General features: G+C 70.1%; 97 protein-coding genes, 1 tRNA gene and 2 riboswitches (2 of these 100 running past the window's edge). Of the genes, 46 read left to right on the top strand and 52 right to left on the bottom strand.

Features of this window, described 5'->3' with window-relative positions; translation table 11 throughout:
- Window positions 1–230: the 5' end (the start) of a DNA methyltransferase gene (locus tag ASE68_RS15990; RefSeq protein WP_055861963.1), read on the bottom strand. 4,468 nt of this gene lie to the left of the window's left edge; only the first 230 of its 4,698 coding nucleotides appear in the window; its start codon is at window positions 228–230; the stop codon falls past the left edge of the window.
- Window positions 231–3,134, bottom strand: a complete 2,904-nt coding sequence (locus ASE68_RS15985; protein WP_055862589.1) for a helicase-related protein — start codon at window positions 3,132–3,134, stop codon at window positions 231–233.
- Between the two features lie 296 nt (window positions 3,135–3,430).
- On the opposite strand from ASE68_RS15985, the gene ASE68_RS15980 reads away from it, so the two are divergent.
- From ASE68_RS15980 to drmB, 3 genes are read left to right on the top strand one after another with little or no spacing between them, the layout of a single operon-like run.
- Entirely contained in the window at window positions 3,431–8,092 is a 4,662-nt protein-coding gene (locus tag ASE68_RS15980) for a DEAD/DEAH box helicase (protein ID WP_157421725.1), read from the top strand.
- Complete coding sequence (locus ASE68_RS15975) at window positions 8,089–11,388, top strand: helicase-related protein (protein WP_082462421.1); 3,300 nt, start codon at window positions 8,089–8,091, stop codon at window positions 11,386–11,388. Before ASE68_RS15980 ends, ASE68_RS15975 begins: the two co-directional genes overlap by 4 nt.
- Entirely contained in the window at window positions 11,388–13,181 is a 1,794-nt protein-coding gene (gene drmB / locus ASE68_RS15970) for a DUF1998 domain-containing protein (RefSeq protein ID WP_055861956.1), read from the top strand. The genes ASE68_RS15975 and drmB overlap by 1 nt, the downstream gene beginning before the upstream one ends.
- On the opposite strand, the gene ASE68_RS19960 is transcribed toward drmB, so the two are convergent.
- On the bottom strand, window positions 13,153–13,620 hold the full coding sequence (locus ASE68_RS19960) for a very short patch repair endonuclease (RefSeq protein ID WP_235481042.1): 468 nt from the start codon (window positions 13,618–13,620) through the stop codon (window positions 13,153–13,155). The two genes, drmB and ASE68_RS19960, sit on opposite strands and share 29 nt — an antisense overlap.
- Window positions 13,621–13,696: 76 nt before the next feature.
- On the opposite strand from ASE68_RS19960, the gene ASE68_RS15965 reads away from it, so the two are divergent.
- On the top strand, window positions 13,697–14,806 hold the full coding sequence (locus ASE68_RS15965) for a DNA cytosine methyltransferase (protein WP_055861953.1): 1,110 nt from the start codon (window positions 13,697–13,699) through the stop codon (window positions 14,804–14,806).
- Window positions 14,807–14,826: 20 nt separating this feature from the next.
- On the opposite strand, the gene ASE68_RS15960 is transcribed toward ASE68_RS15965, so the two are convergent.
- Together ASE68_RS15960 and ASE68_RS15955 are read right to left on the bottom strand one after the other, a co-directional pair.
- The gene (locus ASE68_RS15960) at window positions 14,827–15,441 is read right to left on the bottom strand and encodes an MrcB family domain-containing protein (RefSeq protein WP_055861950.1); all 615 of its coding nucleotides are present in this window, start codon (window positions 15,439–15,441) and stop codon (window positions 14,827–14,829) included.
- Between the two features lie 174 nt (window positions 15,442–15,615).
- On the bottom strand, window positions 15,616–16,065 hold the full coding sequence (locus ASE68_RS15955) for a hypothetical protein (RefSeq protein ID WP_055861946.1): 450 nt from the start codon (window positions 16,063–16,065) through the stop codon (window positions 15,616–15,618).
- 390 nt (window positions 16,066–16,455) lie between these two features.
- Here ASE68_RS15955 and ASE68_RS15950 point away from each other — a divergent pair, with 390 nt between their 5' ends.
- The 3 genes from ASE68_RS15950 (at window position 16,456) to ASE68_RS20330 (ending at window position 25,273) form a co-directional block, all read left to right on the top strand.
- A complete protein-coding gene (locus tag ASE68_RS15950) occupies window positions 16,456–22,971 on the top strand; it encodes a DUF4011 domain-containing protein (protein WP_055861943.1) in 6,516 nt (2,171 codons plus the stop codon).
- A gap of 137 nt (window positions 22,972–23,108) precedes the next feature.
- Window positions 23,109–24,461: a hypothetical protein gene (locus ASE68_RS15945; RefSeq protein WP_055861940.1), complete on the top strand. Its 1,353-nt coding sequence runs from the start codon at window positions 23,109–23,111 to the stop codon at window positions 24,459–24,461.
- A 341-nt stretch (window positions 24,462–24,802) separates the two neighbouring features.
- On the top strand, window positions 24,803–25,273 hold the full coding sequence (locus ASE68_RS20330) for a hypothetical protein (RefSeq protein WP_157421724.1): 471 nt from the start codon (window positions 24,803–24,805) through the stop codon (window positions 25,271–25,273).
- Between the two features lie 205 nt (window positions 25,274–25,478).
- Here ASE68_RS20330 and ASE68_RS15940 read toward each other — a convergent pair whose 3' ends face one another.
- The 4 genes from ASE68_RS15940 to ASE68_RS15925 all read right to left on the bottom strand — a co-directional run bounded on the left by ASE68_RS15940 (window position 25,479) and on the right by ASE68_RS15925 (window position 27,921).
- Complete coding sequence (locus ASE68_RS15940; RefSeq protein WP_055861937.1) at window positions 25,479–26,144, bottom strand: hypothetical protein; 666 nt, start codon at window positions 26,142–26,144, stop codon at window positions 25,479–25,481.
- A 10-nt stretch (window positions 26,145–26,154) separates the two neighbouring features.
- The gene (locus ASE68_RS15935; protein WP_055861934.1) at window positions 26,155–26,625 is read right to left on the bottom strand and encodes a hypothetical protein; all 471 of its coding nucleotides are present in this window, start codon (window positions 26,623–26,625) and stop codon (window positions 26,155–26,157) included.
- 367 nt (window positions 26,626–26,992) lie between these two features.
- On the bottom strand, window positions 26,993–27,421 hold the full coding sequence (locus tag ASE68_RS15930; RefSeq protein WP_055861923.1) for a hypothetical protein: 429 nt from the start codon (window positions 27,419–27,421) through the stop codon (window positions 26,993–26,995).
- An 11-nt stretch (window positions 27,422–27,432) separates the two neighbouring features.
- Window positions 27,433–27,921, bottom strand: coding sequence for a hypothetical protein (locus ASE68_RS15925; RefSeq protein ID WP_055861920.1), 489 nt, complete (start codon window positions 27,919–27,921; stop codon window positions 27,433–27,435).
- 302 nt (window positions 27,922–28,223) lie between these two features.
- On the opposite strand from ASE68_RS15925, the gene ASE68_RS15920 reads away from it, so the two are divergent.
- Together ASE68_RS15920 and ASE68_RS15915 are read left to right on the top strand one after the other, a co-directional pair.
- Complete coding sequence (locus ASE68_RS15920) at window positions 28,224–29,345, top strand: TM2 domain-containing protein (protein ID WP_082462419.1); 1,122 nt, start codon at window positions 28,224–28,226, stop codon at window positions 29,343–29,345.
- Complete coding sequence (locus ASE68_RS15915) at window positions 29,345–29,716, top strand: PH domain-containing protein (RefSeq protein WP_055861913.1); 372 nt, start codon at window positions 29,345–29,347, stop codon at window positions 29,714–29,716. Before ASE68_RS15920 ends, ASE68_RS15915 begins: the two co-directional genes overlap by 1 nt.
- 82 nt (window positions 29,717–29,798) lie before the next feature.
- Here ASE68_RS15915 and ASE68_RS20325 read toward each other — a convergent pair whose 3' ends face one another.
- The 3 genes from ASE68_RS20325 to ASE68_RS15905 form a co-directional block, all read right to left on the bottom strand.
- Window positions 29,799–29,975, bottom strand: a complete 177-nt coding sequence (locus ASE68_RS20325) for a hypothetical protein (protein ID WP_157421723.1) — start codon at window positions 29,973–29,975, stop codon at window positions 29,799–29,801.
- Between the two features lie 131 nt (window positions 29,976–30,106).
- Entirely contained in the window at window positions 30,107–30,475 is a 369-nt protein-coding gene (locus ASE68_RS15910; RefSeq protein WP_055861909.1) for a hypothetical protein, read from the bottom strand.
- Between the two features lie 87 nt (window positions 30,476–30,562).
- Complete coding sequence (locus tag ASE68_RS15905) at window positions 30,563–31,522, bottom strand: hypothetical protein (protein WP_055861906.1); 960 nt, start codon at window positions 31,520–31,522, stop codon at window positions 30,563–30,565.
- A 185-nt stretch (window positions 31,523–31,707) separates the two neighbouring features.
- On the opposite strand from ASE68_RS15905, the gene ASE68_RS15900 reads away from it, so the two are divergent.
- Window positions 31,708–31,941 (top strand): hypothetical protein, encoded by a 234-nt coding sequence (locus ASE68_RS15900; protein WP_055861903.1) that lies wholly within the window; start codon window positions 31,708–31,710, stop codon window positions 31,939–31,941.
- 2 nt (window positions 31,942–31,943) lie between these two features.
- Window positions 31,944–32,345, top strand: coding sequence for a type II toxin-antitoxin system VapC family toxin (locus tag ASE68_RS15895; RefSeq protein ID WP_200921769.1), 402 nt, complete (start codon window positions 31,944–31,946; stop codon window positions 32,343–32,345).
- Window positions 32,346–32,453: 108 nt separating this feature from the next.
- On the opposite strand, the gene ASE68_RS15890 is transcribed toward ASE68_RS15895, so the two are convergent.
- A complete protein-coding gene (locus ASE68_RS15890; protein WP_055861900.1) occupies window positions 32,454–33,806 on the bottom strand; it encodes a hypothetical protein in 1,353 nt (450 codons plus the stop codon).
- Window positions 33,807–34,157: 351 nt separating this feature from the next.
- Between ASE68_RS15890 and ASE68_RS20780 the strand changes: the two genes are divergently transcribed.
- Window positions 34,158–34,652 (top strand): helix-turn-helix domain-containing protein, encoded by a 495-nt coding sequence (locus ASE68_RS20780; protein ID WP_055861897.1) that lies wholly within the window; start codon window positions 34,158–34,160, stop codon window positions 34,650–34,652.
- Window positions 34,649–34,978: a DUF86 domain-containing protein gene (locus tag ASE68_RS15880; protein WP_055861894.1), complete on the top strand. Its 330-nt coding sequence runs from the start codon at window positions 34,649–34,651 to the stop codon at window positions 34,976–34,978. Before ASE68_RS20780 ends, ASE68_RS15880 begins: the two co-directional genes overlap by 4 nt.
- A gap of 25 nt (window positions 34,979–35,003) precedes the next feature.
- Here ASE68_RS15880 and ASE68_RS15875 read toward each other — a convergent pair whose 3' ends face one another.
- The 4 genes from ASE68_RS15875 to ASE68_RS15860 all read right to left on the bottom strand — a co-directional run bounded on the left by ASE68_RS15875 (window position 35,004) and on the right by ASE68_RS15860 (window position 39,270).
- Complete coding sequence (locus ASE68_RS15875; protein WP_200921767.1) at window positions 35,004–36,404, bottom strand: RNA polymerase sigma factor; 1,401 nt, start codon at window positions 36,402–36,404, stop codon at window positions 35,004–35,006.
- The gene (locus tag ASE68_RS15870; RefSeq protein ID WP_055861891.1) at window positions 36,401–36,784 is read right to left on the bottom strand and encodes a YciI family protein; all 384 of its coding nucleotides are present in this window, start codon (window positions 36,782–36,784) and stop codon (window positions 36,401–36,403) included. The genes ASE68_RS15875 and ASE68_RS15870 overlap by 4 nt, the downstream gene beginning before the upstream one ends.
- Window positions 36,785–37,108: 324 nt before the next feature.
- The gene (locus ASE68_RS15865; protein WP_055861888.1) at window positions 37,109–37,843 is read right to left on the bottom strand and encodes a hypothetical protein; all 735 of its coding nucleotides are present in this window, start codon (window positions 37,841–37,843) and stop codon (window positions 37,109–37,111) included.
- Window positions 37,844–38,223: 380 nt separating this feature from the next.
- A complete protein-coding gene (locus ASE68_RS15860) occupies window positions 38,224–39,270 on the bottom strand; it encodes an ADP-ribosylglycohydrolase family protein (protein WP_055861884.1) in 1,047 nt (348 codons plus the stop codon).
- A gap of 95 nt (window positions 39,271–39,365) precedes the next feature.
- Here ASE68_RS15860 and ASE68_RS15855 point away from each other — a divergent pair, with 95 nt between their 5' ends.
- Entirely contained in the window at window positions 39,366–40,220 is an 855-nt protein-coding gene (locus ASE68_RS15855; RefSeq protein WP_055861880.1) for an NAD(P)-dependent oxidoreductase, read from the top strand.
- 46 nt (window positions 40,221–40,266) lie between these two features.
- On the opposite strand, the gene ASE68_RS15850 is transcribed toward ASE68_RS15855, so the two are convergent.
- Together ASE68_RS15850 and pnuC are read right to left on the bottom strand one after the other, a co-directional pair.
- Window positions 40,267–41,406 (bottom strand): AAA family ATPase, encoded by a 1,140-nt coding sequence (locus tag ASE68_RS15850; protein WP_055861877.1) that lies wholly within the window; start codon window positions 41,404–41,406, stop codon window positions 40,267–40,269.
- The gene (pnuC, locus tag ASE68_RS15845; RefSeq protein WP_082462418.1) at window positions 41,403–42,200 is read right to left on the bottom strand and encodes a nicotinamide riboside transporter PnuC; all 798 of its coding nucleotides are present in this window, start codon (window positions 42,198–42,200) and stop codon (window positions 41,403–41,405) included. Before pnuC ends, ASE68_RS15850 begins: the two co-directional genes overlap by 4 nt.
- A 78-nt stretch (window positions 42,201–42,278) precedes the next feature.
- Here pnuC and ASE68_RS15840 point away from each other — a divergent pair, with 78 nt between their 5' ends.
- The 3 genes from ASE68_RS15840 (at window position 42,279) to ASE68_RS20775 (ending at window position 44,684) form a co-directional block, all read left to right on the top strand.
- Complete coding sequence (locus tag ASE68_RS15840; protein WP_157421721.1) at window positions 42,279–42,938, top strand: NUDIX domain-containing protein; 660 nt, start codon at window positions 42,279–42,281, stop codon at window positions 42,936–42,938.
- Window positions 42,935–43,267: a hypothetical protein gene (locus ASE68_RS15835; protein ID WP_055861871.1), complete on the top strand. Its 333-nt coding sequence runs from the start codon at window positions 42,935–42,937 to the stop codon at window positions 43,265–43,267. The genes ASE68_RS15840 and ASE68_RS15835 overlap by 4 nt, the downstream gene beginning before the upstream one ends.
- 436 nt (window positions 43,268–43,703) lie before the next feature.
- Entirely contained in the window at window positions 43,704–44,684 is a 981-nt protein-coding gene (locus ASE68_RS20775; RefSeq protein WP_055861869.1) for a DUF2510 domain-containing protein, read from the top strand.
- Window positions 44,685–44,694: 10 nt separating this feature from the next.
- On the opposite strand, the gene ASE68_RS15825 is transcribed toward ASE68_RS20775, so the two are convergent.
- Complete coding sequence (locus ASE68_RS15825; RefSeq protein ID WP_055861866.1) at window positions 44,695–45,171, bottom strand: VOC family protein; 477 nt, start codon at window positions 45,169–45,171, stop codon at window positions 44,695–44,697.
- A gap of 120 nt (window positions 45,172–45,291) precedes the next feature.
- Window positions 45,292–45,759: a pyridoxamine 5'-phosphate oxidase family protein gene (locus tag ASE68_RS15820; RefSeq protein WP_055861860.1), complete on the bottom strand. Its 468-nt coding sequence runs from the start codon at window positions 45,757–45,759 to the stop codon at window positions 45,292–45,294.
- A gap of 147 nt (window positions 45,760–45,906) precedes the next feature.
- Between ASE68_RS15820 and ASE68_RS15815 the strand changes: the two genes are divergently transcribed.
- The 3 genes from ASE68_RS15815 to ASE68_RS15805 all read left to right on the top strand — a co-directional run bounded on the left by ASE68_RS15815 (window position 45,907) and on the right by ASE68_RS15805 (window position 48,582).
- A complete protein-coding gene (locus tag ASE68_RS15815) occupies window positions 45,907–47,490 on the top strand; it encodes a glycosyltransferase family 39 protein (RefSeq protein ID WP_055861857.1) in 1,584 nt (527 codons plus the stop codon).
- A 250-nt stretch (window positions 47,491–47,740) separates the two neighbouring features.
- Complete coding sequence (locus ASE68_RS15810; RefSeq protein ID WP_055861853.1) at window positions 47,741–47,998, top strand: hypothetical protein; 258 nt, start codon at window positions 47,741–47,743, stop codon at window positions 47,996–47,998.
- On the top strand, window positions 47,995–48,582 hold the full coding sequence (locus ASE68_RS15805) for a hypothetical protein (RefSeq protein ID WP_055861848.1): 588 nt from the start codon (window positions 47,995–47,997) through the stop codon (window positions 48,580–48,582). Before ASE68_RS15810 ends, ASE68_RS15805 begins: the two co-directional genes overlap by 4 nt.
- A 143-nt stretch (window positions 48,583–48,725) precedes the next feature.
- Here ASE68_RS15805 and ASE68_RS15800 read toward each other — a convergent pair whose 3' ends face one another.
- Both ASE68_RS15800 and ASE68_RS15795 read right to left on the bottom strand, forming a co-directional pair.
- The gene (locus ASE68_RS15800; RefSeq protein WP_055861845.1) at window positions 48,726–49,892 is read right to left on the bottom strand and encodes an RtcB family protein; all 1,167 of its coding nucleotides are present in this window, start codon (window positions 49,890–49,892) and stop codon (window positions 48,726–48,728) included.
- Window positions 49,893–50,249: 357 nt separating this feature from the next.
- Window positions 50,250–51,233, bottom strand: coding sequence for an endonuclease/exonuclease/phosphatase family protein (locus ASE68_RS15795; protein WP_055861842.1), 984 nt, complete (start codon window positions 51,231–51,233; stop codon window positions 50,250–50,252).
- A gap of 108 nt (window positions 51,234–51,341) precedes the next feature.
- On the opposite strand from ASE68_RS15795, the gene ppk2 reads away from it, so the two are divergent.
- Entirely contained in the window at window positions 51,342–52,157 is an 816-nt protein-coding gene (gene ppk2, locus ASE68_RS15790) for a polyphosphate kinase 2 (RefSeq protein ID WP_235481039.1), read from the top strand.
- A gap of 63 nt (window positions 52,158–52,220) precedes the next feature.
- Here ppk2 and ASE68_RS15785 read toward each other — a convergent pair whose 3' ends face one another.
- Window positions 52,221–55,391: an Ig domain-containing protein gene (locus ASE68_RS15785; RefSeq protein ID WP_235481089.1), complete on the bottom strand. Its 3,171-nt coding sequence runs from the start codon at window positions 55,389–55,391 to the stop codon at window positions 52,221–52,223.
- 222 nt (window positions 55,392–55,613) lie between these two features.
- On the opposite strand from ASE68_RS15785, the gene ASE68_RS15780 reads away from it, so the two are divergent.
- Window positions 55,614–55,685, top strand: a tRNA-Gly gene (locus ASE68_RS15780).
- 154 nt (window positions 55,686–55,839) lie between these two features.
- On the opposite strand, the gene ASE68_RS15775 is transcribed toward ASE68_RS15780, so the two are convergent.
- Window positions 55,840–56,514: a TetR/AcrR family transcriptional regulator gene (locus tag ASE68_RS15775; RefSeq protein ID WP_055861836.1), complete on the bottom strand. Its 675-nt coding sequence runs from the start codon at window positions 56,512–56,514 to the stop codon at window positions 55,840–55,842.
- Window positions 56,515–56,628: 114 nt separating this feature from the next.
- On the opposite strand from ASE68_RS15775, the gene ASE68_RS15770 reads away from it, so the two are divergent.
- Window positions 56,629–58,089, top strand: a complete 1,461-nt coding sequence (locus ASE68_RS15770) for an MFS transporter (RefSeq protein ID WP_200921766.1) — start codon at window positions 56,629–56,631, stop codon at window positions 58,087–58,089.
- Window positions 58,090–58,121: 32 nt separating this feature from the next.
- Here the strand turns inward: ASE68_RS15770 and ASE68_RS15765 are convergent, their stop codons facing one another.
- Window positions 58,122–58,499 carry a helix-turn-helix domain-containing protein gene (locus tag ASE68_RS15765; protein ID WP_055861830.1) on the bottom strand — a complete coding sequence of 126 codons (378 nt, stop codon included), beginning with the start codon at window positions 58,497–58,499 and terminating at the stop codon, window positions 58,122–58,124.
- Window positions 58,500–58,616: 117 nt separating this feature from the next.
- On the opposite strand from ASE68_RS15765, the gene ASE68_RS15760 reads away from it, so the two are divergent.
- From ASE68_RS15760 to ASE68_RS15750, 3 genes are all read left to right on the top strand, one after another.
- Window positions 58,617–59,492, top strand: coding sequence for an SDR family oxidoreductase (locus tag ASE68_RS15760; RefSeq protein WP_055861827.1), 876 nt, complete (start codon window positions 58,617–58,619; stop codon window positions 59,490–59,492).
- A gap of 213 nt (window positions 59,493–59,705) precedes the next feature.
- The gene (locus tag ASE68_RS15755) at window positions 59,706–61,475 is read left to right on the top strand and encodes a S8 family serine peptidase (protein WP_055861824.1); all 1,770 of its coding nucleotides are present in this window, start codon (window positions 59,706–59,708) and stop codon (window positions 61,473–61,475) included.
- A gap of 426 nt (window positions 61,476–61,901) precedes the next feature.
- Window positions 61,902–62,699, top strand: coding sequence for an MOSC domain-containing protein (locus tag ASE68_RS15750; protein WP_055861821.1), 798 nt, complete (start codon window positions 61,902–61,904; stop codon window positions 62,697–62,699).
- Window positions 62,700–62,740: 41 nt separating this feature from the next.
- Here the strand turns inward: ASE68_RS15750 and ASE68_RS15745 are convergent, their stop codons facing one another.
- From ASE68_RS15745 to ASE68_RS20770, 7 genes are all read right to left on the bottom strand, one after another.
- On the bottom strand, window positions 62,741–63,436 hold the full coding sequence (locus tag ASE68_RS15745; protein ID WP_055861817.1) for a hemerythrin domain-containing protein: 696 nt from the start codon (window positions 63,434–63,436) through the stop codon (window positions 62,741–62,743).
- Window positions 63,437–63,560: 124 nt separating this feature from the next.
- Window positions 63,561–64,112, bottom strand: coding sequence for a dihydrofolate reductase family protein (locus ASE68_RS15740; protein WP_055861813.1), 552 nt, complete (start codon window positions 64,110–64,112; stop codon window positions 63,561–63,563).
- Between the two features lie 125 nt (window positions 64,113–64,237).
- Entirely contained in the window at window positions 64,238–65,002 is a 765-nt protein-coding gene (locus tag ASE68_RS15735) for an ABC transporter permease (protein WP_055861810.1), read from the bottom strand.
- Entirely contained in the window at window positions 64,999–65,835 is an 837-nt protein-coding gene (locus ASE68_RS15730) for an ABC transporter ATP-binding protein (RefSeq protein WP_055861807.1), read from the bottom strand. The genes ASE68_RS15735 and ASE68_RS15730 overlap by 4 nt, the downstream gene beginning before the upstream one ends.
- Window positions 65,832–66,200: a DUF1048 domain-containing protein gene (locus ASE68_RS15725; RefSeq protein WP_055861804.1), complete on the bottom strand. Its 369-nt coding sequence runs from the start codon at window positions 66,198–66,200 to the stop codon at window positions 65,832–65,834. The genes ASE68_RS15730 and ASE68_RS15725 overlap by 4 nt, the downstream gene beginning before the upstream one ends.
- A gap of 2 nt (window positions 66,201–66,202) precedes the next feature.
- Window positions 66,203–66,556, bottom strand: a complete 354-nt coding sequence (locus ASE68_RS15720; RefSeq protein WP_055861800.1) for a PadR family transcriptional regulator — start codon at window positions 66,554–66,556, stop codon at window positions 66,203–66,205.
- A gap of 325 nt (window positions 66,557–66,881) precedes the next feature.
- Window positions 66,882–68,204 (bottom strand): hypothetical protein, encoded by a 1,323-nt coding sequence (locus ASE68_RS20770; protein WP_235481029.1) that lies wholly within the window; start codon window positions 68,202–68,204, stop codon window positions 66,882–66,884.
- Window positions 68,205–68,383: 179 nt separating this feature from the next.
- On the opposite strand from ASE68_RS20770, the gene ASE68_RS15710 reads away from it, so the two are divergent.
- Both ASE68_RS15710 and ASE68_RS15705 read left to right on the top strand, forming a co-directional pair.
- Window positions 68,384–69,061 carry a ClpP family protease gene (locus ASE68_RS15710; protein ID WP_055861797.1) on the top strand — a complete coding sequence of 226 codons (678 nt, stop codon included), beginning with the start codon at window positions 68,384–68,386 and terminating at the stop codon, window positions 69,059–69,061.
- Window positions 69,058–69,663, top strand: a complete 606-nt coding sequence (locus ASE68_RS15705; RefSeq protein WP_055861794.1) for a ClpP family protease — start codon at window positions 69,058–69,060, stop codon at window positions 69,661–69,663. Before ASE68_RS15710 ends, ASE68_RS15705 begins: the two co-directional genes overlap by 4 nt.
- Window positions 69,664–69,789: 126 nt before the next feature.
- Here ASE68_RS15705 and ASE68_RS19945 read toward each other — a convergent pair whose 3' ends face one another.
- Complete coding sequence (locus ASE68_RS19945; RefSeq protein ID WP_157421720.1) at window positions 69,790–70,236, bottom strand: helix-turn-helix transcriptional regulator; 447 nt, start codon at window positions 70,234–70,236, stop codon at window positions 69,790–69,792.
- 88 nt (window positions 70,237–70,324) lie between these two features.
- Window positions 70,325–70,421, top strand: a riboswitch (TPP riboswitch).
- On the opposite strand from ASE68_RS19945, the gene ASE68_RS15695 reads away from it, so the two are divergent.
- On the top strand, window positions 70,412–71,752 hold the full coding sequence (locus ASE68_RS15695; protein WP_082462454.1) for an MFS transporter: 1,341 nt from the start codon (window positions 70,412–70,414) through the stop codon (window positions 71,750–71,752). (Overlaps the previous riboswitch by 10 nt.)
- Window positions 71,753–71,816: 64 nt before the next feature.
- Here ASE68_RS15695 and ASE68_RS15690 read toward each other — a convergent pair whose 3' ends face one another.
- Both ASE68_RS15690 and gap read right to left on the bottom strand, forming a co-directional pair.
- Window positions 71,817–72,719 carry a DMT family transporter gene (locus ASE68_RS15690; RefSeq protein ID WP_055861791.1) on the bottom strand — a complete coding sequence of 301 codons (903 nt, stop codon included), beginning with the start codon at window positions 72,717–72,719 and terminating at the stop codon, window positions 71,817–71,819.
- A gap of 91 nt (window positions 72,720–72,810) precedes the next feature.
- Window positions 72,811–73,806, bottom strand: coding sequence for a type I glyceraldehyde-3-phosphate dehydrogenase (gene gap, locus ASE68_RS15685; protein ID WP_055861788.1), 996 nt, complete (start codon window positions 73,804–73,806; stop codon window positions 72,811–72,813).
- A 154-nt stretch (window positions 73,807–73,960) separates the two neighbouring features.
- Here gap and ASE68_RS15680 point away from each other — a divergent pair, with 154 nt between their 5' ends.
- Window positions 73,961–74,458, top strand: a complete 498-nt coding sequence (locus ASE68_RS15680; protein ID WP_055862575.1) for a GNAT family N-acetyltransferase — start codon at window positions 73,961–73,963, stop codon at window positions 74,456–74,458.
- Here the strand turns inward: ASE68_RS15680 and ASE68_RS15675 are convergent.
- Entirely contained in the window at window positions 74,455–75,714 is a 1,260-nt protein-coding gene (locus tag ASE68_RS15675; protein WP_055861785.1) for an MFS transporter, read from the bottom strand. The two genes, ASE68_RS15680 and ASE68_RS15675, sit on opposite strands and share 4 nt — an antisense overlap.
- 68 nt (window positions 75,715–75,782) lie before the next feature.
- On the opposite strand from ASE68_RS15675, the gene ASE68_RS15670 reads away from it, so the two are divergent.
- A complete protein-coding gene (locus tag ASE68_RS15670; RefSeq protein WP_055861782.1) occupies window positions 75,783–76,220 on the top strand; it encodes a MerR family transcriptional regulator in 438 nt (145 codons plus the stop codon).
- A gap of 180 nt (window positions 76,221–76,400) precedes the next feature.
- Here ASE68_RS15670 and ASE68_RS15665 read toward each other — a convergent pair whose 3' ends face one another.
- From ASE68_RS15665 to ASE68_RS15650, 4 genes are read right to left on the bottom strand one after another with little or no spacing between them, the layout of a single operon-like run.
- Window positions 76,401–78,347 carry a glycoside hydrolase family 127 protein gene (locus ASE68_RS15665; RefSeq protein WP_082462411.1) on the bottom strand — a complete coding sequence of 649 codons (1,947 nt, stop codon included), beginning with the start codon at window positions 78,345–78,347 and terminating at the stop codon, window positions 76,401–76,403.
- Window positions 78,344–79,312, bottom strand: a complete 969-nt coding sequence (locus tag ASE68_RS15660) for a carbohydrate ABC transporter permease (protein WP_369800089.1) — start codon at window positions 79,310–79,312, stop codon at window positions 78,344–78,346. The genes ASE68_RS15665 and ASE68_RS15660 overlap by 4 nt, the downstream gene beginning before the upstream one ends.
- Window positions 79,312–80,214 (bottom strand): carbohydrate ABC transporter permease, encoded by a 903-nt coding sequence (locus ASE68_RS15655; RefSeq protein WP_055861778.1) that lies wholly within the window; start codon window positions 80,212–80,214, stop codon window positions 79,312–79,314. Before ASE68_RS15655 ends, ASE68_RS15660 begins: the two co-directional genes overlap by 1 nt.
- Window positions 80,211–81,503: a sugar ABC transporter substrate-binding protein gene (locus ASE68_RS15650; RefSeq protein ID WP_055861775.1), complete on the bottom strand. Its 1,293-nt coding sequence runs from the start codon at window positions 81,501–81,503 to the stop codon at window positions 80,211–80,213. The genes ASE68_RS15655 and ASE68_RS15650 overlap by 4 nt, the downstream gene beginning before the upstream one ends.
- Window positions 81,504–81,668: 165 nt before the next feature.
- Between ASE68_RS15650 and ASE68_RS15645 the strand changes: the two genes are divergently transcribed.
- Window positions 81,669–82,697, top strand: a complete 1,029-nt coding sequence (locus ASE68_RS15645) for a LacI family DNA-binding transcriptional regulator (RefSeq protein WP_055861773.1) — start codon at window positions 81,669–81,671, stop codon at window positions 82,695–82,697.
- A gap of 57 nt (window positions 82,698–82,754) precedes the next feature.
- On the opposite strand, the gene yicI is transcribed toward ASE68_RS15645, so the two are convergent.
- The 6 genes from yicI to ASE68_RS15615 all read right to left on the bottom strand — a co-directional run bounded on the left by yicI (window position 82,755) and on the right by ASE68_RS15615 (window position 90,834).
- Window positions 82,755–85,073 carry an alpha-xylosidase gene (gene yicI, locus ASE68_RS15640; RefSeq protein ID WP_055861769.1) on the bottom strand — a complete coding sequence of 773 codons (2,319 nt, stop codon included), beginning with the start codon at window positions 85,071–85,073 and terminating at the stop codon, window positions 82,755–82,757.
- Window positions 85,074–85,152: 79 nt separating this feature from the next.
- The gene (locus tag ASE68_RS15635; protein ID WP_082462410.1) at window positions 85,153–86,142 is read right to left on the bottom strand and encodes a carbohydrate ABC transporter permease; all 990 of its coding nucleotides are present in this window, start codon (window positions 86,140–86,142) and stop codon (window positions 85,153–85,155) included.
- Window positions 86,142–87,053, bottom strand: coding sequence for a carbohydrate ABC transporter permease (locus tag ASE68_RS15630; RefSeq protein ID WP_055862568.1), 912 nt, complete (start codon window positions 87,051–87,053; stop codon window positions 86,142–86,144). The genes ASE68_RS15635 and ASE68_RS15630 overlap by 1 nt, the downstream gene beginning before the upstream one ends.
- Window positions 87,054–87,236: 183 nt before the next feature.
- Window positions 87,237–88,529 (bottom strand): ABC transporter substrate-binding protein, encoded by a 1,293-nt coding sequence (locus ASE68_RS15625; protein WP_157421719.1) that lies wholly within the window; start codon window positions 88,527–88,529, stop codon window positions 87,237–87,239.
- A gap of 149 nt (window positions 88,530–88,678) precedes the next feature.
- Window positions 88,679–89,689 (bottom strand): LacI family DNA-binding transcriptional regulator, encoded by a 1,011-nt coding sequence (locus ASE68_RS15620; protein WP_055861766.1) that lies wholly within the window; start codon window positions 89,687–89,689, stop codon window positions 88,679–88,681.
- Between the two features lie 179 nt (window positions 89,690–89,868).
- Window positions 89,869–90,834 carry a GlxA family transcriptional regulator gene (locus tag ASE68_RS15615; RefSeq protein WP_055861762.1) on the bottom strand — a complete coding sequence of 322 codons (966 nt, stop codon included), beginning with the start codon at window positions 90,832–90,834 and terminating at the stop codon, window positions 89,869–89,871.
- Between the two features lie 281 nt (window positions 90,835–91,115).
- Window positions 91,116–91,228, top strand: a riboswitch (TPP riboswitch).
- On the opposite strand from ASE68_RS15615, the gene thiM reads away from it, so the two are divergent.
- The 3 genes from thiM (at window position 91,218) to ASE68_RS15600 (ending at window position 94,413) form a co-directional block, all read left to right on the top strand.
- Entirely contained in the window at window positions 91,218–92,138 is a 921-nt protein-coding gene (gene thiM / locus ASE68_RS15610) for a hydroxyethylthiazole kinase (protein WP_200921765.1), read from the top strand. Its footprint overlaps the riboswitch before it by 11 nt.
- Window positions 92,135–92,794, top strand: a complete 660-nt coding sequence (thiE, locus tag ASE68_RS15605) for a thiamine phosphate synthase (protein ID WP_055861758.1) — start codon at window positions 92,135–92,137, stop codon at window positions 92,792–92,794. Before thiM ends, thiE begins: the two co-directional genes overlap by 4 nt.
- On the top strand, window positions 92,791–94,413 hold the full coding sequence (locus tag ASE68_RS15600; protein WP_082462409.1) for a bifunctional hydroxymethylpyrimidine kinase/phosphomethylpyrimidine kinase: 1,623 nt from the start codon (window positions 92,791–92,793) through the stop codon (window positions 94,411–94,413). Before thiE ends, ASE68_RS15600 begins: the two co-directional genes overlap by 4 nt.
- 36 nt (window positions 94,414–94,449) lie before the next feature.
- On the opposite strand, the gene ASE68_RS15595 is transcribed toward ASE68_RS15600, so the two are convergent.
- Window positions 94,450–95,247, bottom strand: a complete 798-nt coding sequence (locus ASE68_RS15595) for a transglutaminase family protein (protein WP_055862561.1) — start codon at window positions 95,245–95,247, stop codon at window positions 94,450–94,452.
- A gap of 139 nt (window positions 95,248–95,386) precedes the next feature.
- On the opposite strand from ASE68_RS15595, the gene ASE68_RS15590 reads away from it, so the two are divergent.
- From ASE68_RS15590 to ASE68_RS15560, 7 genes are all read left to right on the top strand, one after another.
- Window positions 95,387–96,046 (top strand): SDR family oxidoreductase, encoded by a 660-nt coding sequence (locus ASE68_RS15590; RefSeq protein WP_055861755.1) that lies wholly within the window; start codon window positions 95,387–95,389, stop codon window positions 96,044–96,046.
- Between the two features lie 8 nt (window positions 96,047–96,054).
- Window positions 96,055–97,086 carry an aromatic acid exporter family protein gene (locus ASE68_RS15585; protein WP_055861752.1) on the top strand — a complete coding sequence of 344 codons (1,032 nt, stop codon included), beginning with the start codon at window positions 96,055–96,057 and terminating at the stop codon, window positions 97,084–97,086.
- Window positions 97,086–100,130 (top strand): aminotransferase, encoded by a 3,045-nt coding sequence (locus ASE68_RS15580; RefSeq protein ID WP_055861749.1) that lies wholly within the window; start codon window positions 97,086–97,088, stop codon window positions 100,128–100,130. Before ASE68_RS15585 ends, ASE68_RS15580 begins: the two co-directional genes overlap by 1 nt.
- A 125-nt stretch (window positions 100,131–100,255) precedes the next feature.
- Complete coding sequence (locus tag ASE68_RS15575; protein ID WP_235481028.1) at window positions 100,256–101,197, top strand: tryptophan-rich sensory protein; 942 nt, start codon at window positions 100,256–100,258, stop codon at window positions 101,195–101,197.
- Between the two features lie 32 nt (window positions 101,198–101,229).
- Window positions 101,230–102,855, top strand: coding sequence for an alpha/beta fold hydrolase (locus ASE68_RS20310; protein ID WP_157421718.1), 1,626 nt, complete (start codon window positions 101,230–101,232; stop codon window positions 102,853–102,855).
- A gap of 53 nt (window positions 102,856–102,908) precedes the next feature.
- Window positions 102,909–104,030, top strand: coding sequence for a DUF2207 domain-containing protein (locus tag ASE68_RS15565; protein ID WP_055861746.1), 1,122 nt, complete (start codon window positions 102,909–102,911; stop codon window positions 104,028–104,030).
- A gap of 17 nt (window positions 104,031–104,047) precedes the next feature.
- On the top strand, window positions 104,048–104,770 hold the full coding sequence (locus ASE68_RS15560) for an alpha/beta family hydrolase (protein ID WP_055862556.1): 723 nt from the start codon (window positions 104,048–104,050) through the stop codon (window positions 104,768–104,770).
- 28 nt (window positions 104,771–104,798) lie between these two features.
- Here ASE68_RS15560 and ASE68_RS15555 read toward each other — a convergent pair whose 3' ends face one another.
- Entirely contained in the window at window positions 104,799–107,120 is a 2,322-nt protein-coding gene (locus tag ASE68_RS15555) for an excinuclease ABC subunit UvrA (RefSeq protein WP_055861743.1), read from the bottom strand.
- A gap of 113 nt (window positions 107,121–107,233) precedes the next feature.
- Between ASE68_RS15555 and ASE68_RS15550 the strand changes: the two genes are divergently transcribed.
- Together ASE68_RS15550 and ASE68_RS15545 are read left to right on the top strand one after the other, a co-directional pair.
- Window positions 107,234–108,829, top strand: coding sequence for a molybdopterin-dependent oxidoreductase (locus ASE68_RS15550; RefSeq protein WP_055861741.1), 1,596 nt, complete (start codon window positions 107,234–107,236; stop codon window positions 108,827–108,829).
- 249 nt (window positions 108,830–109,078) lie between these two features.
- Entirely contained in the window at window positions 109,079–109,597 is a 519-nt protein-coding gene (locus ASE68_RS15545; RefSeq protein ID WP_055861738.1) for a hypothetical protein, read from the top strand.
- A 30-nt stretch (window positions 109,598–109,627) separates the two neighbouring features.
- Here the strand turns inward: ASE68_RS15545 and ASE68_RS15540 are convergent, their stop codons facing one another.
- From ASE68_RS15540 to ASE68_RS15530, 3 genes are read right to left on the bottom strand one after another with little or no spacing between them, the layout of a single operon-like run.
- Window positions 109,628–111,400: an amidase gene (locus ASE68_RS15540; protein WP_055861735.1), complete on the bottom strand. Its 1,773-nt coding sequence runs from the start codon at window positions 111,398–111,400 to the stop codon at window positions 109,628–109,630.
- Window positions 111,397–112,443: an agmatine/peptidylarginine deiminase gene (locus ASE68_RS15535; RefSeq protein ID WP_055861732.1), complete on the bottom strand. Its 1,047-nt coding sequence runs from the start codon at window positions 112,441–112,443 to the stop codon at window positions 111,397–111,399. Before ASE68_RS15535 ends, ASE68_RS15540 begins: the two co-directional genes overlap by 4 nt.
- Window positions 112,440–113,963, bottom strand: a complete 1,524-nt coding sequence (locus tag ASE68_RS15530; protein ID WP_082462408.1) for a cytosine permease — start codon at window positions 113,961–113,963, stop codon at window positions 112,440–112,442. Before ASE68_RS15530 ends, ASE68_RS15535 begins: the two co-directional genes overlap by 4 nt.
- A 106-nt stretch (window positions 113,964–114,069) precedes the next feature.
- Between ASE68_RS15530 and ASE68_RS15525 the strand changes: the two genes are divergently transcribed.
- Together ASE68_RS15525 and ASE68_RS15520 are read left to right on the top strand one after the other, a co-directional pair.
- Window positions 114,070–114,696 (top strand): TetR/AcrR family transcriptional regulator, encoded by a 627-nt coding sequence (locus tag ASE68_RS15525; protein WP_055861729.1) that lies wholly within the window; start codon window positions 114,070–114,072, stop codon window positions 114,694–114,696.
- Window positions 114,697–114,809: 113 nt separating this feature from the next.
- A protein-coding gene (locus ASE68_RS15520; protein ID WP_055861726.1) for a bifunctional RecB family nuclease/DEAD/DEAH box helicase crosses the window boundary here: on the top strand, window positions 114,810–114,916 show its 5' portion. The gene runs 3,508 nt beyond the window's last position; the window shows 107 of its 3,615 coding nt (coding positions 1–107); it begins with the start codon at window positions 114,810–114,812; its stop codon lies off the right edge, out of view.

Below are 114,916 nucleotides of genomic sequence, written 5' to 3'. Positions count from 1 at the left end.
ACGCCGGCTTCCTTGGCGACCGTCTCTTCGAGTTCTGCGAATGCGTTCACCAGCTCACGGTGCGCCGACGAGAACACGTCACGCGCCGAGGTCTCGCCCGCGTCGTGCTCGGCATCCCACGTCTTGCGTCGCTGGGTCACCCTCGCCTGAAACGACTGCTTCGCGGCATCCGTGTTGAAGTAGTGCTCGCTGATCCACTCTTCACCGACGATGAAGGCATCCGAGGCCATTCACTCCACCTCTTCCTGGGGAACCACGAGCAACAGCGGGCGCACGAGACGTCGGTTCGGCTTCATCGATGCGGCGATCGCGCGCTCCTCTTCGACGGTGACCCGGCGCTGCTTGAGATCGCCGCGCTGCACCAATGCGTCAGCCTCGAGCTCCCACTCGGCGACCCGCTGCGACCACGCCTCGATGTTCTCCTCGATGCTCGTGGCCGAGGCCTGTGCGAGTTCGGCGACCAGGGCGTCGGCGTGGCGGACCGCCGGTGCGACGAAGGCCTGCAGTGCCTCGATGTCTTGAACGGGACCGGGGTTCGACAGTGTGCCGGTCAACCCGATCTCGTCGAGGGCGGACCTGGCGCTCGCGTGGGGCTCGACGAGGACGAACTCGGGGTTCGCCGCATCCGGCATCGCCGCAGTGAGGAACGACGACGCGACGACCTGTCCGCGATTGTTCGTCAACGTGCCGATCAACAGCACCGTCGGATAGTCGACGTCGCTGCGCACGACGAACACCTCGTTGCGCCCGAGCTTCGCGAGCGCCCGATCACTCGCCCATTCGAGCACGGGATGCAGCGGACCGAGGTAGTGCGCCTCGGGCCACAGAGAGTTGCTCGACCGGTCATCGATGGCCCGTTGCAGCACACTGCGCGCTTGCGTCTCGGTCACGGCGAGCTTGAGGTGGTCGGTGACGTGCTGGTCGCGCAGATAGCTCTGCGGAAGCACCGCGAGCCGCTGCACGAGATCGGGGGGCGGCGTCATCTCGACGAGCCCGTGCGCCGCGTGCCTGCGATAGTCGACACCGCCACCGCCGCTCGCGCCAGGCGCCGCACCCGGCGTCGCATAGACCTCGTCGAGCGCCGCGGCGAGGTAGGCGTCGTCGTTCGCGTACAGCCCCGACGAACCGTCATCCGACGATTCCGGCGTCTGGGTTGTGCTCTCGGCGGGCTTCTGCGCGGTGGCGAGGAGCAATGCCAGCCACGGGTCATCCGCATCGTTCTTCACGACGTCGAGCCCCGGCACGATCTCGTCGATCTCGGCGCCCTTCGCCAATGCCTTCGTGATCGCGTCCTCTTCGGCGGCCACGTCGTACTTGCCCATGAGCGAAGCGACGTCACCCAGCGCCGCGTGCGCCTCCTGCTCGCGCTCCATCAGGCGCGTGAGCACCCGGATGTCGCCCGCGAACCGCTCATTGCTCGGCTTCAGCAGAATCGTGGTGATCTGCGGATCGTGCCGCTGCCCGTACCGGTCGATGCGGCCATTGCGCTGCTCGATACGGATGAGGCTCCACGGGATGTCGAAATGCACGAGCTCATGGCACTGCGAGTGCAGGTTCACGCCCTCGGAGGCGACATCGCCGGTGACGAGCACGCGGATCGGCGACGACGACTGCTTGAACGACTCGACGATGCGCTGCTGCGCCTGATCGTCGAGCCCGCCGTGGAGCACCTCGATCTGGTCGGCCTTGAGCTTCAGATCCTTCTGGAGTTTCGCACGGAGCCACTTGAGGGTCGGCACGCGCTCGGAGAAGACCACGGCGCGCTCGGTTCCGGTCGGGCCGACGCCGATCTGCTTCAGGTAGGCGACGAGTCGGTCGTATTTCGCCGAGGTGTCGTTCTCGGCTTCAGCTGCGAGCGTTGCGAGGCGCTCGAGCGCCTCGCGTTCGCCGCGCTGCTTCGTCGTGAGCTCGGTGCCGAGCCGCTTCATCCGCTCGCTCGCCGTTTCTCGAAGAGCCGCGGGCGAGGACAGGAACGCCTTGGCGAGGGTCCAGGGGAACAGTCCCTTGTTGTCGCCGGAGTACGGGCTCCCGCCGTCATCGGGATACAGCCACACGTCGGAGAGCTCGTCGGCGATCTCGTTCTCGATCGGACTCGCGTCGACGGTGAAGTGCTGCAATTCCTTGCGCTCGGCCCAGTCGCTGCCGACCTCACGGTCGACCTCGGGACTGTGCCGATGGCGCCGGATCACCAGACGCTGTAGTTCGTTCTTGTCGATGTCGCCGTCCGGTGAGACCGCGGTCGGCTCGAGCAGGCGGATGAGCTCCGCGAACGACTCCTTCTTGCCGTTGTGCGGGGTCGCGCTGGCAAGCACCAGCGCCTCGGTGTTTCGGGCGAGCAGGCGCGCGAGCGCGTTGTTCTGCGTGGCGCCCGTGATGTTGTGCGACTCGTCGATCACGACGGCATCCCACTTGTGCTTGCGAAGGTGCGCCCGGTACTTGTCCTGCTTCAGCGTGTCGATCGAGATGATCGCACGCTTGTACAGGCTGAACGGATTGCGCGTCGCGGGCAGCTTCTGCCGCACGCGCTGGATGCCGACCGAGTCGAGGCGCACGAACGGCAGCGCGAACCGCGTCCACATCTCGTACTGCATCTGCTCGAGCACGTGCTTGGGCGTGACGATGAGAATCCGGTCGCCGCGGCCGCGCCGCGTCAGCTCGGAGAGGATCATGCCGATCTCGATCGTCTTGCCCAGCCCGACGGCGTCGGCGATGAGGATGCGCGGGCGAAGGTTCGCCGGGTCGAGCGCCTGTCGGACTGCCGACTGCTGATAGCCCAGCGGGTCGGAGAGCATCCGTGTGCTCACCGTCAGGCCGGGCTCGCTCAGCGGCACGGGTGTCTTGCGGAGCGTCGCCTCGAGCCACAGTTTGGCCTGGCGGTAGCCGGGCGAGGCATCCGCCTTCAATTTGGCCTGTGCCGGGTCGAGCACGCGGATGTCGTCGAGGTGCTCGTAGAACGACGCCGTGGTGTCGCGCACCAGCTCGGAGAGCCCCTGGACGCGGATCAGCATGCCGTCTTGGGTCTGCGTCGCCGAGGTGACGACCCAGTCGGCGTCGCGGACCGTGACGAGGGAGCCCGGAGCGACGTTGAGAGTGCGCTCGACCTGGGCGACCGAGGATGAGGGTTCGGTCGGCAATCGATGCTCCTTCGTGGCGCTGTGCAGGCCCTCGATGGGCGCCACTCGATGCTATCCGTCGGAGGCTCGATGGGGCGGGATGAACAGGCCCAGACCCCTGGACGGGGGGTATCTGCAAACGCATTCCGGGTGGTTGCCTTGCAGGGAAACTCCGCTCCAACAGTCGCCGATCCGTTCCATGTCGGTGGGCATCCGTAACGTCTGTCGGCTGGTCATCCGACGGTTCGCGGGATGCTCGGCCCCGGGCTCCACATTCCGGGTCGGCCGGGCGCGAACCCTACGAAAGAGACATGATCATGGATTGGCAGACGGGCGACGACGCCCTCCAGGAATACGTCAGGGAACGCCAGGCGACGGCGCTGCGCACCTACGAGGTCAATCCCGACCTGCTCGAGGAGCATGTCGGCCAAGAGGACAGCTTCCGTTCGGGCGGCTACGGGCAGCGTCAGATCAGCGAACTGCTCCAGAACGCCGTCGATGCACTGACCGAGTCGGGAACGAGCGGAACCGTGGAGTTCCGTCTCGCCGATGGAAACCTGTACTGCGCGAACCAGGGCATGCCGTTCGGCGAGAAGGGAATCCGGGCGGTATGCGCCGCGTTCCTCAGCCCCAAGCGCGACGAGGACATCATCGGCAGGTTCGGACTCGGGTTCAAGTCCGTGCTCGGGGTGAGCGATCACCCACAGATCTTCAGCCGGTCTGTGAGCTTCGAGTTCAACGCCCCCGCGACCGCGGAACTGTTCGCCGGAATGCACGTGCCCGGCGGCCGACTTCCGCTCATGCGCGTGCCCAGCCTGATCGATGTCGACGGCGCGATCGCGTCCGACCCGAATCTCGCAGAGATGATGACTTGGGCGACGACGGTCATCAAGCTTCCGCTCATGCGTGACGGCGCACGAATCCGAGCAGATCTGCACGCGTTCAGCACCGAGACGCTGCTGTTCATGAAGTCCGTCGCCCAGCTCAACATCACACTGACCGGCAAAGACGGGGTACCGGCCACTCAGACGCATCGTCGTGAAGGTGACCTGGCGTCTGGCGAAGTGGTCTTGCACCGGCCCGACGGCGCTCCAACCACGTGGTTGTTCGCCGAACGACGCTACGAGCCGTCTGAAGCCGTGCTGAAGTCGCTGACCGCGACCATGGCGCGCCGAAGCATGACCGTCTCGTATGCCGTCCCGAAGAGCGGCAGCACCAATCCGCTGGGCCAGCTGTGGGCGTGGTTCCCTCTCAACGACCAGACGACCGCGCGCGGAATCTTCAACGCGCCGTGGCAGGTGAACGACGACCGCACCACTCTCCTCGCCAGCAGTGCACTGAACAGTGAGATGCTCGAAGTCTGCGCCGAACTCTTCATCGACGTCGTGGCGCGAGCCTCAACGGCCGAGGACCCCGCGGCGCATCTCGACCTGTTCCCCGCTCGCGGGCGCGAGATCCGCAGCAACGCCGACCGCCACCTCTCGGAGGCGATCCCCCGGCTCGCCCGCAATCGCGAGCTGATCCCCGACGCCGACGGAGTTCTCCGGGGACGCGGGTACTTCAAGGGTGTGCCGGTCTTGGAGGCACCGATCATCCCTGCGGGCGCGATGAAGGCGTGGCAGACCCTCGTCGAGCGGAGAACGATCCCGCATCACATGGCGTTCGCCCCGGGGCGAGACCGTCCGACCCGGTTGCGCGCCCTTCTCCGGTTGGAAGACGGGGAGAAATCCGCGTCTGAGGTTCCCGTTTCGACGTGGCTCGAAGAACTCGTCGCTGCACGAACGCATCAGACGGTCGGTGCCGCTCTGCACCTCTACATCGGTCTCCGCAATGCCGGATTCCCAGTCGATCTCATCGGACCGAGTCGCCTGGTACCCCTTGCCGACGGCAGCTGGGCAAGGGTCGGCGAGACGAGATCGGTGCTGATGTCGAGGCCGGGCGAGCCGACTCCCGAAGGCGTGCTGCTGGTCGACGATGCTCTTCTCAACGAGAAGATCCGCGAACTCCTGGTGCAGATCGGCTTCGGTGAAGTCTCGGCCGACCTCACCGCGGAGGCCATCGCCACCCGGGCATCAAGGAGTTGGGGCGACGACGACTGGCGGAGACTCTGGCGCACACTGCAGCTGGCGACCCCGGCACGCGCCGCGGAGCTGCTACACGGCATCCGCGAGCGCGGGCTGACCGTCCGCGTCGAGAACCGCGAGGGTCGATGGCGCGACGCACACGAGGTCTTCGCAAGCGAACTCACCATTCCGTCGCTCGAGGCTCGGCATGCGAGCGAATCGCTCGCGAGGCGCAAAGATCTGCTTCAAGCTGCCGGCTGCCTCGCGGAGCCTGATCCGGAGTTTCCGCTTCACGAGGAACCGTTGTATGCGGAGTACCGTGTGCGGATCGCGAACCAGGTCGCAGAGAGCATTGCGGCACAGGGGCGGACGGCCGGCGAAGTCGTCGTGCCCGACATCCGTGGTGCCGGCCCACTCCAGATACTTCGTGAGCTCGCAGACAACGAGCGCGGGCTCGCCGATTGGACGTCGGCGATCCTGAAGTCGATGCCGTCCAAGACGGCGATCATGCGGATCTCGATGATCAAGCCCGTACAAACGATGGAGGCCGACATCCCCTCGCCCGATTGGTGGGCGATACAGCGGTTCGGCTTGTTGCCGACGAGTCAGGGGTTCCAGCGCGTGGAGAATGCTGCATCGAACGCGCTTCGGCCGTACTCGGAATTCATCCCGGTTGTTCAGGCAGACCTCGGCATGTATCTCGTCGACGCAGCCCGTTCCCTCGATCGAGTCAAGGCTGCGGCGCTCGGCGCGTTTCTCGAGCGCTCGGGCTACCAGGTCGCCACGCCAGACCGATTCACCGAAGTCCTCCTTGAAGCATCCAGTCGGCGAGAATTCGCAGCACCTTCGACGATTCCCGCCCTCTCTCGAGGGTCGGTCGCCATTCGGCCCCGCACGGATGTGGTGGTCGCCGCTTCAAGTGAGGACATCGCACTGCTCGACGAGCACGGGGTCGCCTACGTCGACGGCACAGTCGCCGGCGCCGACCAGCTCATGGAACGTTGGGGCCTCCGCACGAGCGAGGAAGCTCTGTCGCGTTCGCTCGAGATCCGCGAGTCGGGGAACGAGTCGTATCTGGTCGATCGCTACCCGACCCTTGCCGAGAAATCCGCAATTCCGCTCGGGAGGCTGAGGCTCCGGACGAGCCCCGGCATCGTTCGGAAGACGACGAGCCCGTCGGGCGAGCTTCAAACCCGCGAACTGAGCGCCCGCATGGACGACATCGTCTACGTGGACGACAGCCTCGCGGATGAGGAGATTCTCGCCGAGGTGTCTCGCAGGCTGGGCCTGAATCTCACGCATCGAGACATCCTGGACGTGCTCCGCGGAGATGAGGCGAAGCGGCAGAGCGAGCTCATCCTGAAGGTTCGCGCTGCCGCGACGGATACTGAACGACTCCACTACCTGTTCGGGCCCGCGATTCTGAGGGACGCGCTTCCGAAGGGCCTCCTCGAAGCCGTCGAGTCGAGGAACGGTCGGCAGTCGGATCTCGAGATCGCCGAACTCTTCTGGCGGGTTCGCGGATTCGACAGCCTCTGGTCTCTGCGGGACAAGCTGGCCGACCTCAACCTGCTCGTGCCACGAGAATGGACCGGATCAGACCAGGCGCAGGCGTTCGTCGTCTCGCTGGGATTCGCGCCCGGGTACGCCGGTACGAAGGCGGTGAACAGGCCGGCACTCCAACAGGTTCAAGGCCGCCTCGACTTGAAGCCCCTCCACGGCTTTCAGGAGATCGTCGCCGAACGCATCCGTTCGCTCACGCTGGAGACCGGCGAGAATGGCGACATCCAGCGCGGCCTGCTGTATCTCCCGACGGGTGCCGGCAAGACACGTGTGACGGTGGAGTCCGTCGTGCGGATGTTCGTGGCGAACGAACTCACGGGGCCGGTGCTGTGGATCGCACAGTCGCAGGAACTGTGCGAACAGGCGATCGCGACCTGGACCGACGCGTGGCGTGCATTCGGCGACGAACGTGTGCTCGACATCAACCGTTACTGGGGAAACTACGAAGTCGACGAGTCGAACGAGGAACTCCAGATCGTGGTTGCGACCGACGACAAGCTCCGCTCGCGGATCGACTCCGACCCGGGCGGCAACGCGTGGCTCGCGGAGGCCTCGCTCGTCATCATCGATGAAGCCCACACGGCAATGAGCCAGACCTATACGAGGATCCTGCGGTGGCTCGGGCTCACGGCGGCGAAGACCGAGCGCCCGCTGCTCGGTCTGACGGCGACGCCCTACCGAGGACGCAACGAAGAGGTGAACCGACTCTTCGTCCAGCGCTTCGGAAAGAACAAGCTCGAGTCACTGGACCCTGACGACCCCATCGGGCAGCTGCGTCGAGAGAAAGTCCTCGCCGAGGTCGACCATCACATTCTCGACGGCATGACCGTGCGTTTCTCGACGTCGGACTGGTCGGACACGTTCAAAGACATCACGAAATCCATGCTCGATCACATCGGGCAGGACATGTCTCGCACGCAGAACGTCGTCGACGACATCCTCTCGCAGCCCGAGGATTGGCCGATCCTCGTGTTCGCGGCATCCGTCTCGTCCGCGCACACGATCGCCGCCCTCCTTCGGCTACAGGGCAAGCGGGCCGAGGCCGTCGATGGCAACATGCGTCCGCAGGAGCGTCGAAGGATCATCGAGGGCTTCCGCGCCGGGGAGACACAGATCCTCGTGAACTGCGATCTGCTGACGCAGGGCTTCGATGCCCCGAAGGTGCGCGCGCTCTACATCGCGCGCCCGACGTTCAGCCCCAACCGCTACCACCAGATGATCGGTCGTGGTCTGCGAGGCCCAGAGAACGGCGGCAAGGAGCGGTGCCTCATCGTCAACGTCGCCGATACATTCGAAGAGTTCGGTGAAGAACTCGCATTCACCGAGTTCAACTACCTCTGGGAGACGCGATGACCCCGACCGACGCAGCAACGGCCGATGACCCGGGGGCTGCACCCGATGGACGCGACCTCATCGTCGAACAGCTCAGGCGCGCCTGGCTCGGCCCTCGGGGTGGTGACGACGAACTGCTGCAGCGCAACCCCGTGTACGCCTATCTCGTGGGGGCGCTCTACCCCGTCGAATCCGGTGAGGTGAAGGCGCAACCCGTCATTTTGGACGAGGAGCTCGATCCGGACTCCGAGATGCCCGAGGACGAGGTCGGCCCCGATGCCCTCGAAGATGGAGACGCGACGACCGAGGACGCCGACGAGGACCCTGGCCTGAACCTCGCCGGGGCGTTCGGCTGGGCGCCGCAGTCGATGGGTATGTCGTTCATTCATGACGGAGCGATCACGGTCACGATCGATGCCGGCGTCTACGCCCCTGAAAACGAGTCATCGCCAGCACGTTCAACCGGTCAGCCCGGGAGCGAGGGCTCGACTGAAAACCTCGATGCGGACCGGAACGAGGCCGCTGATGGGCCCCAGCACCGCCGCGAACTGTGGCGTCGCCGACCGCTTTCCGACTCGTTCGAGATTCCTCCAACGGACGTCGGCAAGCTGCCGGCGTTCGACGGCCGCTCGACCGTCGCCTGGCGCTCGCGCGTCGTCGGTGGTCTGCGCCTCACCACCGTCGCCATCTCGAACGCGGCAACCGCCGATCCGGGCAAGGCGAAGTCGTCTCCTGAAGACTGCCTATTCCAGGTGCGCCTTCAGGTCGACGTCACGGACGGTGAGCTCCACCCGTACCCCACGGGCAACCCCGTGAACGCCTCCGACGAAGACCTCGAGCTCGAACTCCGCTACCGCGACAAGTCGACGTATGCGATCGGTCACGGCGTCGCCGTCGACTGGCAGCTCGGTGCCGGGCCGACGACGGCGTGGACCGATTGCATTCCGACCGAAACCGTTCCGGCCGTTCGTGCTCGCGTCAGTTCGGATTCAGCGCTCGAACTGAAATGGCTCGCGGAGGAATCGCGAAGCGCGTCCGAGTTGGCGTCCGGCCTTCGCGGATTCCTTGCAGGCTACGGGGAGTGGATCGTCGAGCAGCGTGCGAGCGCTGATGCGGCGCCGGCGCGCTTCGTCAAGACCGCCGGTGCGATCGTCTCTCGGGCTCAAGAGGCGCTCGATCGGATGTCGGCCGGCATCGACCTTCTCGAGACCGGCGGCAACACACTCACCGCTTTCCGTTTGGCGAACGCTGCGATGCGTGAACAGATGCTCCAGCAAGGACTCGTTCGCAGTGCACCCGGCCGAATCGGTGTTCCGTTGGCGAACGTTGGCGACGACGCGACAGAACCGCGCTGGCATCCATTCCAGCTCGGCTTCATCCTGCTCGCGCTGGAGTCGACGATCGACCCGTCGCATGAGGACCGGGAACTCGTCGACCTCATCTGGTTCCCGACCGGTGGCGGTAAGACGGAGGCCTACCTCGGCCTCGCCGCGATCGAGATGATCCGCCGCAGGCTGGATCACGGCGTCAGTGGCGGCGGCACCGCCGTGATCACTCGCTACACGATGCGGCTCTTGACTGCGCAGCAATTCCAACGCGCCGCCACACTCATCTGCGCGCTCGAACTCATGCGCAAGCGTGATGCGCGCATGGCGGGGAGCCCGCCGTTCTCGATCGGGCTCTGGCTGGGCAACACCACCACGCCAGGGTCGTACGAACAAGCCGCCGACATCATGAATCGCATCTACAAGGAGCGGTCGCCCGGCAACCCGTTCCAGATCCGACAGTGCTCGTGGTGCGGCACGGATCTGATGCCGACTCGTCAGTCCACGCACAAAGAGCTGTACGGGATCCGAGCCACCAAGTACTCCTTCGACGTCTACTGCCCGCACAAGGACTGCCCATTCCATTCCAAACTGCCGGTGCAGGTCGTCGACCAGGGCATCTTCGACGAGCCGCCGACAATGCTCGTCGCCACGGTGGACAAGTTCGCGCGGCTCGCATGGATCGAACACGGCCAATCGCTCTTCGGGTTGGGCGGCTCCCCGTTCGACCCACCCTCCCTGGTGATCCAGGACGAGCTCCACCTCATCGCCGGCCCGCTGGGCACCATCGTCGGCGTCTACGAGGCGGCCATCCGTGGTCTCATCGCCTGGACGGGTAAGCCGGCGAAGGTCGTCGCCTCGACCGCCACGACTCGCGCCGCGGGTGATCAGATCCGTGAGCTGATGGCATCAAAGGTCGCCGTCTTCCCGCCGAGCGGAATGAACGCCGACGACAACTACTTCTCCGAGCCGGATCCGACGCGCCCGGGGCGAATGTACGTCGGCATCATGCCCCAGGCGCACACGCCATCGTGGGCCATCGGCCAGCTGTCGTCCGAGCTGCTCCAAGCCCCGCTCGAAGTCGGGCTGACCGATGCCGAGCTCGACGCCTACTGGACGCTCGTCGTCTACCACAACAGCCTTCGCGAGCTCGGCCGCACGATGACGATCCTTCGCGACGATGTGCGAAGCGTGCTCGAGCGGTGGAAGTCGCAGAATCCGCAGAAGGACATCCGCGAGCTCAGGCGCGACGGAATCGACGAGCTCAACGGCAACGTCTCATCGGACGATCTGCTCAAGATCCTCGATCTGCTCTCGAAAGGCCCCGAGCAGAACGATGCGCTCGACGCGCTCGCGACGACGAACATCATGTCCGTCGGGATCGACGTGAGTCGCCTCGGGCTCATGCTCGTCAACGGGCACCCGAAGTCGACGTCCGAGTACATTCAGGCCACCAGCCGCGTAGGCCGTGGAAAGGTTCCCGGACTCGTGGTGACCATGTTCCGTTCCGGCAAGCCGAGAGACCGATCGGTGTTCGAGTCCTTCACCGCATTCCACCGCGCGTACTACCGATTCGTCGAGCCCGGCACCGTCACCCCATGGTCGCTGCAGGCCCGACGCCGGGCTCTCAGGTCTGCGCTCGTCATCCTCATGCGGCACGGAGGCGGGCTCGCCGCGAACGATCGGGCGTCACGATTCGAGGCGGACTCTGCGTCCACCACGAAGGCCGTGCGCCTTCTTTCCGATCATGTCGGTGTCGCAGACCAGCGTGAGGCCGCCGTGGTCCGCGATGAATTGGACAAGGCCGTCGTCGACTGGGAGAACCGGATCGAAGCCGTCTCTCTCAACGGGAACATTCTGAAATTTCAATCGAGAACCCCCGAGGAGCGTTTGTTGAAGCAGTTCACGGACCCGGGAGCCGGTTGGGCGACCATGAACTCGATGAGATCCGTCGATCGAGTTGTACGGGTCCGGGCGGACGGTGAGCGCTGATGGCCGCACAGAAGCCTGTCATTCGTTCCATCCGTCTCTCCGAAACCGTCTCGCCGTTCGGGCCGGGTGCGCTGGTCGACATCCTCGGCGAGTCGTTCATGGCCGTGACGGGCGACGAATGGCCCCCCACATCCATTCGCACCGCAGTGCCGTGCGACCGCCTGGCGGAGAAGCTCGGTGTCGACGAGTTCTGGGCCGCTCCGAGTTCGGGAACACCTGACGCTCCGAAGACGCCCGGCCTCGAATTCGCACGATTCCCCGCCTGGCTGTTCTGCCAGGAATGCCGCCGCATGACGCAGTGGCGACGATCCCTGGAGAAGGGCGCGGCACCGACCTGTCCGGAGTGCGAAGGGCGCATGGTGCCGATGCGATTCGTCGTCGTCTGCACGACGAAGAGTCACGCTGATGACGTGCCATGGGTCGAATGGGTTCACCGCCCGAGCGAAGGCGGGTGCCGAATCCGCGATCGACTTCGATTCAAATCGGCAAAGGGTGCCGGCGAGGGCCTGAGCTCACTCGAAGTCTCGTGTGAGGCGTGCAAGTCGAGCCGATCGCTCGGCGATCTTCGCGGCGACATCCTGAGCCGCGAGGGCCTCCTCTGCCGCGGTCGCCAACCGTGGCAATTCGAGGGTTCCGGATGCGGCGGCAAGGTCGAGGTTCTACAGCGAGGCGCGACGAGCCTGCACTTCGGCGACTCGGTCTCAGCGATCGACATCCCAGAAGTCGAGGGTCGTGCCGCGGAGCTCGAAGAGCAGATTCGCAACCATCCGTATTACGGAGCTCTCAAGACGAATCCGAGCGGGCCTCTCCTCGACTTGCTCGTCGGTGAACTGTCGACGGCGTTGGGCGTAAGCCCAGACGCCGTGCGGGCCGCTGTCGCTTCGCTATCCGGAGTGGCGCCGCCGTTGGCGCAAGCGAAGAGCTCTCTGTTGGCCGAGGAGTACGAGGCCTTCGTGGCCGCGGCGAAGGGGGCCGCACCCGCGCAGGATTTCGTCACGCGCACGTCTGCGATCGCGACCGGTGCGGGCAACGTCGCCGACCTCATCGGATCTCTCCTGCCCGAAGTCGTGATCGTCGATCGTCTGCGTGAAGTGCGAGCCTCGACCGGATTCAGGCGGTACACGCCCGAGGCCGATCCTGTGCCCTCCGTGCCTCCGAAGCCCTACGAGAAGAAGTGGTTCCCTGCAGTCGAGGGATACGGCGAAGGGATTTTCATCCGGTTCGACGGCGCACACGTCGACGGCTGGGCGGCAGACGCATACGTGAACGCCCGCACAGCCCAGATCGCCACCCATCAGGAAGGCTCCGTGCTGGGATCTCGGCTCCATGAAGCCTCGGCGCAGTACATGCTGCTCCACTCGTTCGCACACGCGCTGATGCGCGAACTGGCGTTCCGGAGCGGATACTCCGCGCCATCACTGCGGGAGCGGATCTACTGCGAGGCCGCAGGCGACTATGCAGTATTCATTTACACGACGTCGACCGATGTCGAGGGCACCCTCGGAGGGCTCGCACGCCAAGGCGAGCAGCCGTACCTCGCGCAGGCCATCGTTCGAGCCTTGGAGCAGGTGGCCTGGTGCGCGAACGACCCGGTGTGCTCCGAGACCGAGGCTCAGAGCATCGACGGACTGAACCTGGCCGCGTGTCATGCCTGCATGCTCGCCCCGGAGACCTCGTGCGAGAGCTTCAATCTCCTCCTCGACCGGGCTCTTCTGGTCGGCACGGATCGTGCGCCCGGCTACTTCTCGAGCATCATCGCTGCGGTCACTGAGGCGATGATCGAACAGGGCTGATCGCACCCGACTCAGCGGTCACGCGATTCAGCTCGGCCACGATTTCAGCCACGACCTCGTCGGTTGGTCGGTGCTCCCAGAATCGGAGCACCGACCATCCCGCCTCGGTCAAGAGCCTGGTGGTCTCCGCGTCACGGTCGACGTTCACTGCGACCTTGTGCGCCCAATACGCGGCGTTCGCCTTGGGGACTGTGTAATGGGTCGGACAACCGTGCCAGAAACATCCATCGAGGAAGACGGCGACCTTCTTCCGAGTGAAGACGATGTCCGCCGTTCTGCGCAGCGTCGCCACAGGTCGGTGGTTCACCCGGTACCGGTAGCCGAGCCTGAACAGGTCTTTGCGGACGCCGAGTTCCAATGAGGTGTCACGCCCTTTGTTCGACTGCATCGACCGCCGAACGCCAGGCGTGCTCGCCCAAGAACTCTGGTCTGCGTCCACGTGAGTACGCTACGCCGCCGTGATCCGCCGGCGAGCCGGCCGCTCGTGGTCGGTCGCTGCGGATACCATCGAATCCATGCCTCCCCGCCCCATTCGCGTCCTCGACCTCTTCGCCGGCGCGGGTGGCTTCACGCAGGGATTCCATGAGGCCGACCCCAGATTTGTCACGGTTCAGGCCGTCGAGATGGACGTCGCCGCAGCCGCGACATTTTCGCTCAACTTCTCGGATGCCGCGGTGTTCGCCGGCCCGATCCAGGATTGGCTTGCCGCGGGCGAACTCCCGACTGAGATCGACGTCATCATCGGCGGGCCCCCGTGCCAAGGCTTCTCGACGTTGGGCAAACAAGACGTCGACGATGAACGCAACTTCCTTTGGGAGCAGTACGCCGAGACGATTCGCCGAGTGCGTCCGAAGATCTTCGTCGTCGAGAACGTCGCCGCGTTCGCGAAATCACCGCAGTTTCGCCAGTTCCAGACCACGCTCGCCGAAGACCCCGAATTCGCCGAATACACGACTGAACATCGCATTCTCAATTCAGCGGATTACGGAGCACCGCAAGCAAGGAAGCGGGCGGTGATGATCGGGCATCGTCGTGACATCGTGGCGCCCGCGTGGCCTGACGCGAGCCATATCGGTCGTCCCCTCACGGTGGCTGATGCGTTCGACGGCGTTCCGCACGAGGCCAAGGCATTCGATGCGCTCGATGAACGGTCCATCTATTTCGCCGGCGTGAAGCTCAACGGTCCGTTTGCAGGGCAGGAGCTTCATGTGGGGCGAAAGTACACGCCCCTCTCCCTAAATCGCTTTGCCGCCATACCCGAGGGCGGAAACCGCTTCGATCTGCCCGACACGTTGAAGGCGCCCTGCTGGTTGTCGCATCGCAGCGGGTCTGGGGATGTCATGGGCCGGCTTCATTGGACCAAGCCATCCGTGACGATCCGAACCGAGTTCTTCAAGCCGGAGAAGGGTCGATACCTCCACCCGGTGGCCGACCGCGCGATCACCCATCATGAAGCGGCCCGGCTCCAGGGCTTTCCCGACGACTTCAAGTTCGTCGGCTCGCGCACGGCGATCGCGCGGCAGATCGGGAACGCCGTGCCAGTGCCCCTCGGTCGTGCGATCGCGGATTCAATCGCAGCAGCCCTCAGCAGGGAAGAGATCACGGAACTCTCGTCGACCTCCTGATGACGGATGTCTCGTAGCCCTCACTGCGTGGCGTTGTACAAGTACGCGAGGGCCGTGACCATATTCCTCAAGTCGTCGACGAGCGCCGTGTCATCCGGAACTCGATCCGCAGAGTACTCGAACGCCGCGACGACGCTCTTCTCGTAGGGGCCGGCCACCTTCGACTTCGGTGCGCGAAGAGAGATTTGAGTGAGGAGCCGGGCGTCATGTCGCATCCATCCGCCGAGTTCGGCTCTCGCCCAGTCGACCGCTTCACGAATCGACTGCTCATCTTGTGGAATGAGCGCGTCGCCGACTGCGTGAGTCGACGCATGCATCAATGCGAGAACGACACCTGACCCGTCACCCGCAAAGAGATAGACGACGTACCATCCGTCGGTTGCCGATTCGCTTTCGCGAGGCGAATAGAAGCGAACCCACGGGACTTGGCTCTTCCTCCCGATGCCGTCTTTTCCCTGGACCTCCAAAGGAAAGGGCGCCCATCCGCCGCGCGCAACAGACGCCGCCCCGTTGTGCCGGAACCATTCGGGGACGACATCCCTGATCAGAATCCCTCGCTGCTGCATTGCCTCAGTGGTCTTGTCGCTCCACTGATGCTGCAGCCCAAGAATCTCGATGAAGTGATCGCGGATCAATGAATGGCCCCTTTGCGTCGCGAAGGCAGATGCGACTCACCTTGCCGGCACCGGGCACGCCGCGGGCGTCAATACGGGGTATCCCACCCGAAGTGGGGTCGACCGATAGGACTATCCCAGTGGACGCAGCCGCCCAGACAAGCTGACCTCCGCCAGTTCTAACGCGGCCCAGGCCTAAAGCAATGCGCTCAATGGCGTCGAAGGCTGAGCACCGAGATGCTCAGGGGAGCAGTACTCGAGCTTGAGCTCCATTCCAGAATCGTCGACAAGCCTCAACGTGATCTCAGCATCCGCTCGATGCCACGTCGTGATGAACTCGACGTCGCCCGACTCAAGGGCCCAGCCGAGTTGCTCGGGATCGCCCTTGTGGAAGTCGTCGTTCCATCTGCGCTTGTCTTTGGCCGGTTGGCCGTACTGCTCGATGAGCGTCCTCAGGAGTTTCTTTCGCGTCTTGAGCGCCTTGTCGCCGTCGTCAAAATCAGCGTTCACCGTATATTCGCCTCGCGTCAGGCGATCCGAACGGAAGAAGTAGACGACGAACACCTCTTCTGAGCCCAGTCGACCATCGAACATGGCCAAGTCTTCGTGACTCTCGTAGGGTTCCCGACCTTCAAATGCGATCACGTCTGCTCGGCTCGAACCCCATGGCACTGATCGGAACCCAACGCGCGTCGCTGCAGGAATCTCGCTCCAGGTCCCATCGTCGTGAAGTTCGAACCTTCGCCCGTCAACCGATGTCGAAAGAATCATGACTTGCTTGCCTCTCAACGGCCGTCGCTCGTGATCGTTCGCCCCCCGACCTATCTTCAGGCCAATCGTCACTGGCGGGCGCGACCGCACTACCCCATTTCGTGGGTCAGGGGTGTTCACATTCCCGTCATGCACGCGCAACGAACCGGCACATGAGCCAAGCGAGGCGGAGCCGCCACTGAACATGACGGCAGGGTTGCCTAGACTCGTCCTCACTGCCCACCTACAGTCGATTCCGTCAGACCCGCGACATCCGGAGGCCACATGGACGAGGTCGACTTCCATTCCGAGGTCGGCGATGCACTCGCGTTGCTGATCGACGGGCTCTCACCGTTCGTCGAGCGCGGGTTCGCGACGAAACTCCCACCGGGCGTCGAATGGACGTTGCTCCTCGAACGCAAGGACAAGCTCGCCGGTCGGCGCGGTGGCGTCTACTCCAAGCGCGACCTCTCACTGCTGCTGCGGGCGCTCACTGAACGGCTGGGCGACCTCGGCTATCCGTTCGACCGTGACCTTCCGCGACAGGGACAGAACTACGCGAGCGAGCTCCGCGAAGTCCGAAATCTCTGGGCGCACAATGGCGAGTTCTCGGCCCAGACGGCCTTCCGGGCGATGGACTCCGCCGGACTACTCCTCGAGATGATCGGCGCCCCGGAACAGGCGAGCCAGATCGCAGTGCTGAAAACCGCGCTGCTGCCCCCTCGTGCAGCGGGCGAGGCGGCACCCCCGACATCGGGCGAACCGGTGAACGATGCCATCGATGAGGAGACGACCGAGCGCATCGTGGTTCGCCGCGAACCGAGCCCACTGCCCCGTCCGGCACCGACGGTCGCGGCATCTGCCGGAATCAGCATCAAGTCCGTCAGCCATCTGAGCTACGCGATGGCGCACTGCCGGATCCCGGTCATCGACGAGATCGCCATCGAGAATCGGGGCGGCGAGCGGCGCGGCGCCTCCCTCGAGATCGACGTGGTGAGCGCCGAAGGCTCACTCGGCGGACCGAAGGTGCTCATCGTCGACCTCGGCGAAGGCCAGACCACCACCCTCAGAAGTGTCGACCTCGTCCTCGACCCCGCCCACATGCTCGCTGTCGACGAGCAACGACCGGGCCTCATCCGAGCAACCCTCCGCGACGCTGCAGGCGAGCTGATCGTCGAGACATCCGTCGACGTGCAGATCCTCGCGTCGAACCAGTGGATCGCGACCCCGCTGCACCTCGGTCTCGAACTGTTGGCAGCGCACGTGCAGCCCAACGCGGCTGCGATCGCCCCATTGCTCGTCGAAGCGTCCGATCGGCTGAAGAGCGCCACCGGCAAGTCCGCCCTCGACGGCTACCAGTCCGAGAACCCCGAACGCGTCGACGCGATCGTCACCGCCGTCTACGACGCGATGCGCGCCCGCGACATCCGCTACGCGGAACCGCCGGCGAGCTGGGACTCGATCGGTCAGAAGGTGCGCACCCCCGGCGAGGTGCTCGAGGGCCGGCTCGGGACCTGCCTCGACACGACGGTGACGCTCGCGGCCGTGCTCGAACAGGCCGGCATCAACACGACCCTGTGGTTGCTCGAGGGACACATCTTCCTCGGCTACTGGCGCACCGACAACTCGCTCGGGGCGGTCGCCTCGACCGATGTGATGGACGTCATCAACCTCGTCGACCTCGGCCATCTCGCCCTCGTCGAGACGACGATGTTGACCGGCGGTGACGAGTCCCGGCCGTTCGGCGACGCCAACCGCGCACCGCGCACGAGCCATCTCGCCGACGGCGTCGACCGCGTGCAGGGGGTCACCGATGTGCGCCAGGCGCGCCTCTCCGGCATCTACCCGCTGCCCAGTCGGTCGCGCGGCGTCGACGGCGAGACGATCGTCACGGTCTACGAACCGGGGTCTTCGCCCATCATCGCCCCGTACTACGGAGCACCGGCGGCCGGCGGCACAGCACCAGAGCCGGCGGCAGTGCCCCGGCGCGTGCAGCAGTGGAAGAACGCCCTGCTCGACCTCAGCCTCCGCAACAAGCTGATCAACTACACCGATCGATCCGGCTACCGCCTCGAGGTGCCGCCTCCGGTCGTCTCCCAGCTCGAAGACGCGGTCAACGCCGGCACGTCCGTCACGTTGCTCGCCTCGGATCGAGTGCAATCGGTCGACGAGGTTCGCGGCATCCGCTTCGGCAGGGACCTGCCCGAGCAGACGCGAGAGCTGCTGCTCGCCCAGAAGCGCAGCGCGTACATCGACATCACGAGCGGCGCCTACACGTCGAAGCTGCGCTATCTCGCATACAAGGCGAAGACGATCGCCGAAGAGACCGGCGCGAACAACCTCTACCTGGCATTCGGCATGCTCCACTGGCGGGTCAACGACCGCGATCTGCGCTCGCCGCTCGTGCTGGTGCCGGTGAGCCTCACCACCGCGAGCCGGGGCGAGGTCTATCGCCTCACACTCGACGAGTCGGGCGCATCGACACCGAACTACTGCCTGCTCGAGAAGCTTCGTGTGAGCTTCGGCCTCGACATCCCCGGGCTGCAGAACCCCGTCGAAGACGAATCCGGCATCGACCTCGGCGCAGCGTTCCGCGCCGTACGAGAAGCGATCGCCGGGGCCGGGCTTCCGTTCCGCGTCGAGGAATCGGTCGACCTGGCGATCCTGCAGTTCGCGAAGTTCCGTCTCTGGAAGGACCTCGACGAGCACTGGGGGACGCTCGCCGAAAATGCGCTCGTCTCACATCTCATCCACACCCCGCTCGACGCCTTCCAAGATCCGAATCCGGATGCCGCGACCGTCGATCTCGACGAGCTCGGGGCCGTCGTGCCGGTACCCGCCGATGCCTCACAACTCGAGGCGGTCGCCGAAGCCGTCGGCGGGCGCACGTTCGTGCTCGAAGGCCCACCCGGCACGGGCAAGTCCCAGACCATCACCAACCTGCTCGCGCGATCGCTCGCAGCCGGCCGCAGAGTGCTGTTCGTCGCCGAGAAGCGCGCCGCGCTCGACGTGGTGAAGAAGCGCCTCGAGTCAGTCGGCCTCGGCGACTTCTCCCTCGACCTCCACGACAAGTCGGCGCGGCCGGCGGCCGTCCGCGCGCAGATCAAGCGCGCGCTCGACCTCGTGGTCCGAACCGATGCCGCGGCTCTCCAGGCGAATTCGGAGGCGGCCGAAGCCAGCCGGCGATCGCTCGCCCGCTACGCGACGCGGCTCCATGAAGCCAACTCCGCGGGAATGTCGCTGTACTCGGCGCGGACGAACCAGCTTGCGGCTGATCCCGAGATCGAGGCACTCGAAGTCTCGACAGGTCTCGTCGCCTCGGCCGATGAGGCCGCGTTCGCCGAAGTCCGCGACGTGCTGCGGCGGCTCCCCGAGACCGCTGACCTGGCGCGACCGGCGCCGACGCACCCATGGGCGTTCATCGACGAGCGCCCGCCTGCACGCATCGATGCACGGGCAGTGCACGCCGCAGCCCGCGCTTTCGACGCCGCGCTCGATTCAGCGCAGCAGGCCGGGTTCGCGATCGCCGACCTCGGTCGAGTCGACTCACCCGACCTCCTCGACGGCTGGGCACAACTTGCACGTGCGCCGAGGCACCCGGTGGCGACGCTCGATGCGCTCCAGTCGCCGGCGTGGCAGACCTACCTCGACGAGCTCCAACGTCGAATCACCGGCTTCGCCCGCCCAACGTGGACCGCCGAGGTGCGGCCGACGGTGCTCGGCCGCGATGTCGACGCGATCCACGCCGAAGCCCTCGCCGCCGATGCCTCGAGTTTCTTCGGGCGCAGGAAGCGTCGCCGTGCGGTGCTCGCCCGGTTCGCCGACGAGCTCGTCGGCGAACCGGCATCGGTCAAGCTGAAGACGCTCTCCGACCTCACCGGTCGGATCGCGGCGACGAACGCAGAGCTCGGAGAGCTCCGCGGCATGATCGCGAAGGTGCCCGTCCCGCTGATCGACAGCACGTGGAACGTGCTGCTCCCGGCCGACGTCGACGCATTCACGCTACGCCTCGGGTGGGTGCGCTTCGCCGCACGCTCACTCGATGGACCGTCGAACCCGCACGTCGCGCAGCTGCGGCAGTACTTCTCGTCCACCGCGGCCGGTGCCGGTGAAGCCGAGCTCTCCGCGCTTGGAATCACCTGGCGACAGCTGCTCGCGGCCGCAGCCGTCACCCCGGCCGATGCAGCGACGTGGGCGGGCGAACTCGACTTCCTCACGCGCTGGCAGGCGACGCGGGCCGCACGGAATCTCACGACGGGTGAGCCCGTCACGCTCGTGCGATGGCTCGAACTCGTGCGACATGTCGAGCCGCTGCGTCGCCATGGTCTGGACTCGGCACGTGGCGCGATCCTCAACGGAAGGGTGCCGGCTGAGGATGCCGCACTCGCCTTCGACAAGGGCGTCGCGCTCGCCTCGATCGCAGAGCGCGAGGATGCGACGGCGCTCAACGCGTTCGACATCGCGGCCCACAACAAGACCATCCAACGATTCACGAACGCGACGCACGCTGTCCGGGCGGAACTGCCGAGGGCGATCCCCGTCGAGCTGTTGGCGGGACGAACTTTCGCAGCCACGTCGACCAGCGGGCAGATCGGCGGCCTCAGGCGCCAGCTCGACCGGCAACGCGGAGGGTTGAGCGTCCGCGCAATGCTCGAACAGTACGGCGACATCATCACCCAGGTCATGCCGTGTACCCTGATGAGCCCTGAATCGGTCGCACGATTCATCCCGGCCCGCTCTGACCTGTTCGACATCGTCGTGTTCGACGAGGCATCCCAGATCCGAGTCGCCGACGCCGTCGGGGCAATGGGTCGCGGAACGTCGGTCGTGGTCGTCGGAGACAGCAAACAGATGCCGCCGACGAGCTTCGCGGATGCCGGCGCCAACCTCGACGAGGACACCGAGTACACGCCGGAGACCGTCGTCGACGAGGAGTCCATCCTCACCGAGTGTGTGCAAGCGCAGGTGCCGAGCAAGTGGCTCTCGTGGCATTACCGCAGTCAAGACGAGTCGCTCATCGCGTTCAGCAACCACCACTACTACGAGAACCGGTTGTCTTCCTTTCCAGCCCCGATCGGTTCCCACGCGCGCGACACCGTCGACGGACACGGAATTTCGCTCGTCCGCGTCAATGGTCACTTCGAACGCACAGGAAAGGGCAAGTCGCTCCGCACCAATCGGGTCGAGGCTGAAGCGATCGTCGAAGACGTCAGACGGCGGTTCTGGGCCTCGCCTGACGTCACGCCGTCCCTCGGAGTGATCACGTTCAACGCACCGCAGCGCGACCTCGTCGAGAACCTGCTGCGCGACAGCGACGACGACCGGATCCGACAGGCGCTCGACGAACCAGATGGGCTGTTCGTCAAGAACCTCGAGAACGTGCAGGGCGATGAGCGGGACTGCATCCTCTTCTCGGTGGCCTTCAGCGTCAACGCCAACGGCGTTCTTCCGCTCAACTTCGGACCGCTTTCACGCGCCGGTGGAGAGCGCCGACTCAACGTCGCCGTCACGCGTGCGCGGCGCCAGGTCGTGCTGTACGCGAGCTTCGATCCCGAGATCCTGCGCGCCGAACAGACCAGCTCGATCGGCATCAAGCACCTCAAGGCGTACCTCGAGATGGCTTCACGCGGCGTCGAAGCGGTCAGCGACGACGGTCGGCGACAGGCGTACATCGATCGGCACCGTGACGAGATCGCGGACGAACTGCGGCTCGCGGGCTTCGCGATCAAGACGGATGTCGGCCTGTCGGACTTCCGTGTCGACATCAGCATCGCCGAAGCCGACGAACCCGACGTACCGCTCGTCGCGGTGCTCCTCGATGGGCCCGTCTGGCGAGCACGACAGACCGTCGCCGACCGCGACGGACTGCCGGTCGACGTACTCAAGGGCCTCATGCGGTGGCCTGGGGTGGAGCGCGTCTGGCTGCCGGAGTGGCTGCACCATCGCGAGGAAACGCTGAGCCGCCTGAGCTCAGCCGTCACCGATGCACGGATGCGCGGAAGTCGCGACGTGACGGACATTCCGTCGGCTCCTCCGGATGCTGCGTTCGAAAGCACCTCGGTCGAGCTCGAGGTCGAATCGGTGGTCGGCGACGCCAATTCCGCACTGCTCGAGGTTTCGGATGCCTCGTCGGCATCGACCGCGACCCCGCCGATGCTGATCGACCCCCGCGCGATCCGAATCGGGTCCGCGACCGGCGCTCCTGTTCTCCCGTTGAACTCGTCGCCCAACCATCCGAATTTCGAGGAGTTCATCGAGTGGCAGCCCGGCCGACGCGGCTCACTCGCCGACCTCGATGCGCTCCCGCACCGATCGGCGCACGCCAAGATCGAGGCGGCGATCCGCGATGCGATCGCGACAGAGGGCCCGATGTCCGCTTCGCGGCTGAGCAAGCTCGTTGCGGGCTCATTCGGCCTGAACCGCGTCGCTCGTGATCGGATCACGGCGATCCGGCGAGTCGTTCCCGATGAGTTCCGCCGTCGTGACGGCGAGTCGACGTTCTACTGGCCGGCCGCGATGGACGTCGGCACCTGGCTGCAAGTTCGGCTCCCCGAGTCCGGTTCAAGTCGGGCGATCGATGAGGTGCCACTCGTCGAGATCGCCAACGCGATGCGGATCGCATCGGCTGCAGCGGGCGGCATGAACCCCGACGAGGTGAAGCGCGAAGCGCTCGGCATGTTCGGCGGCAAGCGGATGACGGCCTCAGTCGAGGCCCGGCTCGATGACGGTCTCGCATACGCACTCGAGACTGGGCGGCTCGTGCGTGCCGCGAGTGGAGTCCTGCTCGACGGGCTGCGGTAAATGCCTCGTGCGTTCTTCGGCGAACACCGGCCTGACCCCGATTCTGGGGCCACAGCGGAGGCCCTCGCGCGCAACGCATCCACGGGGGAAGAACTAGCGTTGAACTCGCTCTCCCTACGACCCTTCAGGAGCCGACGATGACCAACGAGATCCAACTGATCAACGACGGTGACGGCGTGGCTCTCATCGGCGATCCAGGGGTCATCGACAAGTTCCTCTCCGCTGAGGGCCTCGCCTCGAAGGAGCTCGGACTCCCGCGGCTCGGTGCCGCTCTGAGCAGCGGAAGTGGTGTCCTGCAGGCGGGCTCCGAAATCGCCGCGCACTCCGGCCAATGGGTGAAGCTGACCGAGAAGTCAGCGCAAGCGCTGAAAGCCCAGACCCTCATGAGGGGGTCCAACCCGTCTGTCAGCCGTGCGGTGCTGACGAAAAACGGCAAGATCACCGGTCTACTGGAAATCGTGAAGACTCCGGGGGCGATGCTGACCAATCCGGCCATCCTCGCAGGGGCCGGTGGCATCATGGCGCAGCTCGCCATGCAACAGGCTATGGACGAGATCACCGAATACCTCGCCAAGATCGACGAAAAGCTGGACGATGTCCTTCGCGCCCAGAAGGATGCGGTGCTCGCAGACATGATCGGGGTGGGCTTCATGATCGACGAGGCCATGACCGTGCGGGCACAGGTCGGCCGCGTGTCCGACGTCACGTGGTCGAAGGTTCAGGGCACATCGATGACGATCGCTCGAACGCAGGCGTATGCACTGCGTGCCCTCGATGCGTTCGCCGAGAAGCTGGAGCGCAAGTCCAAGGTCGGAGACCTCGCAGAAGTCGCCAAGGGAGCCGAGTCCCAAGTGCAGGAGTGGCTCGGCGTGCTGGCTCGATGCTTCCAACTCCAGGATGCGATCGCGGTCCTTGAACTCGATCGGATGCTCAGCGCAGCACCGCAGGAATTGGACGAGCACCGCATCGGCCTTCAGACGGCCCGTCGGAACCGACGGGACCTCATCGCGCGGAGCACTGCCCGCCTCATCGAACGTATGAACGCGGCCGCCGGTATGGCCAACACGAAGGTACTGCTCCATCCGATCGCGTCGGGTGAAGTAGTTCGTTCCAGCAACCTCGTCACGAACTCCATCGGCGAGTTTCACGGACTGCTCGGAATCGAAGCAGGCGGAGCGTCCTTGGACGCGAAACGGTGGCGAGAAGCCGCCGTCGACGCAAAGGACAAGGCGATCGAGACGGGCACCCAGGGTGTGGATGCCACCGTGCGATTCGGAAATGAGACGCTCGTTCTGGCCAAGTCGGTGAGCGGCAAGGTCTCGACCGTTGGAGTTGACGGCCTCGACGCCACCATGCGCTTCGGCAATGAGAGCGTCGATCGCGCCAAGTCGATGGCGAGCAAGATGACCGGCGGGTTCGCTGAGCGTGGACTCCGTCGCCGCGGACGCGAGGATGCCCGTGCGGAGCCTACCGACGGTGCCAACGACTAGAAATCGCCTGAATGCAAGGCCGCACGACCCTTACTCGAGATCCGGCGCGTCACGACCGAACGCGCGCAGCCGCACCTCGCTGCTGCCGTAGATCGACCCACCGGCCACCACCGCCGGTCGCCATCGATGACGAGGGCGGTCGAGGTAGTGGCGTCAGCCCGGCACGGCGCCGCGCCGGTCCGCGGCGCCCCTCGGCGTCCGGGCAGTGGCGAGCATCATGCCGAAGCCGTCACGCTCATGCGCTGGGAGAGGCATCGCCAAACCCTCCAAACGCTCTGTCCAAGCCAACAGTGCCAGACTGATCGGACCTGCGACGGGAGCAGTTGGAACGAAGGAGCACGATGTTCGAAACGTTCTGGTCGGACCTGCTTGTCGCGGTCATCGGTGCGGTCTTGACCGTCGCGATCGCCTTCGGGACGTACCGGCTGCAGTTGCGCCAACGAGAACGTGGCTCGGTCCGCCACATCGCGAATCAGCTCGCGCACCGTCGAGCATTCGTGTTCGCGAACCCTGTTCGCGTCGATACAAGTAATCCTGAGGTCAAACGTGACTTCGACACGTGCCGAGGGTCGGTAAAGAGCGCTCGCGATCGCGTGGTCGAGTCGAACCGCGATGTGCGGCCCGGGTCGAAAGTTCAGGAACAACTCGATGCGATGGGGGTCTCGATGAACAGGTTCCTCAGCCGAAGCAGCCGGGATCCCGACGGCTATTGTCTTCTCCTGAATGATCTCGTAGCGGAACTCGCCTCAACGACCGCCACCCTCTCGAAGCTCACGAGACAGGATCTTCCATTGCCGGGCAGCCGAGGATAGGAAATCGCGTTCAGTTCACGCGCTCTGAACGGCGACGTGACGGCGACCCAGGGCCGCTTACGCTCTGCGTCGAAGAGTCCGCGCGCGAGCTCGGTGACGGCGGAACCGGTGTCCACCCGGGTACACACGTCATCGAATATCCCTCCTACCGACCAAAATGCGGGGGCATTGCGGTGAACGCAGCGGCATCCGCCGACCTCAGATGTCACTGTGGAAGCGGCGCCTCCCGCCAAGCGAGGGTGCCCCACCACAACGACGAAAGCAGGAAGTGGGCGATCTCGGGCGGGGTCACGGCCTCCGGATCACCCCGCACGAGGGTGAGCGCCCAGGTGTCGCCTTGGATGCAGAAGACCGGTTCGGTCGCGTCGGCCAGTGCGATGCTGACGAGTTCGGTGGAAGGCCGCCCCGATACGACATCGATGAAGTACTCCTCGACGAGATCATCGGCCTCGTCGGAATCCGCGTATTTGACACCCTGCGCCCGCCGCGGTGCATCCGATCCGTCCGACACCACCCGGTGCCCTATCGAATCGAGGTAATCGTGGTTCCTCAGGTAGTCGATGACCTGGTCGGCATCGGCGCCGGGGGGCAGGCTTGCGAGTCGGGTGGCATCGACCACTCCCTGGCGCACGAGCGACATGAGAATCGCGTTCGTGCGACTCGAGTGCTCTGCTCGGTCGAGGTGCGACCCCAGCCTTTGCGTCGCGTGCCAGATGCCCCGCGGAATGACGTCGAGCCGGGGGTCCTCGATCTTCCCGCGAACGAAATGCTCGAGGATCTCGGCGACGGCGTCCGGCAGAGCGGGTGAAGGTCCGAACTCTGCTTCGACGCAGGCCGTCACAACGTGCACACGTTCCGTGCTGCTCATCATTCGGCCGTCGTCACCGGTCTAGGCCGAGCAGGTAGGACGTGACATTCGCCCAGGTCTCATAAGGCGGCACACCGAACTGCAACCACTCGCCCTCGAACTCGGAGGCGCCACGCGCAGATCGATCGTCGATGAGATAGTCGCCGCGGTTCAGGTGCTTGTGGTGCGACAGGATCAGGCGCTTGTAGGCCGGGCCCGAGGCATCCGTCGCCAGGTGCTGCTGCACCCAGAGCAGCTTGTCACTCCACGCGGACGGGTTGTTCCACGGTGCCGTCGAGAGGATGTAGACGTCGTACGCCGTAGACAGGTCGTGGAACGCATCAACCGCACCTGGCATCGGGTCCATCAACGCGAAGATGCCGGGGATGTCGTCGAGGTCAGGCTGGGCCGAGTCTCGATCGAGCGGCGGGTCGAGTCGAGGCAGTGCCGACCTGAAGTCGACGAGCGTGTTGTCGAGGTCGATGTAGACGATCTTCTTGGTCATGCTGAGTCCTCTTCGTTCGGCTTCCGGCCGGATGCGGCGATCGAGATCGAATGGAGCAATGACGGATCGCTCGTCGTGGTTCGGGCGATTGCCGCCTGAGCTCTGGATGAGCTGAACGAGTTCCGGAGCCCCTCGGTGCTACTGGTCGTACTGGCGCGGGCGACGCAAGACATCGCTCACCTCCGCGGCAACGCCTGAACCCTTGCAATGCTCACCACCGCGCCCGTGATCGACGATTCGCCCCACCTTCATCTTCACTGCGACCATACGGCCGCACTTCTTGCACGTCACCTTGGGCAAAGCTCAGGCCTCCTCGATACGTACAACGGCAGCCCGCCCTCATCGACGCCCCCGCTTCTCATACGGCTCACCCTTCACCCGGCCCGACGGGCCTCACGGCGTCCTGATCGTGAGTCATCCCATGAAGGTAGAACTTCAAGGTCGTCGGATGCCAATAAATCCTCGCCGAGACCCCAGCAATGGGGGGGCTCGGCATCGGGAATCGCAGCCGCGATTCGCTCGTCGACGTCGCCGCATCGAACCCGACCGGATACGAACGGCCGGCACCGCCATAGACGTCGAGGCGGTCGGGCAACAGGCGACTGAGCTCGCGAGTCAGGTCGCCGGTCTCGATGGCGAAGACACGGCTGACATCGCCGACTTCAGCGACGAGGTCGGCGACGTTGAGTTCGGGTTCACGCGCACCGAACGCCGACGTCACGACGACCCACGGTCGATCGCGGGCGGGGTCGAAGAGACCACGCGCGAGTTCGGTGACGGCGGACGCGGTGTCCACTCGGGAGTGCGTCATCGAGGTGCCTCTCCTTCCGGCCAAGGTGCGGGGGCGTTGAGCAGACGGTAGTCGGTGCCGCCGACATGGGGCGCGCTACCGCAGACACTCGTAGCACCACGCGGCCGACGGTCACGGAGGGCCGCGCGGCGCTCGTCGAGCGCGACGATGCGTGCGCGGATCGTCACGAGCAGGGCCGCGACCCTGCGCCGGTGGTGGGCCTCGATCAGGCCGTCGACTTCGAGGGCTCGAGCCCGCACGGCGAGGTCCCGCGTCTTCGTGACGGTGTCGCGGCGCCACGCCTGGTACTGGTCGTCACCGCGACCGGCGAGCCGCTCGAAGCGGTCGTCGATGAGCGCGAGCCGCAGCTCGAGGGCGTTGATGTCGTCGAGCAGGCGCGCTCGGTCGGCATTGCGCGCCGCCGTGGAGAAGCCGAGGTTGATCGCTGCGCGGGTCGCGCGGGCCGCGCCGATCGTGGTCGCCGCGAGGTGAGAGTCCGAACCCATGAAGTGTCCTTGCCGACTCCAGCCGATGGCCGAAGATCACGACGCTAGATGCGACCACCGACATCGGTGCGAGGGCGCGTCGAGAGGGACCTGACCCCCGGAGTGGGGGTCAGCGGCGTGACGCCCAGCAACGGCGCGGATGTCGCAGCCGCGACGCCGCTCGAAACGTGATCTCTCGCCAGCGAGCGGCATCCGGTGTCACTCGTCATCGCTAGCTTTCAGGAGGCTCCCAGTCGGGAGCCACTCCACGCTCAGCAGCATCACAGCTCTTCGCACTCACCGTTCCACCGAGAGGCCGGCTCATGTCAGATCCCACCAATCCCCCCAGTCCTCCGGCGCAGCCGCCGGCGCCCCCGCAGCCGTACGGTGCCGCGCCGACCCCGCCGCCGCCCGCCGCGCCCGCGCCCTACGGCAGCGCGCCGTACGGCGCAGCGCCTCAGGCATACGCGCCGCCCGCGGCATCCGTGGGTCAGAAGTCGTTCATCGCGACGTGGCTGTTCGCCTGGCTCCTCGGATTCTGGGGCGTCGACCGCTTCTACCTCGGCAAGGTCGGCACGGGCATCGCGAAGCTCCTCACGCTCGGCGGGCTCGGCGTGTGGGTGCTCGTCGACCTGATCCTCGTGCTCGCGGGCGCCCAGCGCGACATCCGCGGTCAGCGCCTCGAGGGCTACGACCAGCACAAGAAGGCCGCCTGGATCGTCACCGGCGCGGTCATCGCCCTCGGCATCGTGATCAACATCATCAGCGGCGCGACGGCGGGGGCACGCCTGGCATCGGATGTCGCAGACGCGCCGACTGCGGTCGTCGTAGGGGCGGATGTCGCAGCCGACGCCGAGACGACCGAAGCCGAGGCATCGGCCGAGCCCGTCGCGACGGCGCAGACCTGGGCCGATGAGGCGTTCGGCACCTTCACTCCCGTCACGCAGACGGGTGCGGGCGACACGCTGATCACGCTGCCCGCCGCGGCCGGCATCGTCACCGCCACCCACGACGGATCGGCGAACTTCGCGATCAGCGTGCTCGACGCCGCCAACGGCTCGACCGGCGAGCTGCCCGTCAACACCATCGGTGCGTACTCGGGCACGACGGCCTACGGGTTCAACTCCTACTCGGAGCCCGCCACCCTGGAGGTCATGGCCGACGGCAACTGGTCGATCACGATCTCGCCCGTCTCGTCGGCGCCCATGCTCGCCTCGTCGGGAACCGGCGACGCGGTGTTCCTCTACGACGGCGGGGCCGCGGGCCTGACCGCGACCCATTCCGGTTCGGCGAACTTCGTCATCATCGAAGACACCGCCGACGCCTTCAGCATGGGCCTGCTCGTCAACGAGATCGGCGCCTACTCGGGCACCGTGCCGCTGAGCGCCGGCCCGTCGGCGATCTCGGTGCAGGCCGACGGCTCGTGGACGCTGGCGGTGGGCTGATGGAGACCGCACCCATCCTCGCCTGGACCCTGCAGACCGAGATCACCGTGCCCGCCGACGTGCAGAGCCTGCTCGTCGAGGGCGAGCAGGCCGTCGCGTCGTTCAAGACGTTCCGCGATTCCGCGACGTTCACCACGAAGCGGCTGATCGTGCGTGACGCGCAGGGCATCACCGGCAAGAAAGTGGAGATCACGTCGCTCCCGTACAGCTCGATCCACATGTGGTCGAGCGAGAACGCCGGAGGCGTGCTCGACCGCGACGCCGAGATCGAGCTCTGGACGAAGGCCGGGCACATCAAGGTGAAGCTCAAGCGGGGTGCCGACATCCGGCGCATCGACAGCCTGCTCGCGTGGGCGGTGCTGCAGCACTGACGCGGCGGGCGTGCCATGGCCGCGGGTGCGAGCGAACCTGCTCGTGCCCGCGGCATCCGCCTATCCCACGCGGTGGGAAGCCCTAGTCGCCGTCGATCCCCCCGCCGATGTCGCCCGCCTCGGCTGCCGACGGCTCGCTCTCCGCGGCCGCCTCGGCGGTCGACGTGTCGAGCGACCCTCCTGCGCGCAGGTTGGCCGCTTCCATCGCCCGCTCGATCGCGAGATCCACATCCGACCCGAGTTCGTCTCGATCGCTCATCGGCACGTCCCCTCTCCGACGCCCACCCTAGGTTCGGATGCGCTCGAGCGTCCAGCATCAGGGGGCGCGGCAGGACGAGCGGATGCCGCGGCATCCGCTCGTCGTTTCGCAGCTCGCACAGCGGCGCATGACTACGCGCCCATGAACGACCAGATCAGGCAGAGCCCGCCTGAGACCACGAAGATCACCCACGACGGATGACGCCACCGCGTGTAGACGATCGGCAGCAGGGCGCAGAGCAGCAGCATGCCGCCGATGGAGCCCACGATCGCCTGCGGCGACGCGTCGAAGCCGAAGAGCACGAGGGCGACGCCGATCGCGATCGCCAGCAGCGAGGTGACGTGCCACGCGAAGCGGATCGTTCCGGCGGCGACGGCGCGGCCGCCCTTCATGGGCGGCAGTTCATCACGCTCGAGCAGCCACCCGACGACGTACCGCTCGCCCAGGATCGAGTGACCGATTCCGAGCAGGACCATGAGCACACCGGCGATCAGGAGCATAGACACGAGGGTAGCGACTCGGACGCCGTGCGCATGGTCGGCCAGCAGGCGCGTGCGCACCGAGCCGCGCCGTGGCGAGCGGCGCGATCAGGCCCACGACATGGGGCGCGACCGCGACTCGGCACGGTTCTGTGCGCGGAGCACGTCGAGATCTCGGCGTGCCAGCTGCACGGATTCGTTCGCCACGGATGCGACCCGTCGCGCCATCGCGAGCACCCGGTCTCCGTGGCGCTGATCGGACGCCGCCACTGTGCTCGTCGCCGCACTGCCGAGGCAGAAGCCGAGATCGATGCGGGTGCGCTCGGCCTCGGCTAGTCGCGTCAGGGCCTCATCGCCGATGCATCCCGGGTGGGCGGTCACAGTGTCACGGGCGATGCCGAGCTTGCGGTCGGCGTCCTGAATCGCGCGCTGCAGGAGGCTCGCGGGCGACATCGTGCGCCTCGAGCGGGTCTCGCGCTCGCGGACCGCAGTCATCGCGGCATCCAGTGCCGATCGCGCTGCGCGCAGTCGGTTCAGGTGGGCTTGCGCGTCGGTGTCGGCATCGGCGCTGCCGCTGACGCCGGCGTCGACTGGTGGGAGGATGACGAGCCGGTCGACCGTGTCACGAGCGGTCAGGATGCCGGAGCGCTCGCGCGCGACATCCGCTCGGATCTCCACGACGACCACCCCAGCCCGCCGTGACCGCGCGACCCGGTCGGCGAGGGTCGAAGTCAGCGCCCCGAGCACGTGCTCGGCCCATTCGCACAACCGCAGGATGAGCACGTAACGCGCCCGCACCTCGTCGGGCGTTCCGGGCATCGCGTCGTGGTTGACCCGGTTCAGTCGGAACGCGTCAGTCAGGTGCCGGCGCACCGCGGCGATCACCGTGGCCGCTGCCTCGGTCGACTCGGCACCCAGCTCGGCCTCGGCGAAGTCGAGCTCTTCGGATGCGGTTCGGACGCCCTCGTCGGCGGCGAGCAGCGCGGATGCAGCCCGTTTCGCCAGCTCGGCGTCATGGGCTTGGAGTTCGTGCGCATCGTGCCTGCGCTTGACCAAGAACCCGGCCATGCGTCGATCCTAGGTTCGCAACTGCGCGGGCGCCATGGTGGAGAGCACTCCTCAACACGATCCCGGCGAGCCGGCGACCTCACACCGACGATGGATCCCGGGCCGCGAACGATCCGCGGCTGTACGTTCGACGAGTCGATCGACCAATGCATGCGTAATGCATGCATCGCTGCTAGCTTGGAGGAATGCCGGTGAACATCACGATCCGTGCCGTACCCGACGAGGTGCGCGATGAACTCGCCGCGCGCGCCAGGCGCTCCGGTCGCTCGCTCCAGGAGTACCTGACCGCCACCCTGACCCGCATCGCCAGCACGCCCTCGCCCGACGACGCGCTCGCCCGGATCCAGGAACACGCTCGGGCGTACCCGGCAATATCGACCACCGACATCCTCGACGCCCGTGCCGAGGATCGGCGCTGAGATTGCCGGTCGCTCCCGAACGCATCGTCATCGACGCGTCGTCGATGTGCGCGTTGTTGATATCCGCCGACGCGCCCGAACATGCGGGCGTGCGAGGTGCGCAACTCCTCGCGCCGAGCGTGCTCCCCTACGAAGTGGCGAACGTGCTGCGACGGCTCTCGAGCGCCGGGCGACTCGCAGACGCCCACGCCGACCAGGCGTTCACCGATTACCTCGACCTCGCGGTCGAACTCTGGGACTGGGCGCTCCTCGGCGAGCGCACCTGGCGCCTTCGGCACAACCTGTCGAGCTACGACGCCGCATACGTCGCCCTGGCCGAACTCACCGACGCAACGCTGCTCACACGCGACGCGCGCCTGGCCCGTGCACCGGGCATCCAGTGCCGAGTCGTCGTGTTCGACTGAACGGCCGGCCCTGCAGTCCAACGGGCTCGCAACCATGACGGATGCCGCGGCGTCTGATGAGTGCCGCGCCGCGGGGTCTCGATACGCTTCGCTACTCGACCGGCGAGGTCAGTCGAACATGCCGTCGAGGACGCTGCCGATGACGAGGCCGCCGAGGATGCCGCCCATGAGGTCGTTGCCGCCGCCGCCGCGGCGACCGCCGCCACCCCATCCACCGCCCCACTGGTCGGGGCCCTGCTGCGGGCGTGACTGGTCGATGTCGCGCTGGGCGAGCTGGAGGGCCTCACCCGCGAGGTAGGCGACGCGGCGGGCCATCGACATGGCCTGTTCGCGGTGGTCTTCGTCGATGACGCTGAGCGTGGCCGCCGGCGCGCCGAGGAAGCGGTCGAGGTCGATGCGGACACGCTCGGCCTCAGCCAGGCGGGTGCGGGCGTCGGCGCCGATCCATCCGCGGTGGCCGGCGATGACGTCGCGGGCGACCGCGAACTGCCGGTCGGCGTCGTCGATGGCGTGGTGCACGTGCTCGATCGGCGGGATCGGGCGCGCGGCGCGCTCGCGGGCGGCGGCGATGGCGGCATCCAGCCCCGCATTCGCCTCGCGCAGGCGGCCGAGCTGCGAGAACGGGTCGGTGTTGACGCCGGCGGGCGGAAGGGCGGCCAGGGCAGCCCGCAGCTCGGACATCGCGGCGGTGACGACGGGTGTCTGCGGCTCGGTGAGCGCGACGGTGAGGTCGCCGCGGGAATCCTCGACGATCGCGGCGAGCGTGGCCTCGGCCCGCAGCGCCTCGACCTCGAAGGTCTCGACGGCTTCGAGCAGGGTGCCTGCGCGCCGCACGGATTCGGTCGCGGCCTCGAGTGCGAGGTTGGCCTGCTCGCGCTGCCCGGCCTCGCGCCGGCGCTCGGCCACGCCCGCGCTGTGCTCGGCGAATCCGAGGAGCTGGTCGGCCTCACGGGGGTTGGACTCGACCCGGGCCATCGCCTCGGGGGCGTAGCGGGCGGCGAGGCGTTCGATGGTCTCGCGCGCCTGGGGAACGAGGGCGCGCAAGCGCGCGGCATCCGCTCGCACCGAGGCGATGATCTCGGGGGCGCGGCGTGCGCGCTCGATGGTCGCTGACAGCGCCGACATCCGCTCGTCGAGCAGGTCTTCGGCCCACTCGCACAGCTGCACGATGCGGGCGTTGCGCGTGCGGAGCTCTTCGGCGGTGTCGGGGATCTCGTCGTGGTTCAGCTGGTTCAGCCGGAACGCCTCGCCCAGGTGCTCCTTCACCGCGACGAGCGCGGTGGCGAGGTCGGTGGTCGCATCGCGCCCGAGCTCGGCCTCGGCGAAGACGAGCTCGTCGGCGGTGACGCGCACGCGCTCGTCGGCGGCGACCAGCGCGATCTTCGCCCGCTGCGCGAGGGTCGCGTCTTGCGCCGCGAGTTCAGCTGTCTCACGCTTGCGTTTGCCCCAGAATCCGGCCATAGGTTCGATCCTAGGGGCGGGGATGCGAGGCGGCTGAAGGCCCTACTCCGCGGCGACCGGGATCATCAGCGACTGGCCATCGAGATCAATGGTCACCGTTTCGAGAGACGCTCCGGAAGGCGTAGGTCGAAACCGTATGGGTGCCGGCGGACATGCGCCTCTCGACGACCGCCGAGTCGGTGCATCCGCTCAGCGAACGATGCAACTTTGCAACTTTGCAACTTTGCAACAGGCTTCCAGAGAGGGCACCGAACGCGCTCGCGGAGCCCCGGGCGCGCCGCCATCCGGGCGAGGAGATCGACGCTGATATCTCTGACCCGTAATATCGACGATCCGCGATATCATGAGAGCGTGATTCTGGCCGCTGAACTCATCCAAGACGCACGACGCCGGAGCGGACTGACGCAGGCGGAGCTCGCTCGCCGCGCCGGGCTCACGCAGAGCGTCATCAGTGCGTACGAGAACGGCCATCGCGACCCGTCGTTCACCACGCTGCAGCGAGTGATCTCCGCGACGGGATTCATGCTCGAGCCGATGCTCGTCCCTCGGCCGAAGCGTTCTGCGCTGGCGGAGGTGCGGTCGCATGCGGCCGACCTGAGGGCGGCCCTCTCGCCCCTCGGTGCCCTCGACATCCGCATCTTCGGCAGCGTCGCCCGTGGCGATGAGACCGACGAGAGCGACGTCGATCTGCTCGTCGAACTCGCATCCGACGTGGGCGTGTTCAACCTGCTGCGCATGCAGGAGGCGGCCGAGCAACTTCTCGGGCGGTCGGTCGACATCGTCCCATCCACTGGAATCAAGCCCGACGCGGTCGAACGCATCACGCACGAAGCGGTCCCGCTGTGAGTCGCACCGAGCGGGATCGCCTCGAAGACATCGCCGTCGCGTGCGGGGTCATCAGCGAGTACATCACTCGCACGGATATCGACGAACCGATCGTGTTCGATGCGATCCGCGTGCGGCTGATCGAGATCGGCGAGGCGGTCAAGGACCTCAGCACGGAGACGATCGCGAGCGAGCCGGAGATCCCATGGGCGATGATCGCCCGTATGCGCGATCTTCTGGTGCACCGCTATTTCGACACGACGCACGCGATCATCACGACAACCGCGCGCGACGACGTGCCGCGCCTTGGGGCTGCGGTCAGACGTCTGCGTTCGAAGACGATGTGACGCATGTTGAGCGGCGAGGCGCGGATCAGTCCGCGCGTCCGGTGGCCTCGTCGCGCCGGGCGAGCAGGTGGGCGCGCACGGCCTCGTCGTCGGTGAGTTCGGCGGCACGGGCGAAGGCGTCGGATGCCTCGGACGCGCGGCCTGCGCGAGCGAGGAGGTCGGCGCGGGCTGCCCACCAGGGCTGGAACGTCGATGCGTCGGCCTCGGGCGGGAGCGCGGCGAGTCCTGCTTCGGGGCCATCGACACGACCGATCACCGCGGCGAGCGCGACCCTCGCGCCGAGGCTCGGGGCGACGCCGTTCAGCGCGAGGTAGAGGGTGCGCAGCGCCGCCCAGTCGGTGGCGCCCGTGCGGCGGCGGTCGCAGTGCACGGCCTCGATCGCGGCCTCGAGCTGGAAGCGGCCCGGCGGTCGCCCCGGCGCGGAGGCGCGGCGGAGGTACTCCCCGCCCTCGGCGATCAGCGCGGCATCCCACGCCGTCGGGTCCTGCTCGTCGAGCGGGATGAACGGGCGCGATGCGGCCGCGGGCGCGCCGGCGCCGGCCTCGTGGTCGACCCGCGACCCGCGCCGCGCGAGCGACAGCGTCACGAGCGACGCGAGTCCCCACGCCTCCGTCTCGTGCTCGAGCAGGGCGGCGAGGGTCACCGCGAGGTACTGCGCCTCGCCGGCCATCGAGTCGGGGGCGTCGGCGGGAGCGCGCCACGTGATGGCGTGGCATCCGTAGACCGCCTCGAGCACGGGGGGCAGGCGCTCGGGCATCGCGCGGCGGTCGGGCACCGCGAACGGGATGCGCGCATCGCGGATGCGGCGCTTCGCCCGCACGAGCCGCTGCGCCATCGCGGCGGGCGGCACCGCGAACGCCGTGGCGATCTGCGCGGACTCGAATCCGAGCACGACCTGCAGCATGAGCGGCGTGCGCACGGCGGCGTCGATCGCCGGGTGGGCGCACACGAACAGCAGCTCGAGCCGCTTGTCGCCGATCGCGAACGGGTCGAGGTCGGCCAGCGGATCGACGGATGCCGCACCCGCCGACGCGACGGCATCCGGCCGCGCACGGGGCGCAACATCCGACCCTGCGGGCCCGGCGTTCGAGCGTTGCGCGCCGGCGTCGTCATCGAGCGGCGCGGTGTGCCGGCGCTCGGCCGACTTCCACGCGTCGCGCTGGCGATTGCGAGCCACGGTCAACAGCCACCCCTCGGGATTGTCGGGCACACCAGCATCCGGCCACGTCTTGAGCGCCTGCTCGAAGGCGCCGGCGAGGGCGTCCTCGGCGAGCGCGAGGTCACCGGTCGACGCCGCGAGCAGCGCGATCAGCCGGCCGTACGACACGCGGGCCGCCAGTTCGACGGATGCCGCGGCCGCCGCCGGATCGGGTGTCCCGGCCGCCCGTGCGTCGTCGGCGTCGGCGTCGCCGGCCTCGGCGTTCACCCGTTGGCGGTCCACACGCCGTCGACCGTGTGGACGGCACCCGGGCGCACCTCGACACCACCCGCGCCGTAGTCCATCGACGGCGCCTGCTTCGCCCACTCGATCGCGGTGTCGAGGTCGGGCACGTCGATCACGAACGTGCCGCCGAGCTGGTCCTTCGTGTCGGCGAAGGGGCCGTCCTGCACCTGGACGGTGCCGCCGTCGGCGCGCAGGGTCGTCGTGCTCGACGACGGTTGCAGCACCTCGGCGCCCAGCAGCACTCCCGCCGAGTGCAGGGTCGCCGCGTACGCCGCGAACGCCTCCTGACCCTCGGCGAGCGCCTCGGGGCCGAGGTCGTCGGCCGTCATCTCGGGATAGTGCAGCAGCAGCGTGTAACGCATCTGATCCTCCTTCGGCCCGATCCAGCGACAGGGTACTCGCGCACCGGCGTCGCCGCCCGGGTCATCTCTCGTCGTCACTCCCGTGGGAGTCGGCCGGATGTCGGCCTCAGCCGTTTGCGGCCTTCACAGTGATGACGACCGAGCGCGGGGTCGATCGACCGTCGCTTCCCCTTCGGGTCTCCGCTCGCCGATTCGCGCAACTTTGCAACTTTGCAACTTTGCAACGAGGTGTGGCCGCCGAACGGTCGGTCCAGCGGCGTTCGCACCCCCGGAAGTCCGCAGCTGCGCAAGCCGATGCACATCGGATGCCGCGGACTGCGGCCTTCAGAACTCCGGCATCGCGATGACGAGACCCGACTGCAGGATGTCTTCGAACGTGCCGTGCAGCGAATCGGCATCCGGACACTCGGCGTAGACCACCACGCCTTGGTCGGCTTCGGCGAACACCCGCGTCATGATCATCGTGCCCTTGCCGGAGGCCCACTCGCGCGGCACCGCGACCAGGTCCATCCGCCCGATGGCGGAGCCGGCTTCCGTCGCGAGCGATGCGTCGACGACGTCGGCCGGGTCGATGGTGGTGTCGAAGAGCCGCTCCGCCCAGCGCAGGCTGCGCTCCCGGTCACCGCCATGATCGCCGGCTTCGGATCCACCGACCGCACCGGCGGTGAGCCACACCGAGCATCCGGTGGTCACGTTGCGGGATCCGGCGGTGCCGAGCTCGGTACGGTCCGCGACGGCCGACCACTCGGTGTCGGCACCGAAGATCATGCCGACGTGAGGCGCGGTGCCCGGCGGAAGCGGGGCATCCCAGCGGAGATCACCGGTCGGCGCGTCGACTGCCACGCCGTCGAGACCTTCGGGCTCCACGGTCTCCGACTGCTCGGTCGGCGCCACCTGCTCGACCGTGAACTGCGTCGGCGAATCGGTCGCCGGCGGCAGCGACAGGGACAGCGGAACAGCATGAGCAGAGGTGAGCAGCAGACTCGTTACCCAGTCCGCCAGCAGCAGTCGACCCACCAGGCTGCCGAGACCGATCACGATGACGAGTGCGACCCCCAACCGGGTTCGCCGCCGATGCCTCGAGGCAGCCTCGGATGCTATTGCCGGCGACATCGTCGGCTCGGGTGTGAGGGTGGGGTTCGGAGCGGCTGGCGCGAGCGGCATGGCGATTCCTGACGGTGGGGAGCGAAACGGACGAGTCCGAAGCTACGAAGCGCCGCGCGCCCCGGGCGGCGACCAAGACTCCCGGGGTGGGGCCCGTACGAGGCATCCGCCTGTTGAGGAGGAGTGCGGACTGCCCGATCCGTTCCCACTCCGACGTATGCCAGTTCCGCCTCATCGATGAGGCGGAACTGGCATACGCGACTCGCCGCAGTTCTCCACGAAGCCCCGCGTCTCGCGCGTCTCGCGCGTCTCGCGTCGGCCACGGCGCTCACCCGTCACGCTTCGGCCGCGGTGCTCCCCCGCTGCACGGCGATCTCGGCCAACCCATCGAGGTCATCGGCGCGCAAGCCGGGCCAGCCGTGCAGCTCGCGGCGCCAAGCTGCCGGCACCGCCGAACCGCCCCACTTCGCGCCGGCGAGCGAGCCCGCGATCGCCGCGACGGTGTCCGTGTCGTTGCCGCAGCGCACGGCGCGCTCGAGCGTCTGCTGCAGGCCCTCGCCGGCCAGGTCGGCATGGTGGATCGCCGACCACGCCGCCTGCATGGCCGCCACGACCCATCCGTTCGAACCGGGGATGTCGCGGGGCTGCGTCTGCTCGGCGACGTCGAGGAACCCGTGCCAGCGCGCCCGACGGTCCTCGGGCAGCGCGTCGATGGGCGTCCGCACGTCGTATGCGCCGGTGCGGATGGCGTGCCGGATCGCGAGCGACCAGATGACGCAGGCGTCACCGGCATCCGTCTCGTAGTGCGTCAGCTCGCTGATGCGGCGGGCGGACTCGGCGAGCGCGACCTCCTGCCCGTCGTCGAGGGAGGCGAGCGCGACCGGGCCCGTGCGCATGAGCGACCCGTTGCCGCCCGAACGTCCGGTGCGCTCGTGGAGCGTGCGCGCGGCGGCGCGGACGGCGGGCTCGAGGGCAGCAAGGTCGAGCGCGTCGGCATCGGCGTCGGCATCGGCATCGGCGGCGTCGGCCCCGGCACGCACGGCCGTCGCGGCGGGCAGCAGCCCGAGCACCTGGCGGGTCTGGATGCCGACATCCTTCGCGTCGACCGCCCAGTCGCGCCACTCGGCGACGATGCGGCCGAGGGTCGCGGCATCCGTCAGCGCGTCGCCGCGCGCGATCGCCTGCAGGATCGGCACGGCCATGCTCGTGTCGTCGGTCCACTCGCCGAGGTTCCACGGGCCACCGGCCCTGAACTCGACCGGCACGTCGTCGGGCAGCGACGGCTTGAACTCGTAGGGCGCGCCGAGGGCGTCGCCGGCGGCCGAGCCGAGCACGGCGCCGACGGCGCGGTCGGTCAGGGTCGGGGTGAGGTCGAACGGCATGCTGGCTCCTTGGGTCTCGATATGCTTCGCTCCTCGGGCGCTTTCGCCCATCGTCGCAGGTCGACATTTCGCCGATCGCGTTCCAAGATCGACCTATGCCTCAGCCAGACCGCGCCGATGTCGTCGCGATCACCGGCGCCTCCGGACGCATCGGCCGGCGGATCGTCGGGCGGCTCGACCGTCCGGGGCGGATGCTGCGGCTCATCGACACCGACCTGCCCGATCGCCTCGAAGACGACGACCGCTGGGGCCCGGGTCTCGACGCCGACCGCGTCGCACTGCGGCGCGCGTCGATCGAGCACGAGCGCGACATCCGCTCGGCCCTCGACGGCGCCGACGCCGTCGTGCACCTCGCTGCCCTGGCCTCCGAACGGCCATGGGCCGACATCCTGCGCGTGAACATCGACGGCACGCAGAAGGTGCTCGAGGCGGCGCGACTCGGCGGCGCGACGCGGGTGCTCCTGGCGAGCAGCATCCACGCGGTCGGGTTCGCCGACCCGACGGATGCCGCGACGACACGCGTGCTCGTCCCCCGCCCGGACACGTTCTACGGCGTGAGCAAGGCCGCCGTCGAGGCGCTCGGCAGCGTCTACGCCGACCGCTACGGCATGAGCATCGTCTCGGCGCGCATCTGCAACTTCGGCGCCGGCGACCGCCCCGGCTCCGGCCGTGGACTCGCGCACTGGTTCTCGCCGGCCGACGCCGCCCGGCTCGTCGAGGCCGCCCTCGCACTCGACGACGGACGCCACCACATCGTCTGGGGCGTCTCGGCGAACGCGCCCAACGCCTTCGACCTCTCGGCCGGACGCGCCATCGGCTTCGAACCGCAGGACGACGCGTTCGCGCTCACAGCCGACCCCGATGGCGTCGAACCCGAGCCGTACACGCCGAGCGGGCCGATCGGCACCATGTTCACCGACGACGAGCATCCGCTCGGCGGAACCTGGTAGCGGGGCGGGGTCTCGATACGCTGCGCTCCTCGACCGGCGCACGGCGCTACCCGGCCGCCGCCGTCACGAGCGCCGTGCGGTCGGCCCACTCGGGCGACGCGAAGGTCGAGTTGCGCTCCCAGAGGGCGTCGACGAGGCGCACCGCGTAGCGCAGGCGCTCCTCGTGCGTGCCGCTCATGAGCACCCACGAGTGCCCGCGGCGGGTGAGCTCCTCGACGAACCAGCCGTTCATCTCGGCGCGGATGTGCTCGCCGTCGCGCCAGCCGTCCTGCTCGAACGCCACGCCCTCGTGGTCGGTCACGAGGTACACGTCGCGGCGCGGCAGCTCGGTCGTGCCGAAGCGGCGCGTCGCATCCGACGTCGAGCCGACATAGCGCCGCTCCCACAGCTCGGTTGCGAGGGCATCCGTGTCGGCGATCACGAGCGGGCAGGCGAGCGCGGCTGCGTTCTCGAGCGCGTTCTGCCGCTCGGCGATGCGCGCGAAGTGCTCGGGCAGCCAGACCAGGTCGTCCATCGACACCGGATGCCCCGCCGCCGCCTCGGTCTCGGCGTGCAGCTCGTAGGTGAACTCGCGCCCGTACTCGGGCACGAACGGCATCCGCCCGAAGCCGCGCGCCCGGTAGTGCTCGACGAGCGCCGAGGTGAGCGTCGTCGTGCCCGTCGACTCGGCGCCCACCACGATGACGCGCGTCGCGAGATCCAGTCGAGCGGATGTCGCGACCTGCCCCCAGCGGCCCACGAGGTCGTCGCGGGCGGCGGTGCCACTGATCGGATGCCGCGTGCGGCTCTCGTCGAACGCGCGATGCCCTGCGCCGAGGCGGGCGGCGAGCTCGGCGCCGTAGTGCTCCGAAGAGAACACCGTCGTGGGCGCCGGCCGACCTGCCGCTGCGAGGGCCGCCTCGATGAGCACGGCGTTCGCCCGCCATGCGATGTCGCTGCCGTACTCGACGGGGGCGTCGCACGGGATCTCGACGAGGGTCACGTTGCCGAGACCGGCCGGATCGGCGGCGATCTCCTCGCGCAGCCAGGCGGCCCGCCGCTCGAGCGGGATCGACTCGAAGACGGTTCCCATGACGACGACCGTCACGAGCTGCGACTCGGCGGCCGCGAGGCGCAGCAGCGCCAGGTGCCCCTCGTGCAGCGGGTAGAACTTGCCGATGATGAGGCCGTGCGGCTCGCGGGTCATGCGCGGGCCTCTGCGGTGGCTGCGGCATCCGTCTGCGTTGCGGTTGCCGCGGCATCCGCTGGGCTCTCGCCCTCGGTGCGGGGCTCGTTGGTCTCGATACGCTCCGCTACCCGGCCGGCGGCGGCACCGGCGGCGGCGCGGTACTCGCGCGTCCAGCGCGTGAGGCCGTAGACGCAGAGCGCGAGGAACCCCGTATAGAGGAGCGCCGTGAGCCAGAGGCCCTTCACCAGGTAGAGGGGGATCGACACGAGGTCGACGGCGATCCAGATCCACCACTGCTCGAGCAGTTTCTTCGCCTGCCCCCACGTCGCGAGCAGCGAGAACGCGAGGATGAACGCGTCGGGCCACGGCACCTGCGAGTTCGTCTCGGCGGCGAGCAGGTACCCCACGGCGACGGTCGCGACGAGGGCGATCGCGCCGCCGATGAGCAGCTCGCGCCCGGTCGCGCGTCGAATCGGCAGAGCGGATGCCGCGGCGACGACGCCTGCCTCGCCGGACCCGCCGGCGACCCCTGTCCAGCCGCGCCGCCGCTTCGACCACTGCACCCACCCGTAGACGCCGAGCACGCCGAATGCGATCTGCAGCGCGGCATCCGCATAGAGCCCGACGCCCGCGAAGAGCAGCAGGAACGCGAGGTTGTTCACGATGCCGAGCGGCCAGTTCAGGATGCTGCCGCGCGCGACGGCCCACACGCAGAGCGCGCCGGTGAGGAAGCCGATGGCCTCGACGACCGAGACGGGCTGGTCGGCGATCGAGAAGAGCTGCGACTGCAGCAGGTCGGTGAGGGCGTCCATGTCGGCCCCTTTCGGTTATTAGCGCATATTCGCGCGAATCGGTGTTGACAGTTTGCGCAGATCTGCTTGAATTGTCAAGTGACCAAGCGCGACTCGCAGGGCAGGGCCCTCGCCGACTATCCGAGGCCGTCGGTCGCGGTCGACACGGCCGTGCTCACGGTACCCCCGGGCGGCCCGCTCAGCGTGATCGCGGTCACGGGCGACGGCGACCTGCGGCTGCCCGGCACGTTCCTGCACGAGGGCGAGACGCTCGCCGACGCCGTCACCCGATCGCTCGCCGAGAAGGCCGGCATCACGGGCATCCACCCGGTGCAGCTGCACGTGTTCGACGCGCCCGACCGCGACGACCGCGGGCGGGTGCTCTCGGTCGCCCACCTCGCCCCGGTGCGGATGTCGCGCCTCGACGCCGAGACGCGGGCCGACCCCGTCCGCGCGCAGACGGAGCTGCTGCCCGTCGCGGCGCTGCCGCCGATGCCGTTCGACCACAACGCCATCGTCGAGCTCGCCGTCGCGGAGCTGCGTGCGCGCTACGCCGAGCGTCCCGACCCGTTCGGGCTGCTGCCGGAGCCGACGTTCACGATCCGCGAGCTGCACGAGCTGCACGAGGCGGTCGCGGGGCATCCGCTGCCGCGCGACACGTTCCGCCGCCTGATGGAGCCGCAGCTCACGCCGACCGGATCCCTGGCCCGCGGCACCGTCGGCAAGCCCGCCCGTGAGTTCACGAGGAGCGCCGCATGACGAGCGTTCCGCCGACGGCGCCGCGCAAGCCCGGGAGTCGCGTGCGCACGGTGCTGCTGCGCCTGATCCCGCTCGCCGTGGTGCTGCTCGTGCTCGGCGGGTTCATCGCCAGCACGTACGTGCCGATGGGCACCGTCACGGAGTGCATCGTCACCGGCCACGGCGTCGAGCCCGGCGGCAAGGGCTTCGACACGCTCATCGTCGAGTCGACCTGCGGCGACTTCCACACCAGCATGCCGAAGTCCGCGTTCACGGTCGGCGACCAGTACTCCTTCGAGCTGCGCGGCATCCACAAGCCCAACATCGTCGACGCGACCCGCACCGGCTGAGGGGCGATCTCCCTCGCGGACCCACCTGCGGCGGTACCCGAGCATCACAGCACACTCCAACTGGGGATGCCGCGGCCTCGTTCGGCCCATTGGCGGCTTACATCGCGCCATCTCGAGCTGAATGATCGGGCCTGCTATATGCCAGTTCCGCCTCATCGATGAGGCGGAACTGGCATACGCGAATCGCAAGAGTGGCCTGTGGAGACAATCCGGGCGGACCGCGACGCGCGTCCGGCGTGTCCTGACGGCGTGTGACCCGAACTGGGGAGGTCAAGCCGACAGCCCCGGAATACCGGGCCGGATCGGCTCGCCGGATCGCTGATCGCCACCCGCGACGCGCGGGCGGCCCGTGCACGGTCGTACCCTGCACATATCGCCGATCTGTGGGGGCAGAGGCGCATCGCGCGTGCGGCGACGCAACGCAAGGGGGATTCCGATGAGCGATCCGACGAACACGCCGGCCGGCTGGTACGACGACGGCAGTGGACGGCAACGCTACTGGGACGGCCAGCAGTGGACCGAGCAGTTCGCGCCGCCCGCCACAGCAGCTCCGGCCGCGCCGGCAGCTCCAGCCGCGCCAGCCGCCGAAGACCCCACACCGGGGTATCCGGTTCCGGGCGCCGATCCCGCCCAGCCGTATGGCGCCGGAACGGCAACCGTCGGCGCCACCCCGCCGGGCGGCGCCAAGCCGAAGCCGCATGTGCTCGCCATCATCGCCCTGGCCATCGCGGTGATCGGCTTCATCTTCGCCTGCATCCCGGGCGCGCTCATCGCCGGCTGGGTGCTGCTGCCGATCGCGTTCATCCTCGCGATCGTCGCCCTGTTCCTCCGCGGCGCGAAGTGGGCCGCGATCACGGCCCTCATCGTCTCGGTCGTCGGAACCGTGATCGGCTTCGTCGTGTTCTTCGCCGTCATCTCGACGACGGTGAACGAGGCCATCGAAGACCTCCCGAGCGCCGTCGCCGAGGCATCCGAAGAGGCGGATGCCTCTGACGAGCCGGCCGACGACGAGCAACCGCCCCCGGTCGACACGCTCGCCTTCGGCGACACCATGATCTGGGAGGACGGCCTCGAGCTGACCGTGGCCGCGCCCGAGCCCTACACGCCGACGGAGTCCGCAGCCGGCGCCGACCAGGCGAGCAACCTCGTCTTCACGCTCACGATCGTGAACAACACGACCGAGAACTTCGAGCCGGCCGTCTTCTCGCGACTCTCATCAGCCGGGCAGGAGGGAAGTCAGATCTTCGACATCGCAGCGGACGGCGGGCAGATCGGGCTGCCGCCGACCACGGTCGTGCTGCCCGGCGAGTCCGTGTCGTGGCAGGAGGCGTGGTCGGTCGCCGACGCGAACTCCCTCACGTTCCAGACCGCGCCGAACTTCGACTACGAGGATGCGATCTTCACGAACCTGCAATGACCTGCCCGCGTCAGTGCCGCGCGGCGATGGCGTCGAACACGGGCATCTCGAGCTTCGTCATCTGCAGCATCGCGGCGAAGAGCTCCTGCTTCAGGGCGGTATCGGTCGTGGTCATCAGCTCGGTGAATCCGCGTGGGACCAGCTGCCACGAGAGGCCGAAGCGGTCGGTGAGCCATCCGCACTGGCTCGGTTCGCCGCCGTCGGCGAGGAGCGCGTTCCAGAGGCGGTCGACCTCGGCCTGGTCGTCGACCTCGAGCTTGATCGACACGACCGGCGTGAGCGCGACATCCGGACCGCCCGAGATCAGCTGGAACCTCGCGCCGCCGACCGTGAAGTCGACGGCGAGCGGCTCGCCCGCCCGCTCGGAGTCGGCCGGCCAGCGGTCGACGTTCAGCACCTCGGAGTCGGGCACGAGCGAGGCGTAGAACTCGGCCATCTCGTCGAGCGGCCCCTCGACGAGCAGGCAGGTCATCGTGGTCGTCGGCATGGGAAGCTCCTTCGCGGTCGGTGGGTCAGACGCTAGCCGCGACATCCGACAACCGGAAGGGGCGCGGGAACGGCGTGCCGCGGCATCCGCGCAGCAAGGCCCGACTCAGGAGACGGCGACTCAGTAGACCGCGACGCGGTCCTCGCGCTCGTCGAGCACCCAGAGGTGCGACGCGACCGCACGGTACAGGCGATGGGGTGCCGCGCCGCTCACGCTCCCCTCCGCCCACGGACGCAGGCCGGATGCCGCGCATCCCGCGTTGTACACCGCGAGCGCGCCTTCGAGTGCGTCGTCGGGAACCTGCTCGGCGAGTGCCTCGGCGTAGACGGCCGTCGCATCGCCGACGGGCGTCGTCGTGTCGAACACGGCGAGCGCGACCTCGGCCCGTGCCGCGATGTTCTCGGAGTGACGACGGGTGGGGCGCGACACCCAGACGAATTCGCGCAGGTCTCGCACGGCGAACCACACCGGGGTCGCCCAGGGGCGTCCTGCGGCGTCTGCGGTGGCGAGGGTCAGGTAGGCGTTCGCGTCGAGGAGCTGCCGGGCGGAGTTCGCCACGGGCGACGAGGATGCATCGGTGGTGACCATACTCATGGCTACCAGATGGCCGCGCGGTCCCTTCCGAGCCGGGCGGTGCGGCGTCGGCTTCCGACCGCACTCACAGCTGCAGCCGCGCGGGCATGGCCGCGAGTGCTGCGCTCGCGGGCGACGACCGGCGCCGCTAGGGTGAGCCGCATGTCGGATGCCGCGGCCGGGCACGCACCGACGCGGCCGTCGCACGAGGCGTCGGCACGCGGCATCCGCCCCGCCCTGAGCGACGACCCGGCCCGCATCGAGCAGCTCGCGCCGCTCGCCCGCGCGCCCGTCTTCACCGCGATGGCCGCCCTCGCCGTGCTGCTCGCCGCGACGAGCCAGTGGTACGGGTTCCACCGCGACGAGCTGTACTTCCGCATGCTCGATCCCGCGTGGGGGTACGTCGACCAGCCGCCGCTGACGCCGCTCGTCGCGCGGGCGATCACGAGCGTCGTCGACGAGCCGTGGGCGCTGCGGATCCCCGCGATCCTCGCCGCCGCTGCGGCCTTGTTCGTGCTCGCCCTCGTCGCGCGCGAGGCCGGCGGCGGGCGACGCGCACAGGCGGTCGCGGCGTGGGCCGCGGCATCCGCCTCGTTCCCGATGGTGTTCGGGCACCTGCTGCTCACCGCGTCGTTCGACCTCGTCGTGTGGCCGCTCGTCGCGCTGTTCGCGATGCGGGCGCTGCTGCGCGACGGCGAGCGCAGCGGATGGTGGTGGATCGCGGTCGGACTCGTCACGGGCCTCGCGACGTACAACAAGCTGCTCGTCGTGCTGCTCGTCGGGGGCCTCGGCATCGGCCTGCTCGCGGTCGGTCCGTGGCGGGCGCTGCGATCGCCGTGGCTCTGGGCGGGCGTCGGGGTCGCCGTCGTCGTCGCGCTGCCGAACCTCGCGTACCAGGTCGCGAACGACCTGCCGCAGCTGCGCATGGGCGCTGCGCTGGCCGACGACACCGACGGCGCCGGGCGCCTGTTCACGCTGCCCTTCCTGTTCCTGCTCGCCGGGCCACCGCTGGTGCCGATCTGGGTGGCCGGACTCGTCGGGCTGTTCCGCCGGCCGGCGTGGCGGCCCATCCGGCTGTTCGCCGTGGCGTTCGCCGTCGTGGTGCTCGCGACGATCGCGGGCGGTGCGCAGCCGTACTATCCGCTCGGCCTCGTCGAGGTGCTGCTCGCCCTCGGCGCGGTGCCGACCGCCGAGTGGATGCGCACCCGTGGCCGCCGCGCGCTCGTCTGGGCGGGCATCGCCCTGAACGCCGTCGTGTCGGCGCTCATCGCGCTGCCCCTGCTGCCGCTCGCGGTCGTCGGTGCGAGCCCGTTCGCCGCGATGAACCAGACCGTCGGCGACACCGTCGGTTGGCCGACGTACGTCGAGCAGGTCGCCGCCGTGGTGCACGAAGCCGAGGCCGGTGCGGATGCCGCATCCGCACCGGTCGTCATCACCTCGAACTACGGCGAGGCCGGCGCCATCGCCCGCTTCGGCCCAGAGCACGGGCTGGACCCCGACGCCGTCTACAGCGGGCACAACGGCCTCTGGTTCCAGGCGAGGCCGTCGGATGCCGCGACCGACGTCGTCTTCGTCGGCGAACTGTCGCGCCGAGTCACCGGCGACTTCGACTCGTGCACGACCGTCGCGCACCTCGACAACGAACTCGATGTCGACAACGAGGAGCAGGGCGTGCCGATCACGCTCTGCACGGGCCGCACCACGGGCTGGGACGAGCTCTGGCCGCGGCTCGCGCATCTCAGCTGAGCGGATGCCGCGGCATCCGATCGCTGCTGAACGCATCGGTGCGTCAGATCGGATGCCGCGATCGACGCCGTTCGGGCATGTCACGCGAGCGGAGGGACCTTTGCAGATGTCGCATGCCAGTTCTCCCTCATCGATGAGGGGGAACTGGCATACGCGATCCACGACGTGCTCGAGCCCGCCGAATGCTCGAGAGCCGCGAGATGTCAACTTCGTATTGACAGTCGCGCATGCGTCAACCTATCGTTGACACATGCCCGCACGCACGCAACGACGACTCGTCGCCACTTGGTCGACCGGCTTCGCCGCGATCGCCATCGGCATGCTCTGCAGCCTGATCGGCATCGCCGCGCTCGAGGGCGTCGCGCGCGGGGTGCTGATCGGCGCGGGCGTCGCCCTCACCCTCGTCGGCACCGTCGTGCTCGCCTCGACGCTCGGCTGGCTCGCGTCCCGCTCGCGCTCCGGCGAGGTGCAGGGGTGGTGGCTGCCGAGCCGGGACGGCGACCGATGACCGCTGACCTCCGCGACGCGATCACGCTCGCCGTGCTCGACGCCGCGGACCTGGACCGCGGCATCCTCGGAAGCCGCCTCGACGGCCAGGTCGACGGCCACCTCTCGCCGGAACAGCACCTCGCGCCCGAGCAGCACCTCGCCCTGATCCACGCGAGCTCCGACGCCGAGGGCGAGGTGCGCGCCATCCTGCGCCAGGCCGTCGAATCGGCGCGCGCCGGGGGCGTCAGCTGGGCCGCGATCGGTGCCGAGCTGGGCATGTCCCGCCAGGCCGCGCAGCAGCGCTTCGGCGACGCCTCGCAGCCCGACGCCGCAGCCGATGACGAGGCGGAGTACCGCTGGCTCGGCCCGGTGACGGCGTTCGACGAGATGGCCGAGCTCGAGCTCGCCGGGCGCGCCGGCTGGCACACCGTCGAGGCCGGCCTGCTGCGCCACCGCATGGTGCGCACCGACACGCAGTGGGAGACGAAACGCCTCATCTGGCGCGGCCCATCGCGCCGCGACGAAGCCGAGGGCTGGGTCGTCGGCTCGACGATGTTCCCGTGGGCGTACCTCGTGCGCGACCGCGGCATCCCCGCCGAGTAGCAGGGCAACAAAGCAACAAAGCAACAACGCAACAACGCAACAACGCAACAACGAGACAAAGTCAAGAGCCACCGGGCGACAGACGACGGATGCCGCGACCCGCACGCTCCTCGAGCGCGCGAGCCGCGGCATCCGCTCTCCCCCTAGTTCCCCTTGACGTTCACGATCTGCCGCAGCGTGTGCCGCACCGCGACCAGCGGAGCGGCATCCGCCATCACCTGGTCGATCGGCTTGTAGGCCTGCGGGATCTCGTCGATGAAGGCGTCGGTATCGCGGAACTCGATGCCCGTCATCGCCTCACGAAGCTGCTCGTGCGTGAAGGTCTGCCGCGCCTTCGTGCGCGAGAACGTGCGCCCGGCGCCGTGCGGCGACGAGTTCAGCGACATCCGGTCGCCGAGCCCCTCGACGACGTACGACGCGGTGCCCATCGACCCCGGGATGAGCCCGAGCCGACCGGCATCCGCCTGGATGGCACCCTTGCGCGACACCCATACCCGCTTGCCGAAGTGCTCCTCGCTCTCGGTGAAGTTGTGGTGGCAGTTGATGCGCGCCCGCTCCTCGACGGCCGTGCCCACCCACTCCGACACCTGCCGGATGACGCGGTCCATCATCTCCTCGCGGTTGAGCAGCGCGAAGTGCTGCGCCCAGCGCAGCTCGGCGATGTACCGCGTGAACTCGGGCGTGCCCTCGACGAGGTAGGCGAGGTCGGGGTCGGGCAGGTCGATCCACCACTGCTTCGCGAGTCGCTGGGCGACCTTGATGTGGTGCTGGGCGATCCTGTTGCCGACGCCCCGACTGCCCGAGTGCAGGAACAGCCACACGTCGTCGTTCTCGTCGAGCGAGACCTCGATGAAGTGGTTGCCGCTGCCGAGCGACCCGAGCTGCTCGCGCCAGTTGCCCGCGTAGGTCGACGGGTCGAAGCCCTTCGCCTCGGCGAGGGTCTCGAGCTCCGCGATGCGCGGCGCCGCGGTGGCCACGACCTTGCGGTTGTGCTTGCCGGCCGAGAGCGGGATGGCGCGCTCGATCTGCTCCCGCACCTCCCGCCGGTCGGCGGGCAGGTCGGCTGCCGTGAACTGCGTCTGCACGGCGATCATGCCGCAGCCGATGTCGACCCCGACGGCCGCAGGGATGATCGCGCCGAGGGTCGGGATGACCGACCCCACGGTCGCGCCGAGACCCAGATGCGCATCGGGCATGAGCGCGAGGTGCGGGTAGATGAACGGCATCGTCGACGATGTGCGGGCCTGCTCGACGGTCTTCTCGTCGATCAGGCTCGCCCACGAGACGAGCCGGTTGGAGAGCTTCTCCATGGTCCTTTCCTGTCTGGTTGCACTGCGATGGATCCGAGGGCCCGAGGGTCTCGTCGCGCGCGCAGACAGAGAAGCACCCCGGGCCTCGAGCGGCACGGGGTGACGAAGACGGCGGATGCCGCGGCGTCAGGGTGCCGGCTCGAGAGCCTGGTCGAGTTCGCGATTGATCAGGTCGCCGAAGGGGCGCTGCTGGATCGCGGGCTCGACGAAGGTCGGCTTGTTCGTGCGCTGCAGGTACACGCTCATGGCCGCTCTCCATTCAGGCTCCGGGGCTGCTGCGCGGACTGCGCAGCCTTCGAACCCTAGTGGGGCGGATGCTGCGGAGTCAACGATGCCCCGGCCGACGCGACCCGAGCGCTACTCGAGGTTCAGCGTCGCGATCACGGCGAGGTGGTCGCCGCCCCCTGCCGGCACGGAGGTGTTCGACACGACGTCCATGCCGCGCTGGAACACGTGGTCGAGGCGCACGACCGGCGCGGTGGCCGGCCACGTGAATCCGAACCCGCCGCCGCTCTGGTTCGCCTCCGACAGCTGCGCGGTGATGTCGGCGAGGGCTCGGTCCGACGACCCGGCGTTGAAATCACCGACGGCGATGACCCGGTCGTTCTCGTCGCGCTCGAGGTGATCGGCGAGGTTCGCGAGCATGGCGTCGCGTTCGCCGTGCCCGGCCGGTCGAGCGGATGCCGCGTGCACGACGTAGATGCTCACGGGCCCGCTCGGCGTCTCGAGGTCGGCCGCCAGCCCGCGCTTCCAGCCGAGCCCGAGGTCGAGCATCTGGGCGTTCTCGATCGGGAAGACGCTCCAGACGCCGACGGTCCCGACCCCGTAGCGGTAGGGGTAGCTCTCGTCGAGCACCGTCCCGGCGTCGGCACGGGACTCGGCGTCCATCTCCTGCAGCGCGACCACCTCGGCACCGGTGCCGGCCAGCGCGACGGCCGAGTCGGCGGCGGTGCCGGAGCCGGCCTCGACGTTCTGGCTCGCCACGGTCAGGCGAGCGTCGGATGCGGGAGCCGCCGTCCACGACAACGGCACGAGCGACGGCACGAACATGACGCTCCAGACGAGCGCGGCGAGCACGGCGGTGGCGATCGCCGCGCGACTCCTCGCGACGAGCGCACCGACGAGCAGCAGCGGCACCGCGAGCCCGAACCACGGCAGCGCGGTGTCGACGATGAGACCGAGGCCCGCGACATCCGGAACCATCGTGTGCAGCACCAGCAGGAGCACGAGAGCCGTGCCCAGCAGTGCGGCGACCCGGGCGAGCCCGACCCGGCGACGCCGAATCGGGCGCGGCGACGAGGGCCCGCTCGCGGGCGACTTCAGCGGTGCGAGCACGGTCATCCGCCCATTCTCCCGACGGAAGCTGTGCGACCTCTCCACCGTATTGTCGGCCGCGCCGCGGCATCCGCTTCGAGCTCGCGCCCTAGGCTTCAGCGCAGGAGGTTCACGATGACCGAGCGGATGCCGAAGAAGCTGTACGAACGCGAGCTGAAGGACCTGCAGGCGAAGCTCGTCGACATGCAGGCGTGGGTGCAGCAGTCCGGCGCGCGCGTCGTGGTGATCTTCGAGGGGAGGGATGCCGCGGGCAAGGGCTCGACGATCAAGCGCGTCTCCGAGTACATGAACCCCCGCGTCACGCGCGTCGTCGCGCTGCCGACGCCGAGCGTGCGCGACAAGACGCGCTGGTACTTCCAGCGGTACGTGCCGCACCTGCCTGCAGCGGGCGAGATCGTGCTCATGGACCGCTCCTGGTACAACCGGGCGGGCGTCGAACGCGTCATGGGCTACTGCACCAACGAGGAGTACCACCGGTTCCTGCACCAGGCCCCGATCTTCGAGCGGATGCTGGTCGAAGACGGCATCATCCTGCTGAAGTACTGGTTCAGCGTCTCCGACGTCGTGCAGGAGGAGCGGTTCCGCTCCCGGCTGGAAGACCCGATGCGGCGCTGGAAGCTCAGCCCCAACGACGTGCTCTCGATCACGAAGTGGGAGGACTACTCGCGCGCGAAGGACGCCATGTTCGCGAACACCGACATCTCCGAGGCACCCTGGTACGAGATCGAGAGCGACGACAAGCGCCGTTCGCGCATCAACATGATCGCCCACCTGCTCTCGAAGATCCCGTACGAGAAGGTCGAACGCGAGGAGATCGTGATCCCGCCGCGCCCGGTGGCCGGCGGCTACGAGCGCCCGCCCCGCGAGTGGGCGAACCTCGTGCCCGACCACGCGGCCGCGGTCATCGAGGCGGCGGACGCCAAGGACTGAGACGCGCGATGCCGGTTCGGCCTCGTCGTCGAGGCTGAACCGGCATCGCGATGTTCGGGACGCTCAGCGGGTGGCATCCTCAGCACGACGACGGCGCACGAGCACGAGGGCCGCACCGAGGGCCAGCAGCAGGCCGGCACCCGCGAACCAGAGCGAGGGCTCGACGCCGGTCGAGGCAAGGCCCGTCGACGTGGTTGCCGCCGGTGCCGGGGTGGGCGCCGGGGTCGGGTCGACCGGCGTGCGCTCGGGCTCGGCGACCGGGCCGTCGGTCGAGATCTCGATGATCTCGCCGTCTTCGCCGACCGAGAACCAGACCGACGTCGTGAACGGCTCGCCGTCGGCGCCGACTGCCGTGACCCGCAGTTCATGCGCCCCGAACGGCACCACGTCGGGCAGCGACGCGGCGACGTCGATGGTGCCGTCGGCCGCGACCACGCCGCTCTCGACGACGATCGGGTCGGAGAACAGCGTCACGTCGAATGCCGCGTCGGGCGAGAGTCCCGATCCGGTCACGATCACGCCGAGGCCGGATGCCGCGTCGCCTGGCTTGCCGTCGAGCACGACGCTCAGCACGGGCTCGTCGACGACGATCGTGAACGACTGCGCGACGCCCTCGCCGGTGGCGTTGGTCGCGGTGACCTCGACCTCGAAGGTTCCGGCCTCGGTCGGGGAGCCGGCGAGCGTGCCGTCGGCGGCGAGCGTCAGTCCGTCGGGCAGGGCGCCGTCGGTCACGGCGAACGAAGCGGCGTGCTCGGCCGCGAAGACGACGCCCGCCGCGACATCCTCGTGCAGCAGCGGCACGGTGGTCGTGGTCCAGGTCACGACCGGCGCGTTCACCGTGCCCGTGAACTGGCGGGCGACCGTGACGTCGCCGTTCGTGGCCTCGACCGTGAGGTCGTAGGCGCCGAAGGCGGTCGGCGTGCCGGTGACGGATCCGTCGGCGGCGAGGGCCAGCCCGTCGGGCAGTTCGCCGTCGACGATGGCGAAGCCCGTGGCATCCGTCGCCTCGAGCGCGAGGCCGGCATCGACCGCAACGCCCTCGCGCAGGGCGCCGAGCGACTCGGACACCCACACGGGCGCGTTGCGCACCTCGACGACGATCTCGACGGAGCTCAGCACGCCGAGCGCGTTCTCGAGGTCGATGTACAGCGTCGCGGTGCCGGCCTTGTGAGCGCCGATCGCCAGCAGGTCGGCCGACCTGAGCGAGGCGTCGAACCCGCCATCGGGATCGAACGAGGCTTGATGGAACCGACCGCCGACGATGTTGCCGCCGCTGTCGAGCAGGACCTCGTCGCCGACCGTGAGCAGCAGCGAGGTCGGCCCGGTCCACGTCGCGGGCGCGAGCACGTCGAGCGTGAACTCGCGGTCGGCGCTCTCGCCGTCGGCGTTCGTGGCGCGGATGGTGAACGTCGAGCTGCCGGCCACGGTCGGCGTGCCCGTGAGCAGGCCGTCGGCGCTCAGTGCGGTGCCCGTCGGCAGCGATCCGCTGACGACGGACAGTGTCGCGGCGTTCTTCGCCACGAACGCGAGGCCGAGCGCATGGTCGACGGGCACGGGGTCGACCTCGTCCGTCACCCAGACCACGAGCGGCGCCTTGACGCTGCCCGTGAACTGCCGGTCGACCGTGACGTCGCCGTTCGTCGCACCGACCGTGAAGGTGTACGGGCCGGCGGTGGTCGGCGTTCCGGTGATGGAGCCGTCGGCGGCGAGGCTCAGCCCCGCGGGCAGGTTGCCGGCGGTGATCGCGTAGCCCGTGGCATCCGTCGCCTCGAGCGCGAGGCCCGCATCGACCGCGACGCCCTGGCGCAGCGCGCCGATCGACTCGGTCACCCACACCGGTTCGGCCAGCACAGTGACGTCGATCCTCACGCCGAGCGACGGATGCACCGTCGTGATGCCGAGGGGGAAGGTCGCGCCCGTGCCGGGCCTGAGGCCGGTGACCGTGATGAGGCCCCGGCTGGCCGACGACCGGAACGGCCCGGTCGGATCCTCATTGATGTTGACGGTGAGGACGTTCTCGAAGTGGCCCGCCACGGTCTTCGAGTGACCGACGGTGACCACGACCGACGTCTCGCCGACCCAGATCGGAGCGGCCAGCACCTCGAGCTCGAACGCGCGGGCGGCCGAGCCTCCGCTCGCCTTGGTCGCCGTCACCGTGAAGTTCGAGACGCCGGCCGCGGTCGGGATGCCGCTGATCACGCCCCCGGTGGAGAGCGAGAGGCCGAGGGGAAGGGAGCCGGCGGTGACCGCGTAGCTCACGGCGTCGGTCGCGACGAGGGCCTTCGAGTACGCCAGCCCGACGCCGGCATCCCCGAGGAACTGCGACGTCTGCCACACGGGCGGCACGTCGTTCACGACGATGGTGACCGAACGACTGGTCGAGCTCGGGTCGCTGTTCCATGCGGTGATCGTCAGCGTGGAGCTGCCGCCGGCGGTGGGGGTCCCGCTGAGCAGGCCGGTCGGCGAGAGCGCGAGGCCCGCCGGGAGCGATCCGGCCGTGACGGCGAAGGACTCGAGGTTCGTACCCGAGAACTGCTGGCTGACGGCGACGCCCACCGTGAACGGGCCCACGACCGGCGCAGGCCACGAGATGTCGCGTGCCGCGACCGATCCACTGAACGCCTGGGCGGTCGAGCCGCCGGGGCCGGTCGCCGTCACCGTGAACGAGTAGGGGCCAGGGGCGGCGGTCACCGTGCCCGAGATCGTGCCGCCGACGAGCGAGAGCCCTGCGGGCAGCGAGCCGGCGGTGATCGCGAACGAGGTGGTGTCGGATGCCGCGAGCCCGACGCTCACCGCGGAGAGCCGCGTGATCGGCCCGAGCGTCGTCGTCGTCCAGGCCGGCGCAGGGGTCACTGGCGTCGACGGCAGCACCGTCACGACCGTCGTGTACGCCTGCATCCACGGGCCGCCCGGGAAGGTGACGTCGTAGCGCACGTGGTAGACGCCGTCGACCTCCGGCGTGCCCGCCAGGCGGATGCCGCTGTCACCGGCCCCGAAGAACTCGAGCCACATGCCGGGGGGAGCCGTGTCGGCGTACAGGGCCGAGTTCGACGCGGTGCCCGGTTCGACGAGCACGGTCGGTGCGCCGGGATCCACGCCCTCCGTGAAGGTCAGCGCGCTCGGGGGCGCCGCCTGCGCGGGGGCTGCGGCACCGAGCACGGTCGCCGCGGCGACCAGGAGCACGGCGAGCGCGCTCGCGACTGGTCGGAGCAGGCGGTGGAACGGGCGGGGCATCGACACGGGAGGTCCTCTCACCAGGCCACCCGGCGGCGCGCGGGTACGCCCGCGCCGTTGCGGCACCTCACGGTAGTGCAACGACAGGTCGGTCCGAAACGGACGACCACCCCCCAGTTCGGGGCCGTTCGGCATCCGTTCTCCGGCTGGTTCGCGGCGCGCGTGTCAACGGTGCGCTCCGCACTGGGGTAGTCTCGTAGAGCACGCGGAAACGCGGGCGATGCGGATGTGGCGCAGTGGTAGCGCATCACCTTGCCAAGGTGAGGGTCGCGAGTTCGAATCTCGTCATCCGCTCTCTTTTCTTCTTCGACCGGGCTACGGATGTCGCCGCTCCGGCGCCCTCGGCCTCGGCCTCGGTCTCGATACGCTCCTGCGTCGCTACTCGACCAGCGGGGCGTCCGTCGGTCGAGTAGGCCGCCTGCGGCCGTATCGAGGCCAGGCGCGGCCGTCAGTCGTGCCAGGTGCCCATCCACTCGTCCCAGTGGGGCCCGGCGGCGAGCGCGTCGCCGGAACGTGCCTGCTCGTGCAGCCCGCGCATCGCGAGTGCGAGGTAGCGCAGGTGGAGCGCATCGGCGTGCGCCCGATCGAACGGGAGCGCAGGACGCAGGTGCAGCAGGAGCTGCATCACGTCGGCCGTCGTGAACCCGTCGGGCACGAGCCCGTCGCCGCGGTCGCGCGCGACGAGCCGCTCGAGGCCCGCGCGCAGGTGCGCGGACGCGGCGGCCAGCTCGGCGGAGATCGGGTCTCCCCCGCCCGGCGGCTGCAGGATCGGGCCGGTGGCACCGGTGATCTGCCGCGCGAGGAAGGTGGCCACGGCCCCGTCGGAGGCCGCCTCGGGTGCGGCAGGTGCAGCTTCGAGGGCGACCGCGACCTCGTGGGCGAGCGCACCGGCCTCGGACACGGCGTGCACCCGGAGCGCCTCGACCAGCGCCTCCTTCGTGGGATAGCGACGGTAGATGGACCCGACGCCGACGCCGGCGTGCTTGGCGATCTCGGCCATGGACGCGTCATGGCCCCGGGCGGCGAAGACCTCGCGCGCGGCGACGAGCACCGCCGCGTCGTTGGATCGCGCCTCCCGCTGCCGCCCGGGCAGCGGACGATCAGGGGTGGGGAGGTCGGGCATGCCCTCAGTGTAGACGGATGATATGGTCTATCGGAACGGATGTTCCGTTCCGATAGACCGGCCGCAACGGCGCGGCTCCCTGCATCGACACCCCCAGAGAGCGAGCACCCATCCATGCCTCCCGCGATCCCCGTCACGGACATCCCCGCGCGTCACGGCGGCACCGCCGTGATGCCCACCGCCGCCATCGAATCCCCCTCGTCGCCTGAGCTGCGGCGGCCCGGTCGCTTCACGTTCGCGCTGAGCGCGGCGGTGCTCGCGTTCTCACTCATGCAGACCCTCGTCGTACCGGCCCTGCCGACGATCGGGCGCGACCTCGGCGCCTCGAGCCTCGGCACCGGCTGGATCCTCACCGCCTTCCTGCTCGCCGGCGCGGTGTTCTCGCCGGTGGTCGGCAACCTCGGCGACCGATTCGGCCACCGCCGGGTCATGCTCACCGCCATGCTCGTCTTCGCGGCCGCGACCCTCGTCGCGGCGTTCGCTCCGAACCTCGGCGTGCTCCTCGGCGCCCGCGTCGTGCAGGGCGTCAGCACCGCGACCTTCCCGCTCGCACTCGCACTCACGCGGTCCATGCTGACGGGCAAGCGCCTCGCCGCCGCGTTCGGCTGGATCCCCGGCATGATCGGACTCGGCGCCGGCCTCGCCCTCGTGGTCGGCGGCGTCATCGTCGACGCCCTGTCGTGGCGCTGGATCTTCGCCATCGGCGCGATCCTGATCCTCGTCTCCGCGGCGATGGTGGTCGCATGGGTGCCTCGCGGCGCGAAGCCCGCTGCGACCGGATCCACGGACTGGCCCGGCATCCTGCTGCTCGCCGGCGGCCTCGTGGGCGTGCTGCTCGCCGTCTCGCAGGGCGGCGCATGGGGCTGGACGTCGCCGTGGACGCTCGGCGTCGGCGCCGCCGGCATCCTGCTGCTCATCGCCCTCGTGCTCGTCGAGGTGCGCACCGCGGCGCCCGTGGTCGACGTGCGCACCTTCCGCCACGGCCCCATCGCGCTCGTGAGCCTGCTCACCGTCGTCGTCGGCTTCGTGCCCTACGTCTTCTATGTCGCACTACCCCTGCTGATGCAGGCTCCCGCCGCCACGGGGTACGGGCACGGCATGAGCGTGACCGCCTCGGCCCTGGCCATGCTGCCGAGCGCCGTGCTCGTCTTCGTCGGCGGCCGCCTCACGCCGGCGCTCGTTGCGCGACTCGGCGGCGGCGGCACGGCCGTGATCTCCGCCGCGGTGATGGGCGTCGGGGCTGCGGCCCTCGCGATCTGGCCGACCACGCCGTGGGCCGTCATCGTCGGCTTCGCCGTGCTCGGCCTCGGCAACGGCATCGGCTACGCGATCTGCGCGCAGCTGGTCGTGTCGGTCTCGCCGTCGCACGAGGTCGGCGCAGCCACCGGGCTGAACGGCGTCGTGCGCACGATCGGCTCGGCAGCAGCGGCCCCCGTCGTGTCCGCCATGCTGACCGCCGGCGCGGTCGCGGGGTCGGACCCGGCGCTCGCCTTCTCGCTCGCGTTCTGGGTCGCGGCGGGCGCGAGCCTCGTCGGCGCGCTCGTCTCGGTCGCGCTGATCGTCAGGGCGCGCTGATCGTCAGGCTGCCCTGACGCCGGGCGCTTCGCTCAGGCTGCCGAGTCGCCGGCGGGCACGATCTCGCCCGCGTGCACGGCCACCCACTCGACGAGCGGGAGCATGTGCCGCATGAGCTCGCGCCCGAGGTCGGTGAGCGCGTACTCGACGCGCGGCGGCACCTCGGGATACGACGTGCGCTCGACGAGACCGTCGGCTTCGAGGGTGCGCAGCGTCGAGGCGAGCATCTTCTCGCTGATGCCCTGCACCTCGCGCCGCAGCTCGCCCCAGCGGAGTGTGCCGTCGGTGAGGGCGAGCAGCACGAGCACGCCCCATTTGCTCATGATGTGATCGAGCACGACGCGAGTCGGGCACCCCTCGACGAAGACCTCTCCCGAGGTCTCCCGGATCTGCGCAAGACTTACCACCATGTGGGTAGCTTACTTCAAAGTGGGTACCCTCCACTGGGAATGCTCAGCAGGCGACATCCGGTTGTCCCATGCGTACCGCGCAGTCGCTGCGCGGAGTATCGGAAGGAACCGCACAACATGACCATCCTCGTCACCGCCGCATCCGGCCAGCTCGGTCGACTCGTCATCGACGCCCTCCTCACGCGCGGCGCCGAGCCGTCGAGCATCGTCGCCGGCGCCCGCGACACGTCGAAGCTCGCGGATGTCGCGGCTCGCGGCATCCGTACCGTCGAGCTCGACTACGGGAAGCCCGAGACCATCGCCCCCGCGCTCGACGGCGTCGACGCCGTGCTGCTCATCTCAGGCTCGGAGGTCGGGCAGCGCATCGCGCAGCACCGCAACGTGATCGAGGCCGCGAAGGCCGCCGGCGTCGCCAAGCTCGTCTACACCAGCGCACCGAACGCGAGCACCGCCGACTACCCGCTCGCCCCCGAGCACGCGGCGACCGAGGCCGTCATCGCCGAGACCGGCATCCCCGCCGTGATCGTGCGCAACAACTGGTACATCGAGAACTACGCGGCGGATGTCGCGCGCTCCGCCGAGACCGGCACCGTCACGTCGTCGACCGGCGAGGGTCGCATCGTGGGCGCCACGCGCGCCGACCTCGCGGACGCCGCAGCCGTCGTGCTGCTCGAGGACGGCCACCTCGGCCAGGTCTACGAGCTCTCGGGCGACGAGGCGTTCAGCTATGCCGACCTCGCCGCCGCGGCATCCGACCTGCTCGGCCGCGAGGTCGTCTACACCCCGCTGACCACCGAAGAGCAGGCCGCTGCACTCGAGTCGGCCGGGCTCGACGCCGGCACCATCGGATTCGTCACGTCGCTCGACGCCGGCATCCGCGCGGGCGTGCTCGAGGTGCCGACCGGTGGCGTCTCCCGCCTCACGGGTCGCCCCACGACCTCGCTCGTCGACGGGCTGCGGGCGGCCCTCGCGCCGGCGCCCGCCACGGCCTGAGCCGTCGACGCGAACGGCGGATGCCGCGGGCGAACGTTCGCCCGCGGCATCCGCCGTTCTGCTCTCTATCACTCGATCAGAGGCAGCGAAAGGCCTGATCACGCCGATTCGATGCACGTTCTGCGGGTATCGAGCGTGATCGTTGCAACCCCTTGATGCGCTCGCTCACCGGATGAAAGGCTCTCGCCAAACGCTCGATGTTCTAGGAGAGTCATGCGCAGATACAGAACCATCGCCGCAACATCCGTCTTCGTGCTCGGCTTGACGGCGCTCGCCGCCGCCCCGGCGAGCGCCTTCACAACGGACGCCGGCCAGGCCACCGGGGAGCAGGAGTACGTCGTGCTCTTCACCGCGGGCACCTCGTCGGCAGCCGCACAGGCCGCCGTCACCGCGGCCGGCGGCACGATCGTCAGCCAGAACACCGACGTCGGTGTCGCGACCGTTCGCACGACCGATGCCGACTTCGCCGCCGACGCGCTCGCGCAGGGTGCCATCGAGGGCACCGCGCAGAACCGCATCATCGCCGACGTGCCCGACGACGCCGTCAGCGGCGACGAGGCCAAGAAGCTCGACGAGGCCGAGGCCGAGGTGCGCGCCGGCGGCGGCAAGACCCCCGGCGCCCCCGCCGCGAAGAAGGGCAAGGGCGGCAAGGAGATCACGCCGGAACCGCTCGCGTCGCTGCAGTGGGACATGCAGCAGATCGGCGCAACGGTCGACGGCTCGTACAAGGTCGAACGCGGCAGCGACAAGGTGCTCGTCGGCATCCTCGACACCGGAGTCGACGGCACGCACCCCGACATCGCGCCCAACTTCGACGCGAAGAAGAGCCGCAACTTCACCGTCGACGTGCCCGTCGACGCGAACGGCGGCGTCATCGACGGTGCCTGCGAAGACGAGGCCGACGGGTCGTGCAACGACGCGGCGAACGTCGACGAGAACGGGCACGGCACGCACGTGGCGTCCACGATCGGCTCGCCGATCAACGGCATCGGCATCGCCGGCGTCGCCCCGAACGTCAAGCTCGTGAACCTCCGCGCCGGCCAGGACTCGGGATACTTCTTCCTGCAGCCCTCGATCGACGCCCTCACCTACGCCGGCAAGATCGGCGTCGACGTGGTCAACATGAGCTACTACGTCGACCCGTGGCTGTTCAACTGCACGAGCCACCCGGCCGACTCCCCCGCTGACCAGCAGGAGCAGCAGACGATCGTCAAGGCCATGCAGCGCGCGCTCGACTACGCACGCCTCCGCGGCGTGACGCTCGTCTCCGCCGCCGGCAACGGCGCGACCGACTACACGAAGGTCATCAGCGACGCCGGCAGCCCCGACTTCGCCGACGTCCCCGGTGAGGTCGCCTACACGCGCGACCTGCTCGACCCCGCGACCTGCACGTCGATGCCGAGCGAGGGCAAGGGCGTCATCTCGGTGAGCAGCACGGGCGAGTCCAAGCGCAAGGCGTACTACTCCGACTACGGCAACGGCTACGTCGACGTGGCAGCTCCCGGCGGCGACGTGTACGACACCGCAGGCAACACGCGCGACATCAGCAAGGCGATCCTCGCGGCGTACCCGCAGGCGCTCGCCCTCGAAGAGGGCGCGATCGACGAGGCCGGCAACATCCTCGTCGACGGCGTCGTCAAGAGCTGCGACACGGCCGGCACGACGTGCGGGTACTACCAGTACCTGCAGGGCACCTCGATGGCGTCGCCGCACGCTGCCGGCGTGGCCGCGCTCATCGTGAGCAAGTACGGCATCCCCGACATCATCCGGGGCGGCAAGTACCTGCCCGCCTCCGTCGTCGACGCCCGCCTGCGCCAGACCGCCGTCGACACGGCGTGCCCGACCCCGCCCGCGTTCACGTACACGCGCATCACCCCGGCGGGCGCGACCATCACCGCGACCCACACCTGCGAGGGCAACGTCAAGCAGAACGGGTTCTACGGCAACGGCATCGTCAACGCGCTGAAGGCGGTGGGCAAGTAGCCGCGGGCGGTCGCTGACCGACCGCACGACCAGCACTGCAACACAGCACTGCAGCACCGGCGGGGCCGGCCTCTTCGGAGGTCGGCCCCGTTGCCGTCTGCGGCCCGGGCCTGTCGGATGCAGAGCTGCGGGATGCAGAGGCGCGAGTTGCAGGGACGGGAGTTGCAGGAGATCAGGACCCATCCCCAGCCCACAGCGAGGATGAGTCCCGATCTCCTGCACCTCTGCCCGGATGCCGCGGGCAGGCGGCTGCGGCGGGGCGAGCGGATGCCGCGGGGCGGGCGAGCGGCTGCAGCGGGGCGGGCGGATGCCGCGGGGCGGGCGGATGCGGCAGGGCAAGCGGATGCGGCGGGGCTGGCGCATGCGGCGGGGCGAGCGGGTGGGCGCGCGGCCATCGGACTCCCGCCACGCGGGTAGCGTGTTCGCATGCACCTGACCCGCGTTCGCCTCTACCCCGTGAAGTCGCTCGGCGGACTCGACGTGCGGTCCGCCCGCGTCGAGCCGTGGGGCCTCGCCGCCGACCGCCGCTGGGCCGTCGTCGACGACGCGGGACGCACGGTCACCGCGCGTGAACGCAACCAGATGCTGGCACTCACCGCCGAGCCGCTCGCCGACGGCGGGGTGCTGCTCGGCAGCGCGGCATCCGACCCCCTTCGCGTCGACGTGCCGGCGGATGCCGCACCGGTCGCCGTGGGCGTCTCGCGCCAGGGCACGGCCCTGCCCGCGGGCGGCGAGGCAAACGACTGGCTGAGCACGCACCTCGGGCAGCCGGTGCGGCTCGTCTGGCAGCCCGACCCGACCGTGCGGGCCGTGAGCGGCGACCACGGCGGACTCGACGGCGATCGCATGTCGCTCGCCGACGCCGGTCCCCTTCTGCTGACGACGGAGGCGTCGCTCGCCGCCCTGAACGCGTGGACCGACGAGGGCGCGCCCGAGCTGGACATGCTGCGCTTCCGGCCGAACGTCGTCGTCGACGGCGACGAGCCGTTCGCTGAAGACGAGTGGGGGTTCGTGACCCTCGGCGAGGTGCGCTTCCGCATCGCGGGCGGCTGCGACCGGTGCATGATGACGGGCATCGACCCGTTCACGCTGCAGCGCGGGCTCGAGCCCATCCGCACCCTCTCGAAGCACCGCCGCCGCGACGGCAAGACGTGGTTCGGCGTGCTGCTCGTGCCGCAGAACGAGGGCGAGATCGCCGTCGGCGACGCGGTGGCGATCGGCTGACGGCGGACGCGCCGGGCGTCATCGCGGCAGCACGCCTGAGCTCAGCGGGTGCCAACGAGTTCCCGGCGGTTGCGCTCGTAGGCCGACCGGCCGAACACGCGCCAGATCACGCGCACCGGCGCCGGCAGGTGCTCGCGCATCCACTCGTCGCCGCCGTCGGGCTGCGCCGCGAGGATCGCGCCGAGCTGCACGAACATCTTGCCCTTCGGCGTGGCCTTGCGGCCGTGCTCGCCGAACCAGTCGACCTCGGCCTGCGTGAGCGTGCGCTCCATGACCGGCACGATGTTCGCCTCCTCGTCGGGCAGGTGCACGGCGAGCGCCGCGTTCACCCCTTCGAGCGCTGCGAGCACGGATGCCGCGTCCACCGTGGCTCCGCTCGTGCGCCAGGCCGGCAGCGCGGCGTCGAGCGCGACGAGGTGCACGAGCAGTTCGGCGTGGTGCGCCTTCATGCGCTCCACGTGCACCGCGCACGCGGGAGCGCGCTGCTCGAGCGGATCCCAGAGCCGCGCGTCCTCGCCCTCGTGGTGGGCGTGCAGGCTCGTCGAGAGCATCGCGAGGTGGTCGCCGACGACGTCGGCGTGCGCGGCATCCGCCTCGGCGACGCCGTTCACGAGCGCGGCGCCTTCGCCGAACCCAGCCTTGAACAGGCGATGGATCTCGGCCATGCCGCGCGCATCGCAGGTCTTCGCACCGCGGGGAACGGCGTCACCGCTCGAGGGAAGGGCTGCAGCAGGCACGTGGGCTCCGATCGACGATGAACAGGCGATCGGAGGCTACTCCGGCCCGGCGTCGGGCGGCAAGGGAGCCGCGGACGCCCGCCCGCGGCATCCGCTCGCTCAGGTTCGCGCCCGGATACCGGCCTCAGTACTCGACGTCGTAGACGGCCTTGATGATGCCGTTATCGTACACGGCCTGGTCGACGAGCTTCAGCGTGCCCGTCGCGTTGCCGTCGAAGAGCCGCTTGCCGCTGCCGAGCGTGACCGGGAAGATCAGCAGGTGGTAGCGGTCGACGAGGCCGGCCGCGGCGAGCCCCTGCGCGAGCGTCGCGCTGCCGTGCACGATGATCGGTCCGCCCTCGCCGTTGCGCAGCTCGGCGACCTCGTCGAGCGAGCGCAGCACGTGCGAGTTGTTCCATTCGGGGTCGGTCAGGGTCGACGAGACGACGTACTTCGGCATCGCGTTGTATTCGGCGAACTCGTCCATCGTCGGCCAGATGGGCGCGAACTCGTCATAGCTCACGCGACCGAGCAGCATGGCGGATGCCGCGAGCTGCTCGGTTCCCTTCATCTCGTACGCTTCGGCGACGAACGGCACCTCCTTGAAGGTCCAGCCCGCGCGCGGGTGCTCGCCTCCTCCGGGGGAGTCGACGACGCCGTCGAGGCTCAGGAACTCGGTGACGATGATGGGGCGCATGGTGCTGCTCGCTTCCTTCGGTGGTGTGCGGGACGTGAGGCGGGACATCCGCTCTCATTCAAGCGTCGAACGGGCGCGAGCGGAATCGACATCCGCTCGCGCCCGTTTCGGTGCTGCCGTGGTGCTCAGCTGAACTTGCGGCGGTAGATCGCGACGGCCCACACGTAGGCGATGACGAGGATGCCGACGAGCCAGGCGAGGGCGATCCAGATGTCGCTGCCCACCGGTTGGCCGGCGAACAAGGCCCGCGTCGTGTCGACGATCGAGGTCACGGGCTGGTTCTCGGCGAACCAGGCGACCGGCGCGGGCATCGACTCCGTCGGCACGAAGGCCGAACTGATGAACGGCAGGAAGATCAGCGGGTAGCTGAACGCGCTCGCGCCGTCGACGGTCTTCGCCGAGAGTCCGGCGACCACGGCGAGCCAGGTCATGGCGAGGGTGAACAGGACCATGATGCCGATGACCGCGAGCCACGCCGCCACCGACGCCCCGGTGCGGAACCCCATGATCAGCGCGACGCCGATCACGATCGCCATCGAAGCGAGGTTCGCCACCAGGGACGTGAGCACGTGCGCCCAGAGCATGCTCGATCTCGCGACCGGCATGGACTGGAACCGCTCGAAGATGCCGCCCTGCAGGTCGAGGAACAACCGGTACGACGTGTATGCGACGCCCGACGCGATCGTGATCAGCAGGATTCCCGGGAGCATGTAGTTGATGTACGACTCGTCGGATCCGGTGTTGATCGCGCCGCCCAGCACGTACACGAACAGCAGCATCAGTGCGATCGGGGTGACCGCCGTGGTGATGATCGTGTCGGGGCTGCGGAGGATGTGGGTCAGCGACCGGGCCGTGAGCACCCGGGTGTCGCCGAGGACGTGGGTGGTCATCGGAGTTCCTTTCCTGCCGAGGCCGAACCGCTCGCGCGGGTCGTGTCGGCATCGTCCGTTGCTGCCTCGCCGGTGTGTCCGACGAGCGTGAGGAAGACGTCCTCGAGCGAGGGCTGCTTCTCGACGTACTCGACCTTCGCGGCCGGCAGCAGTTGCTTGAGTTCGGCGAGGGTGCCGTTCTGGATGATGCGGCCCTCGTGCAGGATCGCGATGCGGTCGGCGAGCTGCTCGGCCTCATCGAGGTACTGCGTGGTGAGCAGCACGGTCGTGCCGCCCTTCGCGAGCTGCTTGACGGTCTGCCACACCTCGATGCGCGCCTGCGGGTCGAGGCCCGTGGTCGGCTCGTCGAGGAAGATGACCGGCGGGTCGCCGATCAGACTCATCGAGATGTCGAGCCGGCGACGCATGCCGCCCGAGTAGGTCGCCGCCCTGCGGCCGCCGGCCTCGGTGAGCCCGAACATGGCGAGCAGGTCGTCGGCGATCGCGCCCGGGTTCTTCAGGTGGCGGAGCTTCGCGACGAGCACGAGGTTCTCGCGCCCGGTGAGCACCTCGTCGACGGCGGCGAACTGACCGGTGAGGCTGATCGACTCGCGCACGTCGTTGGGCTTCGCGGCGACGTCGAAGCCGTGCACCGTCGCGGTGCCGGCATCGGCCTTCAGCAGCGTCGACAGGATGCGCACGAGCGTCGTCTTGCCGGCGCCGTTCGAGCCGAGGAGGGCGAAGATGCTGCCCCGCGTCACCTCGAAGTCGACGCCCCGCAGCACGTGCAGGTCCTTGAAGGACTTCTCGATGCCCTGAACCCGGATGGCGGGAAGGGCCTGGTCGGTGGTCATCGCTGTTCCTTTCGCTTGGCGTCGTCGATGTCCTTGACGAGACGGGCGCGCTCCTTGTCGATCCACTGCGTGCCGCCGTACGCCTGGGCGTAGGCCTCGGCGAATTCGACGGGGTCGTCGCCCACGATCTCGCTGACGGACGTGCCGTCGATCGCCGCGCGCTCCCAGAGGTCGGCGTTGTCGAGGAACATCTGCACGATCGTGTCGCCGTCGGTGACGCCGCCGTAGTACATGAGGTACCGGTTGACGGCGTTCGCCGCCTCGCGATACGGCGCGGGCAGTGCCTCGATGCGCGCCTTGGCTTCCTTGTACTGCTTCTTCTGCTCGAGCGAGCCGGTGAGGGCTTCGATCCACTTCGCGGCCATGGTCATTCTCCTTCTGCTTGCTGCTTCGATTCGATGTCGTGGTGGAGCTGTTCGATGCGTTCTGCGAGGAAGGTCCACGTTCCCCAGAACTCGTCGAGGTACTCGCCGCCCGTGGCGTTCAACGCGTAGACCTTGCGCGGCGGGCCCTTCTCGGACGGGACCTTCTCGACGTCGACGAGGCCGCGCTGCTCGATGCGGACCAGCAGGGCATAGATCGTGCCCTCGGCGATGTCGGAGAAGCCCTGGTCGCGGAGCCGGGCGGTGATCTCATACCCGTAAGCCGGCTGCATGGCCAGGATGGCGAGGACGATGCCCTCGAGCGTGCCCTTCAGCATCTCGGTCGTCTGCTTGCCCATGGAATCCTCCTTCTGCTACTCGGTGTTGCTGACTACTGGTACATAGTAAGCATGAGTACCGGTAGATAGCAACACTGAATAGCGAAGAAGTTCGCAGGCGCGACGGATGCCGGTGGCGGGCCGGGCGCGACGGCACGACGGACGCCGGTGGCGGGCGCGACGGCACGACGGCCACGGACACCGGTGGCGGGCGCGACGGCACGACGGACACCGGCGCCGGGCGCGACGGACTCGCCGGAAGAGCCGCGGTCAGCGCGGCGCGCAGCCGGAGACGGTCAGGATGGCCGCAGGCGTTGGCCCGCGGCATCCGTCAGCAGGAAGAAACTCAGGCGAGCGCCGCGCGCGCCTTCGCGTACTTCTCGGCGAGACGCGCCTGCGTCTCGTGGTCGAGCTTGCGCAGGCGCCAGGGCGCCGTGTTGTCGGCGATGTCGGCGAGCTTCACGCTGCGCGCCACGGCGTTGGTGCGGATGCGCGCGTAGTACTCGGCCTCGGGCACGTCGGGCGTGCGGGTGAGCAGCTGCACCGCGTCGATGACCTCGGGTGCGACTCCAGCCTCGCGCAGACGCTGCGCCGTGAGGTCGGTGTCTTCGAGCACGTCGTGCAGCCACGCGACCGCGACCTCGACGGGCTGGGCCACCGGGTCGAACGTCTCGGCCACCCGGCCCGGGTGATCGATGTACTCGGCGCCGAGCTTGTCGGTCTGTCCGCGGTGCGCGACGTACGCGATGCCCTGCGCGAGACCGATCTGCATGGCGGCCGCGGTCGCGGCGGGGGCGGACGGGCGAGCGGATGCCGCGGCGGGCGCTGCTGCCGGGGCCGGTGCCGGTGCCGGTGCCGGTGCCGCCGCCGGTGCCGCCGCCGGTGCGGCCACGGCCGACGCCGCAGCGACGGGCGCCGGCGGAATCGGTCGGACCGGAGCGGGCGCCGGAGCGGAGCCCGCGACCACCGCCTCGAACTGCTCGAAGGTCCAGTCGGCGTCGGATTCCATCGTCATGTCCACGTCCTTCGTACTGCGTGCAGGGGCGTCGGCGCCTGCCGGTTCGGTCGTCTCTTCGGGGTCTTCGAGGTCTTCGGGATCGGCGGGATCTGCGGCCGCGCGCGGCACGACGAGGTCGATGCGCTCGTCCGGCTCGTCCGGCTCGTCCGGCTCGTCCGGCTCGGCCGGCGCGGGCGCGAGCGGCGTCACCGGCCCGGTCGCGCGCAGCGGCGTCACCGGCCCGGTCGCGCGCAGCGGCGTCACCGGCCCGGTCGAACCGGCGACCCGATCGCGCTCGTCGAGGAGCTCGGTCCACGCGGGGTCGGCCAGTGGATCGTGCCCGGCCACCGGTCGTTCGAAGCCGAGCTCCTCCTCGAGTTCGGCCATCTCGTCGACGTCGAGCTCGTGCATCGACCGGATCTCGCTCATGCGGCGCACGGTCACGTAGCGCTCGGGCACCTCGGTCATGCGGGCGCCGGTCTCGGTCGCGAAGAACCTCGGAGCGCCGTCGACCTCGAGCTCGACGATGGTCTCCTCGTACTCGCCGCCGGGCTCGAGCGAGCAGACGTGGTAGCGGAATCGACCGCCGTCGGAGGCTCGCCGATGGGTCGCCGCTGACGCGCGTGCGGCCGCACGACGACCGGGGGGCGGGTCGTCAACGGATGTCGTCACTCAGGCTCCTGGCCGTGGGGGTCGGGTTGGGGGCGGCGCCGAAGCGCAGTCCGATCCTACGAGAGGGTCGCCGCCGGGGCATCCTCGCGCGCCGAACGGGGCGGACGGTTCAGCCCACGGCAGCTCTGCCCACGGCGGAAACGCTGGCCCGCGGCATCCGCTCAGCGCACGCTGGAGGCATGAGCGAAGACACCCCGGCCCCGCTGCATCCGATCGATGCGGACCTCTCGACCCAGTTGTTCCGCCAGCGCGTCGTCGTGCTCGGCACCGAGCTCGACCAGAACCTCGGCAACCGCCTGACGAGCCAGCTGCTGCTGCTCTCGGCCGAGGACCCGGAGCGCGACATCGCGTTCTGGATCAACTCGCCCGGCGGCTCGGTGACGGCGATGCTCGCGATCATGGACGTGATGAAGGCGATCCCGAACGACGTCGCCACCGTCGCGATCGGCATGGCGGCGAGCGCCGGCCAGTTCCTGCTCTCGGCCGGAACGCCCGGCAAGCGTGTGGCCCTGCCGCACGCGCGGATCCTCATGCACCAGGGTTCGGCCGGCATCGGGGGCACCGCGGTCGACGTCGAACTGCAGGCCGACGACCTGCGCGAGACGCGCGACACGATGCTCGCACTGCTCGCCGAGCACACCGGCCAGCCGCTCGAGCGCATCACCGAGGACTCGCTGCGCGACCGCTGGGTCTCGGCCGAGGAGGCCGTGCGGTACGGCTTCATCGACCGGATCGTGCACGACGCGATCGACATCTACCCGGGTGCGCGTGGGCGCATGCTCGGGCCCGGGTTCCGAACGGATGTCGCGAGCCACCCGCTCGCCGATGCCGCAGCCGCGCAGGGGGTGCTCGCATGAGCAGCTACCCGATCCCCTACGTGGTCGAGCGCCGCGGCGGCATGGAGCGCACGCTCGACGTGTACAGCCGCCTGCTCGGCGAGCGCATCATCACGCTCGGAACCGAGATCGACGACGGCGTCGCGAACGTGCTCATCGCGCAGCTGCTGCACCTCGAGGCCGACAGCCAGGAGGCGCCCGTGCACCTCTACATCAACTCCCCCGGCGGCTCGCCGCACGCGGCGCTCGCGGTGTACGACACGATCCAGCACATCCGCCCCGTCGTCGCGACGACCTGCGTCGGGCAGGCCGGCGGACCGGCCGCGATGCTGCTCGCGGGTGGGGCACCCGGCATGCGCGGCATCCTGCGGCACGGCCGAGCGGTGCTGCACCAGCCGTCGACCCAGGGTCGCGGCTCGATCCCCGACCTGATCATCCACGCCGACGAGGTGCTGCGCGTGCGCGGCGAGCTCGAGGAGGTGCTCGCGCATGACACCGGGCGCACCCGCGAGCAGGTGCGGCTCGACACCGATCGCGAGCTCATCCTCGATGCGGCGGGCGCCGTGGAGTACGGGCTCGTCGATCGCGTGGTCGCGGTGCAGCGTCCGGGTGCGAACACGTAGGCGAACCCGTAGGCGAACCCGCAGGCGCACCTGCACCTTTTCAGGACCACAGCGGTCATGGACGCATATTGCAGCTCTGACCGATGTGGTCCTGAAAAGGTCAGCGGGCGGCTGGTGGTGGTGGGGCTAGGCCGCGAGGAGTACGTCGTGCATGGAGCCCGCGACCGGGGAGGAGGTCTCGTGGTGCCCGGGACCGCGCGCGGCGGAGTCGCCGCGCGCCGTGAGGTCGAGCACGATGAGCGGGCGCGGGGCGACGCGCACCTCGTCGCGACCGAGCTCGCCGGCCACGCCGGCCGCGACATCGAGGAGGGTGAGTCCGAGCGCCTCGGTCACCGCCGCGAGGATCTCGCTCGAGGGCTCCTTGCGGCCGCGCTCGATCTCGGAGAGGTACTGGGTCGACACGCCGGCGGCACTCGCGACGTCGGTGAGGATCCGCTCCTGCGCGAGCCGCTCGCGTCGCAGGAACGCGCCGAGCGCCTCCCGCCAGAGCGGCGTGCGCGTACGTGGAACGATGCGCCGCGGCATCCGCTCGTCGCCCTGCCGCCCCATCGCACCCCGCTGTTCCGCGCCCATGTCGCGAGGCTACCCAGACGTCGGGCGGATGTCTCGCGCATCCGCTCAGGGCAGAATCCGGCCGGCTCGGCGACCCGCTAGGCTCGCGGGCAGTGACACGGGGTGCCGCGATCCGCGCGGCTGAGATCACACCCGTCGAACCTGATCTAGTTCGGACTAGCGAAGGGATGTCGCGATGAACGATCGCGCGTACGTCGACCCTGCCCACCCGCCGACGCTGCCCGGCACCGACCCCGGTGCGCTCGGCCGTGACGCGCCGCCCGGCCTCGGAGCGCCCGACCGCGCCCGTCGCGCCGTCGCCGCCGCCTCGATCGGCACGGCCCTCGAGTGGTACGACTTCTTCCTCTACGGCACGGCCGCGGCGCTCGTGTTCCCGGCGCTGTTCTTCCCGGGCGAGGACCAGCTGACCGGCGTGCTGCTCTCGTTCGCCGTGTTCGCGACCGGGTTCCTCGCGCGCCCGCTCGGCGGGCTCGTGGCCGGCCACCTCGGCGACCGGTACGGCCGTCGGGCGACCCTGCTCGGAACCCTGCTGCTGATGGGCGTGGCCACCGCGCTCATCGGGCTGCTGCCCACGTACGCGCAGATCGGAGCGCTCGCGCCGGCCCTGCTCGTGGTGCTGCGGCTCGCGCAGGGCGCCGCGACCGGCGGCGAGTGGGGCGGGGCCGTGCTGCTCGCGCTCGAGAGCTCCCCCGGCCGCCCCGGCGTGCGCGGCGGGCTCATCCAGAGCGCGCTCTACGTCGGGCTGATCCTCGGCAACCTCGCGTTCGTGGTGCTGGTGGCCGTGCTCGACGAGCAGCAGCTGCTGGCGTGGGGCTGGCGGATCCCGTTCCTGGCGAGCCTCGTGCTCGTCGGCGTCGGCGTGTACCTGCGCCGCCGCGTCGACGAGTCCCCCGAGTTCACGGCGCTGCTCGAGCTGCGGCGCACGGCGCGGCATCCGCTCGGGGAGGTGCTTCGTCGGCCGCGCAACGTGCTCGCCGTCTTCCTCGTGCGCGCCGGCCAGAACACGACCTTCTACCTCGTGTCGGTGTTCTGCCTGAGCTACGCCGCGAGCCTCGGGCTCGAGCGTTGGGTCACGCTCACCGCCCTGCTCGTCGGGGCGGGCATCGCCGTCGTCGCCTGCCCGCTCTGGGGGCGCGTCGGCGAGCGCGTCGGACCGGTGCGGCTCACCGTCGCCGCGCTCGGCGGCCTCGCCGTGATCGCCGTGCCGCTGTTCCTCGCGCTCGACACCGGCTCGGCCGCGCTCGTCATCGGCGTGGTCGCGCTGGCGATCGGCATCGTGAACGCCGCGGCCGACGGCGTGCAGCCGATGTGGTTCGCCTCGCTCTTCGACGCGCGCGTGCGCTACTCGGGCATCACGATGGGGCGCGAGGCCGGGGCGATCGTGGGCGGCGGCCTCTCGCCGCTGCTCGCCGCATGGCTCGTCGCGACGACGGGGCATTGGTGGCCGGTCGCCGCGCTGATGGTCGCCGCCGCCGCGCTCGGCATCGTCGGGGCGCTGCTCGCACGACGGACCTGACGCGGAGCCCGTCGGCCCTGATGCCGCAGCGGGCGGGCACAGGTCGAGGAGCGAGCCGGCCCGGCTACTCGACAGGCGCGGGTTCGGGCGCGCCGGCGGTGACGGGATCGCGGCGACGGCGCGTGACGAGGTACGACCCGGCCAGCACGAACACGAACCCGACGACGGTCCAGACGGTGATGCGCTCGCCGAGCACGAGCACGCCGGCGGCGATCGCGACGGCCGGGTTCACGTAGGTGATCGCGGTCGCCTTCACCGGGCCGATCTCGCCGATGAGCGCGATCATGAGCACGAACGCGAGGGCGCTGCACACGACGGCGAGCACGATGATCGAGACCACGACCGGGGTCGACGGCCAGGCGGTCGGCCACGCGGAGGTGGCGAACACGAACGGCACGTAGATGATCGCGGCGGCGGCCAGCGACACGGCGACCACGCCGATGCCGGGCAGGTCGGGCATCCAACGCGCGAGGATCGCCGGGCCGAGCGCGTAGCCGACGACCACGACGGACATCTCGGCCACGGCGCCGAGGTCGGACCCGGCGACATCGAGCCCGACGAGGGCGGCGACGCCGAGCATGCCGACCGCGATGCCGAGCCAGTTCGAGCCGCTGAGCCGCTCGGGTCGGCCCATCGCGAACGCGATCGCGACGCCCGCGAGCGGCACGGCGGCGAGCAGGAGGCCGGCCGTCGAGCTCGGCAACTGCTGCTCGGCCGAGCTGAGGAAGTACCAGGGCAGCACGATCTCGACGATCGTGTACGCGAGCATCGGCTTCCACCGACGCACGACGACCACGATCTCGCGCCGCAGGAGCGCGAGCGGCAGCAGCAGCACGGCGGCCAGCGCGGATCGCCCGAGCACCACCATCGTGGGCTCGAGCTCGCTCACCGCGATCTTGATGAACAGGTAGGGGATGCCCCACGCGATGCCGAGCGCGGCGAACAGCAGGACTCCACGACGCGTCACCGGCCCAGTCTGGCGCACGCCGCCGACATCCTCACGCGCGCAAGGGCCCTCCGCCGAACATCTCGGCGGAGGGCCCTTCGGTTCATCCGAGTCAGCCGGCGAGCAGCTCGAGCGTGTCGATGACGCGGTTCGAGAAGCCCCACTCGTTGTCGTACCAGGCGACGACCTTGACGTGGCGGCCGTCGACGCGGGTGAGCGCGGCGTCGAAGATCGACGACGCCGGGTTGCCGGTGATGTCGGAGGAGACCAGCGGGTCGTCGGAGTACTCGAGCACGCCCGCGAGCGGGCCTGCCGCGGCGGCCTTGTAGGCATCGAGCACCTCGTCGAGGGTCACGTCCTTGGCCACGGTCGTGTTCAGCTCGACGATCGAGCCGACGGGCACGGGCACGCGGATCGAGTCGCCCGAGAGCTTGCCGTCGAGGCCGGGCAGCACGAGGCCGATCGCCTTGGCGGCGCCGGTGGTCGTCGGCACGATGTTCACGCCGGCGGCGCGGGCGCGGCGGGGGTCGCGGTGCGGGCCGTCCTGCAGGTTCTGCTCCTGCGTGTAGGCGTGCACCGTGGTCATGAAGCCGTGCTCGATGCCGGCGAGGTCGTCGAGCACCTTGGCGAGCGGCGCGAGCGCGTTCGTGGTGCAGGAGGCGTTCGAGACGACGGTGTGCGTCGCCGCGTCGTACGCGTCGGTGTTGACGCCGTAGACGAGCGTGACGTCGGCGCCGTCGGCCGGGGCGCTCACGAGCACCTTCTTCGCGCCGGCGGCGAGGTGCGCCGAGGCGGCCTCCTTCGAGGTGAAGCGGCCGGTGGACTCGAGCACGATCTCGACGCCGAGCTCGGCCCATGGCAGGTTCGCGGGGTCGCGCTCGGCGAGCACCTTGATGCGGCGGCCGTCGACCACGAGCGTGTCGCCGTCGACCTCGACGGTGCGGCCGAGGCGGCCGGCGGTGCTGTCGAAGCGCAGCAGCTGTGCGAGCGCCTTCGGGTCGGTGAGGTCGTTGACGGCCACGACCTCGAGGTCGGAGTCGCGCTCGAGGAGGGCGCGGAGGGTGTTGCGTCCGATGCGTCCGAAGCCGTTGACGGCGATGCGGGTCATTCGTGGGTCCTTTCGTGGGATACGGCTCAACTCTGCGCTGGTTCGTCCTTCGGCGACAGTGGCCTGAAAGACGCGTCCCGAAAGGATCTCGCCATGCTTGCGACATCCGATGCTCGCCCTCGGCACGATCGCTCCGCCCGATAGCCTGAACGGGATGCCGTACCGACCGATGCCGTTCTCGCTGGAGACCGAACGCCTCACGCTGCGGTTGTGGGACGAGACCGACGCGGCGGGCTACCGCGCCCTCGTCGGCGAACGCAGCGGCGAGATGCCGACCCTCGACGAGGCGCGCGAGGAGATCCGCGGTGCCCGCGAGAGCGCACCCGGGCGCGGCATCCACCTCCTGACCCTGCGGCGGCGAGGCACCGACGACTTCCTCGGCTACTGCGGCCTCGTCATCGGGCGCGCCACCATCGACGAGCCCGAGCTCGCGTACGAACTGTTGCGCAGCGCGCACGGACACGGGTACGCCACCGAGGCCGCCGCCGCCATCGTCGATGCCGCCCGCGACACCGGACGCACGCGACTCTGGTCGACGGTTCGCGCCTGGAACGCGCCGTCGTTCCGCGTGCTCGAGAAGATCGGCTTCCGCCGCGACCACACGACCACCGATGAGCACGGCGACGTGGTCTGGAGCGTGCTCGACCTCTAGCGCCCGCGGGCCGGGGAACCCACGCGGCTCGCCACGATGACGAGTCCGACGACGGATGCCGCGACGACCGTCGCACCGAACGCGGGCAGCGGTGCGATGCCGGCGCCGCCGACGATGCCCGACGCGGCGCCGGCGCCCACCGCGATGCCGAGGTTGAACACCACGGGGATCAGCGCCCCCGCGAGATCGCGCCGCTCCGGCCCGGCGAGCTGCAGGATCAGCGTCTGCGCGAGCGGCGGCACGGCCCCCGATGCGAGCCCCCAGGCCACGACGACCATGACGCCGAGCACCGGATCGCCGCCGACCATGGCGAGCGCCGCGAGCGCGAGCCCGGTCGCCGCCGACGAGACGACGAGCGCCCAGGCGGTGCGGGCGCCGAACCGGCCGGCGAGCACGACGCCGCCGGCGGAGGCGATGCCGAAGACCAGCAGGAGCGTGCCGACCCCGCCGGGCACGGGGGCCGCGGCATCCGCGACGATCCGCGTGATGAAGGTGTAGACGCCGTAGTGGCCGACGAGCAGCAGGCCCACGAGGCCGACCACGGCGAGCATCGGGCGGATGCCGCGTGCGCGGCGCGCGTGCGCAGCCTGCCGCGCCGCGGCATCCGTGGCCTCGTCGTTCGCGTCGACCGTGTTCGGCGCCACGCGCACCGTCGGCCGAACCACCCACCGCACGAGGATCGACCCGACGAGCGCCGCCACCGCGAGCCCGGCGAAGGTCGCGCGCCACCCGACGCCCTGCGCGACGAGGCTCGCGAGCGGGGTGCCGATCACCATGCCGAGCGTCGCCCCGCCGAGCACGATCGCGATGCCGCGTGCGAGGTGGCGTTCGTCGACGAGGTCGGCCGTGAGCGCGTTCGTCGTCGCCCAGAGCAGTCCGACGGCGAGGGCGCCCACCATGCGCCCGGCGACCACGACCTCGTAGGTCGGGGCGAACGCGGTGGATGCGGCGGCCACGGCGAGCGCGACCAGGCTCCAGATCACGACCGCGCGCCGCTCGAACCGACGCGTGAGGCGCACGAGCGGAAGGCTGCCGACGACGACCACGCCGGCCCAGATCGACACGAGCAGTCCGGTCTGCGCCTCGCTCACGCCGAGGCCGGCTGACATCTGCGGCAGCACGGCGGTCGGCAGCATCTCCGCGGTGACCATGGCGAACGTCGCGGCGCCGAGCACGATCAGGGCCGGCCATGGCAGGGCGGATGTCGAGGGTCGGCCGGTGCGGATCCCCCTCGTCGTGGTCGTGGTGTCATCCATGCTTCGACGCTAAACTTTGACATCAATGTCAAGGTCAAGCGACCTGGCAGATCTTTTCGGAGGCGCACATGAGGATCGGCGAGATCGCGCGCAGGGCGGGCGTCTCGACGCGCCTCGTGCGCTACTACGAGCAGCAGGGCCTGCTCGCCTCCACGCGCGAGTCCAACGGGTACCGCGACTACGACGAGGCCGACGTCGACCGCGTGCAGCACATCGCGAACCTGGTGCAGTCTGGCGTGGCCACCAAGCTCGTGAAGGAGCTGCTCGAACTCGAGGACGCCGCCGCCGAGGCCCGCCCGAGCTGCCCCCGCGCCGTCGCCGAGATGCTCGCGGCCGAACTCGCCGGCCTCGAGGAGCGCATCGCCTGCCTCAGCCGCAGCCGCGACTCGATCCGCGACTACCTCGCCCGCACCGAGCACACGGCGCTCGTCTGCGAGCGCGATCACGAGCTCGAGCTGCGGCTGCAGCGCGAGCAGGCGCACGAGGGCGCGCTCGCCGGAGGCTGACCCGGCGGGCGATCGCGACCCCTGCGCGGCGTCCCACCCCCCTCGCACGTCCCGCTCACACGACGTTCTGCGGGTCCACGGGGGCTCCGCATGGGTACCTGAAGCCGCAAAACGTCGTGGGTCGCGCGGGTGGGGTGCGGGCGGGTGGGTGCGGGCGGGTGGGTGCGGGTGGGGTGCCGGCTACAGCGCCGGGATCCACACCCGCATCGTCGACGGACCGCGCTCGGCCCACGCGTGGTACGGCACGAGCGGCACGTCGGCCGCGGCATCCGTTCGCGCGTCGACGAGGCGCACGAGAACCCGGGCATCGTCACCCGTTCCCACCCCGACGACCGCATCGACGGGCGCCACCCGGGGGTCGACGCGCAGGTCGGCGAAGTCGGATGCCGCGAGCGGCGTCGCGGCGAGGTCGACCGACTCGAGGGCGAACACCTCTGGGCCGCGCTCGACCACGAGGCATCCGCGAACCGCATCGACGCGGGCATCGGGCGCGACGAACCGCGGAGTCGTCGGCAGCTCGAGCACGACCTCGTCGCCCGCCGCGAACGCGCGCTCGACCGAGACGATGCCGGGCTCGGCCGGCCACCGCTGCGCCTCGCCGCCACCGGTCGGACGCAGCGCGAGCGTCGCCCCGCCGGCCCACGCCGGCACGCGCAGCGAGAGCCGCCACGGCTCGGCCGAGTCCGCCAGCATGCGCACCACGATCGACCCCGATCGCGGATACGACGTCTCGACCTCGAAGGCGACCGCCCGGCCGTCGGCCAGCACGGTGCGCACGATCGACGGCGCGTACTGGTGCAGCTGCACACCCGAGGCATCCGCCGTCGCGAGGTACGCGGCGAGGCTCGCGAACGTGCGGGCCGTGTTCGGCGGGCAGCACGACACGTCGAACCACGGCGCCCGCAGCGACGAGTGCGCGCGCGGCGACACGGCGTCGGGGTCGGCGGGCGCGCCCGGCACCCGCTGGTGCAGCGTGTTCGCGTAGTAGAAGGCGGTGCCCGAGGCATCCGGCGACGTCTCGATCACGTTGAAGAGCGTGCGCTCGATGAGGTCGGCATGGCGCGCCTCGCCGCTCGCGAGCAGCAGCCGCCAGCTGAACATGACGGATGCCACGCCCGCACACGTCTCGGAGTAGGCGCGGTCGCTCGGCAGCTCCCAGTCCTCGCCGAACGCCTCGTCCTGATGGTGCGATCCCTGCCCGCCCGTGACATACGTGCGCCGTTCGAGCGTGCGATCCCACTGGCGGTCGAGCGCGTCGAACAGCTCCCGGTCGCCCGACTCGACGGCGACGTCGGTCGCACCGGCCGCGAGGTAGTTCGCGCGCACCGAGTGCCCGCGCAGGGCGTCGGCGTCGCGCACGGCCGCGTCGTCCTGATAGTACGACCGGCCCCACTCGATGTCGGCGAGCGTGCCGCGGCCATGCCGCTCGACGAAGATGCGCGCCTGCTCGAGGTAGCGCGGCTCCCCCAGCGCCCGGCCGAGCTCGGCGAGTCCCACCTCGACCTCGGCGTGGCCGCAGATGCGCTCGTCGCCGCCCTCGCCGAACACCTCGCACACGAGGTCGGCGGCGCGGCGCGCGACCTCGACAAGGCCGTCGTCGGCATCGGGGCGCGTGCGCACCCGGGCGACGGCAGCCTGGAACAGGTGGCCGAGGCAGTACAGCTCGTGGCCCCATTCCAGGTCGGTCCACCGCGGCTCCTGCCCAGGCCGGCCGAAGCGCGTGTTCAGGTACCCGTCGGGCTCCTGCGCCGCGGCGACCCTCGTCACGATCGCCCGCAGCCGGGCTTCGAGGCGGTCGACGGATGCCGCGGCATCCGACACCGACTGCAGCCGGCCGATCTCCCACGAGAGCGCCTCGAGGTACTTGTAGACCTCGGAGTCCGAGAACTCGCGCCCGCGACGCCCATCGGGCAGGCTGCCCGCGACGGCGAGGTCGTAGTTCGCGAGCCAGCCCTCGCGCTCGAGCCAGTGCTCGATGTGGTCGAGGGTCGCCGTGCCGTTGACGCGCTGGCGTTCGGCCCAGAGACCGCCCGTGATGCGCACCTCGTCGAGGCCGAGCGGACGCAGGGCACCCGTCGACGGCGCGACCGGCACGGCGTGGGACGTGGGAGCAGAGGTCATGGTCATCCCTTGAAGGCGCCCGACATGAAGCCGCGCACGTAGTGACGTTGGAGGATCAGGAAGAGCAGGATGCACGGCAGCGCGAGCACGACCACGCCGGCCTCGGTGGCGCCGTAGTCGACGACACCCTGCACCTGGCCGCGCAGGTTCGAGACCGCGAGCGGCAGGGTCATGCGGTTCGAATCGTTGATGAGGATCAGCGGGGCCATGAAGTCGTTCCACGCCGCGAGGAACGCGAACAGGCCCACCGTGATGAGTCCCGGCTTGACCGCGGGGACGAGCACACGCCAGAGCACGGTCCAGGCGGAGCATCCGTCGACCATGGCGGCCTCGTCGAGCTCGCGCGGAACCGACTCGAACGAGATGCGCATCATGAACATCGAGAACGGCAACTGGAACATCGTGAGCACGAGCGCGACGCCGACGAGCGAGTTCGACAGGCCCACCGAGTTCAGCAGCACGTAGAGCGGAATGAGCAGGGTCGCGTACGGCACCATCAGGATCGCGAGCGTCGACAGGAACAGCAGGTCCTTGCCCGGAAAGCTGAAGCGGGCGAACGCGTACCCGCCGAGCAGCGAGATCGTGAGCGTCAGCAGCACGGTCAGCAGCGACACGAACACCGAGTTCAGCAGGTAGACCCAGATTCCCGCCTGGTAGTTCGCGAGCGTGACGTAGTTGCCGAAGCCCCATCCGTCGGTCTGGTTCGTGCCCGCGAGCGGCGAGACCGACGAGATCGCGGTCCAGATCAGCGGGTAGAGGAACAGCAGCGCGAGCCCGGCGGTGAGCACCCAGTAGGGCGTGCGCATCGCGATGCCGGCGAAGGTGGTCGGCGGGCGGCGGCGCCCCATGGAACCCCGCCCCGACGCGCCCTTCGCGACCCGGTGGTTCGGCGCGGTCAGCGCGATCGTCGAGTCGGTGGGCGGCACGCTCGCGAGCGGATCGCGCGAACGGCGCGGCATGGTCGTCGACATCAGTCTTCCGCCTTCTTCCCGAATGCGCGGATCTGCGCGATGTTGATCACGACGAGCGCGAGCAGCACGATGACCGAGAGGGCGCCGGCGACGCCGAGGTCGTTCTGCCCCTGGAACGCGATGCCGTAGATGAGCTGCACGACCGTGATGGTCGAGTTGTCGGGCCCGCCCTTGGTGAGGATGTAGAACTGCTCGAACGCGAGCAGCGAGCCCGTGACGCAGAGCACGGTCGTGAGGGCGAGCGTCGGTCGAAGCAGCGGGATCGTCACGCTGCGGAAGGTCTGCCAGCGCGACGCGCCGTCGATGCGCGCGGCCTCGTACACGTCGTCGGGGATGCCCTGCAGGCCCACGAGCATGAGCAGCATGTAGAAGCCCGCGTACCGCCACACGATGAGGAAGATCGTCGACCACAGCGCGCCGTCTGGCGTGCCGAGGAACGTGAACCCCCACGCCTTCATGATGCCGGCGAACGGTCCCGCGATCGGCGAGTAGATCACGTAGAAGAGCAGCGATGCGGATGCCAGGCCCAGGGCGCTCGGCACCAGGAACGAGGTGCGCAGCAGCCCCTTCCAGCGCGTGGACTCCTGCACGAGCATGGCGAGCCCGAGGCTCAGCGCGAGCAGGATCACGGTGGTGAGCACGGTGTACTTCAGCGTGAACCAGACCGAGTCGAGGAAGAAGCGGTTGTCGACGGCGTCGACGTAGTTCTGCGGCAGGTTCCAGCCCTGGTTGCCGCCGAGCAGCGGCCAGTCGCTCGCCGACATCTGCAGCACGAGCGCCAGCGGCAGGCCGAACAGCAGCAGCACGAACAGCGCGGTCGGCAGGGCGAAGAGCCAGCCCGTGAGGGCGGCGCGGCGCCGAGCGGGGGTCACCCGCCCGGCGCCGCGAAGGATGGTGCTCACTGCGAGAGCACCGCCGTGATCTCGTCGTTGTCGGCGTCGATGCTCGACGCGTCGCCCAGCACCGCGTTGCGCACCATCGTGAGCCACGGGCTGCTCGGCGCGTTGAACGCCTGCTGGAAGTTGATCGCGACCGGGGTGTCGCCCTGACCGGCGACCTCGTTGATCGTGACCAGTCGCGGGTCCTTCTGCGAGTACTCGTTGTCGGCGAGGTCGGAGCGGGAGACGACGTCGTTGTCCTTCGCGAGCACGCCGACCTGGGCCTCCTCGGACATCATCCAGCTGAGGAAGTTCCACGCCTGCGCGGCCTTCTTCGAGTCCTTCGAGACGCCGATGCCGTCACCGCCGACGAACGTCGAGGCGCCGCCCTCGGGGCCGACGAGGCCCGAGACGCCCACGTCGAACGGGGTCGACGAGAGGAGGGTGGCCGGATACGGCATGATGCCGACCTTGCCCTCGGTGAACGCGGCGGTCCAGGTGGGGCCGGCCTCGTCCTTCGACGAGGGCAGCACTGCGCCGGAGTCCCAGAGGTCCTTCCAGGTGGCGTAGATCTCCTTCGAGGTGTCGCTCGCGAGCAGCGACTCGGTGCCGTCGTCGGAGAGCACCTCCTGGCCGTCGGCCCAGCTGCTCGGGAACCACGTGAAGACGAGGCATCCGCCGCAGTTCAGGCCCGTCGCGGTGCCGTACGTGTCGGGCTTGTCGAGCGCCTGGATGGCCTTCGCCCACTCGGCGAACTCCTCGAGGTTGGCGGGGCCCGCCTCGGCGTCGAGTCCGGCCTCGGTCGCGAGGTCCTTGTTCCAGAACAGCATCGACAGGTCGAGCACGAACGGCAGCACGTACTCCTGGCCGTCGAGCGTGCCCGCCGACAGGTGGCCCTTGTTGATGTCGTCCTTGAAGTCGAAGCCGTCGATGTTCGCCGTGATGTCCTGGAAGAGGCCCTGCTTCACCCAGTTCGGCACGTACACGATGTCGGCCGCGAAGAGGTCGGGCAGGCCGTTCGAGCCGGCTGCTGCACCGACCTTGGCGACGTAGTCGTCGTTCGGCACGACCGTGAGCTCGACCTGGTTCTCGTGGCTCTCGTTGTAGGCGTCGACGAGCAGGTTGGCCTGCTTCTCGAGCGGTGCGCGGGTCCAGAGGGTCAGCGTCGTGCCGTCGTCGACGCCCTCTGCGCCGGCGTCGGCGAGGCTCGACTCCGGTTCGCTGCCCGCGGAGCAGGCGGCCAGCCCGATCGTGAGGGCGCCGGCGGCGAGCAGGGCTGCAGCCCGCGTCATCCGGCGATTGCGTGATCTCATCCGTGTTCTCCTTGCTCGTCCTTGAGCGGGCGGGGTTTCGCCCGGAATGCCAGGTGCTGGTGCCGGCCTTTTCGAAACTTCCGAAAGGCCTTTCGGCACGCTACAGTGTGAATCTCCCGGCCGTCAAGAGCGATGACCGGTAGCGTTTCAGTCGAGGAGGCGGGCATGGCGAGAAGCGGAACCGGCGGGTCGAAGGCGGCGACGCTCAACGACGTCGCGCGCATGGCCGGGGTCTCGCTCGCGACCGCCTCGAAGGCCATCAACGGCCGCGACCAGGTCGCCCCCGCCACACGCCAGCGGGTCATCGAGGCCGCCGAGCAGCTCTCGTTCACGCCGAACTCCCTCGCCCGCAGCCTCATCGCCGGGCGCACGGGCACCGTCGGCCTGCTCACGAGCGACCTCGAGGGCCGCTTCGTGATCCCGATCCTCATGGGCGCCGAAGACGCGTTCGGCGCCGGGCAGATCAACGTGTTCCTCTGCGACGCGCGCGGCGACACGATCCGCGAGCAGCACCACCTCAAGGCCCTGCTCAACCGCCGCGTCGACGGCATCATCGTCGTCGGCCGGCAGACCGACCCCCGGCCCTCGCTCGGCCAGGACCTCCCGGTTCCGGTCGTCTACGCCTACGCTCCGTCGGATGACCCGAACGACGTTTCAGTCACGCCAGACAACGTGGCCGGCGGGCGCCTCGCGGTCGAGCACCTGCTCACCACCGGCCGACGCCGCATCGCCCACATCACGGGCGAACCCGAGTACGCCGCGGCGCAGGACCGCGCCGTCGGCGTTCGCGCGGCCCTCGCCGAAGCCGGACTCGGGCTCGTCGGCGACGTGATGACCTCGAGCTGGAGCGAGCACTGGGGCCGCGCCGCCGCCGGCATGCTGCTCGCGCAGAACCCCGACGTCGACGGCATCGTCGCCGGCTCCGACCAGATCGCCCGCGGCGTCATCGACACCCTCCGCGACCTCGGCAAACGGGTGCCAGAGGACGTGGCCGTCATCGGCTACGACAACTGGGAGGTGCTCGCCCTGAACTCGCGCCCCGAGCTCACGAGCATCGACGCCAACCTGCAGCAGCTCGGCCGCACCGCGGCGATGCGCATCTTCGACGCCATCGACGACGGCGAGCCCGACCCCGGCGTGCACCACCTGCCGGTACGGCTCGTCATCCGCGGGTCGACCATCGAGCGGCGCTGAGCGAACGGGCGCCCGGCAGCCGAAGCCACCGGGCGCCCGCACCCGCCGAGGCCATGCTCAGACGAACGTCGCCCCCCAGGCCTCGCCCGCATCGCCCTCGGCGGTGACGGTCTCCCCCGCCACGGTGAACCGCGCCGACCGCCCGTCTGGTGCCGTCACCGTCACGCCCGGCGACACCGGCGCGCCCGCGGCATCCGGCGTGCCCGCCGCATCCGGCCCGCCCGAGGCATCCGTCGCCCCCGGGTACACGCGCAGCTCGAGCCCGTCGAAGTAGTCGGAGTCGGGCTTGGTGGTGTCGGCGCCGATCGGCAGCACGGTGCCCTCGCGCACGTACAGCGGCACGGTGTCGAAGCCGTGCACCTCGCGGCGCCACGAGCCCTGCGACGCGACGACCTCGCCCGTCCACCAGTTCGTCCACCGCCCTGCGGGCAGGTAGAACTCGACCTCGCCCGACTCCGAGAACACCGGGGCCACGAGCAGCGACGAACCGAGCATGTACTGCCGGTCGAGGTAGGCGGCGCCGGGGTCGTCGGGGAACTCGAGCGCCATCGGGCGCATGACCGGCACGCCGGTCGCCGACGCATCGAGGCCCTGCTGGTAGAGGTACGGCATGAGCGAGAGCTTCAGCTTCGTGAAGATCCGCGTTACGTCGACGGCCTCCTCGTCGAACGCCCACGGCACCCGATAGGAGCCCGACCCGTGGAAGCGCGAGTGCGTGCCGAGCAGGCCGAACGCGACCCAGCGCTTGAACACGCCGGCATCCGGAGTGCCCTCGAAGCCGCCGATGTCGTGGCTCCAGAACGCGAAGCCCGAGGCCGCGAGCGAGAGGCCGCCGCGCAGGGTCTCGGCCATCGACTCGTACGTCGAGGTCGAGTCGCCGCCCCAGTGCACGGGCAGGCGCTGGCCGCCGGTCGTCGCAGAACGGGCGAACACCACGGCCTCGCCCTCGCCGCGCTCCTGCTCGAGCACCTCGAACACGGCCTCGTTGTAGAGCTGCGTGTAGCGGTTGTGCATGCGGTCGGGCGCCGAGCCGTCGAAGTACTCGACCTCGAGCGGGATCCGCTCGCCGAAGTCGGTCTTGAAGCAGTCCACGCCCTGGGCGACGAGCGCGCGCAGGTGGTCCTGGTACCAGCGCGTGGCGTCGGGGTTCGTGAAGTCGACGAGGCCCATGCCGGCCTGCCAGAGGTCCCACTGCCACACCGAGCCGTCTGGCCGCTTCACGAGGTAACCGCGCTCGGCCGCCTCGGCGAAGAGCTTCGAGCGCTGGCCGATGTAGGGGTTCAGCCAGACGCAGACGCGCAGGCCCTTGTCGCGCAGGCGGGCGAGCATGCCCTCGGGGTCGGGGAACGTGCGCGGGTCCCATTCGAAGTCGCACCAGTTGAACTCGCGCATCCAGAAGCAGTCGAAGTGGAACACGCTCACGGGCAGTTCGCGGGCCGCCATCTCGTCGACGAACCGGTTCACGGTCGCCTCGTCGTAGTCGGTCGTGAACGACGTCGAGAGCCAGAGGCCGTACGACCAGGCCGGAACCCGCGCGGGCTTGCCGACGAGCTCGGTGTACCGCTCGAGCACCCCCGCGGGCGTGCCGCCGTAGACCACGAAGTACTCCAGCGACTCGCCGGGCACCGAGAACTGCACGCGCTCGACCGACTCGGAGCCGATCTCGTACGACACGTGCCCCGTGTCGTTCACGAGCACGCCGTAGCCGCGGTTCGTCAGGTAGAACGGCACGTTCTTGTAGGCCTGCTCCGACGAGGTGCCGCCGTCGGCGTTCCAGATGTCGACCGTCTGCCCGTTCTTCACGAGCGGCCCGAAGCGCTCGCCGAGCCCGTACACGAGCTCGCCGACGCCGAGCGAGAGCTGCTGCAGCGTGTAGGCGGATGCCGCGGCGCGCGCCGTGGCCTCGCGGGCGTTGCCGACGGGCACGCCGTCGAGCTGCGCGTCGGGCCGCACGCGCATGTTCGCGATCGACTTGTCGCCGGCCGACACGATCGTGCGGCCGTCGACCTCGAACGCGAGCCCGAACGGGGCGCCCGGCGCCACGCGCACCGACAGCCGCCCCGAGGTGAGCAGGCCGCCGGTCTCGTCGACCACGACCACGCCCTGCGCGTCCTGCGCGCCGACGAGGTCGAAGCCCTGCGGCTTCACCCCGCCGGAGTGATGCTCGATGCGCACGCCGATGACGTCGGCGAGCGGTGAGAAGAGCGTCACCGTCAGCAGCGGTCGGTTCAACGTGTCGCCGCGCTTGGCGACGACGCCGGTGGTGGCGAAGACCTGCAGGCGGTGCTCTCCGTCCGCCCAGATGTCGTACGACTCACGGCCGTACAGGGGTTCGATGCCCGGCCTGACCTGCCAGAACCCGTCGGTGAACTTCATGGGTGTTGGTGTTCCTTTCGAACGGGCCGCTGCCGCGGCATCCGCTTCACTGCTCGGAGCTGGTGACCGTGCGGTCGCGCTACTTGACCGCGCCCGCGGTGATGCCGCGGGTGAGCGTTCGCTGGAAGATGAGGAAGAAGATCAGCGTCGGGATCACGCCGAGCAGCGCCGAGGCGCTCGTCGTCGTGACGTCCATGAGCCGGTCGCCCTGCAGGGTCGTGATCGCCACCGGCACGGTCTGGTTGTCGTTGGACACCAGGAACGTCAGCGGGATCAGGAACTCGTTCCAGGTCCAGATGAAGAAGAAGATGAGCAGCACCGAGAGCGTGCCCTTGCTGATCGGCAGCACGACCTTGATCAGCGTGCGCAGGCGACCGGCGCCGTCGAGCGCCGCGGCCTCGAGCAGCTCCTTCGGGAACGTGCCGAACACGCTCGAGAGCAGGTAGGTGCCGAACGCCGCCTGGATCACCGTGAAGATGATGATGATCGCGAGCTGCGTATCGTAGAGGCCCACCGACTTGAACATGTAGTACAGCGGGTAGAGCAGGGCCTCCTGCGGAATCAGGTCGGCGAGCAGGAACAGCAGCAGGATGCCGGTGCGGTACTTCACCCGGCCGATGCCGAGCGCGTACGCGTTCAGCACCGAGACCGCCACCGCGAGCACGGCGACCGAGCCCGAGATGACGAAGCTGTTCCAGAGCTTCTGCGGGAAGTCGACGCGGTTCCAGAAGTTCACGAGGCCGTCGAAGTACAGCTCCTTCGGCAGCATCAGCGGGCCCGACGTGTTGTAGTCCTCCGGCGACTTGAACGAGTTGATCAGGATCAGGATGAACGGCACCGCCACGAGCAGGCCGAACAGGATCGCGAGCACGAGCCAGACCCAGTCCTTCGCGGTCTTGCGCGTCTGGGGTGAGTGGTCGCGCGGGGGTCGCTTCGAGCGACGGATGCCGCGGCGCGGCGCCTCCTCGACGCGGTCGGCGCCGACGAGCGGCACCGTGCCGGCGCCTGCGGCCGAGAGCGGGGTCAGCGGGAGTTCGTCCCGGATGCCGGTGGAGCCGGTGTGCGACATCAGCGCTCGCCTTCCTGACGCTCGACGCGCGCCTGCAGTCGGATGAATCCGATCGCGACCAGGACCACGACGATGGTCAGCGCGGTCGCGATCGTCGCGCCGTATCCGACCTGCTGGCTCTGGAAGAACTGGATGTAGGAGTAGTAGCTCGGCACGATCGTCGCCGTGCCGGGCCCGCCGCCGGTGAGGGCGTAGATGGGGCCGAAGACCTTCAGCGCGGCGATCGTGCAGGTGAGCGTCACCACGAAGATCTCGGGGCGGATCGCCGACACCGTGATGTAGCGGAACCGCTGGTACCAGCCGGCGCCGTCGAGCTCGGCGGCCTCGTAGAGCTCGGGGTCGACGCGCTGCAGCGCGGCCATGAAGATGACGACCGGGTAGCCGATCTGCACCCAGACCATGACGGCCATGATCGAGAGCATCGCCGTGTCGGGGCTGCCGAGCCAGTTGTGCTGCAGTTCGCCGAGCCCGATGTTCTCGAGCACGGTGTTCAGCGCGCCGTTCTCGGGCCGGAGGATCCAGCCGATGACGATCGCCGCGATGGCGACGGGCAGGATCTGCGGCAGGTAGTAGGTGGCGCGCAGGAAGCTCGCGACGCGGCCGCCGAACTTGCGACCGATCACGTCGAACAGCAGCGCGGCGAGCACGAGGCCGAGCAGCGTGGGGATGATCACCATGGCGACGATCATCGAGAGCGAGTTGCGGAACGAAGCCCAGAACTTCTGGTCCTGGAGGAGTTCGACCCAGTTCTCGAGGCCGACGAACTCGGGCGGGCGCACGCCGCGCCAGTCGGTGAAGCTGAGGTACACGTTCCAGATGAGCGGGATGAGCACGATGAACGTGAAGAGCACGAGACCCGGGATGAGGTAGAACCAGAACCCGCTCGATCGCGTACCCGAGATGGCGCTCATGCCGTCGGCGCGCTTGGACCCGCGGGTCCGCGCAGCGAGGGTGGAAACCACGATGGTTCCTTTCGATGGAGAGCTCGGTGGGAGCGTGCCGAACCGTCAGGCGGTTCGGCCGGCGCCTCCCGGCCGGCGGGCGTCGTGCGTCGTGTCCAGATCGGCGACGCCCGCCGGCGGGAGGCGGTTCGGTCAGCCGATGATGTCGGCGACGCCGTCCTCGTACTCGGTGCCGAGCTGCTCGAGCGTCTGCTCGGGCGTGAGGGTGCCGTTCACGAGTTCCTGCAGGGCGCCGACGAGCTGGTCGTAGAAGTTCGGCGTGGGCCAGTCGGGGTAGAACGCGAGCCCGTCCTGCTCGACGACCTCGTTGAACTCGGTGATGAGCGCGGCGGACTTCTCGTCGGTGATGTCGGCGGGGTCGGCCGCGACCGGGATCGACCCGTTGTTGCCGATGAGGGCCTGGATCTCGGGGCGCATCGTGATGTCGATGAACTCGTAGGCGAGCTCCTTGTTGGCCGCGTTCTCGGGCACGACCCAGATGTTGCCCGACGATCCGGGAACCAGCTCGGACTCGGGGAACGCGAACGTGTCCCACTCGAAGGTCGTGGCCTCGTTGATCACGCGGCCGGCCCACCACGAGCCGGAGACCATCATCGGGTACTCGCCGCTCATGAAGCCGACGCCCATGTCCTCGGCCTTGAGGCCCGTGGAGTCCTTCGAGATCCAGCCGTTGTCGACGTACTCGACGATCTTGTCGGCGGCGTAGGTGAGCTCGGGGCCCTGCCAGTCGACGGGGTTCTCGTAGAGCTGGTAGTCGTTCACGAACTGGCGGTCGGCCTTCGAGAGGGCGAGCTGGTAGAAGAGCTGGCCGAGCGGGTACTCCGCACCGGCCTGCGCGAGCGGCGTGGTGCCGTCCTGCGCGAACGTGTCGAGGATCTCCTCGAACTCGGCGTACGTCTTGGGCTCGGTCAGGCCCTTCTCGTCGAACGCGGTCTTGTTGTAGTAGACGGTGACGTACTCGCCGTAGTTCGGCACGCCGTACCAGGGGCCGGAGCCCATGATGCCCTCGTCGGAGTACTTGGCCGTGGTCTGCAGCGACGGGGCGAGCAGGTCGTCCCAGCCGTACTCCTCGACCGCGTCGGTGATGTCGGCGAGCAGGCCCTGGCTGGCGAGCAGGCCGGCGGTGGCGTTGCCCTTGGGCGACTCCATGACATCCGGTGCCTCGTTGGAGTTGAGCACCTGGCTGGCCGTGGAGCGGATCTGCTCGAAGCTCTTGTCCTCGTACTCGACGGTGGCGCCGGTCTCCTCCTCGAAGATCTCGATGGCCTTGTTCCAGGCGATGCCGACATCGCTGTCGGTGCCCTCGAAGTGCCAGAGCTTCAGCGTGTTCGGGTCGGACTCGCCGCCCGTCGAGCAGCCGGTGAGCAGTGCGGCGGTCGCGGCCAGTGCTGCGACGGCGCCGATGCCGCGCTTGGTGATTCCCATGGTGCGTTTCCTCTCGTGTGGTGCGTCTGGTCCTGGTGATGTTGGCTGGTTCTGGTGTCGTGGTTCTGGTGATCTGCGCAACTGTCGAAGCGCTTCGACGATGCGCCGCGTTCGACCTGGATGGTTCGTGTCGTGGAGTGGAGGATGCCTCAGAGCCGAGGCGCTGCGACCGACCCGCGATTCTGCGTGACGGGCGTGATGAGTTCGACGCCGAGGGCGTCGCCGCCGCGCACCTGGCGCAGCGCTGACTCGACCGCGATGCGGCACATCTGGTCGAGTGGCAGGGGGATGGAGCTGAGCGGAATGACGAGGTGCGACGTGTCGTAGCTCGCACATGCGGCGAACAGCGACAGGTCGCCGGGCACGTCGAGGCCGCGCTCGCGGATGCGGCGCAGCACCGACTCGACCACCGGCTCGTTGCAGTGGAAGATCACGGCCGTCATCTCGGGCGAGGCGACGAGCAGCTCGTCGAACGCGTGCTCGGCCGCACCGCGGGCGAGCGTCGGGGAGACGACGTCGAGGCGGATGCCGCGGGCCGCCGCCTCGGCCTCGAGCCCGGCGTTGAACCGCTGCACGAAGCCGGTTCCGCGCTCGAGGTACGTCGGCGGATGGCCGACGATGCCGATCGAGCGGTGCCCGGCCTCGGCGAGGGTCGTGATCGCGAGCCGGCCGGCCCGCTCGAAGTCGAGGTCGACGCACGAGAGGCCGTCGCCGTCGCCGGGGATGCCGATGAACGCGGCCGGCAGCGAGGCGCGTCGCACGACGTCGACGCGCTCGTCGTGGGCCTTGACGCCCATGGCGACGACGCCGTCGACGAGCGACGACGCCGCGACCCGGCGGATGCCGGAGACGTCGTCGTCGGTGGCGAGCAGCAGCACGTCGTAGTCGTGCTTGCGCGCCGTGTCGACGACCGCGGTGACGAACCGCATGTGCGTGGGCAGGTGCCCGTCGGTGTGGATCGGCGCCGAGAGCGCGAGGATGTTCGTGGTGGCGCCGGCGAGCATGCGGGCCCCGGCGTGCGGCTCGTAGTCGAGTTCGCGGATGGCGGCCTCGATGCGCGTGCGGGTCGAGGCCGCGATCGTGCGCTTGCCAGAGAGGGCGTAGGAGACGGTCGAGATGGAGACGCCTGCGACCTTGGCCACATCACTGATCGTCACCATCCCGGTACCCCCCTTTGGACCCCTCGTTGCCGTCGAAGCCGATGGATTCGAAGCGCTTCGACGACGTGAGAGCGAGAGTACGGGACGGCCGGTGCCGCGCGCAACCCTTTTGTTGGAATCAACCACAATTCGGTTTTCGCGGGCGGCCGGTCGAGCCGCCCGGCGGCCGAGGAACGCCGCTACTCGCGGAACGTGTGCCGGTACTCGGTCGGCGAGGTGCCGAGCACGCGGTGGAAGTGCAGGCGCAGGTTCGCGCCCGTGCCGAGCCCGACGCGGTCGGCGACCTGCTCGACGCCGAGGTCGGTGCGCTCGAGCAGCTCGCGCGCGAGGTCGACGCGGGCGCGCAGGATCCACTGCATGGGCGTGTACCCGGTGTCCTCGACGAAGCGCCGCGAGAACGTGCGCGTCGACACGTTCGCGTTGCGGGCGAGGTCGGCGAGCGTGAGCGGCTCCTCGATGTGCTCGATCGCCCAGTGCCGGGTCGCCGCGAAGAGCTCGCCGAGGTCATCGGGCAGTGCGCGCGGCACGTACTGGGCCTGGCCGCCGCTGCGGTAGGGCGCGGCCACGAGCCGGCGGGCGACGTGGTTCGACAGCGCGACGCCGTGATCGCGGCGCACGAGGTGCAGGCAGAGGTCGATGCCGGATGCCGCGCCCGCCGAGGTGAGCACCCGGCCCTCGTCGACGAACAGCACGTTCTCGTCGACCTTCACGAGCGGATGCCGCGCCGCGAGCGCCCTGGTGTAGTGCCAGTGCGTCGTGGCCCGGCGTCCGTCGAGCAGTCCGGTCGCCGCCAGTGCGAACGCGCCAGTCGAGATGGCGGCGAGCCTGGCACCTCGCTCATGGGCGGCACGGAGGGCATCGACGACGACGGGCGGCGGCTCATCGACATCCGGATGCCGGTAGCCCGGGATGAAGATCGTCTCGGCCCATTCGAACGCCTCGAGCCCGTCGGCCACGTGGTACGAGAGGCCGTCGCCACCGGTCACGGGCCCCGGCGCCGCGCCGCAGACGCGCACCTCGTAGGGCATCGAGGCGCGCGTCGTGAAGATCTGCGCGGGGATCCCGACGTCGAGCGGCTTGGCGCCCTCGAGCACGAGCACGGCGACGCGGTGGGCCGCCGCCCCGCGCGGATCCTCGTCTGCCATGCGGCCAGCCTGCCATGGCCCCGCAAGGATCCCGCCTCCCTCGCGGCGCGACGCACCGTCGTGCGGGCGACGTGTGGCCGGTCCCCGAGAGCCGGACCACCCCGCCGGGGCCCGAGGAGGAACGGTCTCGGTGCGAACGGCCGCAGCTGGAGATCGTCCGGCGGCCGCCGCCGACCCGGCGGGGCGTTGCGAGAACCGTAGTCGGCGCGCACCCGCGCCGCCATGGCCCAGACGAGGTTCGCCCTCGAACTGGGGTGACGCGCGAGCGCAGTAGGCTGGCGGGCAGTGACACGGGGTGCCGCGCTCCAGCCCCGCCCGGGCGATCGCGGCTGAGAACACACCCGTCGAACCTGATCTAGTTCGAACTAGCGAAGGGATGTCGCGTGAGCGATCGCCTGTCCATCGACCCCGCCCACCTCTCCGACGCGAGCGCTGCGCTGCTCGAGCGGCTGCGCGAGCATCCGCCGCTGGTGCAGTGCATCACGAACAGCGTCGTGACGAACTTCACCGCCAACGCGCTCCTGGCCATCGGCGCCGCCCCTGCGATGGTCGACATCCGCGAAGAGGCCGGCCTGTTCGCCGGCATCGCGGGCGGCCTGCTCGTGAACCTCGGCACGCCCGCCGAAGAGCAGCGCGATGCCTCGCGCGAGGCGGTGGCCGCGGTATCCGCCGCCGGAACCCCGTGGGTGCTCGACCCCGTCGCGATCGGCGCGCTGCCCGTGCGCACGGCGCTCGCGCACGAGCTCGTCGCCGCCGGCCCGACGGCGATCCGCGGCAATGCGAGCGAGATCATCGCCCTCGCCGGAGCGGGTGCGGGCGGTCGCGGCGTCGACGCCTCCGACAGCACGGATGCCGCAGCCGAGGCCGCGACCTCGCTCGCCCTCGCGCACGGCTCGGTCATCGCCGTGTCGGGCCCCGTCGACCTCATCACCGACGGACACCGCACGGCGCGCATCGCGAACGGGGATGCCCTGCTCACCCGCGTCACCGGCGGCGGCTGCGCGCTCGGCGCAGTGACGGCGGCGTTCCTCGGCGCGAGCCGCGACGCGGCCGGTGCCGCCCGTGCGGCCGGTGCCTCGGCGCTCGACGGGCTGCTCGCCGATCCCTTCGTCGCGACCGTAGCGGCCACCGTCGTCTACACGGTCGCCGCCGAGCTCGCGGCGGAGCGCGCGACGGGCCCCGGCTCGTTCGCCGTGACGTTCCTCGACGCGCTCGCGCTCGTCACGCCCGACGTCGTGCGCGCGCGGGCGAAGATCACGACGACGGGTGCCGCGGCATCCGACCCCGCGGCGGCCCGCTCATGATCACGCGGCGCTCGCTCGACCTCTCGATCTACCTCGTGACCGATGCCGCGCTCTGCGGCTCGCGCGGGGTCGTCTCCGTCGTGGCCGACGCCGTCGACGGCGGGGTGCGCGTGGTGCAGCTTCGCGACAAGACGGCGTCCACCGACGCGCTCCTGCGGCAGCTCGAGGCGCTCGCGTCCGCGATCGACGGCCGCGCCGCGCTGCTGGTGAACGACCGGGTCGACGTGGCCGCCGCCGCACGCGAGCGCGGCCTGCCGGTCGACGGCGTGCACCTGGGGCAGGGCGACGCCGCGGCATCCGCTGCCCGCGCCCTGCTCGGCGACGACGCGATCATCGGCCTCACCGCGAACGCGCCCGAGCACCTCGCGACGCTGCGCCGCCAGGCCCGCCGCGAGATCGACTACGTCGGCGTCGGCGTGATCCGGCCCACGACGACCAAGCCCGACCATCCGCCGGCGCTCGGCATCGAGGGGTTCGCACGGTTCGCCGCCGAGGCCGAGCTGCCGTGCGTCGCGATCGGCGGCATCACGCTGGCGGATGTCGCGGCGCTGCGTCAGGCCGGAGCCGCGGGCGTCGCGGTGGTGTCGGCGATCTGCGCCGCCCCCTCGCCGCACGATGCGGCCGCCGCCTTCGCCGCAGCTTGGAGCGGGCGATGACCGCGCGCGAGCCGGATGCGGGCACGGATACCGGCACCGGCACCGCCACCGGCACCGGCACCGGCACGACCGCGCGTCGGGTTCCGCGCGTGCTCAGCATCGCGGGCAGCGACCCGTCGGGCGGCGCGGGCATCCAGGCCGACCTCAAGTCCATCGCGGCCGTGGGCGGCTACGGCATGTCGGCGATCACCGCACTGACGGCGCAGAACACGCGCGGCGTGCGTGGCGTGCACGTGCCGCCGGCCGCGTTCCTCGCCGAGCAGCTCGACGCCATCGCCGACGACATCTCGATCGACGCCGTGAAGATCGGCATGCTCGCGAACGCTGAGGTCGTCTCGGTCGTCGCCGACTGGCTGCGGCGCACCGCCGTGCCGGTCGTCGTGCTCGACCCGGTCATGGTCGCCACGAGCGGCGACCGTCTGCTCGACCCCGACGCCGAGCGCGCGCTTCGCGAGCTGCTGCCGCTCGCCGACCTCATCACGCCGAACCTGCTCGAGCTCGCGGTGCTCGCGAGTGCGGTCTCGGGTTCGGACTCGCCTCCGGCGTCGACGTGGGCCGAGGCGATCGCGCAGGCCGAGGCGGTCTCGGCGGCGACCGGTGCCCGCGTGCTCGCGAAGGGCGGGCACCTGGCCGGCGGCGAGGCGCCCGACGCGCTCGTGCACGCGGCATCCGCCACCGTCGTCGAGTTCGGCGGCGACCGCATCGCGACCACCGCGACGCACGGCACCGGATGCTCGCTCTCGTCGGCGGTCGCGACGCTGCAGGCCGAGCTCGGCCACTGGGAGGCCGCGGTCGGCGAGGCCCGCCGATGGCTGCGCGAGTCGCTGCGGCACGGCGAGGCGCTCGAGGTCGGCGGCGGACACGGGCCGGTGAGCCACTTCGCCGGCCTCTGGTCGCGCGGCGGGCTGCGCACCGCGCCGACGCCCGGCGAGATCGAGGCCGAGTGGTGGGGCGGCATCGCCGACGTGCGCGAGGCGATCGACGCGCTGCCATTCATCCGCGCCCTTGCCGACGGCACGCTCGAGCGCGCCCCCTTCGTCGGCTACCTCGCGCAGGACGCCCTCTACCTGCGCGACTACGCGCGCGTGCTCGCCGAGGCGTCGCGCCTGGCTCCGGATGCCGCGGGCCAGGCGTTCTGGGCGGACTCGGCGCACGGCTCGCTCGTCGGCGAGCTCGAGCTGCACACGCGGTGGCTCGCCGGCGCGGACGCGGGCGCTGGTTCCGCCGCCGCAGACGGCAGGTTCGCCGCCGCGACGTTCGCCGCCGAGCCCGACGCCGCAACGACCGCCTACCTCGACCACCTGCTCGCGACCGGCTCTCGCGGCGACTACGCCGTGCTGGTCGCCGCCGTGCTGCCCTGCTTCTGGATCTACGTCGACCTCGGCGAGCGCCTCGCCGCCGGCGAGTTCGGCGCGGCGGCGCTCGATCCGGAGCATCCGTACGCGTCGTGGCTCGAGACGTACGCCGACCCGGCCTTCGCGGTCGCGACGCGCGAGGCGATCGAGCTCGTCGCGCGTGAGGCCGCCGCTGCGACGCCCGAGCGACGTGAGGCGATGCGCCGCGCGTTCCGGGCGTCGGCCGAGCACGAGCTCGCGTTCTTCGCGGCGCCGCTGCAGTAGGCCCGCCGCACTCGGCCGTTCGCAGGGGTGCAGGGGTCAGCGCAGCTGCACGAGCCGCCCGATGTCATCGGCCGGCAGCGTGTCGGCGGTCGCCGTCACCGTGATCGCGTCGAGCTGCACGAACCCGCCGTACGAGCTGAGGAACGCCGTGTCGGCGGCATCGCGCCCGGTCGAGATGCGCAGCAGCGTCGAGCGCGGAGCCAGCGCGGTCGCGTCGACGACGTGCCAGGCGCCCTCGACGTACGCCTCGGCCACCGCGTGGAAGTCCATCGGATCGAGGCCGGGCGCGTACACCGCCGCGAGGCGCGCCGGTACGTCGAGCGAGCGCAGCAGCGCGATCACGAGGTGCGCGTAGTCGCGGCAGACGCCCTCGCGGGCGAGCAGGGTCTGCACCGCGCCGTCGCTGGGTCCGCTCGAGCCGGGCACGTAGGCGAGACGCGTGCCGACCCATGACGACACCGCGTCGAGCAGCGCGTGCCCCTCGAGCCCCGAGAACTCGGCGACGGCCGTGGCCCCGAGCCGGTCGGACTCGCAGTAGCGGCTCGGGCGCAGGTACTCCACGAGATCGAGGGGTCGGTCGGATCCCGCTGCGGCCTGGCCGTCGACGGTCGCCGAGTACGACAGCGACAGGCTGCCCGCCGGCGCCTCGACGACGTGCAGGCGGCTGCCCGCGGCATCCGTCAGCTCGAGCACGTCGGCCGCATCGAGCGCGACGCCGTTCGCGAGCAGTTCGAGCCGCTCGTCGGGCGCGCCGCCGGCGACGGCGAGCATGAACACGAGCCGCGCCGGGTCCTCGATGGTCAGGTCGATTCGGGCTGAGACGGTTCGCTGCATGGCCATGGGTGCCCCGGTTCATCGTCGTCGCAGGAGGACGTGCCGAGCGGCACCCGCCCATTCTGTCCCGCGGCTGCCACGAGGGGAAGCCCTCCCTCGCCCGGTTGCGCCATCGGCGGCATCCGCGTTGACTGGTGTCATGCGCGTCGTCATCGCCGGAGGTCACGGCAAGATCGCCCTCATCCTCGAACGTCTGCTCGCCGACGGCGGGCACGAACCCGTCGCACTGATCCGCAACGCCGACCACGCGGCCGACGTCACGGCGGCCGGCGGCCAACCGGTCGTGCTCGACCTCGAGGCGGCATCGGCCGACGAGGTCGCCGCCGTGCTCGCGGGCGCCGACGCCGTGGTCTTCGCCGCGGGCGCCGGCCCCGGCAGCACCGCCGAGCGCAAGCTCACCGTCGACCGCGACGGGGCCATCCTGCTCGCCGACGCCGCGAAACTCGCGGGCGTGCCGCGCATCGTGGTCATCTCGGCCATGCGGGCCGACGACTTCGACGCGGACTCCGACGACGTGTTCCAGATCTACCTGCGGGCCAAGAGCGAGGCCGACGCCGCGGTGCGCGCCAGCGGGCTCGACTTCACGATCGTGCGGCCCGGCGGCCTGACCGACGCGGCGCCGACGGGCCTCGTCGTGGCCGATACCACGCTGCCGCGGGGTTCGGTGAGCCGGGCGGATGTCGCGGCGACCGTCGCCGCGGTGCTCGTGTCCGGCGCGGCATCGGGTGCGCAGTTCGAGCTCACCGAAGGCGGATTGCCGATCGCGGGCGCGCTCGCCGCGCTTCCCGATCCCGACTGAACCCCGCGATGTCCGTCCTCGACAACCTGCGGACGTCCAAGCGCCTGCCGGTGCTGCAGGTGCTCAAGACCTCGGTCGCGACGATCGCCGCGTGGCTCATCGCCGGGGCGCTGATTCCGACCCAGCTGCCCGTGTTCGCGGCGATCGCGGCGCTGCTCGTGGTGCAGCCGAGCGTCAACCAGTCGCTCGGCAAGGGCATCGAGCGCTCCATCGGCGTGCTGCTCGGCGTCATCGTCGCGTCGGCGCTGTCGCTGGCGTTCGGCGCGTACTCGTGGGTCGTGCTCGTCGCGGTGCTCGTCGCGATGCTCATCGCGTGGGCCCTGAAGATGGCCCCCGCGACCGGCAACCAGGTCGCGATCTCGGCGATGCTCACGTTGGCGCTCGGCGCCGCGACACCGAACTACGCGCTCGATCGCGTCCTCGAGACCCTGATCGGCGCCGCGATCGGCATCATCGTGAACGCGGCGATCGTGCCGCCCGTCGCGATCGCCCCCGCTCGACGCGAGGCGGCGCTGCTCGGCGGTGAGCTCGCGGCATCCGCCGACCGCCTGGCCGCCGCGCTCGAGACGGCCCAGTCTCGCGCCGACATCGAGGCGCTCATGATCGAGGCCAGGCTGCTGCGCCCGATGCGCGAGGCCGCCGATGCGGCGATCGCGGCGGGCACCGAGTCGCTCACGCTCAACCCGCGCCGGTCGGCGCACCGCGAGGAGCTCGCCCAGTTGGGCGCCCTGCTCGAGCAGCTCGGCCCGATCGTGACGCAGCTCATCGGCATGACCCGCGCGTTCGCCGACCACTACGACGCCTCGTTGCACGACGAGCCGACCGTGAAGGCGATCGCCGAGCAGCTGCACCGCGTCGCCCACGACATCCGGCTCGCGGCCCGCGTCGCCGAGCCCGAGCCCGAACCGATGACGTCGACGGTGCCGGCGCTGACCTCGGCGCTCGTCGTGCGCCCCCCGACCTCGTCGCACTGGATCCTGATCGGATCGCTCCTCGAAGACCTGCGACGCATCCGCGAAGAACTCGGAGCCGAAGCCTGATGCCCGACGTGAACCACCCGCCCCGCGGATTCGACTTCTTCGAGGCGGGCGAGCTCGCGGCGCCGAACCTGCCGCCCGAAGAAGTCGCCGCGCTCCTGCGCGAGCACTGGGGGCTCGACGTCGAACTGCGCTCGCTCGGCAGCCAGCAGGACCAGAACTTCCTCGCGTTCGAGGCGGCAGGTTCGGGCGAGGCGGACGGGTCGGGCGGATCGGGCGGGTCCGACGTCCCTTCGCGCGACGATGCGCTGCCGATCGGCGTGGTGAAGATCACGAACCCCGGGTTCACGGCCACCGAGCTCGCCGCACAGGATGCCGCAGCCACCCTGATCGCCGAGCGTGCGCCGTCGCTCCGCATCGCGACCACGACGACGGATGCCGAGGGCCGGCCGCGCTCGATCGTCGCCGTCACGAGCGAGGGCCCGCTCAGCATCCGCCTCATCGAATTCCTCGACGGCGGAACCCTGCACGGCAGCGCATACCTCTCGCCGCATGCGGTGGCGCGGCTCGGCGAACTCGCCGCACGCACGAGCCTCGCCCTCGCCGACTTCGACCACGACGGACTCGACCGCGTGCTGCAGTGGGACCCGCGCTTCGCGGACCGGGTGGTGGAGCTGCTCGCCCCGCACCACCCCGATGCGTCGCGGCGCGAGCGGGTGACGGATGCCGCGGCCGCCGCCTGGGCTGCGATCACCGCCCTCGCGGGCGACCTGCCGACCCAGGCGGTGCACCTCGACCTGACCGACGACAACGTGGTGCGCGCAGTCGATGCCGGCGTGTCGGGCTCGGCCGGCGACCCCGGCCTGCCCGGCCTGCCCGGCCTTCCCGACGGGCTCATCGACTTCGGCGACGTGACCCGGTCGTGGGCGGTCGCCGAGCTCGCCATCACGATCTCGTCGGTGCTGCACCACGCGGGCGCCGAGCCCGTTTCGGTGCTGCCCGCGATCCGCGCGTTCCACGCCCTGCGCCCGCTCTCGTCGGCCGAGGTCGCCGCGATCTGGCCGCTCGTCGTCGTGCGCGGCGCGGTGCTCGTGGTGAGCGGCGAGCACCAGGTGCAGCTCGACGGTGGAGCGAATGCATATGCCGCCGACGGCATCGAGCGCGAGTGGCGCATCTTCGAGCAGGCCGTGTCGGTGCCGAGCGAGGTGATGACTGGCGCGATCGCGGCCGACCTCGGCGTCGAACCGCCGGCTCGCGCGCCCGCGACGGGCTCGTTCGGGGTGATCCTGCGCGGCTTCGACGCCGCGAACGCCGCGAACGCCGTGCGGCTCGACGTCTCGCCCGAATCCGACGCGGTCGACGCCGGCGCATGGCTCGACGCAGGTCTCGAGGAGCGCCTCGCCCTCGCAGCGCTCGACGCCGGGGCCTCCGCCGCCTGGCTTCCACGCGCCACGCCCCGCCTCACCGAGAGCCGCATCCGGTCGGCGGAGTCGTCGGCCACGATCCCGACGGGCATCGACGTGTGGTTCGCCGAGCCGCAGGTGCTCGAGGTCGTCGAGTCGCGGGGATCCGGCGTGCGGCTCCTCATCGAGGCGGCGACCCCGAGTGCGCCCGACCAGCCGGTCGTCGACGGGCTCCCAGCCCGGACGCGCATCCGCATCCGCCTCGAGCGCGCCGACGGGCCCGCCGCGCCGCACCTCGTGCGCCCCGAGTACGCGAACGGCTGGCTCGCCCAGACGCTCGATCCGGCGCCGGTGCTCGGGCTCGCGACATCCGCCGGCCAAGGCCCGAACGGCGGGATCGAGCCCGAGACCGAGACCGAGACTGATCACGCCCTGCTCTCCCGTCGCACTGCGAGCTTCGCCGAGGTGCAGGAGCACTACTACGAGGCGCCGCCGCGCATCGAGCGCGGGTGGCGCGAGCACCTCGTCGGCGTCGACGGGCGCGCCTACCTGGACATGGTGAACAACGTGACGCCGCTCGGCCACGGGCATGTGGGCGTCGCCGACGCCGTGAGTCGGCAGCTGCGGCGCCTCAACACGAACTCGCGGTTCCACTACGGCGCGGTCGTCGAGTACGCCGAACGGCTCGCGGCCCTCGCGCCCGACCCGCTCGACACGGTGTTCCTCGTGAACTCGGGCTCCGAGGCGACGGACCTCGCGATCCGCGTCGCCCTCGCGGCCACCGGCCGGCGCGACGTCGTCGCGATCCTCGAGGCCTACCACGGCTGGACCTACGCGTCCGATGCCGTGAGCACCTCGGTCGCCGACAACCCGAACGCGCTCGAGACCCGGCCCGACTGGGTGCACGGCGTCGATACGCCGAATCCGTTCCGCGGGGTGCATCGGGGGGCGGATGCCGCGAACTACGCCTCGGAGGCCGCCGACCGCATCGCCCGGCTCGCCGCCGACGGGCGCCCGCCCGCCGCGTTCATCGCCGAGACGTTCTTCGGCAACGCCGGAGGCATCCCGCTGCCCGACGGCTACCTCGCCGAGATCTACGCCGCCGTGCGCGCGGCCGGCGGCCTCGCGATCGCCGACGAGGTGCAGGCCGGCTTCGGCCGGCTCGGCCACTGGTTCTGGGGCTTCGAGCAGCAGGGCGTCGTGCCCGACGTCATCGCCGTGGCCAAGGCGGCGGGCAACGGCTACCCGCTCGGTGCGGTCATCACGACGCGCGAGATCGCCGCCCGGTTCCGCAGCCAGGGGTACTTCTTCTCGTCCACGGGCGGCAGCCCCGCCTCCAGCGTCGCCGGACTCGCCGTGCTCGACGCCTTCCGCGACGAGGGCCTGCAGCGCAACGCCCTCGACGTCGGCACGCGACTCAAGCACCGCCTCGAGGAGCTCGCCGCGCGACATCCGCTCATCGGAGCCGTGCACGGACTCGGCCTCTACCTCGGCGTCGAGTTCGTGCGCGACCGCGCGACCCTCGCGCCGGCCACGGCCGAGACCGCGGCCATCTGCGACCGCCTGCTCGAACTCGGCGTCGTCATGCAGCCGACCGGCGACCACCAGAACGTGCTGAAGACGAAGCCGCCGCTCTGCCTCGACGACGACTCCGCCGACTTCTTCGTGGCGATGCTCGATCGGGTGCTCGCCGAAGGCTGGTGAGCCGGCCGGAGCGGGCCGTTGTCAACCCCCTCCGTGTCGTCCGAAGGTTCGATGTGGAGCGCCGGAGGCCTGCCTAGGCTGGAGGAAATCCGACCGGGATCCGAACGACGACGGCAGGAGTGGCGATGACGAACCCTGAACGCGCAGCCCACGTATCGAGCACGGCGGGCGGGCCGAGCACGGCTCGCACGCCGGAGGCGCAACCGCCGAAGTCGAGCACGGCTCGCGACGCATCCGGCACGAGTTCGGGCACGAACTCCGCCGCGAGTTCGGGCGGCGATCTCGCCAGGCAGCTCACGGTGGCGGTCAGCGCCCTGATCGCGGTCGTCGGCTCCTTCATCGGGTCGGGTGCCGCCGGCGGGCAACGGGTTCAGGATGCCGCGGGCGGCGCACTCGCCGCCGACGCGACGCTCGTGGCGCCGGGCGGTGGCGCCTTCGCCATCTGGTCGCTCATCTACTTCGGGCTGCTCGCCTACGCGGTGTGGCAGTTCCTGCCCGCCCAGCGCACCGACGAGCGGCACCGCCGGCTCGGCCCGTGGGTCGCGGCATCCCTCCTGCTGAATGCGGCGTGGATCCTCAGCATCCAGTTCGACCTGCTCTGGCTGAGCGTGCCCGTGATCGCCGCGCTGCTCGTCGTGCTCGTCGCGGCGTTCCGCATCGGGCTCGAGCTGCGCCCGAAGAGCGCGATCGACGCCCTCGTCACCGACGGCACGATCGGCCTCTACCTCGGATGGGTGTGCGTCGCCACGATCGCGAACATCGCCGCGGTGCTCGTCGCCGTCGGCTTCGACGGGTTCGGCCTGCCGCCCGAGACCTGGTCGGTGGGCCTCGTCGCCATCGCCGGACTCCTCGGCATCGCCCTCGCCGTGTGGGACCACGGTCGCATCGCGCCCGCCCTCTCGCTGAGCTGGGGCATCGCGTGGATCGCCGTCGCCCGCCTCACCGACGAGCCGTCGTCGACCGTCACCGGCATCGCCGCGATCATCGCGGTGATCGCCGTGCTGATCGCGACGGCGGCGATGCGCGTGGTCGCGATGCGCCGACCGAGCGCATCGCACGCCGGCTGACCCCGTCGGGACAGCGCGGGTAGGCTGCGGGAATGCCCGCGCGCACCTTCCGTCGTGGCGATCGCACGATCGTCATCCACGAGCCCGACCGCGCCGAGGCTTCGACGGTCGAGCCCGCCGGCAGCCGCACGGCCACGGCACCCGACGCCCCCACCTACGTGCTCGTGCACGGCCTCGGCATGGCCGCCGAGTACTGGGGCGGACTCGACGAGCGCCTCGCCGAGTCCGGGCGCGTGCTCGCGCTCGACCTCCCCGGCTTCGGCGATTCGCCGAAGCCGGCCAAGGCGCTCACGGTGTCCGAGACGGCCGACCTCGTCGCCGACCTGCTCATCGAGCTGCGCGCCGAGTCCTCCGTCGATCGGCCGGCCTCGCACCCCGTGCTCGTCGGGCACTCCATGGGCGCCCAGGTGGTCGCAGACCTCGCGGCGCGGCATCCGGAGCTCGTCGAGCGCATCGTGCTCGTCGGCCCCTCGGTGAACCCACGCGAGCGCACCGCGCACCAGCAGGCGGCCAGGTTCCTGCAGGACATCGCCGTCATCGACCTCTTCGCGTTCGCGCGCGGCGCCCTCGCCTACATCCAGGCCGGCAGCCGATGGGTGCTCGCGAACCTCCGGCCGACGCTCGAGCACCGCATGGAGCTCGTGCTCCCCCGCGTGCGCGCCGACGTGCTCGTGATCCGCGGCGCAGACGACCGCGTCGTGCCCCGCTACTGGGGGCAGGCGGTCGCGGTGCTCGCCCCGCACGCCAGGTACGCCGAGGTGCCCGGACGCGGGCACGAGGCCGTTCCGCACCAGGTCGGCCCGCTCGGCGACCTCATCGCCGGCCATGCCCGCGGCGACCGGTTGGGCAGTGAGCTCGCACCCCACGAACGGCGCGCGGCGCTCTCGAAGGCGCTCGGCGGCAGCACGACGACGCGCGTCGGATGGGTACTGCGCGACTACGGGTTCGGGGCTCGGCGACGACTCGTGCAACTCGTCTCGACCCGTCCGCCCGAGCGCTGGCGCATCGGCGACCCCGCCATGCCCGACGTCGTGCTCGTTCCCGGCGTGCACGAGCACTGGAGCTTCCTCGCGCCGCTCGCCGATACCCTGAACCGCGCCGGGCACCGCATCACGATCGTGCATGGCCTCGGCATGAACCGTCGATCCGTGCCCGACACCTCGAGGCTGCTGCAGCGCGCCCTCGCGCGGGTCGACCCACCGCCCGCCGGACGCGTGATCGTCGCGCACAGCAAGGGCGGCCTCATCGGCAAGCACCTGCTGACCGACCTCGTGCGCGGCTCGGGCCCACTCGGATCGGCGGGCTCCGATCGCCTCGACGTGCGCGGCGCGGTCACGCTCGCGACGCCGTACGCCGGCTCGGCGAGGGCCCGCTGGTTCTTCGACCCGAGCATGCGCGCGTTCCTGCCCACCGACGTCACGATCGTCGAACTGCAACGCGATGCCACGGTGAACGAGCACATCGTCTCGATCTTCGGCACCCTCGACGCGCACGTGCCAGAGGGCAGCGCGCTCGCGGGCGCGACGAACGTGATCGTGCCGGCGGCCGGGCACTTCCGGCTCACCGCATCGCCCGCCGCGCATCGCGCCGCGATCGACGCGGTGGCCGCACTCGCCGACGCCCGCCTCGTGCCCGTCACGCCCCCGCCGGCCCCCTGACGTTCGGCGTCGCCGTCCCGCGGAGCATGCGCGCGGATCCCTAGACTGAGCGCGTGCTCCCCGCCGTCATCCTGCTCGCCATCGCCCCAGCGCTCGTCATCTTCGCGCTCGGCATCGTCGCGCGCATCGTGTCCCGGCAGCCGGTGCACTCCCCGGTCGTGCAGTACACGAGGGCACGCGGGGCATCGGTGCTGCACGACGCGCTGCTCGTCGAGGCCGACCGGCGCGCGGCAGCCGCGGTGATCGTCGACCTCGCGGTGTCGCGCCGCATCCGCATCATCGCGAACGAGACGAAGCGCGAACCGATCGGCATCGAACTGCAGCCAGGGGCACCCCTCACCGGCGACGAGCTCGCCGTGCTCGAAGCGCTCTTCGGCCCAGAACACACGAGCACGCGCCTTCGTCGCTTCTCGACCGACCGGCGTGCGCTCTCGGCACGCCTGAAGTCGGTCGTGCGCAACGCCGACTACGCGCTCGCCCGCGCCGGACTCGTCGCCCAGCGCCGCATGGCCTGGCCCGGCACCACCCTCACCGTGCTCGCCTACCTCGGCATGCTCGTCGAGGCGCTGCTCCTCGTCATCACCCTCGGCTCCGGCGACTGGCCGGCGCTCATCGCGACGCTCGCGGCCCTCGCCGTGACGATCGCGACCATCGTCGTGACTCCGGCGTCGTGGCGCCGGTTCCTGCCCGCGGCACGCGAACGCCGCGAACACCTCGACGGCCTCCGCCAGTACCTCGTGCTCGCCGAGGCCGACCGCATGCGCGTGCTGCAGTCCCCGACGGGCGCCCAGCTGATCCCGGTGCCCCAGACGACGGATGCCGCGACGACAGCACCCGCCGACACCTCGCCGGCCGCGGCATCCGGCCCTCTCGCCCGCTTCCACCTGCACGAGAAGCTGCTGCCCTACGCCGTGCTCTTCGGCGTCGAACGCGACTGGATCGCGACGCTGAAGCTCGACGTGCAGACGCTCGAACGCACGAACGTCGACACGCTCGGCGATCTGGTGAGCGGCACGGCCGACCTCGCCGAGCTCACCGGGCACCTCGCCCAACTCATCGTTCTCGTCGACGACGTCGCGCACCTCACGGTCGCGCTCGGCGACCTCGTCGACGTGTCGGGCGGCCTCGTCGATCTCGCCGACGGCGTCGGCAGCGTGCTCGGGAGCCTCGATTGAGCGACGAGGCCGTGCGCATCCGCCTCGGCGACGACGGTCCGGCGGATGCCGCGAGCCCCGTCGGTGGCGTCGACTCCGTCTCGGCGCTCTACGCCCGACCCGCCGACGCGTGGGCGACGCTCGTCGTCGCACACGGCGCAGGCACCGGCATGGAGCACCCGTTCCTCGCGGGGTTCGCCTCGGCCGTGCGGGCGCTCGGCGTCGCGACCCTGCGCTTCGACTTCCCGTATCGCGAGGCGGGACGCAAGTTCCCCGATCGCCCGCCCGTCGCGATCGCGACGTGGCGTGCGGCGGCGGCGTACGCCCGCGAGCGCGCGATCGATGCCAGCGCCGATGCCGGCGAGCCGATCTGGGTGTCGGGCAAGTCGTTCGGAGGCCGCATGGCGTCGATGGCCGTCGCCGACGGCATGCCGGCCTCAGGCCTCGCCTTCCTCGGCTATCCGCTGCACCCGCCCGGACGCCCCGAGAAGGCGCGCGACGAGCACCTGCCCGACCTGGCCGCGCCGATACTGTTCCTGCAGGGGCGCAACGACCCCTTCGCCGCTCCGAACGAGCAGCTCGACGACCTCGTCGCGCGGCTTCGCTCCGAACGAGGCACGACTGGTTGCGCCGTCGACCTCGAGTGGATCGCCGACGCCAACCACTCCTTCGAGATCAAGGGTCGAAAGCGCCCGGCCCACGAGATCGGCGCCTCGCTCGCGGCATCCGTCGTCGACTTCATGCGCGCGAACCCGGCGTAGTCGAGCCCGGGATCACCGCCCGCCGGGCTCAGGCCCCGACGTAGGCCGCGAGGTGCGTGGCCGTGAGCGTCGCGTGGTCGGTGGATGCCGAGGCGACGAGTTCAGCCGGCGTGCCCTCGAACACGATGCGCCCGCCGTCGCGGCCGGCACCGGGGCCGAGGTCGATGATCCAGTCGGCGTGCGCCATGACGGCCTGGTGGTGCTCGATCACGATGACCGAGTTGCCATCGGCGACGAGGCGGTCGAGCAGCGCGAGCAGTCGGTCGACATCGGCCAGGTGCAGGCCGGTCGTCGGCTCGTCGAGCACGTAGATCGTGCCCTTCTTGGCCATGTTGATCGCGAGCTTCAGCCGCTGCCGCTCACCGCCCGAGAGCGTGTTGAGCGCCTGCCCGAGGCCGAGGTAGCCGAGTCCGACGTCGGACAGCCGCTGCAGGATCACCCGTGCGGTCTTCTCGGTGAGGTACTCGAGCGCCGCGTCGACCGAGAGCGCGAGCACCTCGGCGATGTTCAGCCCGTTGAGCCGGTACTCGAGCACCTCGGCGGTGAATCGCTTGCCGCCGCACTCCTCGCAGACGCTCGAGACCGTCGACATCGGGCCGAGCTCGACGAACACGAGCCCGATGCCCTTGCAGTTGGGGCAGGCGCCGGCCGAGTTCGCGCTGAACAGGGCGGGCTTCACGCCGTTTTCCTTCGCGAAGGCCTTGCGGATCGTGTCGAGCAGGCCCGTGTAGGTGGCCGGGTTCGAGCGGATCGACCCGCGGATCGGCGACTGGTCGACCACGACGACGTCCTCGTGCCGCGGAACGTTGCCGTGGATGAGCGAGGACTTGCCGGAGCCGGCGACGCCCGTGACGACGGTGAGCACGCCGAGCGGGAGGTCGACGTCGACGCCGGTGAGGTTGTGCTGCGTCGCGCCCCGGATCTCGAGGGCGCCCTTCGCGCTCCGCACGCTCTCGCGCAGTTGCGCGCGATGGTCGAGGTGACGGCCGGTGAGCGTGCCGGAGGCGCGCAACCCGTCGAGATCGCCCTCGAAGCAGATCTGCCCCCCGCGCGAGCCCGCGCCGGGGCCGAGGTCGACGATGTGGTCGGCGATCTCGATGACCTCGGGCTTGTGCTCGACGACGAGCACGGTGTTGCCCTTGTCGCGCAGCTGCAGCAGCAGGCGGTTCATGCGCTGGATGTCGTGGGGGTGCAGCCCGACGGTGGGTTCGTCGAAGACGTAGGTGACGTCGGTGAGGGCGGAGCCGATGTGCCGGATCATCTTGACGCGCTGCGCCTCACCGCCCGACAGGGTGCCGGCGGGGCGGTCGAGGCTGAGGTAGCCGAGGCCGATCTCGACGAACGACTCGACGTTCTGCCTGAGGTTCGTGATGAGCGGGGCGACGCTCGGGTCGTCGATGTCGGCGGCCCATGCTGCGAGGTCGGAGATCTGCATCGACGACGCCTCGGCGATGTTGATGCCGTTGACCTTCGACGCGAGCGCCTCGCGGTTCAGGCGCGCACCGCCGCACTCCGGGCACGTCGTGAACGTGAACGCCCGATCGACGAACGCGCGGATGTGGGCCTGCAACGCGTCGCGGTCCTTCGACCCGATGCTCTTCTGCAACTTGGGCACGAGCCCCTCGTAGGTCATGTTGATGCCCTGCACCTTGACCTTGGTCGGCTCCTTGTACAGGAAGTCGTGCAGTTCGGTCTCGCTGTAGTCGCGGATCTTCTTCTCGGCGTCGAGGAACCCGCCTTCGGAGTAGATGCGCACCATCCACCCGTCGGCCGTGTACCCGGGGATCGTGATCGCCCCCTCGGCGAGCGACTTGTCGCGGTCGAAGAGCTCGTCGAGGTCGAGGTCGTTGACCTGGCCGACGCCCTCGCACCTGGGGCACATGCCGGCGGGCACGTTGAAGCTGAAGTGGAAGCTCGGGCCGACGTAGGGGTCGCCGAGCCGCGAGAACAGGATACGCAGCAGCGCGTAGACATCGGTCGCCGTGCCGACGGTCGAGCGCGAGTTCGCCCCCATGCGCTCCTGATCGACGATGATCGCCGCCGAGACGTTGCGGAGGCTGTCGACCTCGGGCCGAGGCTGGGTGGTCATGAACGACTGGATGAACGTCGAGTACGTCTCGTTGATGAGGCGCTGCGACTCGGCGGCGATGGTGCCGAACACGAGGCTCGACTTGCCGGAGCCCGAGACGCCGGTGAACACGCTGAGCCTGCGCTTCGGGATGTCGAGGGACACGCCCTGCAGGTTGTTCTCGTGGGCGCCGCGCACCTCGATCACGTCGTGGGCGTCGGCGATGTGACCAGAGCCCCCGTCGGATGCCGCGCTGGACGTCTGCTGCTCGGTCGCGCTCATGGTGCCCCTTCCGTGCGGCGTGCCCGCGGTTCTCGATTCTGGCAGGGGCTGCCGACATCCGCACCGGCGCGAACTCGCCGCCCGTGCACAGCCCGCGAGCGTACGCTGTGCGCATGCCGCAGACCGAGACCGCCGGCCGCTCCGTCCGGACGTCGACGCGGTGGCTGCTGCCCGCCGCCGCCGGGGTGGCCTCGGTCGTCGTGGCCGCCGGCGTCGGCGAGCTCGCCGCCGCACTGCTGGCGTCGGCCTCGAGTCCGTTCGCGGTGGTCGGCTCGATGATGATCGACCTCGCTCCCCCGTGGGCGAAGGATGCCGCGATCGCCCTGTTCGGCACGGCCGACAAGGTCGCCCTGCTGGTGGGCATCGCGCTGGTGCTGCTGGCCGTCGCCGGCCTCGCCGGCGTGCTCGAGGCCCGCCGGCCGCCGTGGGGCCAGGTGGTGATCTGGGCGATCGGCGGGGTCGGCGTGCTCGCCTCGGTGACGAGGGCGAACGCGTCGATGCTCGCGTTCGCGCCCTCGGCGCTGGCCGCGATCGCGGGCGTCGTCGCGCTTCGGCTGCTGATCCGGCGACTTCCGACGACGGATGGCGCGGCCGAGGTCGATGGAGCGGGCGAAGGACGAGCGGATGCCGCGGGCACGCCCGCGATCGAGCGTCGCCGGTTCCTCCTCTGGGCGGGCGGCGCCACCGCGATCGGCGTCCTCGCCGCCGTGGGCGGGTACGCCCTGCAGGCCGGCTCCCGCGCAGTGACGGCGGCGCGCCAGGCGATCCGGTTGCCGGTGCCGACGACCACCGCGTCGATACCTCCTGGGGCGGAACTCGACCTCGAGGGGCTCACGCCGATCGTCACGCCGAACGCGGAGTTCTACCGCATCGACACCGCGCTCGCGGTGCCGGCCGTCGAGCCGGCGGACTGGAGCCTGCGCATCCACGGCGACGTCGAGCAGGAGGTGACGCTCACCTGGGAGGAGCTGATCTCGCTCCCGCTCGAGGAGTCGGTGACGACGCTCGCGTGCGTCTCGAACGAGGTGGGCGGCACGCTCATCGGCAACGCGGTGTGGCTGGGCTACCCGATCCGTGAACTGCTCGCGCGGGCCGTGCCCGGTGCGGACGCCGACATGGTGCTCTCGCGCAGCATCGACGGGTTCACGGCCTCGACGCCGCTCGAGGTGCTGCAGGACGACCGCGAGGCGATCCTCGCGGTCGGCATGAACGGCGAGCCGCTGCCGGCGGAGCACGGGTTCCCCGTGCGCATGGTCGTGCCCGGGCTCTACGGGTACGTGTCGGCGACGAAGTGGGTGACGGAGCTCGAGGTCACCCGGTTCGACGCGGCATCCGCCTACTGGACCGATCGCGGGTGGAGCGAGCGCGGACCGATCAAGCTCTCGTCGCGCATCGACGTGCCGCGGTCGGGGCAGTCGCTGTCGGCCGGACCCGTCGTCGTCGCCGGCGTCGCCTGGCAGCAGCACGTCGGCGTCGCCGCGGTCGACGTGCAGGTCGACGACGGCCCGTGGCTCCCGGCGACGCTCGCCACGGCCATCTCGGAGGACACCTGGGTGCAGTGGCGGTTCGACTGGGACGCGACCTCGGGCTCGCACACGCTGCGCGTGCGGGCGACCGGCGCCGACGGCGAGGTGCAGACCTCGGCCAGGCAGGGCGTCGTGCCCGACGGCGCCACCGGTCTCGACTCGCGCGACGTCACCGTCGGCTGACCCGCGCCGCCTGCGCGCCCGCGCTCACCCGCCACCCCTCCTGCTCCGCCACCGCACCTGCCGACACCCGCATGCTCCGCCACCGCTCCTCCACAGGACCGCCTGCACGGCGGCAGGTCGTCCTTGGCGGACCGACGTTCCCCTTCGGAGCGATCCGCGGTGAAGAGTTTCCCTCACGAAGTCACGCAACTTTGCAACTTTGCAACTTTGCAACACGTTCTCAGAACGAAACTCCCGAAAGGAGGGCCGATGGTCGCCGAAGCCATCAGGGTCGATGCGGACACCGCTCGGCTCGTCGCCCAGCTCGCGCATCTGATGGAGTCGACGAAGAGGTCCGTCATGGCCGATGCCGTGGCCGCATACGCCGAGGCACGGCTGCCGGCGCTCACCACCGACCGGCCGGGCTTCTCGGAGCTCTCTCCGCGCGAGCGCCTTCGGTTGCGCAGGGACGAGGTGCTCCGGGCGTTCGCGAGGCACGGTGCGTCGAACGTGCGGGTGCTCGATCCGATCGCACCGTTCGCGAAAGCCGGGGTGGCCGGGGCCGTCGGCTCCGACGACCACAGCGGCAGCGACGACGGCACCGCCGACGAGGCGATCGATCTGCTCGCCGAGACCGACATCATGATGGGCGGCGAGGCTGCCTCGGTGCTCTCGGGCATCGCGAGCCGCATGCTCGGCGTCCGCGTCGAGGTCACCTCGATGACGTCCCTCGCGATGTTCGCGCCCGAGCGACTCGCACGGTCGGTCGAATGCTCGAGCCCGCTCTGAACGAGCGGGCTCGAGGCGAATCACCTGCCGTCAGGCGAGGCGCGGGGTGCGCGGCGGCTCCGTGCGGCGCGTTCCCGTCGCCTCGAAGGCCGCGGCCACGCGCAGCAGCGCCGTGTCGTCGTAGGCGCGGCCGGCGAACGTGAGGCCGACCGGCATCCGGATGTCCCCCATGGTGCCCATGGGCACGGTGACCGTCGGGATGCCCAGGTGCCGCGGCACGAGGTTGCCGTTCGCGACCCACACGCCGTTGCGCCAGCCGAGATCGGCGGATGCCTCGTTCACGTCCATGTCGGCCGGGCCGACGTCGGCGACGGCCGGGAAGACGACGGCGTCGAGACCGAGGCCGTCCATCCACGCCTCGAGGTCGACCCGGCGGGTCTCCTCGAGCCCGCGCAGGCCGTCCTCGAGCTCGGGCATGTCGTCGAAGGTCGCCCCGGGGTGCGTGCGCGCCCACTCGGGGTACTCGGCGATGTCGTCGTCGAAGCCCGCATACCGATCGGGCAGCGAGCCCTCCGGGTGCGGGAAGATGCGCGGGCCGTCCACCTCGGCGAGCGCGCGCAGGGCGGGGTCGCCGTTGGCGTCGAGGAAGTCGTTCCACGCCCACGCCGAGAGGTCGACGATCTCGCGGCGCAGGTACTCCGGTGAGACGATTCCACGGGTCGCGATCGTCGGGGCGCCGATACGGTCGCCCTCGTAGTTCGACACCACCGGGAAGTCGACCTCGACGACCTCGGCGCCGGCGGCCTCGAGGTCGCGGCGCGCCGCCTCCCAGAGCTCCACGACCGAGACGCGGGTCTCGATGCGCCGCCCGGTGGATCCGCCGATGCCGGGGGTCCGTCCGGGCTCGGCCGTGCCGGCCTCGGGATCGGCGTTCACGTACATGCGCGGAATGCCGAGGCGACGGCCGGCGAGCACGGCGCGCGCCGACGCGGCACGCCCGCCCGCGGCATCCGTCGCGCCAGCGGCATCCGTCGCCGAGAGCGCGACATAGGAGTCGGGGCGCACCTCGGAGGAGGCCGGAATCGACACCCAGGGCTGCACGCGCCAGAAGTCGCCTCGGGTCTCGGCGTCGTCGGCGACGATCACGTCGAGCACCTCGAACAGGTCGGCCATGGTGCGGGTGTGCGGCACGACGACGTCCATGGTGGGCACGAGCGGCCAGTTGCCGCGCACCGAGATCACGCCGCGCGACGGGGTGTAGGCGCAGAGCGCGTTGTTCGACGCGGGCGCTCGGCCAGAGGACCAGGTCTCCTCGCCGAGGCCGAACGCCGCGAACGAGGCCGCCGTCGCGGTGCCCGACCCGTTCGAGGAGCCCGAGCCGAAGGCGGCGGTGAGGAAGTCCGAGTTGTACGGGCTCTCGGCGCGGCCGTAGACGCCGCGCTGCATGCCGCCGTTCGCCATCGGCGGCATGTTCGTGAGGCCGATCAGCACGGCGCCGGCGCCGCGGAGCCGCTCGATCGTGAAGGCGTCGCGCTGGGCGACGAGGTGCTCGAAGGCCGGCGAACCGGCCGCGGCGGTGAGTCCGCGTGCGAGGTAGCTGTCCTTGGCCGTGTACGGGATGCCGTCGAGCGGTCCGCGCACGTCGCCGCTCGCACGGCGCGCGTCGGAGGCGAGCGCGTCGGCCCGTGCGTCGGGGTTCATGACGACGAGCGCGTTCAGCGCGGTCGCCGTCTCGGGGTCGTCGTACGCCGCGATGCGGGCGAGGTAGGCGTCGAGCAGCTCGACCGCGGTGACGCGGCCCGACTCGAGGGCGGCCCGCAGGTCGGCGATCGACGCCTCGACGACGTCGAATGCGCCGCTCATCGAGCCGCCTCCACCTCGAGCGCGGGCTGCTGCTGCGTGATGCAGTGGATGCCGCCGCCGCGGGCGAAGATCTCGCGCGAGTCGACCGTGACGACGCGACGGCCGGGGTACGCGTCGGCGAGGACCTCGCGCGCCGCGGCATCCGCCCGATCCTCGCCGAACCCGCAGGCGATGACGCCGTCGTTCACGACGAGGTGGTTCACGTAGCTCCAGTCGACGAAGCCCTCGTGGTCGCGAAGGGTCTCGGGTGCCGGCAGGTCGACGATCTCGAAGCGGCGGCCCGCGGCATCCGCCTCCTGCTCGAGCTGGGCGCGCAGGACGCGCGTCACCTCGAAGTCGGGGTGCTCGGGGTTGTCCTGACGGTGCAGCAGCAGGAGGCCGGGCGAGGGGATCGTCGCGACGATGTCGACGTGGCCGTTCGTGCCGAAGTCGTCGTAGTCGCGCTCGAGGCCGCGGGGCAGCCAGATCGCCTTCGTCGTGCCGATCGTGCGCGCGAGCTCGGCCTCGACGCGGGCCTTGTCGGCGTACGGGTTGCGGCGCGGGTCGAGCTGCACGGTCTCGGTGACGAGCACGGTGCCCTCGCCGTCGACGTGGATGCCGCCGCCCTCGTTCACGAGCACGCTCGACACGAGCTCGGCACCGACGCGGTCGGCGACGAAGCGCGCGATCTCGGCGGACTTCGTCCACTCGGCCCACTCGGGGGCGCCCCAGCCGTTGAAGATCCAGTCGACGGCGCCGAGCACGCCCGGGCGCTCGTCGTCGACCACGAAGGTGGGGCCGAAGTCGCGCATCCAGAATTCGTCGAGCGGCGCCTCGACGAGCTCGATCGCGCCGTCGAGCATGCGGCGGGCGCGCGCGGTCTCGGTCGGGTCGACGACCATCGTCAGCGGTTCGAACGGCACGATCGCGTTGGCGACGTCCGCCCACGCGGCGTAGCCGGCCTCGCGCTCGGACTCGCTCTCGCCGAGGGTCAGGCCCTCGCGCGGGAAGGCCATCCACGTGCGGTCGTGGCGTGCGGTCTCTGCGGGCATGCGCCAGGTCATGCGAGGGCTCCTTCGGTTCGGTCGGATGCCGCGGCATCCGCTTCGGTGATCGCGGGGGCGGGGCGGGCCGCCGGGTCGCGGTAGGGCTTCGTGGTCAGCCAGAGCACGGCGTAGAGCCCGCCGGCGAGGAGCGGACCGACGATCGCCGAGAGGTCGGCCCCGCCGAGCGCGCCCGAGATCGGGCCGACGTACAGCGTCGTGTTGGCCATGAGCACGGCCACCGTCGTCGCGCCGGCCATGGCGATGACGCCCGGCCAGAACACGCCGCCGCGGTACCAGAACGGGCTGCCGCGGCGCTCGTCGGTGAGGGCGCGGCCGTCGTAGCGGTTGCGGCGCAGCACGATGTCGACGGCGTAGACCGCGACGAGCGGACCGAGCACGGTGACCGCCAGCTCGAGCGAGGAGTTCAGGGCGTCGAGGAAGCTCGGGGCGATGAACAGCAGCCAGGCGGCAGCTGCGGTCGCGGCGAAACCCGTCACGACGACGGTGAGGGCCCGCGGCATCCGGAACCCGAGGCCCTGCGCGTAGAGGCCCGTCGAGTACGCGACGAGCACGTTGTTCGTGATGCTCGAGAGCACGATCATCGCGAGGAAGACGGGCGTGAACCAGCCGGGCACGATCTCGGAGATCGTCAGCTGCGGGTCGGTCATGTCGATCGCCGTGCCGGCGATGACGCCGAGCGTGCCGATGAAGATGGCCGGGATGAAGCCGCCGAGCGCGGTCCAGACCGCGACCCTCGTCTTCGAGACATCCGTCGGCAGGTAGCGGGCGTAGTCGGCGCCGGTGCCCCATGAGAGCGGGCTCGAGGCGACGATCGCGAAGCCGAGCAGCAGCATCGCCCAGTGCTCGCCCGGCTCGAGCGGCGCCGGGGCGTACGAGAAGTCGGCCGCGCCGAACACGAAGACGGCGAGCACGACGAAGACGACGGCGAGCGCGGCCGAGAAGTACGGCGCGAGCTTCAGGATCGTCGCGTGGCCGTAGATGCCGATCACGAAGCTGAGCGCGGCGACCACGACGAGCACGCCCCATTCGGCTCCGGCCGGCAGCACGATGCCGATCTGCCCGATGAGGGCGAGGGCCGCGAGGGTGGCGAACGCGATGTTGATGATCTCGTAGAAGATGCCGATGGCCACGCCGAGTCCGGCGCCGAACACGCGACTGCCCCGGATGCCGAACATGGCGCGCATGATCGCGACGCTCGGGGTGCCCGACGCCGGGCCGCTGATCGCGAGCAGGCCGACGGCCGCCCACCACAGGTTGCCGAGCACCGTGATCAGCAGCGCCTCCCAGACGGGGAGGCCGAGCAGCATGAGCACGCCGCCGACGACGAAGTACAGGTAGATGACGTTGGCCGACATCCACACCCAGAAGAGCTCGCGCGGCTTGCCGTGGCGCTCGGTCTCGGGGATGAAGTCCGCACCGTGCGTCTCGACGTGGCCGGCGCGGTCGGCTGCGGTGACGGGTGCGTTCGGCTGCGGCGTCGGTGCGGCATCCGGGGTCGCGGTGGTGGTGTTGCTCATCGTTGAGGACTCTCTGCTCGTCGATCTCTCGACAGGATCGGGGACTCGATCTACTATTGATCAGACGATCAATAAGTTGCAGCGACGCTACCGACACGAGGTCACCATGTCAAGACCGGTCCGCAAGAAGGCCGCCCGCAAGACCCCGGCCGAACGATCGGCCGAGATCGCGGATGCCGCGCGCGACGTCGCCCTCGAGCAGGGCCTCTACGCGGTCACCCTGCGCAGCATCGCCGCACGCATCGACGTCGCCCCCGCGCTCGTCGCGCACTACGAGCCGAACATGGACGCCCTGATCGCGCGCACCTTCGGCACCATCGTCGCGACCGAGCTCGTCGAGGTGGGCTCGCTCGTAGCCCCACTCGAGACCCCGCGCGCGCAACTCGCGCACCTGCTCGACACCCTGCTCGACGGCACGCGCGACGACGTCACCGTGATCTGGGTCGAGGCCTGGGCCATGGGCCGCCGCAACGAGGCCCTCGCCCAGCGCGTGCGCGACGAGATGGACGACTGGCAGGCGTTCCTGCACGGCATCGTCACCGCGGGCATCGAGGCGGGGGAGTTCGTGACGGATGACGCGGCCTCCGTCGCCTGGCAGCTCCTCGGCATGATCGACGGCCTGAACGCCCACGCCCTCGTGCGGTGGGGGCAGGCCGCCGACCGCGGATCTCGCCTCGGCGAGGCCGTCGAGGGCATGCTCGGCGTCCAGCGCGGAGCGCTCTCGGGGCCGTAGCGGCGGAGACATCGGCTCGGCGCCGCCACGCGGCATCCGGCACCGCGATCTCCCGGTTCGATGTCGGATGCCGCGGCTACCGTTGAGGCACGGCATCACGCGAAGGGGGCCCGATGTACCTGGTCGAAGGCACGGTGGTCACGAGCGCGAGCGACCTCAAGAAGGCGTCCGAATGCGAGTTCGCGTTCCTGCGCGCACTCGACGCCAAGCTCGGCCGCAT

This window comes from Agromyces sp. Leaf222, from assembly GCF_001421565.1.
In the GTDB taxonomy this organism is placed as follows: domain Bacteria; phylum Actinomycetota; class Actinomycetes; order Actinomycetales; family Microbacteriaceae; genus Agromyces.
This window is presented reverse-complemented; position numbering and strand designations above follow the sequence as displayed.

Bases quoted from the DNA above. Each gene is read 5' to 3' on its own strand.
- ASE68_RS15600 (WP_082462409.1), top strand. From the start codon at position 92,791: ATGACCGCGCGCGAGCCGGATGCGGGCACGGATACCGGCACCGGCACC.
- ASE68_RS15635 (WP_082462410.1), bottom strand. From the start codon at position 86,142: ATGTCGCACACCGGCTCCACCGGCATCCGGGACGAACTCCCGCTGACC.
- ASE68_RS15710 (WP_055861797.1), top strand. From the start codon at position 68,384: ATGAGCGAAGACACCCCGGCCCCGCTGCATCCGATCGATGCGGACCTC.
- ASE68_RS15900 (WP_055861903.1), top strand. From the start codon at position 31,708: ATGCCGGTGAACATCACGATCCGTGCCGTACCCGACGAGGTGCGCGAT.
- ASE68_RS15965 (WP_055861953.1), top strand. From the start codon at position 13,697: ATGCCTCCCCGCCCCATTCGCGTCCTCGACCTCTTCGCCGGCGCGGGT.
- ASE68_RS15750 (WP_055861821.1), top strand. From the start codon at position 61,902: ATGCACCTGACCCGCGTTCGCCTCTACCCCGTGAAGTCGCTCGGCGGA.
- ASE68_RS15775 (WP_055861836.1), bottom strand. From the start codon at position 56,514: ATGCCCGACCTCCCCACCCCTGATCGTCCGCTGCCCGGGCGGCAGCGG.
- ASE68_RS15660 (WP_369800089.1), bottom strand. From the start codon at position 79,312: ATGTCGACGACCATGCCGCGCCGTTCGCGCGATCCGCTCGCGAGCGTG.
- ASE68_RS15730 (WP_055861807.1), bottom strand. From the start codon at position 65,835: ATGACCACCGACCAGGCCCTTCCCGCCATCCGGGTTCAGGGCATCGAG.
- ASE68_RS15825 (WP_055861866.1), bottom strand. From the start codon at position 45,171: ATGCCGACGACCACGATGACCTGCCTGCTCGTCGAGGGGCCGCTCGAC.
- ASE68_RS15915 (WP_055861913.1), top strand. From the start codon at position 29,345: ATGGAGACCGCACCCATCCTCGCCTGGACCCTGCAGACCGAGATCACC.
- ASE68_RS15950 (WP_055861943.1), top strand. From the start codon at position 16,456: ATGGACGAGGTCGACTTCCATTCCGAGGTCGGCGATGCACTCGCGTTG.
- ASE68_RS15555 (WP_055861743.1), bottom strand. From the start codon at position 107,120: ATGAGCGCGACCGAGCAGCAGACGTCCAGCGCGGCATCCGACGGGGGC.
- ASE68_RS15855 (WP_055861880.1), top strand. From the start codon at position 39,366: ATGCCTCAGCCAGACCGCGCCGATGTCGTCGCGATCACCGGCGCCTCC.
- ASE68_RS15755 (WP_055861824.1), top strand. From the start codon at position 59,706: ATGCGCAGATACAGAACCATCGCCGCAACATCCGTCTTCGTGCTCGGC.
- ASE68_RS15850 (WP_055861877.1), bottom strand. From the start codon at position 41,406: ATGACCCGCGAGCCGCACGGCCTCATCATCGGCAAGTTCTACCCGCTG.
- ASE68_RS15925 (WP_055861920.1), bottom strand. From the start codon at position 27,921: ATGGGTTCGGACTCTCACCTCGCGGCGACCACGATCGGCGCGGCCCGC.
- ASE68_RS15815 (WP_055861857.1), top strand. From the start codon at position 45,907: ATGTCGGATGCCGCGGCCGGGCACGCACCGACGCGGCCGTCGCACGAG.
- ASE68_RS15835 (WP_055861871.1), top strand. From the start codon at position 42,935: ATGACGAGCGTTCCGCCGACGGCGCCGCGCAAGCCCGGGAGTCGCGTG.
- ASE68_RS15535 (WP_055861732.1), bottom strand. From the start codon at position 112,443: ATGACCTGGCGCATGCCCGCAGAGACCGCACGCCACGACCGCACGTGG.
- ppk2 (WP_235481039.1), top strand. From the start codon at position 51,342: ATGACCGAGCGGATGCCGAAGAAGCTGTACGAACGCGAGCTGAAGGAC.
- ASE68_RS15675 (WP_055861785.1), bottom strand. From the start codon at position 75,714: ATGGATGACACCACGACCACGACGAGGGGGATCCGCACCGGCCGACCC.
- ASE68_RS15695 (WP_082462454.1), top strand. From the start codon at position 70,412: ATGAACGATCGCGCGTACGTCGACCCTGCCCACCCGCCGACGCTGCCC.
- ASE68_RS15585 (WP_055861752.1), top strand. From the start codon at position 96,055: ATGTCCGTCCTCGACAACCTGCGGACGTCCAAGCGCCTGCCGGTGCTG.
- ASE68_RS15870 (WP_055861891.1), bottom strand. From the start codon at position 36,784: ATGCGTTACACGCTGCTGCTGCACTATCCCGAGATGACGGCCGACGAC.
- ASE68_RS15770 (WP_200921766.1), top strand. From the start codon at position 56,629: ATGCCTCCCGCGATCCCCGTCACGGACATCCCCGCGCGTCACGGCGGC.
- ASE68_RS20325 (WP_157421723.1), bottom strand. From the start codon at position 29,975: ATGAGCGATCGAGACGAACTCGGGTCGGATGTGGATCTCGCGATCGAG.
- ASE68_RS15525 (WP_055861729.1), top strand. From the start codon at position 114,070: ATGTCAAGACCGGTCCGCAAGAAGGCCGCCCGCAAGACCCCGGCCGAA.
- thiE (WP_055861758.1), top strand. From the start codon at position 92,135: ATGATCACGCGGCGCTCGCTCGACCTCTCGATCTACCTCGTGACCGAT.
- ASE68_RS15860 (WP_055861884.1), bottom strand. From the start codon at position 39,270: ATGCCGTTCGACCTCACCCCGACCCTGACCGACCGCGCCGTCGGCGCC.
- ASE68_RS15720 (WP_055861800.1), bottom strand. From the start codon at position 66,556: ATGGGCAAGCAGACGACCGAGATGCTGAAGGGCACGCTCGAGGGCATC.
- ASE68_RS20310 (WP_157421718.1), top strand. From the start codon at position 101,230: ATGCCCGCGCGCACCTTCCGTCGTGGCGATCGCACGATCGTCATCCAC.
- ASE68_RS15705 (WP_055861794.1), top strand. From the start codon at position 69,058: ATGAGCAGCTACCCGATCCCCTACGTGGTCGAGCGCCGCGGCGGCATG.
- ASE68_RS15575 (WP_235481028.1), top strand. From the start codon at position 100,256: ATGACGAACCCTGAACGCGCAGCCCACGTATCGAGCACGGCGGGCGGG.
- ASE68_RS20775 (WP_055861869.1), top strand. From the start codon at position 43,704: ATGAGCGATCCGACGAACACGCCGGCCGGCTGGTACGACGACGGCAGT.
- ASE68_RS15905 (WP_055861906.1), bottom strand. From the start codon at position 31,522: ATGGCCGGGTTCTTGGTCAAGCGCAGGCACGATGCGCACGAACTCCAA.
- ASE68_RS15550 (WP_055861741.1), top strand. From the start codon at position 107,234: ATGCCGCAGACCGAGACCGCCGGCCGCTCCGTCCGGACGTCGACGCGG.
- ASE68_RS15795 (WP_055861842.1), bottom strand. From the start codon at position 51,233: ATGACCGTGCTCGCACCGCTGAAGTCGCCCGCGAGCGGGCCCTCGTCG.
- ASE68_RS15580 (WP_055861749.1), top strand. From the start codon at position 97,086: ATGCCCGACGTGAACCACCCGCCCCGCGGATTCGACTTCTTCGAGGCG.
- ASE68_RS15980 (WP_157421725.1), top strand. From the start codon at position 3,431: ATGGATTGGCAGACGGGCGACGACGCCCTCCAGGAATACGTCAGGGAA.
- ASE68_RS15530 (WP_082462408.1), bottom strand. From the start codon at position 113,963: ATGAGCAACACCACCACCGCGACCCCGGATGCCGCACCGACGCCGCAG.
- ASE68_RS15760 (WP_055861827.1), top strand. From the start codon at position 58,617: ATGACCATCCTCGTCACCGCCGCATCCGGCCAGCTCGGTCGACTCGTC.
- ASE68_RS15765 (WP_055861830.1), bottom strand. From the start codon at position 58,499: ATGGTGGTAAGTCTTGCGCAGATCCGGGAGACCTCGGGAGAGGTCTTC.
- pnuC (WP_082462418.1), bottom strand. From the start codon at position 42,200: ATGGACGCCCTCACCGACCTGCTGCAGTCGCAGCTCTTCTCGATCGCC.
- ASE68_RS15810 (WP_055861853.1), top strand. From the start codon at position 47,741: ATGCCCGCACGCACGCAACGACGACTCGTCGCCACTTGGTCGACCGGC.
- ASE68_RS15680 (WP_055862575.1), top strand. From the start codon at position 73,961: ATGCCGTACCGACCGATGCCGTTCTCGCTGGAGACCGAACGCCTCACG.
- ASE68_RS15630 (WP_055862568.1), bottom strand. From the start codon at position 87,053: ATGAGCGCCATCTCGGGTACGCGATCGAGCGGGTTCTGGTTCTACCTC.
- ASE68_RS15820 (WP_055861860.1), bottom strand. From the start codon at position 45,759: ATGGTCACCACCGATGCATCCTCGTCGCCCGTGGCGAACTCCGCCCGG.
- ASE68_RS15920 (WP_082462419.1), top strand. From the start codon at position 28,224: ATGTCAGATCCCACCAATCCCCCCAGTCCTCCGGCGCAGCCGCCGGCG.
- ASE68_RS15665 (WP_082462411.1), bottom strand. From the start codon at position 78,347: ATGACCATGACCTCTGCTCCCACGTCCCACGCCGTGCCGGTCGCGCCG.
- ASE68_RS15650 (WP_055861775.1), bottom strand. From the start codon at position 81,503: ATGAGATCACGCAATCGCCGGATGACGCGGGCTGCAGCCCTGCTCGCC.
- gap (WP_055861788.1), bottom strand. From the start codon at position 73,806: ATGACCCGCATCGCCGTCAACGGCTTCGGACGCATCGGACGCAACACC.
- ASE68_RS15740 (WP_055861813.1), bottom strand. From the start codon at position 64,112: ATGCGCCCCATCATCGTCACCGAGTTCCTGAGCCTCGACGGCGTCGTC.
- ASE68_RS15725 (WP_055861804.1), bottom strand. From the start codon at position 66,200: ATGGCCGCGAAGTGGATCGAAGCCCTCACCGGCTCGCTCGAGCAGAAG.
- ASE68_RS15910 (WP_055861909.1), bottom strand. From the start codon at position 30,475: ATGCTCCTGATCGCCGGTGTGCTCATGGTCCTGCTCGGAATCGGTCAC.
- ASE68_RS15785 (WP_235481089.1), bottom strand. From the start codon at position 55,391: ATGCCCCGCCCGTTCCACCGCCTGCTCCGACCAGTCGCGAGCGCGCTC.
- drmB (WP_055861956.1), top strand. From the start codon at position 11,388: ATGGCCGCACAGAAGCCTGTCATTCGTTCCATCCGTCTCTCCGAAACC.
- ASE68_RS15615 (WP_055861762.1), bottom strand. From the start codon at position 90,834: ATGGCAGACGAGGATCCGCGCGGGGCGGCGGCCCACCGCGTCGCCGTG.
- ASE68_RS15975 (WP_082462421.1), top strand. From the start codon at position 8,089: ATGACCCCGACCGACGCAGCAACGGCCGATGACCCGGGGGCTGCACCC.
- yicI (WP_055861769.1), bottom strand. From the start codon at position 85,073: ATGAAGTTCACCGACGGGTTCTGGCAGGTCAGGCCGGGCATCGAACCC.
- ASE68_RS19945 (WP_157421720.1), bottom strand. From the start codon at position 70,236: ATGGGCGCGGAACAGCGGGGTGCGATGGGGCGGCAGGGCGACGAGCGG.
- ASE68_RS15735 (WP_055861810.1), bottom strand. From the start codon at position 65,002: ATGACCACCCACGTCCTCGGCGACACCCGGGTGCTCACGGCCCGGTCG.
- ASE68_RS15940 (WP_055861937.1), bottom strand. From the start codon at position 26,144: ATGATGAGCAGCACGGAACGTGTGCACGTTGTGACGGCCTGCGTCGAA.
- ASE68_RS15800 (WP_055861845.1), bottom strand. From the start codon at position 49,892: ATGGAGAAGCTCTCCAACCGGCTCGTCTCGTGGGCGAGCCTGATCGAC.
- ASE68_RS15935 (WP_055861934.1), bottom strand. From the start codon at position 26,625: ATGACCAAGAAGATCGTCTACATCGACCTCGACAACACGCTCGTCGAC.
- ASE68_RS15670 (WP_055861782.1), top strand. From the start codon at position 75,783: ATGAGGATCGGCGAGATCGCGCGCAGGGCGGGCGTCTCGACGCGCCTC.
- ASE68_RS15645 (WP_055861773.1), top strand. From the start codon at position 81,669: ATGGCGAGAAGCGGAACCGGCGGGTCGAAGGCGGCGACGCTCAACGAC.
- ASE68_RS15545 (WP_055861738.1), top strand. From the start codon at position 109,079: ATGGTCGCCGAAGCCATCAGGGTCGATGCGGACACCGCTCGGCTCGTC.
- ASE68_RS15805 (WP_055861848.1), top strand. From the start codon at position 47,995: ATGACCGCTGACCTCCGCGACGCGATCACGCTCGCCGTGCTCGACGCC.
- ASE68_RS15945 (WP_055861940.1), top strand. From the start codon at position 23,109: ATGACCAACGAGATCCAACTGATCAACGACGGTGACGGCGTGGCTCTC.
- ASE68_RS15890 (WP_055861900.1), bottom strand. From the start codon at position 33,806: ATGGCCGGATTCTGGGGCAAACGCAAGCGTGAGACAGCTGAACTCGCG.
- ASE68_RS15540 (WP_055861735.1), bottom strand. From the start codon at position 111,400: ATGAGCGGCGCATTCGACGTCGTCGAGGCGTCGATCGCCGACCTGCGG.
- ASE68_RS15625 (WP_157421719.1), bottom strand. From the start codon at position 88,529: ATGGGAATCACCAAGCGCGGCATCGGCGCCGTCGCAGCACTGGCCGCG.
- ASE68_RS15620 (WP_055861766.1), bottom strand. From the start codon at position 89,689: ATGGTGACGATCAGTGATGTGGCCAAGGTCGCAGGCGTCTCCATCTCG.
- ASE68_RS20330 (WP_157421724.1), top strand. From the start codon at position 24,803: ATGTTCGAAACGTTCTGGTCGGACCTGCTTGTCGCGGTCATCGGTGCG.
- ASE68_RS15595 (WP_055862561.1), bottom strand. From the start codon at position 95,247: ATGCAGCGAACCGTCTCAGCCCGAATCGACCTGACCATCGAGGACCCG.
- ASE68_RS15590 (WP_055861755.1), top strand. From the start codon at position 95,387: ATGCGCGTCGTCATCGCCGGAGGTCACGGCAAGATCGCCCTCATCCTC.